The following is a 115,343-nucleotide window of genomic DNA, read 5'->3' as shown; positions in this document are numbered from 1 at the left end:
CTATGGCAAAGGAATTACTTGCAAAATTTAAGCTAACGCAAAAATTTGACTCATATCCGGCGAGCCTATCAGGAGGGCAAAAGCAGCGTATAGCAATAGCGAGGGCTTTAATGATGAAGCCGGAAATTTTGTTATTCGATGAACCGACTTCGGCACTCGATCCTGAAAATATTAAAGATGTTATAGAGAATATAAATTTATTAAAAGATCAAATGAGCATGGTAGTAGTCACGCATCATTTGAAATTTGCAAAATTAATAGCAGATCGTATTATTTTTATGGATCAAGGGCAGATTTTAGCAAATCAGCCTGCCGAGGATTTTTTTAATAAACCGGCATCGCATCGAGCTAGGTTGTTTTTAGAGAATATCGGCGATTTAATGTGATTTTCTTGATAAAGATAAAGTTATAGCCTATAATTAGTATTTAATTTAGTATTAATTATAGGCATACTCGATGAACTTGAAAAATTGGCTACGTCGTCTAATAAGTTCTGCGGTGCTTACGTATTAAGTCACTCCGCTCCTCGCCTTACAGACTCCTTGCTCTTTTCCAAGTTGATCTTCGTATAACTTTCTTCGTTTACTTGGAGTCCAATAATGGAACATATTTATGCAAATCTAACAGTTAGTATCTCAGAATTTAAAAAAAGCCCTACTGCATTATTAGATAAAGCAAGCGGTGAACCTATTGCCAAAAAAGAATGGGATAAGTTAGGTTCTACAATAAAAGAACAGTTTAAAAAGAAGTTATCAGAGAGACTTAAATCACCCCACGCACCCAAAGATGCAATAAACGGTGGAAACAACTTATATAAAATAAAGTTGAGATCAGTCGGTTATCGACTAGTATATGAAGTAGATGATAAGCGTATAATAGTACTCGTACTTGCTATTGAAAAAAGAAATCGGAATGAAGTGTATAGCAAATTATTCTCTCGTATTTAACTTCTTAGTATCATACCTGTAAATGAAAATAATATCACCATATGAATAAAAAACTTATCCTATTTTTTAGTATAATGTTACTATTGTCACATCGTACAGTTTTGGCACAGACACGAGTAGAATTACCGCAAAAACTAAAAAGCTTGAATTGCAAAAAGACGAATTACAAGGAGGAGCAATTGCAATTTTATACAAAGGTGAAGTTATTTATAAAACAACGTTTGGAAATCAGAAAGGTAATAGTGGAGTTATTACGGATAAAACTTTATTTCCGTTAGCATCGGTTTCAAAAGCTGTTTCAGCAACGGCAATTGCATTAATAGTAGATCAAGGAAGTTTAGATTTTAACGAAAAATTCAAATTACCATACTTAAAAAATGCTATTAGTCTTAATAATATTTTAAGCCATACAACAGGTTATCAATTCTCAGGAAATATTGAAATTGAGCAAGGAATGAGTCGCTCAAAGCTTTTAACGCTGCTAAAAAAACAACAAGCTAGTTGTAAACCCGGGCAATGTTATAAGTATAGTAATACTGTTTTTAGTTTGCTTGAAGAAGCTTTAAATTGTAAAAAATCAAGCTTAAATGTTGCATAGATAATTTGCGTACAACGCTTAAAACGCAAGATATACAAATATTACCGCTAGGGCTGAATGTACAACTTGCTTATCCGCATTCTAAAGCAATAATAGACGGACAAGAGGTAATAACATTGCTGCCGTTTCCGCCTTACTACCCAAAGACGGTACCTGCATCTGCCGGTATTTTTGCATCGATAGATGGAATGATTGAAATATTCAAACTTAGTTTTGGTTATAAACCGAATCTTATTTCTAAAAGTACTTTAGATCGTATGTATAAAATAGTAAAATCAAACAAAGATGTTTTTGGATTTAAATGGCAACCGGTTTGGCCTATTGATCAAAAAATGATCGAGTCATATTATGCTCTTGGATGGCGTATTCTTAAAGTAAAAGGATGCTCAAATAAGGATTTAATTTTTCACTCAGGATATATTAACGGTATTAATGCTTTTATTGGCTTTATACCGTCAGAAGAACTTGGAATTATTATTCTAGTGAACCAAGAAGATAGTTTTCCACTTAAAAATGGGCTGGGACTTTGGTTTGATTATATAGATTAAAATTATATACTCAGATAGAACTTCGTATACCTATTCTTTATTTACTTGTAGTATATTATATGAATAAAAAACTCATAAAACTTATTTTTATCGTTTGCAGCACCGTAATTGTAACCGGTTTATTATACAGATATATCAATCAACATTATCCAAAATTTTTTAAAGAACCACAAAATATAGGGAGTTTTTATGCATCGTTATTAATATTATTTAGTATAATTTACAGTACTATTAGCCAAAATGAAATACGCAAATTTTGGTTGCAATTAGCAAGTTGGGCAGCAATTTTCTTAGTTATAATAACCGGTTATGCTTTTAGGTTTGAGCTGAACTACGCTTATCATAGAGTAATGTCTGCTTTAATTCCATCATATAAATGGTCTACTGAAGTCGGAGAAATTATTATAGCCCGTAGCGGAGACGGGCATTTTTATATCAATGCTTTTGTAAATAACGTTAAAATAAAATTTATGGTAGATACCGGTGCAAGTGATATAGCTTTGACTAAAGAGGATGCCCAAAAATTAGGCTTTGACTTAACTAAATTAAAATATACTAGAACTTATCTAACAGCTAACGGCGAAAATAAAGCCGCCCCTATAACCTTAAATAGTGTAGTAATCGGTACGGAATTTAAGAACATCAAAGGACATGTAGGTCTTGGTGACCTTGATATTTCACTGCTTGGTATGTCGCTACTTGAGCATTTCAAAGGTTTCAGGATTGATAAGGATTTATTGATCTTGAATTATTAGATAATATTTTTCAAAGAAGTTTACAGAACTTAAAAGGTTTTATTGGATGACTCTTATGTCATTCTTGCGGAAGCGAAGCATTATTGCATGGCTCGATGTCATTCCCGCCTACGCGGGAATGATATAAGAGTCGTATTAGAATGGCATTTTGAAACCCGGCGGTAAGCTCATACCGTTTAAAGCTCCTGATAAAGAATTTTGAGAATCTTCGTCGCATTTTTGTTTAGCATCGTTAAAGGCAACTTTAATTAAATCTTCAAGCATTTCTTTTTCCTCTGCTTTTAATAAAGATTCATCAATTGAAATCTTTTCAATTTCGCCTTTACCGGTGATAATAATTTCAACAAGCCCACCGCCGGCTTTACCGATATATCTTGCATTTGCCATTTGCTCTTGGGCTTCTTGCATTTTCTTTTGCATTGATTGGGCTTGCTTTAAAAACTGATTAAAATTTACCATAATTTGATCCTATATATTTTTTAGCTTTTAAGTAAAATATCCGAAATTGTTATATTTGGGAAATGTTTTTTAATTAAACCAAAATCGTTACTTGCTTCAATTTTACCGATTAACTGATTCTTTAAGGTTTGCTTGTTCTGTTCTTTTATTATTACTATCTCAAACTTTTCTTTAGTAAAAGCAGCTAATAAATCTTCTATTTGTTTTTTTATTTTGCTTGTAACTTCAAGACTGAGGAACTCTAATTTATTATCGGTAAAATTTTTAAGTTCCGTATGATTGAGCAGGAAGTAATATATATATATATCATTATTTTTATATAGATATTCAAGAAAATCTACAATTTCAAATTTTTTTTTTTCCGGATCAATTGATTGATTTAAATTTTGATTATTACCGTCAAAATCTGCAAGCAAGGGTAGCGACGTCGAATATATAGATTTTATAACTAACATTTCCGTTTCCGTTAGTTGGTTATAGGAAATTTTTATTTCCCCTACTCCCTTATTATATATTTGCCATAAGATTGATAAGTGCGGCAAGCTGATTTTATCTAATATGCTTTTAGTTCTATCATTAAATGATTCATATATAGGCAAACTATAATTAGGTAACATTTTTACTTTATTAAGATAAGCAATAAAATCTGCTACCGATTCTATAAAAATCTCAAGATTAACCGAAAAACCGTAAAGTTTATTTATTAAATTTATAGCTTTTTCCGTCTCTCTATGGATAATACATTCGACAAATTCTATTATAACCGAACTATCGACAAGCCCAAGCATTTGATTAATTACTTGAGGATTAATTATATTACCGGATTTTGCCGACATACTAGCTGCTTGATCTAAAATAGATACTGCATCACGTGCTGACCCTTCCGATTTGTAAGCTATAATTCTTAGTGCTTCTATATCGGTTTTTAAATTTTCTTGCTTAGTTATATATTCAAGTAGCTTAAAAATCTCTTCAAAACTCAACCGCCTTAAATCATAACGTTGACATCTTGAGATAATAGTTGCAGGTATCTTTTGTACTTCCGTTGTTGCAAAAATAAATATTATGTGAGGCGGTGGTTCTTCCAGTGTCTTAAGAAGTGCGTTAAATGCTCCTTTAGAGAGCATATGCACTTCATCAATGATGAAGATTTTATGTTTGCCTTGTAGAGGTTTATACTCGGCGGATTCTATAATTCTACGTATATCATCTACGCTAGTTTTACTTGCCGCGTCAATTTCGATTATATCGGGGTGATTATGATTATTAAAGCTGATACAATTTGTACATTCTTCACATGTTTTAATAGTCGTATTTTCAGTAATTAAAGCAGAACAATTTACGGCTTTGGCAATAATTCGGGCCGAGGTAGTTTTACCGACTCCTCTAATACCTGTTAAAAGATAGCCTCCGGCGAGCCTATCGTTTAAAATAGTATAGCTTAAAACTTTGACTAATACCTCTTGCCCCTGAAGCTCGGCAAAGTTACTAGGACGATATTTCCTTGCAAAAGGAATATACTGATTAGATGAATTTATATCGGTCACGATTTAAATTTTAAAAAGACGAGAAGTAAATGCTAGTAATGACCCACCGAATCCTACTCCGGCTGCTTCCTTTCAGACCTGACCGACTAAACAGGCACAATGCCCACTACTAGCATAATTAACATAACCTGTTTATTTTCAAGAAACAATATATTTTTTTTCTATTTCCGATTTTGTTAACCTTTCAGGCGGACCGAATATTTCAGGATTTTTTAATTTAAACAAATCATCGGAAAATTTTTGTACTTTAGCTATTTTATCAAAAGTAATAGTGACTATATTATTATCTTCAAATATTTTTAATGTTTCAATTTGTTTAGTAGCTTTATTAAAAGTAATTTCGCTACGTTTTTCCGTTAGAGTATGATAGATAGTAATTTTAAAAATATTTCTTTCATTAATTACCGATTCAAAAACAAAATCCTTGTCAAAATGCTCATTATCTTCTAATAAAAAATTAAATGTATTTTCACTTCTATTAATACGGCTTACTTGTTCCATATCATAATCATACATCGATACGAAATTTTTAGTACCTATTATGACTAAAGGGAAAGGTGGATAATAATTACATCTAAAATTATAAGGTTTGTGGATCAGTAATGTTCCTTTAACTATTTTACCGTATGAATCTTCTTGAGTAAAATCTATCGCAACCGATTTTATCGTACGTAAATAAGTTTTTAGCTCTGAAATAGCTGTTTTATCACCTGCCCCAAATGCTAAGCTTGAATTCACAAAAAGATAAATAATGATTAGAAAAAATATTTTTTTCATTTTCGTTGTTTTATATTTTAAATTATGTTTAAAATACCTTATATATTCAGTTAATGCAAAATATAATTAGTATTTATGAAAATCGTTGCTTTAAAAGAAAAAGCCAAGCATGAAACACGAGCTGCTATAACGCCTGAAGTAGCAGGATTGTTAGTCAAAAAAGGCTATGCGGTTACGGTAGAAAAAGATATAGGGCTTCATGCCGGTTTTCTTGATGAAGAATATGTTGCTCTAGGGGCTAAGATATCTTCAGTACCGCTCGAAATCATTTCCGATGCCGATATTATATTAAAGGTGCAACCTTCATCCGTAACGGATAAATATAGTGAGCTTGAATTTGCAAAAAAAGGAGCAATTATTGTAGGATTATTATCGCCTTATTTAAATCATGAATATATAAAAGCTGCAGCTAAAAAAAACCTTACGACTTTTGCTATGGAGTTTATGCCGAGAATTACTAAAGCTCAAAATATGGATGCTTTATCTTCTCAAGGTAACTTAGTTGGTTATAGAGCGGTAATTGAAGCAAGCTATCATTATACAAGAGCTTTTCCTATGATGATGACGGCAGCAGGGACGATTTCACCATGTAAAACTTTGGTGCTTGGTATCGGCGTTGCGGGTCTTCAAGCTATTGCAACGGCAAAAAGGCTTGGTAGCATTGTTGCAGGATATGATGTAAGAGCTGCTACTAAAGAGCAGGTGGAAAGCTTAGGAGCTAAATTTGTCTCACTGGAACTACAAGAAGATCTACAAGATAAATCAGTCTATGCTCACGAGAGTTCAGAAGATTACAAAGCTAAACAAGAAGAGTTTTTAGCAAAAATTATTAAAGGATATGATATAGTTATTACTACTGCACAAATTCCGGGAAAAAAAGCACCTCTGCTTGTTATGGAAAAAATGCTAGAATCTATGAAGCACGGCTCAGTGATTGTTGATATAGCGACCTCTACAGGGGGGAATGTTGAGGGTTCAGAACCGGATAAGATCGTTACTAAGCACGGAGTTACCATAATAGGCTTCTCAAATCTTGCTACTAAAATTGCTACCGACAGCTCAAAATTATATGCTAAAAATTTGTATAATTTTCTAAGCTATGCTTTGCAAGACGGTAAGTTTAATATGGATGATGAGTTAGTACGTGATATGTTGATTACTAAAGACGGAAAAATTGTGAGCGAGAAAATCAAGTGACTATGTGTCTATCGTCATTGCGAGCGACTGTAAGGAGCGTAGCAATCCAGAAAAAATAATAAAAAAATTCTGTAAATCAGAATTTTTTACTGGATTGCTTCGTTAATTACTTACGTAATTTTCTCACAATGACAAAGAAAATAATAACTAAGAGAAGAAATATGAATCAATTACCGATAATAGCGAAGCAGGCTGCTGAAATTGCCCATAATACCCAAGAATTATCAGACAAGTTAAAAGATTTGGTAATAGATACTAGTTGGCAAACGAACACAAGTACTATAGACCAGCTAGTATTTGCTATAACAATCTTCGTATTAGCTTCTTTTGTTGGCTATTATGTTGTGTGGAAAGTAACGCCCGCACTCCATACTCCGCTTATGTCAATCACTAACGCTATTTCAGGCATTATAGTCCTTAGTTCTATAATTGCTGCAAGCAGCTCTGCTTTTGGATTTTCCGGTCTACTGGGGTATTTTGCAACGCTGCTTGCTTCTATAAATATCTTCGGCGGATTTATAGTAACAAAAAGAATGCTTGAGATGTTTAAGAAAAAATAAATACAGTATAATAGAATCTGTTGGCTTGACTGTGTACAAATAATATAATAAACTACTACTCTTCATCTATTCTACTATATCACTTATGCATACAACATTGCTATGGTATTAGCTTAGCTTTCTTTATAGTAATAAGAAAAAGTTAAGCTAAAGCTCTAGTTCTTTATATTCAACGGTAACTACTTCGTATGATTTTGATCCTTTCGGTGTTGTAACTTCTGCAAAATCACCTACAGACTTTCCAATCAAAGCTTTTGCTATAGGAGAAGCGATTGAAACTCTTTTTCTAGTTATATCGGCTTCATATTCTCCTACAATAATATATGTTACTTCTTCTTCAGTATCGTCGTCGATCAAAGTAACCGTAGCCCCGAATTTTATGTTATCTCCCGATAATTTACCAATATCAATAATTTCCGCTCTTGCCGTCATATCTTCAAGCTCTTTAATACGCCCTTCTATAAATGCTTGTTTCTCACGTGCTGCTTCATATTCCGCATTCTCGGATAAATCGCCGTGTTCTCGTGCCTCTGCTATATCTTCACTAATTTTTTTACGCTCTACATGTTTTAAATGTTTAAGCTCGTGTTCTAATTTTTCAAAACCTTTAGTGGTGATAGGAAATTTTGTATTCATAATTATATTGTATAGATTTAGTAATTTTAGTATACTATTTTCAATAATATAGATTTCAGCAAGTATATTTGTAATAGTTAAATTTGTCAAATAAGCCTTTTTAATTATTTGGCATTGCCTAAATATCGTCATTACGAGGAAATTATGTTAGTAATTGACAAAGCAATCCAGTAAAAATTCTGATTTACAGAATTTTTTTATTATTTTTTCTGGATTGCTACGCTCCTTACAGTCGCTCGCAATGACGTAGGCATTATTTTCCACATATCTAAAAACATATTAATGATTCTATGAAAATTAAAGATTTTGACTTTGAGAAAAAGCGTAAAATTTTCCACCTATCAGCTATAATATTTCCGCTGCTTTATTTATTTATTCCAAGAACTGCTATTACTTTATTATTATTTATAATAACAGCTATTACATTATATTTAGATGTATCACGTCATAATAATGCAAAAATTAGCAAATTTGTAACTAGATTTTTTTCAAAAGTTATAAGGCTCGAAGAAAATAACGGCTCTTTTGCTTTAAGCGGTATTAGCTTTATGATGCTCGGTTTTTTCTTAACTGCTCTTCTTTTTCCTAAAAATTTAGTGATTTGTTCGTGGTTGATTTTAATTATTTCAGATTGTTTAGCAGCTTTTGTCGGCGTTAAAATAGGAAATAGTTTAAGTAACGGTAAATCTATAGCAGGTTCTATTACCTTTTTAGCTTCTGCAATTTTTATAAGTATATTAGTGTATTTCTATTTAGGGTACAATACGAGTTTTATTATTATCATTATAAGTTGTATAGGGGCTACGGTAGCTGAATTTTATTCAAAAGATTTAAGAATTAATGATAATTTGTCTATACCGCTTTCTTATTGTCTTGCTACAGTTATTCTTTCTTATATACTATAAAATATGAGAGTTACACCGGAATTTTATGAGTTCTTAAGAAACCGTATTAACATATCTGATGTAATACGGCAAAAAGTAGCTTTAACTAGAAAATCCGGTAACTATGTAGGTTTATGTCCTTTCCATCAAGAAAAGACCCCATCTTTTACAGTTAGTGATAGTAAGAGATTTTTCTATTGTTTTGGCTGTAAAGCAGCCGGTGACGTTATAAAATTTACTTCTAATATTAGCGGTCTATCCTATAATGAGTCTGCTATAAAGCTTGCAACCGATTACGGTATAGAGATACTGAAATTAACTGTGAAACAGAAAGAATTTTATGAAAAATCCGATGAAATTCTAAATATTTTAGAACTCGCCAATAAATTTTTCAGGACACAATTAACACCTGAAATATTAAATTATCTACACCGAAGAAATATTACCGAGACAACAATAAAAGAATTTTCCATAGGCTTTGCACCGAAGAATAATAAATTTGAAAAGTTTTTTCATGATAAGAATATAGATATTACAAAACTCGGTAAAGCTGGCTTAATCGGCAGGCGAGACAACGGTGAAATATATAATTTATTTTCTAACCGTATTACCATTCCAATTAGAAATATTTACAATAAAATTGTAGGCTTTGGCGGTAGAGTACTAGGGGCAGGGCTGCCTAAATACTTAAATTCACCTGAAACTACAGTATTTCAAAAAAGTGAAACTCTATACGGTGAGCATAAAGCGATAAGCAGTAGCTATAAAAAAAATCACTCGATTTTAGTAGAAGGTTATTTTGATGTTATAGCACTACATCAAGCAGGTTTTAGTGAAGCAGTTGCAAGCCTTGGTACTAGCGTTACCGAGAATCACTTACATAAATTATGGCGTGCCGGCGATGAAATTATATTATGTCTTGACGGAGATAATGCAGGCATAAAAGCTAGCATAAGAACTATTAATCTAGCATTACCGCTTATTAATAGTGAAAAGAAAATTTCTTTTATTAGGTTACCAAGCGGACTTGATCCCGACGATGCAGTAAATAAAAACGGTGCTGATTTTTTTGCAAAGCTTATAGATAAAAGAATAAGCCTATCAGAAATGATTTGGCATATTGAGTATAGCGGCAAGAGTTTTAAAACTGCGGAAGAAAAAGCTAATTTAGAAAAAAATTTAAAAAATTATTGCAGCAAAATATCGGATAGTGATTTAAGAGCAAGTTATTACAGGTTTTTTAAAGATCAAATATGGCAAAATTTAGTCATAAAGCAGAAGAAAGCTACAACTAAAAGCTCAAATTTAACTCCTATAGTTTCAAGTCACGGCTATTCAGAGCTTGAAATACTAGAACACGCTTTTTGTGCTTTATTGGTTAAATTTCCTACAATACTTGAAGAAAAAGATATTAAAGATTTCATCCTAAATTTAAATTTTAATAATAAATCGCTTGAAGAATTCCGTAATTGGTATTTAAACGAGATTATAGATAATAACGTAGAAGCAAGTGAAATTACTGCAATTGTGGAAAAAACTAGCTTTTTTGATATTTTTTTATTATTATCAAAAACGGATAATTTGTTTTTAGATATCTCATTTAATAAAAATAATATCAGACTGGATTTATTATGGCAGTGGTTACATAAGAAATATTATCTAATAAATTTACAACAAGAATACGCATGTACCATAAACAGTACTGATAATCACGACTTTGAAAAAGTTTTACTATATAAAAAAGAAATTCTGAAGATTGCAAATGAACTTCAAATTTTAAACGAATCTTTTATTAATCACACGATAACTTAATTATTTCAAACTTCTTTTAAAAGAAAAAAGCATATAGGTATTTAATGAGCAATAGCAATATAGACAATGATCTAGATAAAATAGATAGTTTACTTAAAAAAGCTAAATCTAAAAAGATACCGGTCACTTATGATGATATAAACAAAGCTCTTCCTCTTAATAAAAATCCTTCAATAAGACAATTAGAGGAAGCTATATTAAAATTTTCCGATGCGGGAGTAGATATTTTAGAATCTAACGAAGATGATGAAATTAAGCTTGATATCGGACTGGATGAAGAATTTAAGCTATCTACTAATGTTGATAATGAATCTGAGGATGAGGTAGAAGAAGAAAATATAGGTACTACCGATGATCCTGTAAGATTATATCTTAAGGATATGGGGGGAGTCGATCTTTTAACTCGTGAAAACGAAGTAGAAATAGCAAAAAGGATTGAGGAAGGACGTAAAACAATGACTGCTTCCTTATGCAGAAGCCCTATTGCTATGCGTTGTTTTATAGTATGGTATGAAGATTTAGTTAATGAAAAAATGTTACTACGTGATCTGATAGATTTAGAAGCTAACATGTTACATGACGAAACACCCGAAAATGATGAAGAACATAGTAGTGATACCGAAGGAGAAGAGCATGAGGATAATCACTTATCTATGTCTAGAGTAGAAACGCAGATATTACCTAATATTATAGAGCGTATGAAAAAGATTTCTTTTATCTGCGAAGAGCTACTCATTGAAGCTAAAAAATGTTATGAGAAATCTTTTGAGCCGAAGGTTTTACAAAATAGCAAAAAATATAATAATAATTTGGAATTATTAATAAATGAAGTTTCGGAAATACATTTTAATTCTAAAAGAACAGAAGAAATTTTAGGTAAGATGTATGGAATAAATCGTGATTTAATTAATAAAGAAACAGCTTTTTTAAAACTTGCCGAAAAGTACGGAGTAACTCGCCAAAATTTCCTTGATGAATATATAGGATCGGTTATCAATGCAGCATGGAAAGAAAAAATGCTGAAAAATAAAAAAGTCGCTTGGAAAGAATTAATTACTAAAGAATCGGATTATATAGATCAAATGATTGCCGAGTTATCAGTTATAGAATCTAATACCGGTCTTTTAGTTAATGATTTTAAAAAACTAGTGAATACTATACAAAAAAGTGAGAGACAAACACTGCAAGCAAAAAAAGATATGATAGAAGCGAATTTACGTTTAGTTATATCTATCGCTAAAAAATACGCTAATAGGGGATTGCAGTTTTTAGATTTAATTCAAGAAGGTAATATAGGACTTATGAAAGCGGTGGATAAATTTGAATATCGCCGTGGCTATAAATTCTCTACCTATGCTACTTGGTGGATTAGACAAGCTATAACAAGAGCTATTGCAGATCAAGCAAGGACTATACGTATTCCTGTGCATATGATTGAAACAATTAATAAGATACTGCGTACTTCAAGACAAATGCTTAATGAACTCGGCTATGAACCGACAGCAACGGAAATCGCTAACCGTCTTTCAATGCCGCTTGATAAAGTGCGTAAAGTCATGAAAATAGCTAAAGAACCCATAAGTCTTGAGAATCCCGTAGGTGATGATAGTGACGGCGGTCAATTAGGCGATTTTATCGAAGATAAGAATGCAGTAGCACCGATTGATGCGGCAATTCAGTCAAATTTACGAGAAGTTACCACTAGAGTACTTGCAACCCTTACGCCTCGTGAAGAGAGAGTGCTTAGAATGCGTTTCGGTATAGGTATGAATACTGACCATACATTAGAAGAAGTAGGGCAGCAATTTAAAGTAACTAGAGAACGTATAAGACAAATCGAGTCAAAAGCTTTAAGAAAGTTACAACATCCTATTAGATCCAAAAAACTTAATAGTTTTAGAAGCGGAGGAAAGCACGGTGACGGTAATCCATCGGATTTACTAGAAGCGTGATAACACTTATATTGTCATACTGCGATTTGATCGCGGTATCTCAGGATACGGTCTGTTATATAAGATCCCGTGGTCAAGCCACGGGATGACAATTGTAAAATCCAATCCCTTTATGTATCGATATAAGATCACCATTGAATATTTAGGTACAGGTCTTGCAGGTTGGCAAAGACAAGCAGGAGTAATATCGGTACAGCAGATATTAGAAGAAGCGATTTATAAATTTTCCGGTGAACAGGTAATATTGTTTGGGTCAGGAAGAACAGATGCCGGTGTTCATGCTATAGGTCAAGTAGCACATTTTGATCTTTCAAAATATTTAGAACCTCACAAAATTATTACAGCAATTAACTATTTTGCAAGACCTTATGCAGTAGGGGTATGGAACTGTGAAATGGTTCTAAATAATTTTCATGCAAGATTTTCAGCTACCTCCCGTCATTATATATATAGAATTATTAATAGACCTTATCCATCCGTAATTGATTTAAATAGAGCATGGTGGATTAGTTCACCTTTAGATGTTCTAGCTATGCAAAAAGCTGCCACTTATCTATTAGGCAAACATGATTTTACTTCATTTAGGGCTAGCTCATGTCAATCAAAATCACCGATTAAAACCTTAACTGAACTTAATATTGTTAAAGAAAACGAAGAAATAAAATTATATCTTTCAGCACCCTCGTTTTTACATCATATGGTACGTAATATTGTCGGTAGTTTAGTGCTTGTCAGGAAGAATGTTTGGCAAGCAGAATATATTAAAGAGGTTTTAGAGGCAAAAGATAGAAAAGCTGCCGGTCCTACTGCTCCCGCATCCGGACTTTATTTTGTGAAAGCAGAGTATTAACAACCATAAATTTCGTTATTACAATGCTTCCCTGCGTAGGCATTGTTACGTGGATACCCGGTCGTCATTGCGAGGAAATTACGAAGTAATTGATGAACAATCTCAGGATACTTGACGAGATTGCCACGCAGTCTACGACTGCTCGCAATGACGACCGGGTATCCACGTACAAAGCCCGCTCGTAATGACGTCCTAAATTAGTACACTACGACACTGTTAATAAACTATATAATTTTTCATGGATGTTAGTTAGCTTACCTATATCATTTCCTCCGGCTTGAGCAAGGCTTACTTGCCCGCCTCCGCCACTGCCACCTAAGAATAAAGAGAGTTCTTTTGCAATTATACCTGCATTGTATTTGTCTGTTATAGCTTTACTCACCGCAACCGTAATAGATAATTTACCAATCCCCTCGGCAATATATACCACTATTAAATCTTCTACTTTTTTTGTTAAATTTTCGGCAGCCTGGCGTAATATTTTATTGTCTATATTTCCTACTTTTTTGTATAATAGTTTTATTCCTGTTATTTGTTCAGCTTGCTTTTCAATTTGCTCTATACTTAAATCTAAACTAGCTAAATGAGTTTTTTCTAACTCTATCTCAAGTTCCTTGTTACGCTCTAAAATATTATTAACCTTAGTAATAAGCTCGTTTTTGTTAGTCTTTAAACTGCTTTCTACCAATTTAAGTAAATTATCTTTTTCTCTCATTAATTTAATTATGAATTCCCCGCAAACTGCTTCAATTCTGCGAACCCCTGCTGCTATAGCACTTTCACTTGTAATTTTAAAAGAGCCTATATCGCCGGTACGTCTGACATGCGTACCACCACATAATTCTAAAGAAGTCTCACCCATCTTAACTACTCTTACCTCAGAGTCGTATTTCTCGCCGAATAGTGCCATAGCTCCATGTTTAACTGCTTCTTCAGTTGCCATTAATGTAGTATTTACCTCATGATTATCTCTAATAATCTCATTTACCTTATCTTCGATTAAAGTGATTTCTTCATTAGTCACAGCTTTAGAATGGCTAATATCAAAGCGTAAATAAGTCGGAGCGACTAACGAACCTTTTTGTGTAACATGTTTACCAAGTACCTCGTGCAGTACTGCATGTAATATATGCGTTGCCGAGTGGTGAATTCTTAAATTTTGTCTATATTTGATGTCTATACTAAAATTAGCATTCTCGCCTACGTTAATCTGCCCCTTTTTCAAAATACATTTGTGGACTATAATAGAGCCTAAATATTTTAAAGTATCTATTACTTCTACTTTAGAATCTTTTGCAAATATCGTCCCAATGTCACCCATCTGACCGCCGGACTCACCGTAAAAAGGTGTTTGGTTGCTGATCAACAAGAATTGTGTATCTGTTTCCTGAATATTATTAACTAAATTATTATCTTTAATTAATGCAATTATTTTACATTCTGCTTCATTAAGCGTATATCCTAAAAACTCCGTACTACCATGCTGCTCTTTGATATCAAACCATAGTTGATCTGTTTTTAACTCACCGGAGCCAAGCCAAGATTTTCTAGCACGTTTTTTTTGTGCAAGCATTTGCTCTTCAAACCCTTTGTGATCAATGGAAATATCACGGTTTTTTAGAATATCTTCGGTTAAATCAAGCGGAAATCCGTAAGTATCGTATAGTTTAAACGCTACTTCTCCTGATAATTCATTACCTTTTGTTAGCATTTCTGTTTCTTCGGTAAGAAGCTTTAGACCACGTTCTAATGTGGCTTTAAATCTAATTTCTTCTTGTTCTAAGATACTGCTTATAAAGCTTTCTGCTCTTTTAAGTTCAGGATAAACATTCCCCATTAAATCAACAAGTTTTGGCAGTAATTTATACATTAACGGCTCTTTGCTACCTAGCATATGAGCATGCCTCATGGATCTTCGCATAATGCGGCGAAGTACGTAACCACGCCCCTCATTTGAAGGGATAACGCCGTCAGCTATTAAAAAGCTACTTGCTCGTAAGTGGTCGGCAATAACTCGGTAAGAAAATTTAGCTTCTCCCTCTACTTTCACTTTTACTATATTTTCGGTAAAATTAATTATTTCCTGAAATAAATCTATATCATAATTGTTGTTAACATGCTGTAATACTGCCGTCATACGCTCAAGACCCATACCGGTATCGATTGATTTTTGCGGTAACTCTACTCTAGTATCTTTATCGATTTGTTCATATTGCATAAATACCATATTCCAAATCTCGATAAATCTGTCACCGTCTTCGTCCTTAGTGCCAGGTAGCCCGCCGTATATTTGTTCTCCGTGATCGTAAAAAATTTCAGAGCAAGGACCGCAAGGACCAGTATCACCCATTGACCAAAAATTATCGTTTGTTTTGATTTTTATTATGCGATCATCCCCAAAACCTGCTATTTTTTTCCAATAAGAAGCTGCTTCGTCATCGGTATGATAAATTGTTGCATAAAGTTTGTCTTTTGGGAGTTCAAATTCTTTAGTCAATAAATTCCAAGCGTAATATATGGCTTGTCCTTTAAAATAGTCACCGAATGAAAAATTACCTAGCATTTCAAAAAAGGTATGATGTCTTGCCGTATAACCCACATTCTCAAGGTCGTTATGCTTGCCGCCGGCTCTAAGAGATTTTTGACTAGTTACCGCTTTGTTATAAGGTCTTTTTTCTTGTCCGGTAAAAACATTTTTAAATTGTACCATTCCGGAATTAACAAACATTAAGCTAGGGTCATTGTGTGGAATTAACGAGCTAGCCGGTACATGTGTATGATTATTTGCTTTAAAGTAAGTTATAAATTTACTTCTAACTTCTTCAGTGGTAAATTTAGTCATGGTAAGATATATTATTTAATGTTATGTCATTCCCGTGTAGATCATTTTTCGTCATTGCGAGGAAATTATAAAATAATTGACGAAGCAATCCAGTTAAAAATCCTGATTTACAGGATTTTTATTATTTTTTATGGATTGCCACGCAGCCTATGGTTGCTCGCAATGACGACTTGGGTATCCACGCAGGCAATGCCACGCGGGGATGACATTGCGTATAGTAAAATACACTGAATTATGATTAAAATAAATTTATTTTCTTTCAAAAGAAAAAAAATCGTGGTGTTACTAGGTAATAAAGGTGTATTTCTTAGTACTTTTCTCGATAATAAATTATTAGATAAATTATTTATTCCTACTCAAGAACAGATAGACTTAAACCCTTATAAAAACTTTTTTAGTAAATTTCCAAAAAGCGATATTTATTTTTTACTTGATGGCAGCGAATGTAAAACACGGCACGATCAAATACCTATATTACAGTTAATAGTTAAACTTGATCCTATTGAACAATTTATCGAAGGTTATTTTAATAAAGAAGACATTATAGCACATTGTGTTTACGAAATTACTACTACACCAAGTGAAATTTGGTCGACTTTAATTATGTCGTGTCCATTTGCAACACCTTTAAGCGATATAATTTCATGCATTATAAATAAAAGATCGCTTGATTTAAAAGGAATTTACTTTTTAACGTTAGAGCTAAAAGTTATTATAAATAAAATAGTGCAGAATATAGAAAATGATAAATATAACGATTATTTTCAAATTTGTGTATATGCATCACAAGCTAGCGGTATAAAATTTATTATCAAACATAAAAATAATATAATAACAATTAGAAACCTTGAGTATCCATTTGATAAAACAACCGGCTATGTTCAAGGTATTATAGAACAAGAAATTAATGATTGCTTTATATTATTTAAAAACTATATAAGTAATCTTGATCAAAGAGCCTGTATAATTCTTATAGTAGATGAAGAGTTAAAATCTTTATTAGAATCAACAAATTTTGAAGATCGCCCTGTAATCTTTATACCGGTTGATAATATACTAAATAAGCAAACTCTAGAAAAAGAAAGATTTATAGATACGAATATTAGTAGGCTGTTTCTAGAATATAAGAGTTTTCCCGCTTATAATAATAATTTAAAATCAATAAAAAAACTAGTTACTATAAAGGATCTGACATTTAAATTATATAGTGCATTACTTATAATATTAATATTAGTGGTCGGTATTATCAAATATAATACAAAACAGAATTACAAAGATATAAACTCTATTAATGAAAAATATTATGCAACAAATCAAGAATATGATAATATCAAATATAAATATCCTTATATTAAAAATACTACTAGCCTAGCTGATTTATATGTAATAGAAAAATTACTAGAAGCACCGGTACCACTGCCGTTTGATTTACTGAAAAGGCTAATAATTACTTTAAATCCGGCTTTTAAATTAGAAGAAATTAAATGGGAATTAACAAATATAGATAATATTTTGTTAGTTTCTAAGAGACAATTAATAATCAAATTAATACTTAAATATCATACTAATAATCTATCGGTAGATGAATCTCTAAAGATGCTAGATGATCATATGCAAAACGTAAAAAATAAATTATCTAATTTGCAGATAGATTATGTTATATATAAGGATAAAATACTTGATAGATTCGGTAAGGTAGTAATTCCTTTATCGGTTAATATAGTTGACGATAAAACTTAATATACTCGATCAACTTCAAAAATTGGCGTCGTCGTTCTACAAGAGCTTCGGTTCTCACGTATTAAGATACGCTGCGATCCTCGCCTTGTGAACTCCTAGTTCTTTTTGAAGTTGATCTTCGTATATACTCTTCATTTTACTTCGGAGTATATCGATCCTAAACCGGCACTAATAACCCAAGGTAAAAATAATGTTTGAAAAATATATTATGTATTTAAAGAATCTTATATTCTTTCAATTTATTATATATTTCTTCTTTATTTCCTTAACTATTTGGATAATAAAAAATTTCCAGCAAGAATACAGTAAATCTATTCTTGATAAACAAGTTTCACAAGAAAATCTAACAGAAGAAGTTTTAAAGCTTTATTCTGTCATTAACTCTAAAGAAGAAATATTAGAATCTTACAAAAAATATGTAGATTTAAGCATGCCAAGTAGTGTGAGTTGCTTAAATTATCAAGAACTAATTCCTAAAATAAAAAGCTTAAGCAATAAATATGATTTAGTAGAACCTATAGATGTATCTATAAATTCAGTATTTTTTAAAAATAATGTTCAGGTGATTGAAGGAGAAGGTGAATCGATTCATGTAAATAATTATAGCATAAATATAAAATATGCATGTGCAGATTTTTTGACTTTTCTAAAAATATTCTCTGAAATTTATTCTTATATGCCTCCTAATACTCTTATATCTTTTGTACGAGTACGTAATGAAGAAGTGTTAACGCCTAAGAATATCTATAAACTTTCAGTAAATCATGCTCCTAATCTTATTTATGCTAAATTAATATTATATATCAGAGAATTAGCCTCAAAATAAATTACTAAAATGAATAATGCGATAATACTTAATAACGTAAATACTAATTTATTTAAAAAAGATATTGTTAATAATTTTGTCAATAATCTTATGAAATCTACTTGCTCTACTATTGCAAATATGCTTGCTATAGATTATACGCTAAGGCTTAATTCTAAACCGGACGCTGAAAAATATATTAATAAATGTATTTCTAGACTCAAAAATTATTTAGGTATGCGGGTTATTAACGATGATAATTTTTCCGTAGCATTAGAGTTATTTGCAATAATGATTACTTCTGAAGACGAAAATGAGCAAAATAAGAATAATATTTTAGAGCAATCACAAGATATAATAGCAGAAAATCTTGTAGAAGTTTATTTTGGAGATGAAAAAATAAATAGTACCGAAAAAGAAAAAATTAAAAATATATTTAAAACTCTTTTAAAAGAGAAGAATTTTGACAAAATAATAAATTATGCGGAGTCTCACAAAAAATTATTTAAGGCTTCTGTAATGTATGCAATGAAGAAATATAATAATATTGATGAAGCAACCATCTATATAAAGAAAGAATTTAATAAAATATTAGAGAGGTCTTTAACATTTACACAAAAAAGTAATATATTTAAACAAGCAACTGGAAAAATCGCCGGTGCTGTTTGTGCTTTATTGGTCGGAGCAATTAGTGTTGCGACTGCGGGAGCGGCTTTTTCTATCATAGTTGTACCGGCATCAATTTTTGCCATCAGATATGCACCTGAACTTGGTGAAAAAATTGGAGGATTAATTTTGAATAATGATAATGCAATAAAACTAGAACAAAGCAATATAGATAAGTTTATGAAAACATTACAAAATGATAAAGAAAGTCTTCTATCTCAGGAAAAAACAAAAAACATCAAACAAAATATTAAAGTTTCTCCTTCTCAAATAAATGCTAAATTAACTAAGAAAGTGGTTAATGAAAAACATAGATAGGGTATCGTCATTGCAAGCGACTGTAGGCGTTGTTACATGGCTCGTTTTGTGTCATTCCCGCTTTTCCGCGGGAATGGGGAGATACTAAGAGCATTTTCCGAGCCATGCAACAACGCCATAAAGCTATTTTTACTTGAGAATATAAAATATTACTCTTATTATCTTTTTTAAAATTAATAAAATAACTTAATGAGAAAAGTAGTAATATCCGGCATGATCGGCAACGCTTTAGAATAGGATTATGCATTATATGCTCAATTTGCTTATATTATAGGGCAGCATTTTTTCCGGATTCAGAAATGCAGGAGACTTTAACTTTTGCGGTATTTGCTGCAGGCTTTGTAGTACGAACGCTCGGCGGTATTATTTTCGGTAATATCGGTGATAGATTCGGTAGACGTACTGCTTTGGTAATGGGTATTATAACTATGGCAATACCGACTGCTGGGATAGGTCTCTTACCAAGTTATAAAACTATTGGAATTGCCGCTCCTATTATTTTAACTATTATCAGACTCATACAAGGTTTTTCTTTAGGAGGGGAATTTAGCGGTTGTATTTCGTATATTGTAGAACATGCTTCGCTCGAACAGCGAGGACTTGTGGGGAGTAGCTCATTCGTTAGTATGTGCGGCGGTATGCTGCTTGGACTTGGTACAGCAGCCGGTTTTTCTTATTTTATGCCTGCCGATATGCTATTTGAATGGGGTTGGAGAATACCTTTTATTGCCGGTTTATTTATTAGCTCCGTAGGTTTGTATATTAGAAAAAACCTAGCAGAAAGTCCTATTTATAAAAAAGCTAAGGAAACAGGGTGTTTAGCACGTTTTCCTTTACGCGAAACATTAACAAAATACCCAAAGAACTAATTATCGCACTTGGTCTTTATATTACCGTAACTGCTCCTTTTTATACTTCTACGGTTTTTATCGGTAATTTTATGCAAACACTTGGTTATACTAATCAGCAAAGCACAATTGTTAGTAGTATAATATTAATCGTAATGATGATAGTATTTCCTATATCTGCGTATGTTTCGGATAAGGTGGGGCGGCGTCCTGTACTAATATGGGGGATTATCTTGTTAATTTTATCAGTCTATCCTATTTTTGTAGCCTTAGGATCGATGAATTTTACTTTAGCTATAATATCTCAGGTAATATTTGCCGGAGTTATTAGCATTTATATGGGACCTATTCCAACGGTTTTAGTAGAGATATTTCCAACTAGCATAAGATTTATCGGTGTTGCACTTTCATATAACCTTGCTGCTGCTATATTTGGCGGTACTGCTCCAATGTTAGCAATGATATTAACGAAAGTGACCGGAGACAATTATGCTATTGCATATTATTTAATTGCACTTGCCTTGTTATCTTCTATAACCCTAAAATTCTATAAAGAGACATATAAAAAGAATCTAGTAAATTAATATAAGTGAAGTTTTTGAAATACCAAACGGTGAAAGCAAGGTTTTACCCCATTGTTGTTGTGCTCCTTGCGTTGGTCCTTTAATGGAAAAAATGATCGATACCAGTATTAAGTTTACGCTTTTTTTCTACAATCCTAATATTCATCCTAAAAAAGAATATGAGCTTCGTAAAAACGAAAATATTAAGTTTGCCGAGAAGCATAATATAGAATTTATCGATGTGGATTACGATCCGCAAAATTGGTTTAGAAGAGCTAAAGGGATGGAGTTTGAGCCTGAGGAGAGAGGTAAACACTGCACAATGTGTTTTGATATGCGTTTCGAGCGTACGGCTTTATATGCTTATGAAAACGGCTTTAAGGTTATAACTAGTTCGCTTGGTATTTCTAGATGGAAAGATATGAACCAAATTAATGAATCAGGGATTAGAGCTGCATCTCATTATGAGGGGGTAACTTATTGGACTTATAATTGGCGTAAAGACGGCGGTGCTAGTAGGATGTACGAAATCGCTAAAGAAGAGCATGTTTATAAGCAAGAATTTTGCGGTTGTGTTTATTCTTTCCGTGATACTAACGATTGGCGAGTAGCAAACGATCGCCCTAAGATCGAGATCGGCAAGGAGTGTTATTAGGATCTCAAATTAATAAAAAAACATTTTATTTTTTTGAATCTTTATATTATAATAATCTAGACACTCTAGCTATATGAGGATTTTATATGAATAAATGGCAGTTACACGAAGCAAAGAATAAGTTAAGTAATATTATTGATATTGCAATGCATGGTACCCCTCAATGTATTACAAAAAGAGGTGAAGAAGCAGTTGTAATTATTAGTATAAAAGACTATAAGCAATTTACTAAACAAAAGCTCAGTTTTAGTGAGTATTTATTAAGTGCTCCTGATTTTAATAAGTTGGATATTCAAAGAACAAAAGGCAAAGCTAGAGAATTTGAGTTATGAAATATTTAGTAGATACTAATTCTATATCAGAATTATATAAAAAAAGCCCTGATAGTAGAGTAATACAATGGTTTTTAAGTATTGGTTTTAGTCAGCTATATTTAAGTTGTATAACTATAGGTGAAATAAAAAAAGGGATATTAAAGTTAGCCAAGAAAGATAAAATAGCAAGTCTAAAATTAGAAAAATGGCTAGAAGGGATAATAGTAAATTACAATGAAAGAATTCTTAATATTGACAAAGAAACTTGTGAAGAATGGGGCGAATTAATGAGCATAGATAGTACGCATGGGATTGATACCTTAATAGCTGCACAAGCAAAACAAAAAAATATGATACTAGTTACTAGAAATACTAAGCATTATGATATGTTTAATATAAAGATATTTAATCCTTTTATTGATCTGTAATAATCTATTTTTTTATGAAAAAACTATCATTTCAACAAATTATACTAACCTTACAAAATTACTGGCAGGATTACGGTTGTGCAATTTTGCAACCTTACGATGCACATGTTGGAGCAGGTACGTTTCACCCTGCAACTGTGCTTCGCTGCCTTGGTACCAAACCTTGGTCTGTTGCATATGTTCAGCCATCAAGAAGACCAGGGGATAGCAGGTATGGCATGCATCCTAACAGAATGCAACATTATTATCAATTCCAGGTTATCTTAAAACCGTCGCCGGATAATATTCAAGATTTATATCTTAAAAGTTTAGAATGTTTAGGCATAGATTTAAAAATTCATGATATCAGATTTGTTGAAGATGATTGGGAGTCGCCAACCTTAGGTGCTGCAGGGCTTGGTTGGGAAGTATGGTGTAATGGCATGGAGGTATCGCAGTTTACTTATATGCAGCAAATCGGCGGTATTGAATGTAGACCCGTTGCCGGTGAAATTACTTATGGGTTAGAGCGGCTTGCATTATATATTCAAGGTGTCGATGAAGTAAAAGAGCTTGATTGGAACGGGCAAGTAGGAGAAAAAGCTTTAAAATACGGTGAAGTGGATTTTGAAGCTGAACGGCAATTTTCAAAATATAATTTAGAGCTTGCCGATAGTGCGATGTTACTGCGGCATTTCAAGGATAGCGAAGAACAGTGTGAGAGATTAATCAAAGCTAATTTACCTATGCCGGCTTATGATGAATGCCTTAAGGCAAGTCATGCATTTAATCAATTAAATGCGTTAGGCGTGATTAGTATAACTGAGCGTGCTTCTTATGTTTTAAGGGTGCGTCATTTAGCAAAAATTTGCTGCACAAAATGGTTGGAGATGAACGGGTGAGTGAATTATTATTAGAATTGTTTAGTGAAGAAATACCTGCATTAATGCAAAAAAATGCTGAAGAGGGTTATTTAGACATATTCACGAAAATTTTTGAAGAAAACGAAATATTTGCAAAAGTACAAGTATTTGTAGGACCTCGTAGAATAACGCTACATGCTACCCACTTGCCGAAAGTAACGCTGCCGAAAAAAACGGAAATTAAAGGACCTAGCTTAGATGCTCCGGAAGCTGCTATTAACGGCTTTTGTAAAGCTCATAATGTTAGTAAATTAGAGCTTTCTACTAAATTAATTAATAATCAGCTATATTATTTCTTTGTCAAAAAAACAGAAGAAAGAGAAATAAAAGAGATTTTGCCGGAGATTATTATAGAGGCTATTAATAAATATAGCTGGGCAAAATCGATGTTTTGGGGCAATTACAAAATAAAATGGATCAGACCGCTACGAAATATTTTATGTATATTTGACGGCACAGTACTACCACTGCAATTTGGGCATTTAACCGCTAATAATATTACGTACGGGCATCGCCTAACTGATAATAAAAAATTAGAAGTAATAGATTTTGAAGATTATAAAAGTAAGCTTTCAGAAAATCATGTTATTTTAGAAAGAACAAAGAGAGAAGAAATAATTAAAACCGGTTTACTGGAACTAGCAAATTCTCATGATTTAATTATAAAAGAAGATAATCGTTTAATCGAAGAAGTAGCAGGGCTTAATGAATTTCCTGTTGTGCTACTTGGAAAAATCCCGCAAAAATTTTTAGAGTTACCTAAAGAAGTACTTATTTCTTCGATGCGTACGCATCAGAAATATTTTTGTTTATTTGATAAAACAGAAAATTTCGCATCGTATTTTCTCTTTGTCAGTAATGGTAGATTTGCAAATACTAAACTAGTTATTCAAGGTAACGAAAAAGTACTATCGGCACGTCTTTCAGATGCTTTATATTTTTATAAGCAGGATATAGCTAAAACTTTAGAATCAAGATTAGGCAAATTAGAAGCTGTAACATTTCATGCAGAACTTGGTAACTTAAGAGAAAAAGTTGAGCGTATAATAAAAATTTGTAATTATATTTCTCCTGAAAATAAGCCTTTAAAAGTAGCAGCGAAGCTTTGCAAAAGCGATCTTGTTTCTGAGATGGTCGGGGAGTTTCCTGATCTGCAGGGAATTATGGGTTATTATTATGCAAAGCATGAAGGGCTAAATGAAGAAATAGCCACTGCAATTAGAGACCATTATAAACCGCAAGGTTTGAGCGACAATGTACCAAGCGGAAATGCTGTTTTGCTTGCTTTAGCCGATAAGCTAGATAGTTTAGTAGGTTTGATGATAGCAGGAGAAGCCCCAACAGGTTCAGGTGATCCATATGCCTTAAGACGTCAAGCTCTTGGTATAATAAGAATAATAATTGAAAATAAATTAGAGATAAATTTAAATGATTTAATTAATTTTTCTATAAACTTATATAAAGATTCATCTGATGAAAATAAGAATTTAATAATATCTTTTTTTGAAGAAAGAGCAAAATTTTACTTTAAAAATGACTATGATATTGCGTTAATTAATGCAGGTCTTGACTTAAATTTAGTAGATACAAAATTTAAGCTTGATGCGTTAAAAGAATTTTTAATAGAAGACGCAGGCAAGCAATTATTAAATGCTTACAAACGAGCTAGCAATATAATCAGTGATCAGAAAATTACCAGCTTAGTTGATGTGAGTCTCTTTAGTATACAGCCTGAAAAAGAATTATTTGAAGTAATCCAAAAAATTTCTCCGCAAATTATAGATAGTATAGCTGATAAAGATTATGATAAAGCTTTAAATTTATTATCATCTCTATTAACTCCGATTACTAGCTTTTTTGATAATGTATTTGTTAATGATCCTGATCCAAAAATCGCAGGAAATCGTTTATCGTTATTACAGAATATTTGCGAGTTATTTGATAAAGTAGCTAAGTTTAACCGCTTATGATCAAACTTTCCTATGTCATTCCCGTGAAAGCGGGAATGACATAGAGAAGCAGATATATAACAAAACAAAAATAACTAAACTAATGATAAGTAAAGCAGTTCAATTTATAAAATCCGGCAAGGTAGTTATTTTCCCAACTGAAACAGTCTATGGAATTGGAGCCGATGCTACTAATAATGAAGCTTGTTTAAAGATTTTTCAGTTTAAAAATCGTCCTGCTATTAATCCGCTTATCGTACATGTCTCCTCCATAGAGCAAGCAAAAGAAATAGGGAAGTTTAACGATTTAGCTATAAAAATAGCAGAAAAATTTTGGTCAGGACCATTATCTATAGTTGTACCTTTAAAAGAGAATACAAATATTGCCTCGGCAGTGACTGCAGGGCTTAATACAATAGCAATTCGGATGCCATCTTATCCACTAGCATTAGAGCTTATCAGCCAATCAGGCATACCTATTGCTGCCCCAAGTGCTAATCCCTCAAACTATATTAGTCCGACTAACGTCCAGCATGTCACGAAACATTTTAAGGATAATGAAGAAATCTTTATTTTAGCACCTGAAATCTATCAATCTGAATATGGTTTAGAGTCAATGATAATTGATACTACAACGACTAACCCTACTATTCTTAGAGAAGGGTTTATAACCGCTGAAATTTTAGAAGAAGTACTGGGGGTAAAAATTTTAAAAGCATCAGAGACGAATGATATAAAAGCTCCAGGCATGCTTGCAAAACACTATTCGCCGAATACGCCAGTTAGATTAAATGCTACAAATTTAGAGGATAAAGAAGTCGGTTTAAATTTTGGCAATAGCAATCTTACGGGAAGATTTTCATTAAATTTAAGTGCCAAAGGTGAGCTTATAGAAGCTGCTGCAAATCTTTATGCATATTTAAGAATACTTGACGATTATGCTGCCGCTCATGATGTAAGAGGTATAGCAGTTGCTCCTATACCTCAAGTGAATATAGGGGCTGCAATTAATGATCGCCTAAAACATGCCGCAAAATCATAAATTTCGGCGTTCTATTTGCCTTAATAGCTTTTTGATGATATTTGGTCATTACATAATTATCATGTGGCTTTAAATAATCATCTTTATTCATAATTTCAAAACTACCGTTTTGCTTTATTAGCTCTATTGCTTCATAAAAATAATTTTCGATATCAGAAGTAAATACTAAATTACCGTTATCTTTTAGCTTATCTTGCAAAATCTTAAGACGTTCCTTATTGAAAATGCGTTTCTTTTTTTGCTTATTTTTTATCCATGGATCAGGAAATAAAATATAAATTCCATCTAAACTATTATTTGGTAAATCGTTTAATATTAAATCTAAATTATTAGGAAATAATAAAAAATTCGTGATATTCTGCTCGCTCGCAAGTTTTAAAACATTTGCAACGCCATTTAAATATACCTCTACGCCGATAAAAAGTGCATCAGGATTTAATCTTGCTTTATTAATGAAATGCTCACCCATACCAAAGCCTATCTCAAGAAATACTTTATGTTTTTCGCTTTCAAGCTTTTCCTTTGAAAATAAATATTTCGGTAGTTCGTTATCTAATAAATTTTGTTGCACTCCTGACAAACTTTTACCGATACGTCTTGCGTATGACCGATTTAAATTAATAGGCGATATTTCTATTACTCTGTTGTGCGACTGCAAATCTTGATAAATATTGTCAATATCATAGCCATAATCTAAAAAAAGCTTGCTAACTTTTTCTGCTTGATTAAAGCCTATTTCTAATACCAACTTACCGTTTGGTTTTAAGAATTGTTTGGCATTTTCAGCGATGAGAAAGTAAGCTTGCAGCCCGTCTTCTTCAGCAAATAAAGCAATAGACGGTTCATAATTGATTGTTTCAATTGCCATCTCTGATTTTTCGCTGTGAGATATATAGGGCGGGTTGCTAACGATAAAATCAAACTTCTGATTCTCAATATTAGACATCTTTCCAAACTTCGCTTCTAGAGGTAATTTATACGTCGATCCGGTACTCGAATCCTCACGTATGTCTATATACGCTGTGGTTCGAGGTGAAGTGTCTCCTTTAAATTCCTCTCTATAAGCTGGTTTGGAAAGATGTCTATTCTCAAACCAATCACTGTGAATAATCTGAATTCGATCCGTTACGTGATGTTTTACGGCATTACTTTTAGCAACTTCTATTGCATCAAGACTTATATCGGTTGCTACTGCCTTAGCGTTTGGTAGTTCACATAATAAGCTGATAGCAATGCAACCGCTACCTGTACCGAGTTCTAGGATACTTAAGAATTTGTCATTGCGAGAAGACGCCATAGGCGTCGACGAAGCAATCTCAGGCAAAATTCCTGAGATTGCCACGCTCCTTTTAGTCGCTCGCAATGACGGTTTGAGTAACCCTAGGACTATCTCCACCAAAACTTCAGTATCGCTTCTTGGAATTAATACATGTTTATTAACGATAAATTCACGTGAGTAAAATTCTTTAACACCTGTAATATACGCTATAGGTTCATGCTTTAATCTTCTTTCTAACAGTTTTTCAAAAGCTTCTATCTCGGCTTCATTTAACTGTTCATCAAGATTAATGAGCAAATACTCAATAGGTTTATTTATAACATGCTGTAGTAAAATTCGTGCTTCTAATTGCGGTGAATTGATGCCTATTTTATTTAATTTATCTGTAGCATTACTAAGAATTTGCTTTATGGAACATTGCATGGAAAGTTAAATATTAAATTATTGATTTAATACCTGATTTTGAATAGCTTGCTGCTAAATTTCTGTCTAATGTTGCAATATCTGCTTCTAAACGTGTTGCTAATTCAAGATAACAAGCATCATAAGAAGTTAGATTATATTCAGTAGTTAGGTTAGTTATAATATATAATGACTCCGGAGTAGAACAAAATTTATCAACATTAATAGGTAATATATTAAGTAATCTTATATAATCATTATAATCATTTTTGTTTATTCTGTTTCTCTTTAAAGCAATATTAAGAGTATTACTACATTCTAAATAAAATATAACAGGTACATATGCCGTATATATATTTTCTACTATTTGGTTATAAATTTTATTATTTTTTTGTGTTGATTCATCAGGTAAAATAGATGACATAATAAAAGAACAATCTACAACTAAATTCATCTTCTACCCAAGTTTTTCATTTCTAAAATATCATCTACCGTACCCAATGGTGCACGTTTTTTAAGTTCGGCAAATTCTTGAAATACATTAGAAAATTTATTTTGATAATATTTATTTATAGGGATTATAACCGCTACTTTTCTACCTCTATTAGTAATACATAATTCTTCTCCTGCTTCTACCTCTTTTATTAATTCCGGTAGGTGAGTTTTTGTTTTAAACATTCCTATTGTTTTCATAAATAGCTCATTATACTAGTTTATTAAACTAGTATAATACTTTTAAAAATAAAATCAAATTATATTTCTATAATTTTTTGTATATCCTTTGGCAGCTCACAAGAAAATTCCATAATCTCATTACTAGTCGGATGAGTAAAACTTAAATACCAAGAATGCAGGGCTTGGCGTTTAAAATCAATTAATTTTGCTTTTAGTGCAGGGGAGGAATGAGCAATTTTTCGGTCGTTATTGCCATAAGTTTGATCGCCGACTACCGAATGCTTTAAATGGCTTAGTTGTACCCTGATTTGATGGGTTCTACCTGTACTAAGCTTGCATTCTACCATACTAATAGTACCACCGTAAAACAATTCTAGAGTTTTGTAATGTGTCACGGCTTCTTTGCCACCATATTTTAATACGGTCATTTTTTGACGATCGCTTCGGCTGCGACCTATATTATTTTTAATTATTCCTTCTAGCGGGTTAATTACTCCCCAGACTAACGCTTTATATTTTCGTATTACCTGCCTTTGCTCTATCTGATTTGCAAGCAACATATGGGCTTTATTATTTTTAGCAACCACCATCAAACCCGTAGTATCTTTATCTAAACGATGCACTATCCCGGGTCTTTCTGATGAGCCGATATCCGATAAATTCTTCGTATGATAAAGTAAAGCATTAACAAGCGTATCATCATGATGCCCTGCCCCTGGATGTACCGTCATACCTGCAGCTTTGTTAATTACTATCAAATCCTCATCTTCGTAAATTATATCAAGTGCTATATTTGCTGCTGCAATTTTTAGCTCTTTAGGTTCTTTAAAAGAAAATAATATAATATCATTCTCCTTGACCAAAACATCAGGATCAGAAATAATTACATCATTAACTTGTACGCAAGAACTTTTAATAGCTTTTTGGATTTGATTTCTAGAGACATTTTCAAGAAGCGGTGATAAAGCTTTATCAAGCCTTATGTTATTTAGTTCGTTTGGTACATGATATGTTAACATATGTTATTTTAAGATAATGAATAATACGCTTAAATGGTTAAGTGCAATCGGTGTTGAATATTATTGCTGCGAACATCCACCGAAATTAAAGGTATGTAATAATACTGAACTAACTGAAAAGCCACAAGTAAAACTTATGCCTACAAAAGAAGCTGCATTCAATATGAATGATAAAGTTCATGATAATATAACCTTAGCAAGATCTCTTGCCGATAAAGCTAATAATATCGAAGAACTAAAAGAATCTCTACTAAATTTTAATGGTTGTGAACTTAAGAAATTTGCTACTAATACGGTTTTCGGTGACGGTAATCTGGAAGCTAAAATTATGTTAATAGGTGAAGCTCCCGGAAGTACTGAAGATTTGAAAGGAATACCTTTTTGCGGTGAAAGCGGCAATTTACTTGATAATATGTTGCATGCTATCGGAATTTCACGAAAAAATAATGCTTATATTACGAATACGGTATTTTGGCGTCCTCCTGCTAATAGACAGCCGACGCTCGAAGAAGTCGATATTTGTAGACCTTTCGTTGAGAAGCATATTGCTCTTATTAATCCCAAGCTAATTATTCTAGTCGGTAGCACGGCTGCAACTAGCTTACTTGGCAAAATTTCGGGTATTACTAAAATTAGACAAGAATATTATTTTTATACCAATAAATATCTATCTGCCTCTATTCAAACTACGGCAATCTTCCACCCTGCCTATCTACTACGCCAACCTATGCAAAAACGTACCTCTTGGTATGATTTACTCAAGATTAAGGAGTATCTTGTGAATAATAGACTTCTTGCATAACTTGTACATTAATCTAGTACTTGCAGCTTCACGTACTTTTCAAAATAATTTTCTACTGGACAATTAATCGTATTTATGCGACAACATAATTATCTCTGGTTAAGATTAATATGCAAAAAACTAAACAAATACAATTTTTTATAACAGAAAACGGTAAATCTTATATTAAAGATTGGTTAGAAAAATTAGATATCAAGACGCATAGTAGAATTCTTAATAGATTAGTTCAACTAGAATATGGAATTTATGGTGATTATAAACAGATAAAAGGAAGACTATATGAGCTTAGGTTTTTCTTTGGCAAAGGTTATAGAATATATTTTACTGAAAAAGATAATAAAATTATTCTGCTATTAAATGCAGGTAATAAAGATATACAAGGCAAAGATATTAAAAAAGCCTTGGAAATAATAGAAGAAGTTTATAAACGAAATTGAGGGTGTTATATGGAAAAGTTTACAGATTATTTAAAAGAAAAATTGCAAAATGAGGAAATATTAGCAGGGTATATTAATGAAGCGTTAGAGCAATATTTCGTGGATCATAATAAGGAGCTATTTTTGGCTACTTTAAAAGAAGCCATTATAGCAAGAGGAGGTATAGCAAAAATCTCTAAAGAAGCTCATATAAATAGACAACATATATATAAAATGTTATCTAGCAAAGGTAATCCAAGTTTCGACAATATAGGATCTTTATTAAATGCTTTAGGCTTACAGTTGAAAGTAGAAGTATGTGCGTTTTAAATTTTCATTAACCTTGCAAGCTGAGCAAGATATCAAAGAAAATTTTTAAATCCTCATAAATCATAATTCATTTCTAATTTCATTAAATTAGGGTTATACTTACTGATGTATAAAAATAAGGTATATCCATATGACCAATGAAAATAATAATGATTCAGAATTTGCTGAATTAAAAATCAGAGGAAAAATATTTAAATTACCTATACTTAAAGCAAGTATCGGTGAGGATGTAATCAATATAAGTAGGGTATCTGCGGAAGCCGATTGCTTTACTTACGACCCAGGCTTTATGTCTACTGCTTCTTGTCAGTCTACTATCACCTATATAGATGGTGATAAAGGAATCTTGCGACATCGAGGATATGATATTAAAGATTTAGCTGAGAAAAGTGATTTTTTAGAAGTGGCATATTTACTGATTTATGGGGAACTACCAAGTAGTGAGCAGTATAATAATTTCACTAAACAGGTTGCTCATCATTCATTAGTGAATGAAAGATTACACTATTTATTTCAAACCTTTTGTAGCTCTTCTCATCCTATGGCTATTATGCTTGCGGCTGTTGGTTCTCTTTCGGCATTTTATCCTGATTTATTGAATTGTAAGGAAGCAGACTACAAACTTACTGCTATTAGAATGATTGCTAAGATACCTACCATCGCCGCAATGTCTTATAAATATTCTATAGGACAACCGTTTATTTATCCTGATAATTCGTTAGATTTTACCGAAAATTTTCTGCATATGATGTTTGCAACGCCTTGTACGAAATATAAAGTAAATCCAATAATAAAAAATGCTCTTAATAAGATATTTATCCTACATGCCGATCATGAGCAGAATGCTTCTACTTCAACAGTCCGAATTGCCGGCTCATCTGGAGCTAACCCTTTTGCTTGTATTAGTACGGGTATTGCATCACTTTGGGGACCTGCTCACGGTGGGGCTAATGAAGCGGTAATAAATATGCTTAAAGAAATTGGTAGTTCTGAGAATATCCCTAAATATATAGCTAAAGCTAAGGATAAAAATGATCCGTTTAGGTTAATAGGCTTCGGTCATCGTGTATATAAAAACTACGATCCACGTGCCGCAGTACTTAAAGAAACTTGTAAGGAAGTATTAAAGGAACTCGGACAGCTAGAAAACAATCCGCTCTTACAAATAGCAATAGAACTTGAAGCTATCGCTCTTAAAGATGAATATTTTATTGAGAGAAAATTATATCCAAATGTTGATTTTTATTCGGGTATTATCTATAAAGCTATGGGTATACCGTCGCAAATGTTCACGGTACTTTTTGCAATAGCACGAACCATAGGCTGGATGGCACAATGGAAAGAAATGCACGAAGACCCTGAACAAAAAATCAGCAGACCGAGACAGCTTTACACCGGTTATGTACATAGAGAGTATAAGGTAATTGAGGAGAGGTAGAGTAATTTGTGAGTAGTAGTTGTGATTTTGTCATACCGTGGCTTGACCACGGTATCTAGAAAAGCAGTTCAAGGTATACATTTTTTGATATTTTTACTGGATACCGTGGTCAAGCCACGGTATGACACCGAGGTACATAATGAATTTTATTGATGAAGTTAAGATATATATAAAAGGTGGGAATGGCGGCAATGGTTGCGTTAGTTTCCATCGTGAGAAGTTTATTGACAGAGGAGGGCCGGACGGTGGCGACGGTGGGCGTGGCGGTAGCGTTATTTTCAGGAGTAATCACCATCTTAATACGTTAGTAAATTATCGATATAAACAGCATTTTACCGCAGAAAACGGCGAAAACGGTAAAGGTTCAAATAGAAGCGGTAAATCAGGAAAATCGTTAGTTCTTGATGTTCCGATCGGTACTCAAATCTTTTCCGAGGACGGTAATATATTATTGCATGACTTCATTGAAGGTAACCAAAGCTTTGAAATAATTAAAGGAGGAAGCGGCGGTCTTGGTAATAGTCATTTCAAATCATCGGTTAATCAAGCTCCAAGAAAGCGTACGGAAGGAGAAATTGCTGAAGAAATGTGGATTCATTTAAGTTTAAAGCTTCTCTCTGACATTGGGCTTGTGGGTCTTCCAAATGCCGGTAAATCTACTTTTTTATCAGTTGTAACGGCAGCCAAGCCTAAAATTGCCGATTATCCCTTTACTACTTTAGTGCCGAATCTTGGAGTGGTATATGTTGATGACGAAGAGTTTGTTATAGCCGATATTCCTGGCTTGATCGAAGGAGCTCATCAAGGACACGGACTTGGCGATAAATTCTTAAAGCATATAGAAAGATGTAATGTATTAATACATTTAATAGACGGCTCTAGTAATGATGTAGTTGCAGATTATAATACGGTACGTCTTGAGCTTGAATCATATTCCGATTATCTAAAAAATAAAATCGAAATCATATGTCTTAATAAATGTGATGTTCTTACCGATGAGGAAATACAAGAAAAAATAAATAAGTTGCAGAAAGTTACTAATAAAGAAGTTTACTCTATCTCTACCTACACTAATACCGGGATAAATAAAATAGTTAAACTTGCTTTAGAGACTATCAAAAATCAGGAGTAATATATTACCGGAGCTAAGAAAAATTGGCTTTGTCACATGGCTCTTATGTCATTCCCGCGAAAGCGGGAATCTAGTAATCTTTAATGTCATATAGCCTGTGACATAAGACCCCATGGTCAAGCCACGGTATGACACAAAAAAGCACTGTATTCCTGTTTTTGCAAGAATGAGAAAAAACGGTAAACTTTAAATTAAAGTAATACGTCGCTCTTCTGCCTCTAGATATTTCTCTAGCTCTTCCTTAGTATATTTCTTTTCTTTAAGCTTTATTTCATTATTAAATATATATTGTACAGCTTTATCTTCTAAGGCAGGACCTTTAAGTCCTTCAATTGCTCTAGGATTATTTTTATAAAAATCAAATATCATATTTTCCTGCCCAGGAAAATTACGTGCTTGTTGCATAATAACTTTTCTTAAATCATCAGACTCTAATTGCAAATTTTTAGATTTTGCATATTCAGCAAGTAATAAGCCTATTCGCACACGGCGTAGTGCTAATTTATTATAATATTCTGTTATTTCTTTAGAGGATTTATCTTTCAATAATGATTCATCTTGTTCATTTTTATCGGTTTCGGACTTTAGAATATTTTTTTCTTGCTCTAATAAAGATTCCGGTACATCAAAATCTAATAATTTTTCTAACTTATCAAATAAGTTCATTTTCATTATAGTATTAATAGTTTCTTCCGACTCATTTTCTATTTGTTTAGCAAAATGTGTACGCAATTCTTCAAGGTTATTACTTTGGAATTTTTTAGCAAATTCGTCATCGATAACGGTAGGTTCTGCAGTATGTACTGCTTTAATTTGTACTACAAAACGAGCATCCTTACCTACTAAATCTTTAGCATGGTAATTTTCAGGAAAAGTAACATTAACATCTACTTCACTACCTGTTTTAGAACCTATTAATTGTTTCTCAAAACCAGGAATAAGTGCATTACTACCTATTACTACCTTAAAATCATTTAATTTACCGCCCTCAAAAGCTTCATCCTTGATGTACCCGATTGCATCAATAGTAACCTGATCTCCGTCTTTTATTTTTGCTTTACTTTCTTTGGTATAGCTTTTTGTTAATATGGCAAGTTTTTCTAGTTGTTCCTCAACATCTTTAGAATTTACTTCTAATTTTGGCCGATCTAGTGAGATTTTCTTTAAATCCGGAATAGTAATTTTAGGTAATAGCTCTATTTTTACGGTAAATTCTAAAGCTTTATCGGGTTCGTTTTGTAATTCTTCAATTTTGGGTCTACCGATTATATTTAGATTATGCTCTTTAATAACGTGATTTACCGAATGGTTAATTCTTCTTTCTATTATATCATTCCTGACGGAAGTACCGTATTTTTTCTTAACAATTGAAACCGGTACTTTACCAGCTCTAAAACCTGCTATTTTAACTTTTTTGGTTAAATCAAGCAATTCTTTTTGAATATCGTCATCTATCTCACTTAAAGGAGTAGAGATTCTTGCATAAAAATCCAATCCTTCGTTTTTTAATATGGTAATTCCCATTTTAATAATCCATTAATTCTGTACATAGTTTGCTAGTCAAAATAAACTAAAGAGCCGAAATATGCAATAGTTTTTATATACTCGTTGGGCATTGCCTAAAAAGAGTTGATCTAAAATTTCTATGTCATTCTAGCTAAAATCGGGAATCCAGAAAAAAGCGAGCTAAATCGAGCTTTTAATTTTATTACTGGATTCCCGATTTTAGCTAGAATGACATAGAAGTTATGCAATAAGGCATAAATTTCCGTAGCTTATGACGTTAAGCAATAAGATTCAAACATACTTCTTCGTTCAGTTCTTTAGCAGAAGATAATTCTATATCAAGTTCGACAAATATCTGTACTAAGGCTATAGATAAATCATTGATCATTTTATCGGTATGGGCAGGGGTTGGGATGATTCGGAGGCGTTCCGTACCTCGCGGTACGGTTGGAAAATTGATATGTTGAACGTAAATGCCGTATTCATTAAGTAGCATATTTGAGGCTTTAGCTGCTTTGATCGGATCGCCGATAATTATCGGCACTATATGACTTTCATTTTTCAAATAAGGTATATTAAAACGTTCAAAAGAGTTTTTAAGCTTTATAACTACTTCTTGATGTTTTATTCGTTCTTCATTCGATTCTTTAAGATGTCTAATACTGTGTGTTGCAGCGGTAGAAATTACCGGTGGAAGTGAAGTGGTAAAAATAAATCCTGGGGCGGTTAGTCTTATAACGTCGACTAAACTATGGTTAGCCGTAATATAGCCGCCGATAGTACCATATGCTTTGGCAAGCGTTCCTTGAATAATATCGATTTGATCACTACAATTAAGAAGCTCGGCAATACCGCCACCCTGTTTACCATATAAACCGACCGTATGAACTTCATCGATAAAGGTTAAAGCATTATATTTTTTGGCTAAGTTGATTATATCTTTGATAGGTGAGAAGAAACCGTCCATAGAGTAAGCCGATTCAAAAACAATAATTTTCGGTCTATTAATATCGACTGATTGCAAAAGCTCTTCTAGATGCTTAACATCTAAATGTCTATATATATATTTCTCGGCTCTTGAACTTGTAATCCCTACAATTATTGATGCATGATTTAGCTCATCGGAGAAAAATACTATATCCGGCATGATTTTAGCAAGACTTGCAAGCGTTGTATCATTTGCAATAAAACCGGAGGTAAAAACTAAAGCTGCTTGCTTTTTATGTAAATTTGCAAGTTCTTTTTCAAGCTCAAGAATGGCGATATTATTACCGCCGATATTGCGAGTTCCGCCTGATCCAACACCGTATTTTAGCAAGGCATCTATAGAAGCTTGCATTACTTTTGCATGTTTACTCATACCCAAATAGTCATTAATGCACCACATAACTATTTGTTTATTAGCGTGTTCTACAAAAGGAAAATTATCGGCTTGTCTTGTTAAGGCCTTAAATTCTCGATATCTTCCTTCGCTTTTGATCTTATCTATATGTTTGCTAAATATAGTATCGTAATAAAACATTAGAACTGTTGGTTTGTTAGAAATTTTTTACGTGAATTGTAAAACATACTGTGTCATCCCGTGGTCAAGCCACGGGATCCATAAAAACAATAAAAAATACTAGTATTTCTACTGGATCCCGCGACTTGATCGCGGGATGACAACGAATTGCGACCATTCTACATTAAAATTAAAAAAGTTTAAAGTTATAATATGGCTTTTTGTACAATATCGTTTAATCTCTTTGAAAATGCACCTGTATCAGCAACCGGTTCACCCTCTAAAATACAGGCTTGATCAAATATTAGATTAACCAATTCTTCATTATTTTTATTATTTGCTTTTAGGTCATTAAAGATTTTCTCTATGATTTTATTTTTAGGATTTAGCTCTAAATTTTTAGCTGAGGCATTAGCTATTTGTTTCTGCTCAATCAAAAACCTTTCCATACGAATATCCATAGCAGCATCGCTAACGGCAAGACAAGCAGGGCTTGAAGTAAGTTTTTTAGAGATCTTAACTTCTTTTACTAACTCCCCGAGTGTCTCTTTAAAATAATCTGTTAGCAATTTATATTCATCATCGGATTTTTTACTATTTGTATTTTTCTCCTCAGATTGTGAAGTAGTTTGCTCTACATCGATATCGCTTCTAGTAGCAGATTTAATAGCACGTCCTTTATATTCGCTATTAATATTTACCCAAAAATCATCCACTGTATCGGTAAAAAGTAATACATCGATATTTTTACTAAGTAGTCCTTCGATTTGCGGGCTTGAAAGTAATTTATCGGGATTATCCCCGCTTAAATAATATATAGTATTCTGCCCTTCTTTAAAATTTGCTATATACTCGTCAAAGCTGATCATTTTATTATGCAGGGCACTTCTGAATATACATACCTCTAATAATTTTTCATGATCGGTAGTAGCCTCACATAGTCCTTCTTTTAAAGCACCACCGAAATTAGCCCAAAACTTATTATATTCTTCAGGTGATTCCTCTTTCTTTTTTCTAAGCTCGCCAAGCACTCTTTTTGTAATAGCATTTTTGATTTTCTCAAGCACGCTATTATGCTGCAGTGATTCACGGCTAATATTCAGCGGTAAATCTTCTGAATCAACCACGCCTCGTAAAAATCTTAAATATGACGGAATTAAATCAATATTCTCATCAGAAATAAATACTCTTTTTATATATAATTTTACTCGCCTTTTGCGATCAGGGTGAAACAAGTCAAATGTTTTGCTTGAGGGAATGAAAAGCAGGTTAGTAAATTCTATAGCTCCTTCGTTTTTATTATGCAGAGTAATCCACGGATCATCTATGGCGTAAGATAAACTTTTATAAAATTCTTTGTATTGTTCTTCCGTAATTTCTGATTTCAGTCTTGTCCATAATGCAGAAGCTGAATTAAGCTGGATTTCATTATTACCGTTTTCATCAAAGAAATATATCGGTACTGCTATGTGATCGGAATAGCTTTTAACGATGTGTTTTAATCTAAAATGATCAAGGAATGTATCTTCTTCCTTTTTGATATGTAAAACGATTTCCGTGCCTCTTGTGAATTCTTTATCCGAATCTGAAACAATATACTCGCCAAGTCCGTCCGATTCCCAAACATGGACTTTATCCTCACCAGCTTTTCTTGAGGTTACAGTCACTTTATCGGCTACCATAAAGCTTGAATAAAATCCAACACCAAATTGACCGATTAGCATATTGTCTTTTTTAGAATCACCGGAGAGGTTTTTAAGAAAATTTGCCGTACCTGATCTTGCAATAGTACCAAGGTTTTCGATTAAATCCTCTTTATTCATGCCTATGCCGTTATCACGGATAATGATCTGTCCGTTATCTTTATCGACTTTAACCGTAATTTTAAAATTGCTGTCGCCAGCTACTAATTCACTATTACTTTGAGATAAATAACGTAATTTATCGCAAGCATCCGAAGCATTGGAAATTAACTCCCTCATAAAAATCTCTTTATTACTATAAAGAGAGTGAATCATTAAATTTAAAATCTTGCCAACCTCGGCATCAAACTTTTTCTTTTCTTGTATCATAATTATTCCAGTTAATAAATTATTTTTTCGTCATATGACTGTCTATGTCATTCCATTGATCGCAGGAATCTAGTAAAAAATTAATGTCATCCCGCAACTTGATTGCGGGATCTCAGGACACATTATGTGATACAAGATCCCGTGGCTTGACCACGGGATGACAGCAAAAAAGTCTGGATTCCCGCCTATGCGAGAATGACATCGGCAGCCTAGCAATAACAGCACCTTACTTAATATAGGGATTAATAATCAAATTTAAATAGTCTTCATTAATATTTTTTATCAATATCGTTTTTAAGCTATGAGTATGACCTTTAATAATTTCGATATTACTACGTGATAATTTCCATTCTTTTGCTAAATAATTTATGATTTCTTCATTAGCTTTACCTTGTTCCGGTATTGCTTTTATAGATAATTTTAGATATGGGATATTATTGATAATTACAAAATCGCTAATTAGATTCCGGTTAGAATTAGGCTTTACTTTAAGACTAAGTAAAGCCTGATGTGAAGAAGAATTGTAATTGTAGAATTTATCCATGAATATCTTCTATCACATTTGCTTATTATTTTTAATAAAAAAAGAATCCTTGAAAAACTTTGCTTAAACTGATATAAAGTTTACCGTAAATGTTTAGCACCCTTAGCTCAGCTGGATAGAGCAACAGATTTCTAATCTGTGGGTCAGAGGTTCGAATCCTTTAGGGTGCGCCATTCTTCGATTTCTCATGTTTTTATGCAGCTGTCAAACGGCGGACGCAGCATAAAGTCAAGCTTTTCAGGTTTTAATGTTTGGTTAGTAAATACTAAATTTACTAAATTGTGTTTTTCTGTAATTGTCGAACTTTTGAAAGTTTGGTGTGCATTTGCAGCTATTTGTATTACGTCTATCACTCTTAAACTATTTTCTGCCACCAAGTCTCTAAACTAAGCAGCTGTTCTCTTTCGTCTAAATAGTAAATTTATCACCTTATAAAAAGAAATATTTTTAATTAAATTATCAATATTTCTCAAGTTTATTAATATAAGTTTTAATAATAATTAAAGCTTTAATTTCTTTTGTTTTAACTAATATAGGATTATCAAAATGCCAGATTCTTCAGCTCAAGGTAAATTTGAACAACGTGAAATTAACGATAAACTAGAAAAGTTTTTTAAAGAACGTAAATTAGAATTAGAGAACTCAAATATGCTAAAAGACTTTAGCGATCTTATAGCTGATTCATCTAATAACCCTGATATCAAAAGTATAGCTCCATATGTAGATACAATGGAGAATTTGCTAAACTCAATACCGAAGCCTTACCACAAAACAGAATTCCTAGATTATGTAACAAATATAGTACCAAATCATAAACATGAAAATTGGCTTAATGGAGTTAATAATGGATTAAAAGAAGAAATGCTTATTAATAACCTCAAAGAACTATCATCAGACCACTCTGATGTAATGCTTAATTTAAAGCCGAGTAACAATGAAAAAGAGTTTGAAAAAAATTAAAAGATATTATTAAGATTCATGAAAAAGGGAAGGAAAATCCTGAAAACAAAGAAAAAATTTCTCAAGAATTCAAAAAAGAACAGAAAGAAGTAGGTATTTATATGGATGCTATAACACATGCTAATAAAAATACTAAACAAACACTAGAACACATAAGGGCTACTATTAACAAACATAAATCTCCCCTTCCTCATTTTTATTACTACTCCCAAGAATATATCGCAAAAAAGCGAGCGAGGATCTGTAGGAAGGTAAATAATAACTACTTGAAGCTGGTAAATGTGTCGATAATCGTCCACTAGGGTATGCCATTAACCGAAAAACAACAAGCCGCCTTAATCTCATTTATCTTTAATTTTGGTAGCGGGAAGTTTCAAGCATCAAAATTGCGGCAGAAGCTTAACCGAGGTGAATATTTAGCGGCTGCGCTGATGAGCTACCAAGATGGATGCGTGCTAAAGGCGGTGTTAAGCTGCAAAGGCTTAGTGATACGCCGGCAACATTATATATTATAATTATTACCAATTATTAAAACTTCTTATTATTTCCTTTAATCCTCTATATATTCACAAATCTCTTAAATCAACTTCAACTCACTTATGCATACTTATAATTAAATTTCTATTGCATTCTTAAAACTCCTTATTATGATTCTGTCTATAGCTCATCTTTAACAAAATATTAAGATTTATAGAATTTAATAAGGATATAATTATGTTTGATTTTAAAAGATTGTTTCCAACTTCATTTGAAAGGTTGATAAACGCAATACAAGCAAAAAATATAGAAGAAGCCTAAAAATTAATTGCTAGAATGGATATTACTGAATTAAGCAAAGTGGCTAACAACGGTGAAACAGCACTAAGCTTAGCTACAAAACATGGTTTTAAAAATATATGTGATTTATTGACGAATAAAAATTTAGCTAATAAAGCAGAGGCAGGAAAGAAATGTGAAGAACAGCAACAGTAAGAAGTAGCGGCAACAAAAACGTTGCATGAAAAATTAATAAAATTTCTAGAGAAAAGAGGATTAAAGGAGCAAGTAGATAGTTTAAGAAAGGGTAGTACAACGCTTGATCTTTCTTTGAACAAAATAGGCGAGCAAGGAGCCTCGCTGAAGTACTTAAAGCTAATAACTCTTTAACACAACACTTAATCTTGAAGGGAACAACATAGGCAAAGTAACGTTGGACACAATTAACGGATATCTGCAAAGAAATAAAACTATAGCCGAGAAAAAAGCAGAAAGCTTAAATGCAGAGGATAATAATTTATGCAGTCAAGAAAAGTATAATGAAGCTATAGAAAAATATAAAGCAGCAATCAAGATTAAGAAAGGACTTGATAGAGATGCATATAGGGCAGAAAATTTATATGAAATAAATAAAACAAATGCAGAAAAGAAATATGAAGAAACAATATCAGCAAGTAATTTCTGCAAAAAATATTAATATTGTAGACGATAATTTAACTAAATGGAAAAAATTAGTAACAGATATAAAAGAAAAAAATCAAGTAGACACACAAAACCTAATAAAACATATAGATCAAGACGAATTAAATAATTTTGATGAGTAAAGGTAATACTATATTAATTTCTGCTTTAGAAAAGGGCTTAGAAGTAGTTTATGAGCTACTTATTAATAAGTCCAGCACAGATATTAATAATAGAGAGTTATTTGAAGTTGCTAGGGAAGGCATAAAAAAAGTTTGTGAATTACTTATTAATAGAATGTCCATTACAGCTATTAATCATATTAATAATAACGGCTATACAGCTTTAACTTGGGCTGCTGCTAATGGTTATGAAGAAGTTTGTGAAATACTTATACTTAAAATGTCTAATGAGGCTATTAATCAAGTTACTAATAATGGTGAAATGGCTTTAAATATAGCCACAAATAAAGGTTTAAAAAATGTATGTGACTTATTGCATAAAATAGATGGTTTTCAAAAGTTGGCTAATGGAATAAACGACAAAGTAGCTAATAACACTACAATAAATGCTAAAGATAAAGCTATAATATAAAGACACTATAGAAAATATAGTAAACAAACATTAAAGCCCTTAATAATATAACCGATATAGACAAAATAACTGCTAATATGCAAAAACTTATAGTTAATAAATCTACAAAATTTAAAATTATGACTATAGAAAACCAGCTTAACGAAATAATTGATGATCAAAATATAAACGATAATATTAGCTTGTTAGGTGGTGATAATACTTATTGTACCTGCTGCCGGTTAACAATAAAATATAAAAAATATTGATTTACACTATAAAAAAAGACAGGGGCAACTTGCCTCCACCCTTTAAATTCTTACGCTGCTTGTAAATTTTGTTGCATATTAAAAGTATCGCTTATTTGTGTTCTGTAGCTTGTTGTGATTAGTAATTCAAGGTTTTAAATTATAATTTGCTAAGCAGACAATAATAACACGCATTTTATAATTTTTGCTGAGTATCTTAAACTAAGAGATATTACAGGAAACCTGCTATAAATATTTATCAATTAAGCAGACATCACCGAAGAAGGTGCAAAAGATTTTGTCGGATAATTTCCACTTTCTTTCTCCAATTTTTCAAAATGAAATATACCAAATCCAATACTTGTTGGAATCATAATAATTAATACCCCCCAGTTTCCAAAGGTTTTTATTAAATGAGGAAAACCAAAAGAGCTAATAATATACATACAAGCAGCTGATAAAGCATATGTAAATGTTACGGAAGTAAAGCGTTTAAAGATTGGAAAATATCTAAAACAATTTGGTACAGCTGGCATAACATTAAGGGCAAAAGCCATGATAAGTGATTGAATAATAAATATTTGATTTGGATTAGAAGCTTTATTTAATAAATATGGACATAGTAATATTATAATAGTAAACATACCTAATAATGCTTTTAGAATTTTTAAAGGATATATCTTATAACTTAATACTGCTACTATTTATTATACTTATAAGTTCTATTATAGATAATTTGAAATTTTGTTTTATAACTTGTTCAGGAGTACAGTTAAATTTTGTTACAAGAATATCGCCACAATAAATATATGCAAAATAAAAACATACAGGCCATGCACAATCCATTATAAATAGAGCTATTGCTGTCTTTTTATTAATTTTTTCTTTCCAAATAGGATTATTTTCTAATACTTTTATATCTCTATTAGCTTTTTCAAAAGTTTTAAGTAATTTAAGCTTTGCATTAGCAAATTCAGGAGTTTCTCATAATGCGGTTCTTGCTAATGTTCCTACAACGGCAATAATTGTACCGATACCAAATGCATAACGCCAATTAAAGCCATAAGAAGTAACAATAGTAGCAACTCCTAAAGCTGCGAAAGTTCCTACAGTAGCGAAAACCGTAGCTAAGGCTACAATAGGATATTGTATTGGAGGCTTAGAGTAAACTCGGTTAAATAAACTTCTGTTCCTATTACCTCTCCCATTGAGGACATACCTTGAACAATTCTACATAATATTATTATAATAGAAGCTGTTATGCCAATTTCATTATAAGTAGGAAGTAATGCCATTACTATGCATGAAGTAGCCATCAATCATAATTGTTATAACTACTGTAGTTTTTCGCCCATATGTATCACCCAAATATCCAAAAACAAGAGCCCCGAGTGGTCTAAAGATAAAAGTAGCATATAAAGCTGCTATAGAGTAAAGCGAAGTAGCATAAGCATCAGCTTTTGGAAAAAAAAGCTCATTAAGAAGTACGGACATAAAGCATAAGATCAAAATATTCCAATAAGGTTCCTACAGATAACAATCCTATAGCTTGTTTCTGTTCTTTTGTCAAACTTCTTTGTTCTTTTTCGTAGCCTAGCATAATTTTTATATAAAAATTAAATTGTAAAAAAACTTATACTGTTTTGTATAAAAGTCAATAAAGGATTTTGTCTTATATATTTAAATAGATTAATTTAATATTTCCCAAGGCCTAATTACAAATCAGAGGAATATCTAATATATTAGACCAAACTTTATCCCAACCTTTTGCATGAGAAATATTAGGAAAAGTTTGCTTTTTTACACACGGTGAGTTACTTGTTTTTACGTAAAGTTCTGCTATGAAAGGCGGGACTCTTTTGTCATCCATGCCGGAGAGATGTAATTGAGGGATATTATTAACCTGCTTTGCATAATTTATCGGGTTTAACGATTTAACTAAGTAACCACGATAATTATGATATTTATCGAACTTTTTAATATCTAAATTACCGGCAATCGTTATAATATCTTTAACATTACTATTTTGAGCGGCAATTAATATTGTAAGCCCGCCGCCACCGGAGAAGCCGACTAAGCTAAATTTTTGTCCATTATTGATAATATTTATGACATTGTTAATTGAATCTACGACTTCCTGCCCCATTCTTTTATCTAACCAATAATCGCTAATGCATTTTGAGTTCATTTCTAAAGGAGTATATTGGCAAGGTCTTGCTATATAAACAATATTCGGTCTTTTATCCATTGTAGCAAGCTTTAAGAGCATCGGATTAACGGGAGTAGGGTTGTCGGAATTAGCAGATCCATCTGCAAGATGTCCATCTCCCTCAATATAGAATACAAAAGGTAGGTTACGGTCGGTAATACGCTGATAAGTCGTAAGAGTAAAATCACCTCCGTTTACTAGCTGCATCTGAAAGTTATTTTGAGCTGCTATATCTTGCGAATGCTTTACCCTACTAGCCACATCATGAATAGTAGAACACCCTGAAAGAAATATTGATGTAAGGAATATTATACAAAGAAGTTTTTTCATAATATTTAAGGTAATATTTGGTAGGAGTTACTTACATGGCTTTAATGACATTCCTGCGTGGATCAGTTTTTCATCTGAGTTACGGAAAAACTGTAAGTCTTGACGAAGCAATCCAGTAAAAAATCCTGTAAATCAGAATTTTATTATTATTTTTTATGGATTGCCACACAACCTACGGCTGCTCGCAATGACGACAGAAAATAATTAAAATGGTATTTCGTCGTCTAAGTCGCTATGATCAAAGGAATGATTTTTAGTTTCAGAATGTTTATATTCGCTATGCCCTGAATCTTGAGTATGATTATTAGAGTTTTTACTATCTAATAATATTAATTGTGAATTAAAGTTTTGTAACACAACTTCCGTGGTATATTTTTCTTGACCTGAATTATCATTCCACTTACGGGTTTGCAATGAACCTTCAATATATAATTTACTACCTTTTGTGACATAGCGTTCTACAACAGATACTAACCCTTCACTAAATATCACTACTCTATGCCATTCGGTTCGTTCTTTTCGTTCGCTGGTGATGCGATCTTTCCAAGTTTCGGTTGTTGCTAAGGAAAGATTAATGATTTTTTTCCCTTCGCCCGTAGTTCTAATTTCCGGATCACGCCCTACATTACCTATTAATATTACTTTATTTAAACTACCTGCCATAGATTACTACCTATTTTAAAATTTTATTATTGCAATAATAAAATAAAAGAGCCTATAATACTACAGGTTTTTTAAAAAATATCTCAAAAATTTTGTAGTGAAGTGATTATGAACCAAGAATATATTAAGGTGCGCGGTGCTAAAGAACATAATCTAAAAAATATAAATGTTGATATTCCAAGGAATAAATTTGTTGTTATCACCGGTCTTAGCGGTTCGGGCAAGTCTTCTTTAGCATTTGATACTATTTATGCAGAAGGCCAAAGGCGATATGTTGAAAGTTTATCTTCATACGCAAGGCAATTCTTACATTTACAAAATAAACCGAATGTGGAATCTATTTCCGGATTATCGCCTGCTATTGCAATTGACCAAAAAACTACTTCCAAAAATCCACGTTCTACGGTTGGAACTATAACAGAAATTTACGATTATCTTAGGTTATTATATGCAAGGGTGGGTATTCCTTACTCTCCGGCAACTGGTCTTCCGATACATAGCCAAACAGTTTCCGAGATGGTAGATATAATTAACAAACTACCTAAAGGTACGAAAGTATATTTACTTGCTCCTATTGTTAGAGGACATAAGGGGGAGTTCAAACGTGAAATTATGAATCTGAAAAAGCAAGGCTTTCAGAAATTAATAGTTAACGGGGAAGTTTGCGAAATTGATGATTTACCGAAACTTGATAAAAATAAGAAGCATAATATAGAAGTGATCGTGGATAGAATAGTTCTAGACGAAAGTTTAGGTAATAGACTTGCAGATAGCTTAGAGAGTTCGTTAAATCTTGCCGAGGGTATTACTTATTTGGAAATTGTAGAATTGCCGCCGGCAGTTAAGACCGAGTTTGAAAAAAATCAGCGTATTACTTTTTCCGAGAAATATTCTTGTCCGGTATCGGGTTTTCAGCTTACTGAAATAGAGTCTCGAATCTTTTCTTTTAATAGCCCTTTTGGAGCATGTCCTAAATGTGAAGGAATAGGTAAGGAATTTTTCTTTGATAGAGATTTAATAGTTCCGGATCAAAGAATTTCTATTAAAGACGGTGCAATAGTGCCTTGGGGTAGTACATCTTCTAAATTTATCCTAGAGACATTAAAGGCTCTTGCCGATCATTATAAATTTTCTATTGAAGTACCTTTTATAAGTTTATCACAAAATGTTAAGGATATTTTATTTGAAGGTTCAGGAGAAGAGGCAATAAAGTTTGAATTTCACGACGGTTCTAAAACGCAAATAATAAAACAACCTTTTGCCGGTATAATACCAAGTTTGCAAGAAAAGGACCGTACTATAGAATCAGTTTTAATTAAAGAAGAACTAGCTAAATTTAAGTCAGAGCATAAATGTACTGCTTGTTCAGGGTTTAGATTAAAAGACGAAGCGTTATGCGTTAAAATAGCGAATCTTCATATAGGCGCAGTAGCGGGTATGAGTATTGCAGCCTTGCAAAAATGGTTTAGTCACTTAGAAGAAAAATTAAATAAAAAGCAATTATTTATTGCCGAGCGTATACTCAAAGAAATTACCGAGAGATTAAAATTTCTTATGAATGTCGGGCTTGATTATCTAACGTTATCACGAGAAGCAGGTACTTTATCGGGAGGGGAAAGTCAGCGTATTCGTCTTGCATCTCAAATAGGTTCAGGGCTTAGCGGTGTTTTATATGTACTTGATGAGCCGTCTATCGGTCTTCATCAACGAGATAATACAAGATTAATTGAGACACTAAAAAGGCTTAGAGATCTAGGTAATACCGTTTTGGTAGTCGAGCATGATGAAGAAACAATGTATGAAGCAGATCATATTATTGATATAGGACCGGGAGCCGGTATTCACGGCGGTCGTGTTGTTGCGGAAGGAAATACTGAAGAAATAAAGAATTTTGAAGAAAGTATTACAGGTAGGTATCTAAGCGGTCGTCAAACAATTAAAGTACCTTCTGAAACAAGAGTAGGACATGATAATAGGGCAATTGAATTACTTGGGGCGGTTTCCAACAATTTAGATAATATTGATATCAAAATTCCACTTGGTACGTTTACTGCTATAACGGGAGTATCAGGAAGCGGTAAATCAAGCTTGATGATTCATACTCTATATAAAGCGGCTCTAAAGCATTTAGAGCCGACTAGCAAAGTATTCCCGGGAAAATATAGAGAGTTAAAAGGACTTGAATATATTGATAAAATTATCGATATTAATCAATCTCCGATAGGTAGAACTCCTCGTTCAAACCCTGCAACTTATACAGGTGCATTTACCCATATTAGGGATTGGTTTGTGGAATTACCTGAATCAAAAGCTAGAGGGTATAAAGTAGGCAGATTTTCGTTTAACGTTAAAGGTGGGAGATGTGAAGCATGCCAAGGTGATGGGCTGATTAAAATAGAGATGCATTTCCTACCTGACGTATATGTAAAATGTGATATTTGTAACGGTCACAGATATAATAGAGAAACTCTTGAAATAAAATATAAAGGTAAATCTATTGCTGATATTTTAATGATGACGGTAGAAGATGCGATGCAATTTTTTGAGAAAATCCCGTTAATCTATGAAAAACTAATTACCTTAAATGCGGTGGGCCTAGGCTATATTAAAATCGGTCAGTCTGCTACTACTCTTTCAGGCGGTGAAGCACAACGCGTTAAGCTTGCTAAAGAATTATCAAGACGTTCAACCGGTAAAACGCTTTATATACTTGATGAACCGACTACGGGACTACATATCGACGATATTAATAAATTGCTGCAAGTTTTACATAAACTTGTTGATATGGGCAATACCGTTTTAGTTATTGAGCATAATCTAGATGTTATAAAAACAGCAGATTATATTATTGATATCGGTCCTGAAGGCGGTGACAAAGGCGGTAAGATAGTTATATGTGGTACTCCTGCCGATATCGCTGCCTGTGAGGAAAGCCATACCGGTAGATATTTAAAGCAATATTTGAAGTAGCTACTTAAAATCCTTATCTAAAATAGTAATAAAAAACCTAACTCAAGAGATACCTTAACGCCATGCCCCATTAATTATATTTACATTTTAAGGTAATTATCTTATTAAAATGGTCTAATAAAATTATTATATAAATAATTTATTGGAAGGTAATTGTAAAAATTCATCAAAAGGGCTTTTAAATTGATATTGTATCTTTTGATCTTTAAACCCTAATTTTAGAAATAGTAGATCTATATAATGAGGTTTTGTTGTTTTAAGTTTAATTCTTTGTATTTACAAGGATCAGATAGTACTAAATTTAAAGTAGGCATAAATTCAATTATAATATTGCATTTTGCATTATATTCTTCTAACTCCTCATTTATTCTATATTTGCTCTCTTAAAAAGTTTTGCATGCTCTTTTTTATATTCAGAGGAGTCTATACGATTATCTAACAATAACTTACGCTGATTATTGAGACAATTTGTGATTTCAGATTTTTCTTCTTCTAATCGTTTAAAAACATCAGTAAACATATTTTGAGTAGTCTCATTAATCAGATTCTTTAATTCGTAAAGTTTTTTTGGTTTACAACACATTAAATTAAAAATATCCTCGACCTTTTGTAAAAACTTTTTATTTCTCATAAGTTATTGATTATTATATTAAAGTAAATATATTTATTTTTTATATAATTACAAGTTTTTTATTATAAGTTGAAAAACCTAGAGAGATTTTTATTGATGCTTATGATCATGGTGGTGGGTATAGAAGCCTAGAGAAGAAAGGGCATTGGAAAATTCGGAGTTAGGAGTTATTTCGTTTGGTATTCCGCTACAACATATATGACCGTTTAAGCATATCACTTGATCGGAGTTTTTTATTACGGTAAATAAATCGTGAGAGATCATAAAAACCGTAATATTTAGCTTTTTACGAATCAAATTAATAAGCTGATAAAATTCTTGTTGGCTTGTTACGTCTAAAGACTGTAACGGTTCATCTAAAATAATTAAGTCGGGATTATTAACTATTGAACATGCAAGAACTACCTTTTGAAACTGCCCTCCTGAGAGCTTAGAAATTTCTTGATCTTTTATATGTTCCAAATCAATAAATGAGTTAATCTCTTTAATATTGTTATTAAAATTACTCGGTGCTAACAAATCTAAAAATTTTTTTACTGTAATAGGTAGGTCAGGGGTTAATCCGAACTTCTGCGGTACATATCCAATTTTTAATTTGGGATCAATTATAATCTTGCCACTTGTTGGTTGTTCAAGTCCAAGCATTAATCGCACTATGGTGGTTTTGCCTGCACCGTTAGGTCCAATTAAAGTAGTTATATTATTTTTTTTGACAGTGAAACTAACGTTATTTATCAGCAATTTATTACCAAATTTTTTAGATACGTTACGAAACTCGATTATAGGTTTTTCCAAAGCGATACTTTATATTTACGGCTTTATTGTCATCCCGCGAGCTCTTGTAGCGGGATCCAGTCTTTGTGTATTTTTTTAGATACCGTGGGGCTGGGGCCATGGTATGACATCGGGGCTGTATTATGTAGAATAAATGCCTATTAGTTCTGCCTCGGCAAGTAAATGTTTTTGTAAAGCCAATACTAAATCTTGTTTATTAGCATTCTCATCAAGCTCAAGATAATCATTTAGAGCATATAATTTAAAAAAATAACGATGAGATTTGCCGGCAGGTGGACAAGGACCACTGTACTTTTTTTCTTTCCAGCTATTATTTAAAATTTTAATATTGCTATCTATTTGCCCTTCTGAAAGCTTAGTAACAGAAGCAGGAATATTATAGATTATCCAATGATCCCATATACCGTGCGGCGGTGCTATTTCTACCGGTGCATCCGGATCATCCATGATAAGTGCAAAAGATTTAGTATCTGCAGGAGCATTATTCCATTCTAGATGCGGTGAAACATTTTGTCCTTTACAAGTAAATTTATCAGGAATGCGGTCATTATGTTTAAACGCCGTACTTGTTATTATGAAAGTCATAGGTTGCTCCTTTTATTCGTCATTGCGAGGAGAGGCAAAGCCTCGACGTGATAATCTAAGGCATTTTGCACTGTCTCATGAGATTGCCACGCTCCTTATCAGTCGCTCGCGATGACGTTTGATACATACATCAATTCACAACTTGCCATTGTCCGTCAGGTTGGCGGCATGCATTACCGTATGCTTTTTGTTGTTTTCCGCCTATTACAACTGTTTGAGTGTACTCACGGCAATATTGACCAGTGCTATTTCTATAAGTTTTATTAGGTGTTACGTAACCGTAATTGCCGTTATCCGGATTACGCCACTCTACGTTACTACCGCTAGGAGCTGCTTCTAAAGCTCTCTGTGAGGTAAGCTCTGCAAGTCTTCTATCCTGCTCATCCATACCTGCACCGATTTGCCCGCCAAGAACTGCTCCAAGTAATGCACCTACACCTACTCCGACAAGTTGCCCTTTACCTTTACCAAATTGAGAACCAAGTAATGCACCGCCGGCACCGCCAAGAAGTGTTCCTGTACCTTGTTTATTCATACCACCCGGACCGTTACAGGCTTGTAACATAGAAGCTGCAAGAGCTATAATCATAATTTTAGATAATAGTTTCATATAAATTCTCTCTAAATTAATATATTATTTAATAAGTATATGGTTTTTAGAACTTTGTAAAGTTAAAACTAGATTCTGTAAACAAAATTTAAATTATTTGTATTTTAAAATATTATTTTTAATTTTGTTCACAGAATCTAATTATAATTGAATTTTATATTTTCTTTGTTAAACTACAAAAAATAAATTGGAAAGATTTGTCATGGATACTAATAGCCGTAATCGGTTAATAAAGTCGGCGTCTTATTTATCTATTACTATGGCATTAATTATTTTAAGTATAAAATTATACGCTTGGGTTGTTACCGATTCGCAATCAATCCTTGCTTCTTTAATTGATTCAATGCTTGATATAACTTCCTCCTTTATTAATTTAATAGCTTTAAGGTTTGCCTTGCAACCACCTGATCATCATCACAGGTTCGGGTATGAAAAAATGCAGGATTTAACAATTTTTTCTCAATCGATATTTTTCTTTGCTTCGGCTTTTTTTATAGGCTTTTCTTCGGTTAAATCTTTATTTGAAAAAACAAAACCAGAGAATATTAGCGACGGTACTACTGTAATGTATGTATGTATATTCTTAACAATTATTTTAGTACTTTATCAAACTTATGTAATTAAGAAAACGGGATCGGAAATAGTAAAAGCCGATAAGCTTCATTATTTCACGGACTTACTCACTAATGTTATAGTAATTATCTCTATAAATTTAAGCGATCATTTTTGGTTTGTTGACCCATTATTTGGTGTAGTTATTTCGTTATATATATTCCACTCTTCTTATTCTTTATTTAAAAAGGCATTTAAAAATTTAGTTGATCATGAATTACCTGAACAAGATAGACAAAAAATTATCTCGATAGTTAATAACCATTTAGGCGTAAAAGGTATGCACGAAATGAAAACTAGATATGCCGGTCAAAAAGCTTTTATCCAGTGCCATTTGGAAATGGACGGCAATATGTCGCTTTATAATGCTCATAAAATTAGCGATGAGATTGCTTTTGAAATATTGCAGGAATTTCCGGAGGCTGAAATCATTATCCACCAAGATCCTTTTGGAGTCGAAGAACACGTAAATTACCGTGAATATATTATTAGATAAAGAAACTAATTTTAATAATTTTTTCATGGAGCAAGCTTTAAAACAAGCACGGCTCGCTTTTGATAAAAATGAAGTTCCGGTCGGAGCGGTGATTGTAGATAGGTTAAATCAAAAAATCATTGTTAGTACCTATAACAATACGGAAGAAAAAAACAATGCTCTTTATCATGCTGAAATTATTGCTATTAATGAAGCATGTAATCTTATATCTTCTAAAAATTTAAATGATTATGATATTTACGTTACTTTAGAACCTTGTGCTATGTGTGCGGCAGCTATAGCTCATAGCAGATTAAAACGTTTATTTTACGGGGCTTCTGATCCTAAACATGGAGCAGTTGAAAGTAATTTGCGATATTTTAACAGTAGTGCTTGTTTTCATAGACCGGAAATATATAGCGGAATTCTTGCTGAAGATTCGGGGCTATTAATGAAAGAGTTTTTTAAAAGGATACGATAATCATGGTAGAGCATTGTTGCGTGGATCATAAAGTATGCTCGGTGTCATACTGTGGCTTGACCACGGTATCCATAAAAAATAACTTATAATACTAACAAATTTTAGTATTTTTAATTGGATCCCGCGACTTGATCGCGGGATGACAGGAGTGGAATCGACCCACGCAACAATACTTGTGCAAGAATGACATTGGGAACAAAAAAATATGTTAACACTATTAACCCCCTATTATTTTAATAAATTATCAAAGGTTATAATACCCATATTAGCTATAGCTACTTTTGTAATGATGATTATAGGTCTTTATTTAGCCCTCATAGTTTCGCCGATAGATTATCAACAAGGTGAGTTTATACGCATTATGTATGTTCATGTTCCTGCTTCTTGGATGGCCCTTGGTATTTATGTTTTCATGGCAGCATGCAGCTTTAGCTATTTAGTATGGAAAACTACTATGTCGTATTTGCTAGCTGTAGCTTCTAGTTACGTTGGAACTACTTTTACTTTGATTAGCTTAGTAACAGGCTCTTTATGGGGGAAGCCTATATGGGGAACATGGTGGGTTTGGGATGCAAGACTTACCTCTATGCTCATATTATTTTTATTATATTTAAGCTATATTATCATAGTAAATAGTGCGGATAATATAAGAAAGGCACAAAATCCTGCTTCGATTATTGCTATTATCGGACTGATTAATATACCGATAGTAAAATTCTCAGTAAATATTTGGTATAGCCTGCATCAGCCTGCTAGTGTTTTAAGGCTAGGGAGTCCAACTATTCACTCTTCAATGCTAAAGCCTTTAATTATTATGTTTATTAGTTTTATTTTATACTTTCTCTTAATACTAACTATACGAACTTCTATATTAATCGACAAAATCAAAAACCGATAACCAAATGACCTATGTTATAACCGATGAATGCGTAAAATGTAAATATACCGATTGCGTTGAAGTATGTCCCGTAGATTGTTTCTATGAAGGTGAATTTATGCTAGTTATCAATCCTGATGAATGTATAGATTGTGGCGTATGTGTTCCTGATTGTCCTATAGATGCCATCAAACCCGAATCACCGGAGTTAATAGAATGGGTAGAACGTGCAAAAGATTTTATAGACAATAAAGGATGGAAAAATATTACCAAAAAAAAACCTGCTTTGCCTGATGCCGATAAATTTAAAGATGAGAAAGATAAGTTTAATAAATATATGTTTGCTGAAGTATATTCTGAAGAAAAATGAAAGTAATTATACAAAGTTCAACTTGAAAAAGAGCAAAGAATCCACAAGGCGAGGAGCGGAGCGTATACTTAAATACGTGAGTACCGCAGCTCTTGTAGGATGACGTAGCCAATTTTTTAAGTTCAACGAGTATAGATGTGTTTATTTTATCACAAAACTTCATTATATGAATCTAATTGCCGATTAAATATAGAACTAAAAAATATAATATGTTATTATGATTAAGATAATGTTTAATTATTTGATTTGAGGTGCTAATCATGCAAAAGTTACTTTTAATAGCTGCTACAAGTGCAACAATTTTATCTTCTAGCGTATCATTTGCCGAGGGCATGGATAATGACTGGTATTTAAGAATAGATGCCGGTGCAGCAATGTTTAATAAAGAAAAAGATAAGGCAACCGGTGTTAAATTAAAATCTAATATGACTGTTCCAGTTGATTTAGGTATCGGTTATTATATTTCCAAAAATTTTAGAGCCGATTTAACTTTAGGTACTATAATCGGTGGAAAGCTAGAGAAATCCAGAACTGCAACTAATGCACCTTTTACCGGTACTAACATTTCAGCAAGCCATAAACCTACTATTACACGTTTACTTATTAACGGTTATGTAGATTTAACTAATTTTGATATATTCGATGTTTTTGCCGGTGCCGGTGTTGGTCCTGCATTAGTTAAAGAGAAAATTACATATAATGGGATAACCGGTCTTTCATCTAACACTAAAAACAGAACTAATATCTCTTACAAGCTAACTTTAGGTACTTCTGCACAAATTGCTGACGGTGTTAAAGCAGAACTAGCTTATAGCTGGATAGACGACGGTAGAACAAAAAGTAAGAATGTAATTTACCAAGGAACAAGTGTACCAACTGGTGGCATGCGTTATCAAAGCCATAACCTAACAGTTGGTATAAGATTTGATATATAATGACAAGAATATATTAATAGTTTTAGGTAGTCGTCATTGCGAGCAACTGTAAGGAGTGTAGCAATCTAGAAAAAATTTACTGTATTGCCTAGTCAATTACATACGTAATTTCCTCGCAGTGACGTAGATTATGTATTTAGTCAGGATGTCACTTAAAACTATTTTTTATCGAATTTAGGTAAAAATTATTATCTAATATCGTTTTTACTAACAACTAATAAAATTTAAAGGAAAAATTTAACAATATGAAAAAATTACTTTTAATAGCAGCTGCAAGCACAGCACTTTTAACTTCCGGTCTTTCATTCGCTGATTGCGATATGAATTCTTCTGTAGATTCATCTACTAATTCATCGATGTCGTCATCTATGGAAAATCTATGGTATTTAAAACTTAATGCCGGCGGTGTGATTTTTGATAAAGCAAAACCTTCAAATAGCAGTGTTAAGTTAAAATCCAATACAGGTTTTACCGGTAATATTGGAGCAGGTTATTATATCATGGATAATTTAAGAACTGATTTTACAATTGGAATGGTAACAAATAACTACATGAAAAAGTCTACAAATATTTTAATCTCTAGTTCTACTGTTACTACTGTACCATCGGTTATTTCAGCAGGTGGACAACTTATTATTAATGGTGTTGTGATTCCAGGAGATGTGCTTACAAGTGGTCCTGGCGGCACTGCCACCACTGCTACTACAGTATCAGTCAAACATAAACCTACTATTGTAAGTGCATTACTTAACGGTTATGTAGATTTTATTGATTTAAGTATGTTTAAAGTTTTTGCAGGAGCAGGTGTCGGTGCTGCGTTAGTAAAGGAAAAAGTAAATATTTTAACTAAGACTGTTGCTAATAATAATGTTATTAGTAGTTCTAATTTTTCAGGAACTACTAAAAACAAAACCAACTTTGCTTATCAATTATCTTTAGGAACTTCATTTGAAGTAGCACAAGGTGTGAAAGCAGAACTCGTTTATAGCTGGACAGATTACGGTAAATCCAAAACTAATACTAAAAATGTTGCCGGAAATAAAGTTAAATTTGGCGGAACCCGTTATAAAGGTAATAACTTAATGGCAGGATTAAGATTTAATATGTAATTTCTCAAATCTTTTTACAAGCTATTAACACGAAAAAGGAGTCTTTATTAAAGACTCCTTTTTCGTTTGTGTGTTGTCTGCATGGATTGATTCCACCCCCCTGTCATCCCGCGACTTGATCGCGGGATCCAGTCTTTTTTAATTGTTTTTTGGATACCGCGATCAAGTCGCGGGATGACATAAAACGTGTTTTTCGATCCACGCAGGCAAGCCTTGCAGGAATGACATAAAGAGTCGTCATATCTTAGGTTTTCCTTTATAAAACGTTACGTTCATTTGATGTATTGCTTCAAAGCCTAAATAAATTTTAATACGTTCTAGAATAATATCTTGATAATAAGGTAATTCTGCTGCAGTAGCATTATCTTCTGCTTGTATAAACAGCGTATTAATCTTTTGTTTTTTATAAGTATAGGTGGTGATTTTTAAAGGTAATGCTTTAGTGCTGAAGTTAAACCCGACTATTTTATTCCAGTTAATCATGATTTCAGGCAGCAACGGATGTTGTTTGGCAAATATACGTCTAACTATTTTATCAATATCCTCTTTAATTAGCTTCATTTTAATAAACTCTGCACGGTTAAAGTTATCACGGCTATTGCAAGCATTATAGATATTACGGGAAAATATAAAGATGTAACCGAAATGATCATTAAAAATATATTACAAACTGCTATAATCGATACTACTTGTTTATGAGACTTACCTTTTTGTACTGCTTTTTGAAAAAAATGCTTTAGATGGGGTTGCCAAATTTTTTCTTTATTGAGCAGCCGAATTAATATGGTTAGTACGGCATCGGTAATGTAATATAAGCTAGCAATAGCACAAGCTATAAATAAATTAGTGCTTGTAAGAGCAAGTAAGAGTAAGCAAAGACCCGTTAAGAATCCAAGACTAATACTTCCCACATCTCCTAAAAATATTTTTGCCGGATGCCAATTAAATATTAAAAAACCACAAGAACAACCAAGAATAATAACATTTACACTAGCTATAAAATATGGGTTATTAATAGCCGAAAATTGTAAAAAACATAATATAAGCATAGTGCTAGCGAGATGAATAGATTCTATACAACTCATGCCGTCTATACCGTCCATAAAATTATATATATTGATAAATCCAGTTAAAGCTACAGTAAATAAAGCAAAAATAAGGTATAAGCGCAAACCGTGATCACCAAATGAAGTAAACGGTAAGAAGAAATATACGGCTAAACTAGAGCAAATTAAATGTACGAGTAATCTAATTACGATCGGTAGCGATCTTAAATCATCTAAAAAAGAAATTGCAGAAATTGCAAACAATAAAGGAACAAGTTTTTCAGAAATAAATGTTGTTCCAGTAGTCCATAATTCAAAAATATAAAGGGAAATTATTGCAACGAGTACAATAGCAAGCCCTCCACCGCGCGGTACTATTTTGTTATGAGAACGCCTTTTATCTGGTATATCAACTACTCCTAAGTAGGAAAGACACGTAATTAATATACGTGTTAATAGTGTTGTAGCTATAAAAGAAAATATAAATAAAACAACATTTATAAAGATTATTACATCGTTCATAGTAACATATTAGATTTAAAACTATAATATTTACGGTTTGGCATGTCTCTACTATCTTATTTGTCTCATATGAATATCGGCTTTTGAAGATTCAGTACTCCCCCGCTTGGATGATTATGCACAAGTATAAGGCTGCTTGCTTCATATTAAATAAAGCTCGTTTAATTATTCACGTGGATATACCGCAGCTTGGTCTATAGTTCCTTGACTTAAAACCTCATCGGCAATTAAAATATTTTTCTTATTCAAAAATAATATACGAAATTGCTCGAGTCGCATATTGCCCATATTAACTTTTAAATAATCAATCAAAGCGCTCCAAGAAGCAATAATATTTTTATTTATTATTTGTTTCAATACTCTATTTATCAGCTCACGTATTAGAGCAAAATTGATATATAAATTTTCATTGGTGCCTTTAATACTAAGTAGCCTTTCCTTATCAAAGTTAATTAAATCCGTAATATCAAAATGATCAAGTAATTTTTTAGCAAGAGGTTTTACGTCTTTACGAGGGATAGCCGGAAATAACATTACTTCAAGTAATTCATAACCGGATAAGTGTTCTGCTCCAGCGGCAACGAAGCGTTCTTTTACTCTTTTACGGTGACCTATATAATGAGGCATACCTATTTCATCATTACCGAATTCTATCAAATTATTTTCTAATATTCTTTATGTTTACTCAAATTATAAATGTTTGTCACCCCGTGGCTTGACCACGGTATCCATAAAACAATAAAGAAGAAGACTGGATCCCGCGATCAAGTCGCGGGATGACAATAAAAAGATCCAACACCTATTTCCTTACATAACTTCCCGGTGCTTCTTCAATAGCCTTTAGATTGTGATAATCTAAAGAATCTACTAGCTTATTATCATTATTTTTTATAAGCCAATCAAGCCAATAATTCCACCATGAGCCTTCATATTCCGTAGCTTTCATAAGCCACTCATGACTACTTAAACTTAAGTCGTCATTAAGCCGATAATTATATTTAGCACTAGCGGGAGGGTTAACTACACCTGCTACATGCCCTGAATCCGTGAGACAAAAAATCTTATGTCCGTTTAATAATTTTACTCCATCATATATTGAATGCCATGGAACTATATGATCTTCTTTTGCTGCTATGAAAAAAGAATTACAATCAACTTTTTCCAAGATCTATTTTTGTTCCGAGTACCTCTAAATTATTAGACTCTTTTAGCAAGTTATTGCAATATGTATTTTGCAAATATTCCTCATACATTTTTGCCGGCAAGTTAGTAGAATCCGCATTCCAATATAGCAAATCAAAAGGCATCGTTTTTTACCGAGTAAATAATTATTGATAAAAAATGTCCAAATTAAATCATTAGCCCTTAGCAAACTAAAACTATTTGATAAATATTGCCCATCAAAATAACCTTTTAGTTTTATCTCTTCCTTAATGTAGTTAATCGTAGCTTCATTAAAAAATACTCCAAGCTCACCGGGATGAGTATAATCAAGCAAAGTAGTAAAGAAAGTAGCACTATGAACAGAATCTATTTTTTTGCTTTGAAGTATGCGATAATTATAGCAAGGAATGTACCGCCCATGCAATATCCGACAAAATCAATTTTTTTAAAACCAAGATTTCTCACATACTCAAAAGGTGCTAAAATACCGTCTTTTAAGTAATCCTCGAAGCCTTTTTCCGATAGAGAGATGTCAGGATTAACCCATGAAATAAGAAAAACTTGAAAATTATTTTCTACTAAGAAAGATACTAAAGAATTATGCAAAGATAAATCGAGTATATAATATTTATTTATACATGGCGGAATAATAAATATCGGAATCTTATAAACTTTTTCTTTCGGTTCATAGCATATTAATTGCATTAAATCATTTTGAAATATGACTTTTCCTTTTGTTGCCGCAATATTTTTACCGAGTTTAAAGGCGGATTTATCGGTAGTTTTAATATTTAATATATCACCTGAACTTTTTATATCTCTTAAGAAATTTTCTATAATCCCTGTACTAGATTTTGACCGCCGCTTTCTAATGTCTCACGTAAAACTTTTGGATTACAAAAAGCAAAATTTGAAGGTGAAAAAGCATCAATAAAATGTTTAGTTACAAACTCTAAATGTTGCTTAAGATCATTTGATAGCTCATACTGTTCTATATTCTTCTTAAGCCACTCGCTAGATAGTAAATAATATTGTTTAACAAAGTCAAAATAAGCATTATCCTCCCATGAAGAATCTTTAAATCTTTTATCTCGATTATCCGGAGAAAATACAGCTTTTGCCGGACTACCGACAAATTTTGCAAAGCTATTCGCTGTAAGCTCTCTTAACTTATCAATATATTCAACATTAAGCTTACAGAACTTTTCAGGATTTGCCCAAAACTGTTCTATCATTAAAAGAGGCTATAATTCTGTTTTTATCACTATCAATTAGGCTCCTAGGGATCATACTCCCCCTACCTTGCATGAAATGCAAAATAAGCTCTTGATATTTATCGGCAATTTCTTTGAAATTATTAATTATAGTCTCGTGTGGGATGTTATACATGTTTAGTTCTGATAATGTTATGCTACTGTTTTAAAGTCATTGCGAGGAGAGGCAAGGCCTCGACGTGGCAATCTTAGGAATGGTGTATTATTTTATGAGATTGCCACTCTCCTTGCAGTTGCTCGCAATGACGTCTTAAGAATCAAAGCTTATGTCTTTACACCATCCCACATCTTATCAACTTTGTCGATAACTTCCTGACTCATTTCTATTTTTTTACCCCATTTTCTATTTGTCTCAGGGTATATTTTATCGGTTGCATCTATTCCCATTTTACTACCAAGCCCTGAATCAGGTGATGCAAAATCCAAATAATCTATCGGGGAATTATCTATAAAGCTCGTATCACGCCTTGGATCGCTTCTTGTTGCTATTGCCCAAATTACTTCTTGCCAATTACGAACATCAATATCATCATCTACAACGATAATAAACTTACTATACATAAATTGCCGTAAGTAAGACCAAATCCCAAGCATTATTCTTTTAGCATGACCAGGATAGGATTTTTTAATCGATACTACCGCAACTCTATATGAACAACCTTCAGGTGGAAGCCAAAAATCGACTATTTCCGGAAATTGCTGCTGCAAGATAGGAATAAAAATTTCATTTAATGCTTCACCTAAGATTGACGGCTCATCAGGCGGTTTTCCCGTATAGGTACTTAAATATACTGGATTTTTCTTCATCGTTATCGCAGTGACCGTAAATACAGGAAATTCCTCAACATCATTATAATATCCGGTATGATCCCCAAAAGGACCTTCAGGCAAATACTCTTCTAAACTTACATAACCTTCCAGCACTATTTCACTATGTGCAGGTACTTTGAGGTCAATAGTTTTGCATTGTACCAACTCTACTTTTTCATTACCGAGTAAACCGGCAAAATTATACTCCGAGACATTCTCAGGTATCGGCGTAACCGCTGCAAAAGTTACCGCCGGATTTGCCCCTATAACGATAGCAGCAGGAAACGGTTCTTTTTTTGCTTCTTTCCAACGTTTATGATGCTCTGCTCCGCCCCGTAACTTTAACCAACGCATCAATAGCTTATTAGGAGCTATTGTTTGCATCCTATATATACCAAGGTTGTAATTATCTATTTTATCATTACTAGGTCCTTTAGTAACTACTATCCCCCAAGTAATTAAAGGCGAAATATCATCAGGCCAACATTTTTGAATCGGTAATATATTGATATTCGGTTTGTCAACGACGACTTCATGACAAGCTGCTTTTGATACGGTTTTAGGAGACATAGCAAATATACGCTTAGCAAGCGGTAACATTGATAATGTTTCTTTAAAAGATGCGGGAGGTTGCGGCTGTTTAAGGAATGCTAGTAAAACGCCAAGCTCTCTTAATTCCCCGACATTCTGAAGCTTAAGTCCCATGCAAATACGATTTATACTAGCATAAAGGTTAGTTAGAACAGGTATAGTAGATTTACTACCGTCGGCTTTTATAACATTTTCAAAAAGTAATACAGGGCCACCTTGCTCCAATACTCTTCTACTAATCTCCGTAATTTCTAGGTCAGTTTTAACCTCAAGAGAAATACGCTTTAATTCACCGTTTTTTTCTAAAAATTTTAAAAACTCCGGTAAATCTTTAAAGCTCATATTTTTATTTTTTTGTTTATAATGCTTACTCTGTTTTCGTCATAAGCTATGGAAATTACTGTGTTGTTGCATGGATACCTAGAGTCGTCATTGCGAGGAGCCGTAGGCTGCGTGACAATCTCATGAAATAATAACAAACTCCCTGAGATTGCTTCGTCAATTACTTCGTAATTTCCTCACAATGACGATACGGTATGACATAGTTGGTTTCCCTACTTACTAAAATTAGCTTTTACCTGCATATCATTCTGAATAATTGTGTAGTTAATTAGCTCGTCAATTACAGAATTTTTAATATTATATATTATATTTTTTTCTGAATTGACATGAATATTTTGAGCCGTTAATTCATCTATACTTCTAGATTTAATATGTGCAAAATATACTTCATCACCTACTTGGAATACAGGCGTATTACTTCCTATTTTAGTATTAAAAATTGATAATAATATCTCAGGAGTTAATGTTAGATCATTTTCCATTTCGGATCTAATATAATTTTTTTTACTTATTTTTATTCCAGTGGCTTTAAGCTCTTTTATATTCTCTTGATCTGAATTATATTCCTTTGCTAAATCCTTGATAATCTTTAAGTTTACATCTGCGATATTCTGCTTTGTCCAAACTTTATGTACCTGCTCTTTAATAGCATCAAATTCAGGTATTTTTGCCGGCTGAATAGATTTTAATTCTACTAATATAAGATAGCTTTTATCTTCTGCTTCTATAGGATAAGATAATTCTCCTTCCGAAAGCTCAAAAATACTATCGGCATTTTCGGCAATTATTTTATCTTCAATAAGATCTGCATAACTGACATAGTTAACGTTTTGTATCGGTAGCTTATATTTTTCAGCAATTTCAACTAAGCTAGACCCTGCTGCTGTCTCATCTTCCAGCTTTTTAGCAAACTCCATATTAAGTATGTCGATTTTTTGAGCCTTTAATAAATCATGTAATTGTTTTTGTACCGATTCAAAACTTTGATTTCCAAACTCATCTTTATTTTCATTATAAAATTCTAACAACTCATCTTGAGTAACTGAGACTTTTAAATCCTTAATATTAACTTTAATATAAGAAAAGCTGCGTTTCTCAGGTACTTCAAACGAGATTTTATTATCTTGGTAAAAATCCTTTAATTGCTGATCGGTAGGAGTAGGGATTTGTAAATCTTTCGGTTTATTTTGTAAATCTATTTGTATTAATTCTACCTCTCTTTTTTCAGCCATATAATCTACTATATTGTCAGTCATAACTTTAGGAACATAGAAACTTTCTACAAAAGTACCGACAAAAATATTTTTTAGAGCTTGTTCTTTGAAATTTAATAAATATTTTTCTTCATCCATATAAGAATTTCTAAAATAAGTTTTAAAAATTTTTATATCGAAAACGCCTTGCTCATTTTTAAAAACCGGTGATTCTTTAACTAAAATTTTAACTGTATCATCACTTAGATCTAAGTCATAATAGCTAACTAAATAATCTAAGACATTATCGTAAACAAGCCTTTTTAGGATTCGGTTATCAATATTTAACTGTGCTATTTCTTCATCGGTTAAACTTGTTCCCGTTTGCTTACTTATAGCATTAATTTCTAAAGATTTTGCTCTCAAAAAATCTTCCTGGGAGATATTTTTCACATGAGAAAAAGTAACAATATCGCCGCTTCTTCTTCCATTTAATACATCTTTAATACCAAAGCCGACAAAAGCAAAAGCGATCATTGCGAATAAAACCCGCATTATAAAACTATCGGCAGTTTTTCTAATATTATCTAACATAATTTTTTATTAAATTTTATCGTCATTGCAAACGGGTATTAGTGCGTGGATATCCAGTCGTCATTGCGAGCAGTCGTAGGCTGCGTGGCAATCTAGAAAAATAATAAAAAAAAATTTACTGGATTGCTTCGTTAATTGCTATGCAATTTCCTTGCAATGATGACTCTTAAGGCTACATTATAAAGCAAAAAAACCTATATAGTCAAACTATATAGGTTTTTTCTTATATTTGTAGACATCCGACGCCATTCCGTGATTTATTCACGGAATCCAGGAACAATATCAAAAAATTGTACATTTTAAGTTATTTTCTGGATCCCGTGGTCAAGCCACGGGATGAAACCGAGCATATTAGAAGTTCACACGAACTTTTACACTACCTTGCTGTGCGAAATACTTACTTCCGATATTGGTATCGTAGTTAATACCGCATTCCATCATTTTGTGCTTAGCAGTAACACCGATGCCGACATCAAAGCTTGTTTTGCTTTGCTTGAAGCTGTTGGTTGGGAAAGGAGCAGTCATACCTTGTAATCTTGCATCAATCGCCGGAACTTTATTCTTGAATGCATAATCAACCATTGCGTAAAGCTCAGGTGTTAGCACTACTTCATTGACATTGATATTACTTGATACTTTAGCACCGAGTAAACCGTCGAAAGTATTATAGTTCTTGCCTTTAACGATAAGATTTTGGTAAGTAGTACCGGTTTCTTTATAGCCTTTATCTTTGATAGTCGAATACCTAAGCCCGGCTAGCGGTGTTAGGTTAATGTTCTCAGGCATCATATAGGTATAACCAGCCATTAACTGACCTGTATAGCTTTCGGATTTATACTTACCGTTTGCAGTTTGATAAGCAGTAGTCGCTAGTGCCGTTGCAATAACACGTCTTGATTTGCTTCTTATCTTATTATCCGAGTAAGATGTTATACCCTCAACAAAGAAATTTTCATAAGGTAAGTTATATAAACCATATACGGAATAGATATTACTCTGTACTTTATTCTTGTCGCCGGTTTTATTATTTTTTAGCTTAATGTCAGTATCGGCTCTTGTATATGCAAGTCCGAGTGCTAGATCATCGCTAACTAAGCCGTCAAAACCTATAGTGCCACCGGTTGTATCAGACTTATAACCACTTATATTGTTATGCATCTTCTGCGTTACATTACCGACAAATGGGCTTATCCACGCACCAAACTTAGCATCTCTGTCCTCATCACCGGCAGCTACAGCAGCCGGCTGTATTGCATTCATTCTAGCATTTAGATTAATTAAGCTACTTGAGATATTACTTAGTATAACTTGATTATTAATAGCAGCTATAGTATCGCTAGGTTTTACAACGTCTTGTATAAGGTAAGTTGTAGCATCTGCTTCCTGTAGCGGTATCATTAGACCAAAGTTATTGAAAGCTTGACGTGCATCTGAACCATTGGGAGCATCCTTCATTAACTCAAGTGATTTCTTTATATTTGCAGCATTTGGGATATTTGCAAGCAGTCCACCCGGTTCAAAATCTTCGTCTATAACATCTTCAGCTATATCCTCTGCAAATAATGTTAAAGTTGATGCATCAAAAGTAAAGTCAACAAAACGGTTGTCATTATTAACGGTTATTTTAACATTCTCTTCGGGAGTAGGCTTTAAACCGCCTGCTGTTTCTGTAGATATTACTGTATATTTTGTATCTGGACTTATATTATTAATGTCGAAATTAGTAGCAGTAACAACAAGTGCTAAAGTTGAAACCCCTGATAAATCAAGAGTACTACCTGATTTAATTAAGATATTACCGTCTGACTTAGCTACTCCATTGAAAGTAGTATTTAAGGTTAATGTATCGGTAAAGCTACCAGTGCCGGTATATGTTACCTGATTTGCTCCTAAGTTAATAGTAGTACCGCTACCTGTTATATTACTATTAAAGGCTAGGCTATTGCCGAAATTAATAGTAGCACCATTAGTTGTAAAGCTGGTAGCCGTTACATTTTTAGCAAAATTAGTGATAGAACCTTTGGCTAAAGTAACTGCACCAGTATTAGTAAACGTATCGGCAAAACTTATAGTGCCGCCGAGCGTCACCGTACCTTTTGCATTAACACTGCTTGCAAAACTTGTAGCACCTGCCGTGGTGATATCACCAACTGAATTAGCCGCAGTCCCTACAACACCGCTAACACTACCGCCATTCGTGAAGTTTAGCTTCAAAGCCTGACCGCCAGTTTTATTTATGCTGCCTGTTAAGTTAAAGTTTGCAGGTAATGTTAAGAGTGCAGTACCGTTACCTTGGATTTCGGTGATGCTAGTATTACTGCCTTTGGTTATACTTACAGCCCCGGCACCTACTTTTAACATAGCGAGATTTGTAATAGGTCCATTAATAGTGCTAGCCCCCTTAGCGATGATTATACCGTTAACTCCGTTGCTGCTTGTAACACTACCGGTGATATTATTACCATCAGCAAGCGTTATCTCTGCTGCTTGATTATTGAAATCTACATCACCGTTAATATTACCGTTTAGATTTAATTTAGTAGCAGCACCGAATGATAAATTTGAATTGATATTTTTATTATAATCAATTGCCGCTACTGATAATTCTAAGTCATTTACAAATATATCGGTATCTATTTGGAATATTCCATTTCCTCTAAATTCTAATTCTTTTAACTTATTTACTGCAGTACCATAAGTAGCATTCCCGACACTTGCAAGTATTATTTTTCCACCCGCAGCTCCTGAATCTACAGCAAGCTTACCTTTATTCTGACCTAATGGATCAAGTACCGCATTTAATGTGATCGTACCATTTCCTGCTGCACTATTTTGTAATACTAAAGTTGCATCTTCATGTGCAAAATTAATAGTCTGACCATTGGCTAAAATTCCTACATTACCACCATTCGCATCAATTGTATAAGAACCGGCACCGACAGGAATCGCTGTGCCTGTATGTCCTACGCCTGCAGCACCGATATTTATTACATTAATTTGGTTAGTAATACCGCCTACATCAACAAAATTTGTAGTACCTAGGATATTAAATACAAGAACATTTGCAGCATCTATATTATTCAGTGCTACACTACCTAAAACATTTAATGATGCTAATTCATTTCCTCCCATACCTATTGCTTTAGCTCCGGCGTCACCTTGTAAGGTTATAAGTTTTGTTGTACCAATAAGAGTTAACACACCGCCACCGGTTGCAAACGCAGGTAAATCATTTTTAAGAGTTATAGTTTTATTATCTGTAGTACTATCGTTAAGTAAGAAAAGACCTGAATTTGCACCTTTAAAATTAATCACTTGAGCGTTTAATATATCAACATTAGCGTTCTTAGCATTTATTGCAAAATTCTTACCATTTTGAATGTCAATTTGTGCAACCGTGCCTATACTAGCATCATTTGCAATCACTGTATCACCAGCATTAATATTAAGTATACCGGTAGCACCGTTTGCTATAGTTCCGCTTAAGTTATAACTCTTACCAGCAGGACCGTTAAACTCTAACGTACTGCCGGCGCCAAAATCTATATTATTCGCAATCAAGTTTCCACCGACTTTTATAGTACCTGCTGCTCCACCACCGGCAACATTATCAAAATTTACGGTTTGAGCATAAATATCACTACCAAATACAAGATCCGCAGCACCATTATCAACTTTAGCATTAAGGACTTTTAGAGATGCTCCATTTGCACCTACTGCTCCGGTAACCCCTACTCCTAGTGTCGTTAATGTACCATTACCCCCTGCTGCAGTTACTGCTCCAGTAATACCATTATTTGCTGTTAACGCACCATCAGCTGCAAAGTTCACTGCTGCTGTGATTGCTCCTGCTGCCGTTACATCCGCTGCTCCATTATTAATGGTCACGTTTGTTGCATCAATAGTTGTTACGTTACTCGCTCCATTAAAAGTGACTTGCTTTAGTATATTTGCTGTACCGTTAGCACCTATTGCTGCACCAACATCCCCCCCATTAACTATAAGTGTTCCGTTATTTCCAACAGATGTTACAGCCCCGGTAATACCGTTACCTAAAGTTAACATCCCATCTGCATTAAACACTGCTACACCTGTAACTAACCCACCGGCGATTAATTTACCAGCAGCTGTAAAATTAATCGCTCCATTTACTGTCCCTGTTGTTACCTCAGTTCCAGCATTACCAACCTTTACGTTAGTCGCAAATATATTACCTGCATTACTTGCTGCTGCGTTATTAAATATTAATTGCTTTAGTGAACTACCACCGGTACCAGCATTTGCTATATCTCCTGCTGTTACTATAACTGTACCGTTACCCCCAACAGATGTTATATCCCCTGTAATACCGGCTCCTAAAGTTAATTGACCATCTGTAGTTAATACTGCTGTACCAGTTACTAACCCACCGGCAATTAACTTACCGGCAGCTGCAAAATTAATCGCTCCATTTACTGTTCCTATTGTTACCTCAGTTCCAGCATTACCAACCGTTACACCCGCTGCAAATATATTACCTGCATTACTTGCCCCAGCGTTATTAAATGTTACTGCTGCTAAGGCAGCACCATTTGCACCGGCATTTGCTATATCTCCTGCTGTTACTATAACTGTACCATCACCACCATTAGTCGTTATTATATCCCCGGTAATACCGTTACCTAAAGTTAACGTCCCATCTGCATTAAACACTGCTGCACCTGTAACTAACCCACCGGCAGTTAATTTACCGGCAGCTGTAAAATTAATCGCTCCATTTACTGTCCCTGTTGTTACCTCAGTTCCAGCATTACCAACCTTTACGTTAGTCGCAAATATATTACCTGCATTACTTGCTACTACGTTATTAAATGTTAATTGCTTTAGTGCACTACCACCGGTACCGGCATTTGCTATATCACCTGCCGTTACAATAACCGTACCGTTATTCCCGGCAGATGTTATATCCCCGGTAATACCGTTACCTAAAGTTAATGTACCATCTGCATTAAACACTGCTGCACCTGTAACTAACCCACCGGCAGTTAATTTACCGGCAGCTGTAAAATTAATCGCTCCATTTACTGTCCCTGTTGTTACCTCAGTTCCAGCATTACCAACCTTTACGTTAGTCGCAAATATATTACCTGCATTACTTGCTACTACGTTATTAAATGTTAATTGCTTTAGTGCACTACCACCGGTACCGGCATTTGCTATATCACCTGCCGTTACAATAACCGTACCGTTATTCCCGGCAGATGTTATATCCCCGGTAATACCGTTACCTAAAGTTAATGTACCATCGGTAGTTAATACTGCCGTACCTGTAACTTTTCCGTTTGCTGTTAGCTTACCAGCATTTGTAAATTCTATTGCTCCTTCTATTTGCCCGGTAGTCACTATCGATGCGTTATTTCCGATATCTTCTCCTATTGTTATTGTTGTTGCAACTACATTACCAGCCGCTATTCCATTACCGGCATTATTATTACCGTTATTAAAAGTTACTAATTTTAGCCCTTTATTAGCTATAACACCTATATTTCCTATATTATTACCGCCTGTAATAATAAGTGTACCTTGATCATCTACAGTTGTTGTTATATTTCCCGTTATTCCATTTCCTAATGTTAATTTACCATTATCATTAAATACTGCAGTACCCGTGACTAAACCGCCTGCTACAAATTTTGCTCCAGCTCCAGCTAAATTTATAGCTCCACTGACTGTACCTGTTACATTAACTGAACCATTCGTAATAATATTTGTTGCTGCAAGCGAAATAGCACCTACGCCTACACCACCATCAACAGTTATTGAAGCTAACTTATGGGTTGTACCTATTGCAGCAGTAAAAGTGGTATCTGTACTAACTTTTAATACACCCTCATCGTCATTTGCACCGTCTAGTGCCCCATCAAGTGTTATCAGATCCATAGAAGCCGAGTGAATAGTTAAGCCTGCAGTGGCACCGCCTAAGGTAATAGCTCCTAAACCATTATAAACATCGGCACCCTGTCCCAATCCATCTGTACCGGTTAAAGTTAACGTAAAGGTATCACTAATGCTAACAGGAAATGCCGTACCGCCATTGATATTAACAGAACCTAAAGAAATATTTTTATTTACCGTAAATAAAGCAGGTACTTTATTGTTTACATCTATTGCCGTAATATTTACTGCTTCATCAGCATCAACCGTAAAATCGTCATCTGTATATTGTAAAGTACCGCCTGCAAATTTTACAGCAGGATTTAACCCCACACCTGTACTAAATGTTGCATTTGCATCTATTGTAGCAGCACCCAACGCTCCGCTACTGGTTAGCATTAATGCTGCAGTTGAGGTGGTGAATAAAGCGGTTTTAAGACCTTTTTGAATTGCTTTTTGAAATAATTTTGGAGAAATATTCGCCATATGTAAACCTTAATAAAAATCGAATAACTTAGAAAGTATTGTAAATTTAATACAACTTTTTAAATATGTCTATTATAATTATTAATATAGATGATATTTTTACAAATTTAGTATGAATATGTGGCATTTGTATAGATTATATGTCATTTCGTAACGGCGTTGTTGCGTGGATACCTAAGTCGTCATTGCGAGTAAACATAGAGAGCGTGGCAATCCAGAAAAATAATAAAAAAATGCTATAAATTAGCATTTTTTAACTGGATTGCTTCGTCAAAACTTACAGTTTTTCCTCGCAAGGACGACTCGGTATCCATACGGGCAATACCCTCTTGCAATGACGACTTAGTATCCATATTCTCCTAACACTTTAGTAACATCATCATACATATAATATTCAGAAGCATTAGCTTTGAGCAATAATTCTATAGCCGGGACACGATGATTACTCTTCGCCATGGCCAGCGGTGTTAGACCTGATTTATCACGATAATTAATATCCGTAGTGTGTTCAATTAAAAACTGTATAATTCTTCACCGCAATTAGCTTTTATAGCATGATGCAGAGCTAGACGCCCTAATTGGTCTTTATCAACACCTTATACTATATAAAGTTTCTACTAACTCTAAATCACCGGCATATATTGCTTTTTGTAAAAGCTTTTGTCCTAAAGCTTTATCAAATTCGGCGTAATCTTTAATCAAAATTTTTACTAGTTTTGAGGTGTTTATATTCTTATCATAAATTTGAGTTACTTTTTCTAACAGTGTTTGCTGCCCTGTGTTTTTACCGACTAGTGTATGATTTACTAGATACTCTATTAATCTCAAATCTTCAGAATCAATAGCAAGTTCAAAAATCTTATAACCGAGTTCGCTTTTAATATCAAATTTAGCACCTTTGCTAATTAATGCTTTTACTGATGAGATATTTTTCGATTCTACAGCTAACTCTAAAGGAGTTTTATTATTATTATGATTTTTATCATGAAAAAATTGTACTATTTTACCATTTCTATATTACCGATTTTTATTGCTAAGTGAATAGCAGACCAACCATACATGTTAGGAGCAATTTTTCCTCCCATCTAAACTAAAAATTTTACTGTTTCTAAATCATGACCAAGTATTGCTAACTCCAAAGGAGTTCTACATTTAACATCTGTAGCATTAATATTTTTTTCATTACATAAAGCTTTTACTAACTTTATTTCTTTAGATCCTACTGCTATATGTAAATCCGACCATTTATTATCTCTTATAGCCATCGGGTTTACTTTCGCTATCTTAGCCTTTAAAGCTTTAAGACGTGGTATTATATAATCTTTAGGGGTAATGCATATGAGGTATAGTAACTTGGGTGTCTGGTTCCAGTGTTAGAGGTAGTCAATTGAATTATTTCCATATAATGTCAATGATAATATGTATTTATGTCATTCCCGCCTACGCGGGAATCGACTTTGTCATCCCGCGACTTGATCGCGGGATCCAGTCTTCTTCTTTATTTTTTTATGGATACCGTGGCTTGACCACGGTATGACAGAGGTGGAATTGAGCCATGCAACCACTCCTACCTCTCAGGCAATAATATCTCTCTCTTACCTGTATGATTCGGTGGTGAGACTATTCCCTCTTTCTCCATCTTCTCAACTAAGTTGGCAGCTTTGTTATAGCCGATTCTAAGCGACCTTTGGATATAGCTAATGGAAGATTTTCGCTCGTCACGTACTACCTGCACAGCTTTTTTGTAAAGCAATTCATCAGATGTGCCGTCGCCGATATCAATGCTACTATCGTCTTCTTCAGGTTGCTCGGTAACGGCAGAGATATATTCAGGCGTACCGGTTTCTTTTAAATATTCCGTAATTTTCTCAATTTCGGCTTCATTAACAAATGGTCCGTGTACCCTACTTATCTTTGAAGTATTCCCCATAAATAGCATATCACCCATACCGAGTAACTGCTCGGAGCCTTGCTCTCCTAGGATCGTTCGACTATCGATTTTAGAGGTAACTTTAAAGCTAATACGACTTGGAAAATTGGCTTTAATGACGCCGGTAATAACATCTACCGATGGTCTTTGCGTTGCCATGATAATATGGATGCCAGCAGCTCTTGCCATTTGAGCAAGCCTTTGAATTAGCATTTCGATATCCTTACCGGCAACTAGCATTAAATCAGCCATCTCATCAACAATAACCACTATGTAAGGTAGTTTTTCCATATTCATCGTAACGGTTTCGTAAATAGGCTTACCGGTTTCAGGATCAAAGCCCGTTTGAATCGAACGCTCAATTACTCTATTCTCTTTAACTGCTTCTAAGATTTTTGCATTATAACCTGCGATATTCTTAACACCGATATTGCTCATCATTCTATAACGGTTTTCCATTTCCTTAACTGCCCATTTAAGTGCAACTACCGCCTTAGATGGCTCGGTTACCACGGGAGTTAGCAAATGCGGTATTCCGTCATAAGCCGATAATTCAAGCATTTTCGGGTCAATCATGATAAAGCGGCATTCTTCGGGAGCATAGCGGTATAAGAGCGACACAATCATCGCATTAATACCGACGGATTTACCTGAGCCAGTGGTTCCTGCTACTAATAAATGAGGCATTTTAGCAAGATCGGCAATCAGCGGCTTACCTGCTAAATCTTTACCCAAGACTAACGGCAACAAAGTTGATTTGTCTCGGTATTCGGGAGTTTCTATCAGTTCTTTTAAACAAAAAAATTCACGTTGCTTATTAGGAAGCTCAATACCAAGTACGTTTTTGCCGGGTATTACTGCTATCCTTGTTGATAAAGCAGATAATGAGCGTGCTATATCATCAGATAACCCTACTACCCTTGATGTTTTCGTGCCTGCTGCCGGCTCAAATTCATATTGAGTTACCACCGGTCCTTGATTGATATTAATTATCTGCCCTTTAACTCCAAAATCATTCAACACGGTTAATAACTCTTCAGCCTTTTGTTTAAGCTCTGAAGAAGAAGCTCCTTTTACATGATGGTTTTCAGGATCACGTAATAAAGAAATAGGCGGCAATTCCGCTATTTCGCTTTGAGATATTTTAGGGCTAACCGGTTTGCTAAAGAATTTTATAGGATTTGCAGGTACGGGTCTCGCTTCTTCAGTGCATTTTACTTTTTCACTCACGGGCCTTTGGTAAGAAGAAGTTATATTTATCTTATCATTGTTTTTAGTAGGGAATAATCTTATTGACGACAATCGTGAAAATACATTATGTAAAAAAGATTGTATCCAATAGGTTAAAAATTTACCTAGTTTAATAATAAAATTATTTAAAGAAGTAAATTTAATTTCAAGTAAAACAACTAATATAATAAAGGTAAAAAATATTAATAATAAGTATAGTTGATTTGTAAATCGCTCAAAAAAATTAGAAGCTATTATTCCAATAGCTCCGCCTGCATTTGCCGGTATGAATTCTAGCTTAAGCTTAGATAATAATGTGCTACTGCTAATAAGAGCAAGAAACATTACAAACATACGGATAAATGAGCCGCGATATCTTCCATACCAACAATTTCTCCCCCAAACAAAGCAAGCAAGCGGTATAATAAAAGCAGCCAACCCAAAACATTGATATAAACAATCCGATAAATAAGAACCAAAAATTCCGACTAAATTACTAGAGTACTCTGTTGTGACTGAGTTAAAAGAAGGATCATCTATATTATACGATGTGAGAACAGTAACAATACCAAGCCCGATTATCCCTAAGATAACAGCTTGCACCTTATTGTTTAAAAGAATTTTGTTTATGTAATATAGCATAGTTTTAAATATTAAGCTAAATTATGAGTTTTATATCTTTTTCTATAATACTCTATAGGCTTTTCAATAAAGAAATAATTATTACTGTTATAAAAGTAACCAACATATTAAGAAATTTCCCATTATCAGCCCAATATGAAATAGCAGGTAATATATTATACAAGACAATTAAATGACAACAATATATTGGGTAAGAGAGTAAAGCAATTAATTTGTCTAACTTATTATCTTTGGTTAAGTCAAATATTTTTCCTAAAGATAAAGCAAATAAACAATAAAAAAGTAATTTTTTAATTGAAGCTCTATTGGGATAAACGGAAAAGTAATAATTATTAATATAATATATAAATAGAGTAATTGACTAAGCCAAGACTTTTTTCGTTTATTTCTTGATTAGTATAAATATAAAATGCTTGACTACCAATTAAGAAAATTGCAAGTTCAGAAGGAAAGAATCTATAAGATCAAGGATCTCCTATAAATCCGTTAAATTGAAGAATAATTCTAGTAATTAAAGATATACAAATTATGGATAAAATATAGATATTTTTCTTTTTTAGAATCCAAGGTGCTATTAAATAAAAAGAAATTTCTAACCCAATTGACCAACCAGGAGGTATCAACAAAAATTGATAAAGAGGAGGCGTAGAGTCAATAAAGTATTTTGTAAAATGTACTGTATTATTATTAATTCCAATAAACATTGTTACATCTTGAAACAACATTGTTAGGTTTGTAAAAACTAAAAAAAAACAGCCGGAAATGGAAGATTACACAATTGCCTTAAAAAAGAAAATTTTTGTTGCAAGAAGAAAGTAGCTACAATACAAAAGATATCAAGTAGGATAAAGCCTTAAATATCTACTTTTCCAAAATTGTATTTTGCTTGTATAATTGCTCTGAATCATAGCCATATAAAAGCCGAAAATCATAAAAAAAGATTGTACTGCGATTTCTGCACCTACAAATTTAAGAAATGGATGAGAATTTGAATGTGCAGCCACAACAGAAAGAGCAAATAATAACCTAACTACACCCATTATGTTAAATAATAATTATATTAGCAATTATATAATATCCAAAACCTAAATCAAGTAACATAGCAGCACTTCTCAATAATAGGATAAGTTATTTACATTAAAAGAACCATTTTGTATTATGAAAAATATATTTTTTTACTTGAGTGAAAGGTAACCAAAATTCATGACCATAAAAATCCACACGGAAAAAGATTTCGTAAAGATGCGGGCAGCAGGAAAATTGGCTGCAGAGACGCTCGATTTTATTACTGATCACGTAAAACCGAATGTCACTACTAATAGTTTAAATGACCTTTGTCATAATTTTATTACTTCTCATAATGCCATTCCTGCACCGTTAAATTACAAAGGCTTTCCAAAATCGATTTGTACTTCTATAAATCATGTGGTTTGTCACGGCATTCCAAACGATAAACCATTAAAAAACGGTGATATAGTAAATATTGATGTTACGGTAATTTTAGATGGTTGGTACGGTGATACTAGCCGTATGTATTATGTCGGTGACGTAGCAATTAAGCCAAAGCGTCTTATTCAAGTAACTTATGATGCAATGATGAAAGGGATTGAAGTAGTAAAACCCGGTGCTAAACTCGGTGATATTGGGCATGCTATTCAAAGCTATGCCGAGAAGCATAATTATTCGGTGGTCAGAGATTATACAGGTCATGGTATCGGAAGAGTTTTTCATGACGAACTGTCAATATTAAATTACGGTCGCAGCGGCACGGGTCTAACATTAGAAGAAGGGATGTTTTTCACCGTTGAACCTATGATAAATGCCGGTAATTACGACACTATATTAAGTAAACTAGATGGATGGACGGTTACTACACGTGATAAATCATTATCGGCTCAATTTGAGCATACTATAGGCGTGACTAAAGATGGTTTTGAAATATTTACGTTATCGCCTAAAAAATTAAAATACCCTCCATATTAAACTGTAGGATAAAAATTGATTTTGTTGTATGGTTTGGAAAAAGTACTCGATGTCATACCGTGGCTTGACCACGGTATCCAGTTTTTATTTTATTTTTTTATGGATACCGTGGTCAAGCCACGGTATGACAGAGCGGAATGCAAACCATGCAGACAGGGCCTAAAATATAAATTAAGTCATGAAGAGAAAAAATAATAAATTTATAGAAATAAGTATTGCCTTTATCTTGGGAGTTGCTTTAGGTATTTATGGACAGAATCCGGATTATTTTACTAATCTAATAAATCAAAAATCATTAGCTTCATCTGCTCCACAAATACAGTATTACAATATTTCAGAGCTTTCAAGAAGTAAAGTTAGTACATGTTTTACTCCGCCTGCCGGCTGTACTAAGTTTATAGCCAATCAGATAGATAAAGCTGAAGAATCTATTTATATGCAGGCATACGGTATGAGCGATGCGTTAATTACTACTGCACTTATTAATGCACAGATGCGAGGAGTAAAAGTTAGAATATTGCTCGATCGTAGTAATTTAAAGCAGAAATTTTCTAAATTACACGAATTACAACGAGCAAAAATTGATGTGGGCATAGATAAAGTACCTGGAATCGCTCATAATAAAGTTATAATTATTGATAAAAAGAAAGTAATAACCGGTTCGTTTAATTTCACAGCTGCTGCTGATAAACGTAATGCTGAAAATGTAATTATTATAGAAGATCAGGAACTAGCAGAGTCTTATTTACAAAATTGGTTAAACAGAAAAGCAAATAATTGAGGGGGATTGCTACCATGTCATCCCGTGGCTTGACCACGATATCTTTTGAGGTATACTAACTGCTTTACAAGATACCGCGATCAAGTCACGGGATGACAGTTTTAGTTATTTTTTAAGCAGATTTCTTATTGAAGTTTTTTTGTACTTGTTCTGCCATATTCTGCATATTATTAGAAGCATGATGAACATCCTCGGCAATATGCTTATTTGCGGCTTCTAATATTTTGGTTGAAGACTCATAAGCAATACTTGCTAATTCCTTAGCATTATCCATAGATGTTTCATAAATAGATTTTAAACATTTTTGATGGCATTCACTAGCTTGTTTGAAATCTTTAGAATTTGCTGCTTCTTTAGTAGTATTCAAAATAGTATTAACATTATTTTGTATAATCTCGGAATTTTTCTTAAGCAAAGATTGCATGCTTTCTGTAGCAATTTGGTTAGTTATTATAAAGAATATTCATAGCTCTTTGCATTGTATTTGTAATAGATGAAAGATCTACACTAGGGATATTTTTCATAGAACTCATATAAAATTCCGGATTCATATAGGATTTCATTAAATCTAAAAATTGTGTATTATTTAACATTATTCATTCTCCTAAAATAAATTAAATTTTGTAAATATTTTTACTTAAGAAATTGTTTTACTTTTGTATTTTATAGGTTACGTATATATAAACATAAATCCTCAATTCATGCTAACATTTATAAAATTATGAGTCAATAATTGTTAGCATTAAGAATAATATTAAAAATAGTTAAGTTTTTATAAATGTTAGATATATCAATTCAAGAATTAATAAATAAGTGGCAACAATACCTCGTTTTGCAAAGAAATTACTCTAATCATACAGTAATTGCTTATAATAATGACCTTAAGCATTTCCTTGAGTTTATGAATTATTATAATTCAGAGCTTGTAACGATAAATCATATTAAAACCGCAGATATAAGATTAATCCGAAGTTGGCTTGCGAAACGTAACTGTAATAATTTTACCACTTCTTCAATTTCACGTGGTTTATCTGCAGTAAAAAATTTTTATAGGTTTTTAGAGAAAACAACACAATTAAATAGTCATATAATTTTTTCTATAAAATCTCCTAAAAAAACTAAATTGTTACTAAAAGCTTTATCGGAAGATGATGTAGTAATATCACTTGAACATATTGAAGAATACGGGAATGTTAAGTGGATAGAACTTAGAAATAAAGCCCTACTTGTTCTTATATATGCTTCAGGTCTACGTATATCGGAAGCATTATCAATTACGAAACTTCATCTACAAAATCTAGAATTTATAAGAATAATAGGTAAAGGTAGTAAAGAAAGAATAATTCCATGGTTACCGATTGCTAAAAATTTAATTACCCAATATTTAGAAATATTGCCGTATAAGTTAGATGATAATGAACCGATATTTAGAGGAAAGCAAGGTAAGCAATTGCAGCCACCGGTATTTAATCGTGAATTAATTAAATTAAAGCATTTTTATGGTTTACCGCAGCATTTAACTGCTCATTCATTTAGACATAGTTTTGCTTCACATTTGCTTGAGCATGGTGCAGATTTACGCTCTATTCAAGAGCTATTAGGTCATAAAAGTCTATCTACTACACAAAACTATACTAAAACAAGTATAAAGCATTTAGAAGCTGTATATACTACCGCATATCCAATTAAAAAATAAAATATATTAATATTCATAATCTTCTTGCATTAATTTTAAGTTATATATTATATTATTTTAAAAACCTTATAAATATAATATGTTAAAGCTAATATTGAGATATTAATATGCTAGAAACACCTAAATTACCTATGGGATATAAACCTTCTAAAGATGAAGAATATATGTGTCCTAATCACCTAGAATATTTTAGACAAAAACTTTTAAGATGGAAAGAGGATTTATTAAAGGAGTCTCAAGAGACTTTAAATCATTTAAAAGAAGAAAATTTACAAGAATCCGATCTTAACGATTGTGCTACTCATGAAACAGAAAGAGCTTTTGAGCTTCGTAGTAGAAGTAGATATTGTAAATTAATGAGTAAAATAGAAGAAGCATTATCACGTATTAAAAATGGGGAATACGGTTATTGTGAAGAAACAGGCAACCCAATAGGTATAAAAAGATTAGAAGCACGACCTATTGCTGCATTATGTATTGAAGCTCAAGAGCGTCATGAAAATTATGAGAGAAGTCATTTGGATGAGCCTGGAAACTAAGTATACTCGATCAACTTCAAAAATTGGCTGCGTCATCCTACAAGAGCTGCGGTGCTCACGTATTATTGCTCTGCTCCTCACCTTGTGGATTCCTTGCTCTTTTTGAAGTTGATCTTCGTATACTGTTCTTCATTTTACTTAGGAGTATTATGTACCTTAAAACCTAAAGAAGTTAGAGCATTTACCGTTTCAAATAAAGGTAATCCCATAACATTTGAATATGAGCCGGAAATAAATGAGATAAAAGCTTCTGCATAACCGGAAATTTTACATCCGCCGGCTTTATCTATTCCCTCATCCAAAGAACAATAAAAATTAATCTCTTCATCACTTAATTTTTTGAACTTAACAATAGTATGAACTATTTTTTGTCTAACTGTAAGCTCGTCATTCTCTTTTTTGATAATACATAAACCAGTATAGACACGATGACGACGCCCGGATAACATCTTAATACAATTCTTGACTTCTTCGTAAGTAGTAGCTTTCGGCAATATTCTTCTACCTACTGCCGTTACGGTATCGGCAGCTATAATTATAGCTGATTCCTCTATTTGAGATGCAACTCTTATAGCTTTTTCGTAAGCAAGTCTTATGGCTAAGGGAGCGGGTAATTCACGCAAATTAGGTGTTTCGTCTATATCTGCTGGAATAATTTGTGAAGGGATAATTTTAATTCTGTTTAGTAACTCAATTCTTGCAGGGGAGCCGGAGGCTAATATAATCGGTAAGGTTTTTTGATTTCGCTTCATACTTAAAGACTAGTGACGATGAATCACACGCCCCTTAGTTAAATCATAAGGAGTCATTTCTACCGTAACTTTATCTCCCAGTAATATTCTGATACGATTTTTACGCATCCTACCGGAAGTATGAGCAACAATTACATGATCATTCTCAAGCTTTACTCTGAAAGTAGCATTAGGTAAAAGTTCAAGTACTGTACCTGTAAACTGAATGAGGTCGTCTTTTGACATTGTAATTTATGTTTTTATGGTCGGGGCGGAGAGATTCGAACTCCCGACCCTCTGGTCCCAAACCAGATGCGCTACCAGGCTGCGCTACGCCCCGAGAATTAATTATGCCTGTACTATATACTCTATTATTCGTAGCAAATCAATTTGTTTATGCAAAAATTTATAGATTTTGCTCAATAAAGAAAGATATCGTCATTGCGAGCAGTCGTAGACTGCGTGGCAATCTCGTCAAATATCCTGAGATTGCTTCGTCAATTACTTCGTAATTTTCTCGCAATGACGACCTTCAGTATCCACGCAACAGTGCCTCCTCGCAATGACGGTTTAGGTATTCCTTTCTATACAAAAATTAATAAAGTTTTGCTGTTTTCATTAAGGAGCTAAAATAGATAGGTTTTACCCTTGTATTCCTTAAGTTTTATATATGATTTACCGAATTTCTATAAAAAATACATAAAGTTTAATTTATTTTAAACAAGAAAAAGTAACTTATGATCACTTTTTATATGTAGAAAACCCTTTATTTTATAAGTATTTTTATAGATATTTTAGTATTTAATACTAATTAAAGACCTGAATAAAAATTTAATTTTATTATTAACTTTTTTTAAAAGTACAACATAACGAAAATATTAAGAATTTTTATCTTAATCTCATTTTACTAAAGATTTTTAAAAATCTTCCAAAAATACATAAAATTTATATTTGTTAATGAATACTAGTCTCGAATTTATAATTTAGAAAATTAAGTCCAAATTTAGGAGATGTTATGTCAAGTCAACGAAAAAATACTCTAAAAAATTTAATAAAAAAAGGTATGTTCGCATCAACTGCCGCAGTGATGCTTGCTAGCACTAGCACACTTGGTACTGCTAACCCAAGCGTAATAGCAAATAATGCAGTTTTATCCACGGGGGCAGGTCTTAGTGCGCCGTTTACATCCGGTGATCTTCTAACTCTTGATGGACCATTTAATTTTACTGCCGACAGAAACGTTCTTGCTATATATTTAGATAATTTTGGGGGGCGTGGTAATGACTGTGCCAAATAACCTAATCCTTGGACCAGTTATACCTGTTGATCTTACTAAAGCGAATGTCGGACTAGTCGTGAATGTTCCTAACGTTTCACAGATCACTTTAACAGGTACTCCGGTTACACCAGCAGAAGCAGCTGCAGCGTTTCCTCCTTTTGTTCCAGGGCCAGGAGAAGCACTGGGGAATACTTACTATTTTAACAGCTTTAATTTTAACAACCAAGCTAGTACCTTGATTTTTGATGCTACATCACTTTTTCCTGCTACTGGTGATAATAGAATTGCCTTTACCTCAGGTATATATAGTAACTTCTGTTCAGGGCCAGACAAATCTTACATTACAGCTTAAAACTAGCTTCCAATTTAAACATCCAAGCTGGGCTGAGGTAAAAGCTTTTAATATTGCAGATACTCAGCTACTTAATTTTGCTACTGATACTTCACCACCTGCACTTCTTTACTCTGATAAAGTTATGGATATACAACCTGTAGAAAATAGTATCAATTTCGGCGGCCCAAATGCTACTTATGACGTAAGTAATGAATCTCCAAATCCAGCAAAATTTACGGCTAGCTTCAAGTTAGTTCCAGCAAATGATTTAGATGGTAAATTAGGAGTACACGTGGCTACTGGTAGCCGAATTATTTCGTTGAATGCAGGTGTAGCGGTAACGGAACAGGAGGGACAATAAGACTTAACACATTTACTACAGATGAGATAGGAGCTCCTCTAAATCAAAATCCGGTTACAATTAAAGGAAATATCTATGCCCAAACTATTTTGATAGGAAACCAGTATCAGATTGTTAATAAAGGAATAGATCCGGATTATGGGGTGGATTGGGTAACGGCAATTGATACAGGTAATGGGGGGTTAGTACAATTTACGCACAACTCTTTAACACGATTTCAACAGAACGTAATTTCTAACATAGATAGATTTTAACGGTACTGCCGCACAAGTAACAATAGCTAGCGGTGCGAATGTCGGCGGAGATACCAGCGGGAATATAGATAATAAAGTAGCTGGAGGTGCGAATGTATTACATTTTATCGGTAAATAGTACGGTTACCGGAGATGTAGGAGCTACAAATCCGGTTAATATATTAAATGTTCAGGGCGATAATACTACCCAGGTTAATTTACAGGGAAATGTTACGGTTAATGAGCTTAATTATACTAACACCGGTATTACCACTGTAGGGGGAACATTAACTGCAACGACAGGAGTAAATTGTGGCGGTTTTGCATCAACGCTTACATTTAATGGTACAGGTAGACCTTATACTTTTGCAAGTTCGGTAGCTAATGCAGGCAGTGCAATCTTAAATGTTGATACGGATCTGACGGTAACCAATCAAACTATAGGTACAATTAAAACGATTAATATAGGTACACTCGGAACTCCTCAAGATTTAACTATAGCAGTAAATCAAGCTGCTTTAGGTTTACTTGTAGGAGGGAATAAAATTAATTTTAGTGATTCAAATTCTACGTTAATATTACAAATCTGGTCAAGCTCAAGTCGTAACATTTAACGGTAATTTAGATGGCACTGCAGGCGGTGTGGCGGTAATGTAACTTTAAACGGTACTAATGCTTTAACCATTCAGGGAGGGTCATTCGGTGCTGTTAATAAACTAGCTTCGGTTAGTACTATAGGGACTGTTACGGCAAATGGAGGAATTAACTTAGTGGTATTACTACTCTTAATATTACAGGAAATAGTAACTTTACCGATCAAACCGTTACCTCAGCAAGTGCTACTAATATAAATATCGGCGATGGAAGTGGAGTCAGGACGTATATTTTAACGCCTAATGCGGATTTTAATATTAGTACTGCTAATATGAAATTCAAAAATGCCGGTTCAATATTAAATATTACAAGTAACGGTAACGGAAATGTAACGGCGGCTATGAACGGGGATTTAAATCCCGGTGCGGCGGCTAGCGGCATAATAGCATTAAGTGCAACCGGCGGCAACACTTTAATATTAGATGGAGTAGGTTTTAATTTAGGTATAGCAGGTGGTAATACTTTAAATAGTATGACTTTTTCAGGAGCAGGGAATATTACCGTGGTCCCGACGATTAATACGAAGAATGCTATTCTCACCGGTATAGCAGGTGATCTAATACTTAATAACGTTATAATGCACCAATTAATTTTACAAACACCACCAATCTTACGGTAAGTGATGTTACGGGAGCTATAAATTTTGTGAATAATGCTGGAAAGTTAAACGTTGCTAAAAACTCAATAATTAACGGTACTATAGACGGTTCCGGTACGATAAATTTTGGTGCAGGCCAAACCCGGGCGCGGGGGGGGAGGTTACGGGTGCAGTTGGGGCTAATAATGCTATTACGCTCGTGAATTTTAATGCCGGCGGCGGATGTTACGTTAGATTCTACTTCTGACGCTACAGATTTCAGTATCGGTAATAATACTAACGTGATTGCCGGTGATTTAATGACGGGTGCCGTAAATTTTGCTGCCGGTGCAGGTACGTTAGTACTACAAAACGGTCTTGATGGAGCAATTACTACAGATGTTGTAAATACCGGAACGGTAACTATCAATGGAGTTGCTTTAGTAAATATAGGTCCTAACCCTGTTACTTTCGGTGAAAATGTAAATTCAACTACCGTGACTCTTACTAATAATGCCTCTTCTTTAACTGTTGGCAGCAATGTTATTTTAACAAGTGCAATTACAACTGCTAACCCTAATAATGGTGTATTAAGTTTAGCTCCGAATAGTAGCGTTGTCGGTGATATAGGTACTAATGCCGCTGCTATTGCTGCAGTTAACATAGGTTGCGGGGTCTACAAGCCTTGACGGGAATATTTATGCGGGTGCGGTTGCTTTAACTAATTCTGCATCTTCTCTAACTCTTAATAACGGTACTAACGTTAATGGGGCTATCACAAATACTTCAAGCAATAATAATAGCGGTATACTCATATTTAACGGCGGTAGCATAACGGGTGCTGCAGGGACTCTGGGAGCAGCATTAAGTATGGTAACTTTTAATGCGAATGGTGATTTACCCGTAGCTTCTTATGCCAATACTTTTAATGTTAATAATGCAGCAATTGTTAATGCACCTAATGGTGTTACAGGAAAGGTTGTAGTAAATGCGGGAACATTTACCAGTAATATTGCCGGTAATGCAGCATTTGGCGGTGTCGGAACTATTAACACAATAACTATTACTGGACAGACTGATTTTGCCGGTAATGGGGGTACGGTTAACGTTAATGACGGCGGTAATTTAGCAGCAGTGACAAGTAGTGCAGCAGCTAACGGTAATTTAGTATTTTTAGGAGGCGGTAACGTTGCAGCCGTAACTAATATTAATACTATAAATATTAAGGGAGCAGCAGGTCAAACGGTAAACTTCACACAAAATGTATTAGCAACGAGTTTAACTTTCAGTAACGGTGGTACGGCGAATTTACAAGGATCACTTGGGTCACTCACTAATGCCGTTAATGTAGATTTCGGAGGCGGAGGTATTTTAGAGTTTTCAAGTACAAACTCTGCAGGTTATTTACTGAACATCCCAATCACAAACGGGAACACAGGAACATTAAACGTTTATACTACTGGCACTACTTTAACGGCTACTGATTCAAGTATAGGCACGGTACAAACAATTAAGATCGGGGGCAGGGAAATGCAGCTGCAATATTTACGGTAGATATATCTAACAAGGCTTTAACTCTAGGAAGTGCTATTAATTTGAACAATACTGACTCCATATTTGATTTAACTACTAGCAAAAATCAATAAGTTACCTTTACGAATAGTGTCGATGGTTTTGCCGGTGGAGGCGGTAGCGTCAATTTAAACAGTACTTCTAGTACTCCACCTAATAACAATGTGTTAACTTTGCAGGGTAATTTGGGTAATGAAACTCTTGGCATAAATGCAAATCCCCTTGCTGTTATAAATGTTAGTGGTAATGTCGGAGTTGTTGGTACTAATGCTAAGTTAGGTACAAATGGACTTGATGTGAGTAATACTGCAGTGCTTAATATTGCTGTCGGCGGGGTTTTTGCCGATGCATCACTTACCTCGACTAAGATTGCCAAAATTAATATCGGTGATGTATACTGGACCAGCCGTTTATGCACTTGATGCAATAAATATTGATTTTGACTTAGATGTACCGGGTGTTACATTTAAAAACGATTCATCTGTTTTAAAATTAATGACTACTGTGGCAGATGCCGGTACAACAAGTACCATATATCTAACCGGTAATATAGATCCCGGTGCTGCAAATTTCGGTATAGTTGAGTTAAATGCTAAAAATGTCGATATTAAATTAATAATAAACGGTGATAAAAATAAGGGAATTAATCCTACTCTTTCACTTGGTACTGCTAATCATCCGCTAAAACAAATAACTTTTTCAGGAGACGGGGAGATAGGAGTAACGGCTATTGCTACAGCTGCTATTAACATATCTGTTCCAGTACTTGGGATTGTGACAGTTGATGCTAATGTCTTATTTGCTCCTCCTACCGGAACTAGGGGACCTACTCAATTCGGTACTACAACAGTTAATGGGAATATGGATTTCAAAAATATTGCAGGTACAGTAATTTTTAAAACAGCAAATAATACAGTCCCAAGTATTACCGATAACATAACAAGCACTGGCGGATCTAAAGGTACTGTAGTGTTTATGGATAACGGTACTTATAGGTACGGTTGACGGTAACGGAAACTCAACGAATACAATTACAAACCTTGCAATGCTACAAGCAGGAGCTAACAACAGCACCGTCACGATTAACGCCGGCGGTAATATGTCTATTACTGAAATCCAAGGAACCGGCACGGGTGATATAGTGTTTACTCAAGCAACTAATTTAACCAGTAATATTAACCAAACAGGCGGTAAAGCTGCTAATTTAACGTGTTTATAATCAAGGCGGTAGTATCCGAGGTAACATAGGTAATAATACGGCAGTCGGTGATATTACGATTCTAGATGGAACTTTAAGCGTTGGTGTACCTAATAGCAATCCTGATAGTGTTATTAAAGGCGGCAACATTTACCTAGGTCCAAATGCAATAATTCATTATGATTCAAGTAATATATCAATGATTCAAGTAATATATCATTTACGGGAGTGTTCAATTATACCCCTCCCGGTCCTATCAATCCTGCTCCTATTAATATAAAAGGCGGGATAAAATTTGATGATGCTGATCCTGTAATAGATAATACTCTTAATGGGCGTGGTACGGCAGCTAGTCCTTTAGGAATAATTCAAATAAACGGTGGAGATGTAACACTTACAACCCCGGCATATGTTAAGAATGTTAATTTCACCACTACACAATCTGCTACGTTAACTTTTGCTAGTACAAGTATGGTTGGTGGGGACGACTACCGACAATAAAATCCATACTCTAGCAATAACGGGTGATTTGACAACAGGTACTTCGCCGTTTGGGTCAGACTCAAATCACCTTAAAACCATTCAGCTTAATGATGACGGTAAATTCACCATTGATAGCCAAGATGTTTACTCTAGTGTCACAACTAAAACTAATAATGAAGGTACGGCAATATTTAATGCCGATAACGGCTTTACGGATGATTTAGGTGCGAGAATTTAAACCTTAAACAGTTCAGTTCAGTAGTAATAAAGGCACGGTAAAAGGGGATACCTATGCTGAAAATATTACTATTGATGCCGGTAAATCAGCTGTATTTACCGGTAATAACAGCAGAAGTTTGGACATTCCGTCAGCAACCGTCGGCGGGGTTAAAGTTCCAAGAGTAACCACAAAATTTAATTACAAAACAAAAATCGTTTCAGAGAATTTCAAAGGTAGCAGTAACAACTCTTCAGCGGAATACACTAATGCCGTGTTAGTACAAGCACCGATTAACGGAGGTAGCCATAAATTCGATGATGATGTATGGCTACAAAAACCGATAACAGGAACTAATACTATTACTCTCGTACCGAAGAAAACCGCTTTCATTGCGTCGGATTTAGGAGCAAGTACCATAGTTGCCGATCAGGCGACAATGATGTTTACCGGTGATAATACTAACGTAAATGTCGGTGGTAATATCTCAGAAAGTAATATAACTTTTGACCTTGGTCATAATAAAGTTACTTATACGGGATCAGCTACTCCTACCGGTGGGCTTATTATTAATGTTTTCTATGATACTATAAATGCCGATCAAACAGGTAATACAAATAGCGGTATATAGTATTAGCAAGCGGTAGTACCTTTGATTTATCAAATGTTTCTTCAATTAAAGTATTTTTAACTGTACAAAATAATCCGTCTGCTATTGGGCAGGGTAGTGCTTATCCTATCATTAGCGGAGCAGGAGGTAGTATAATAGTCGGTAATGCTGCAAGCTTACCGTTTAACGTTACTGCTAACGAAGGTGGTTTTGTCAGATGGCAAATTACGAACGGTTCGTTTGTACTTCTACCTCTACCTATAGAGCTAACCGGAGATAATGTTGTTGATAATATTATAGGTAAGATAATAAAAGCTCCTCCGGGCAGTGATGCGGCAAAAGTTGTAAATGTTTTAGTAAATACGCCGATAGATCAAAGGGGTGAAGTAATTAAACACTTATTACCTATAATCGAGCGTCCTTCAATTGGAACGCATAGAATAACTACCCCGCTTATTACTCCTATGGGTCCCTTCGTCGGTCCAAGTGTTGGAGGTTTTGGCCCCCTTTACAGCCGCCACCAACTAGCGGTAGTGTAGTTAACAATATATATGTTCCGCCTACCATTCCGGGCGGCTACGACGTAACGCCTAGCAATCCGGCAGGATATAATACTCCGATTACAGGCGGAAGGTGGCTTTGGTCCTAACGGTCCCGGCACGGGTAGCGCTACAGAAGGCAATATCGGTACAGGCGGCACAAGCTATAATGGTCCGGTATCAGGCAGTAGTGTAGGCACAGGTGGCTCAAGCTATGGGTGGTGCAGGCTCTAACGGTGGTGTTACCAACGGTGGAAGCAGTCCATACGGTAATAGCGGTAATCCTACAGCAACAGGTGTTGCTCCTGCTAATAAAATAGTAACGGTATGGGAGGCAGTTCCGATAGCGGTATGCCTGCTATAGGTAGTGGCCGAGATAATTCTTCAGGTACAGGTAGCGGAATAAGTCGTTCTAACGCGAATGACGGCTTTAATGCTGCACATGATAATACAAACACCGGTACTCAAGAAGTAGGTAAGAGACTTAAGACTCTTAAAGACGCTGCAGAGGATGGGTGCAAATCCTGCAGCAGAAGATGCTACCTCACGTAAGAGAGGTGCAGCTGTCGGAGGGGGGGAGGTGGTGACTGTGAACTTGATGAAGGTAACGCTAATAATTCCGTTTACGGAGTATGGGTTAGCCTATATTACAGCAAAGCGGTACAAAAAGCCTTTAACGGACTTAGCGGTTATAAAGCTAAATCTACCGGTGGCTCAATCGGGGTCGATACCGTTATAAACGATAATATAGTTCTTGGTGCTGCTTATACTAGAATCGATACGAAGTTATGTTACCAAAATGCCAAAGCCGGCAATACTACTAAGGTCGGAACTAATATGGGTTCTATATACGGTTTATATAACTTTATAAATAACTGGTTTGTAGAAGGCGTAACTACCTATTCACGAAGCGATATTAAAACTAATGAACTACGTAATATTATAGGCGGTTATGAAACAGCACACGGTAAGTATCATTCAACTTCTTATAGTGGTCAAGTAGTTGGGGGTTATAATTATCTATGGAAAGAAACTTCATTTGTACCGATGGCAGGACTCAGACTTACTAAGATTAAAGATTCCAGTTATCAGGAATACGGTACTTCTTTCCAAAACCTAACTATTCAGAAGCGTCAATATAATAAGGTTGAGGGTATACTCGGCGGTGAAATTACAACAACCTTCTATAAGGATGAATTTATAATTAAACCGCAAGTCCATGCTTTTATTAATTACGACTTTAAAGGTAAAACACCGGCAATCGTTGCAGATCTTAACGGTCTTAATGAGCCTTTACCGGTACCGACGCCTAAACCTACTAAAATGCTGTATGATTTAGGAGCAGGGGTAGTACTTAAGAAAGGCAGAATGGAGTATGGAGTGCATTATGGGCTGAACTTAGCTAAAAAATACCATGCTCAATCCGGTACGCTAAGACTTAAAGTAAACTTCTAAAAACCTGCATCAGTTAAGGATAAGAACTATAAAATTCCTATCCTTAACTGAGTAGTAAATTTTATAATCAAAGACGAAGCTTAATAATTTCCTTGATTACCTTATCACTATTCAGGATAAGTTCCTATCCTGAATAGCTCGCTATTTAATATTTTCTATCTATTATCCTAATGGCTACCTTTATGAGAAGCATGCCCTCCTTTAGCAGCTATTTCTCTTACTTGTTCTTTGTCCCTAGAGGCGAAGCCTTTGTTATTATTAGTCATAGTTCCCTCCTAAATATTCGGGTTAGTTAATAATACAGAACCACTTTTTTCGTTTTCAGTAGCTCTATATATAATGATAGAAAAATTTATATGGTAAGTCAATCTAAATTAAACTATTATTCTTAACAATAGAGTTAATTACTGTTTACTTATAAAAAATTTATTTTTATTGTTGTTTTTTTAACCTTGACCTGAAAAAATTTAAGGAGTAGGCTTATAATTGCAACCAAAAATTAAGGAGGCTAACATGACAACTTTAGTAGGAACCCAAAATAATTTTGCCGATGCAATAAAAGAACTTATAGAGCTTGATTACGATGCTATCGAAGCATATAAAACTGCTATTAATAGAATTAACTAATAAGGACTATAAAAAACAGTTGGAAACATTTAAAACAGATCATGAAAGACATGTAAAAGAGTTAAATGAACTTTTATCAAAACATAACGAGAAAACAGTAAAAGGACCGAGCAGTAAGCAATGGCTAACAAAAGGTAAAGAGTGATACTTGCTGATTTAGTTGATGATAAAGCTATATTATATGCTATGCATACAAATGAAGAAGATACTAATACTGCTTATGAAAGATTAAATGAGTATAATAATAAATGGCATGATGCATCAAAAACCTTAAAACAAGGTCTTTTAGATGAACAAAAACATAAGAGATGGATAGAAAAACAACTTGAAGAGTAAATCTACATAAATTAATAAGGAGTAAAATTTATTTTTACTCCTTATATATTCAAAAGACAATAATGAAGTGTCACGCAAAATCCCCATAGACTTAGGACAATCAAAATAATTTATAATAAAGAAGAGTAAAAATATAAAGACTAGAAGAGTTGCTAGCTTGAAAATTAAATAATAAGTTGAATTTGTGCAGGATTTATTATATTAGTATTTGTAATTATTTTTGAGGAATCGTTATAGTTTTTTATTTAATATTTCAGACAGGGCGTTTTTTACTAATTTATGCTGATTAATTAAAGAAAGTCCATTAGATCATCTGATATTTCTAATGCATAATGGTCTTGATCTCCTACTAAATCAGTAATTTTTATTATACTGTTTGGAAAGGATTCCTTAAGTATTTTTTCTAACTCTTCTGCAGATATTGCCATTATTTTATCACTTTTTAGATATAAAAGCCTAAAATATTAATTAAAGTTTTTTTGGTTAAATTAAAGCTTTATATGAATTTTTATTATAGAATTTTAAACATTCATTGATAAACTCTACTCTTATGCATATAATTAATTAATATTATTATGTCATTTATTAATTATTATGAAAAAAGAAGCTGAAGAATTAAAATTATTTATCTTAAAATGTTTGAGTGAGAAAAAAGCAGAAGATATTGAGGTAATTGATTTAACAGGAAAACATAAATTAGCCGATTATATTATATTTGCTAGCGGTCGTTCGACTAAAAATGTTGGAGCAATTGCTGAATATATAGCTTTAGAATTAAAAAATAATGCCGGTATAAATAGTAATATTGAGGGGCTTGGTCAATCAGAATGGGTACTAATAGATGCAGGTACTATTTTAATTAATATTTTTTATCCTGAAGTACGGGAGCATTTTAAGCTAGAAGAAATTTGGAAAAGATGAACGATCATATTCTTATTAACGTTATAATTTTACTCGGCACTGCGGTTTTTATCGTGGCTATACTTAAGCGTCTTAGATTAAGTCCGGTACTTGGTTACTTAATTGCGGGAGCTGCAATAGGTGATCACGGTTTAAAAATCGTAACATATGACCAAACTAAGTTACTAGGTGAACTTGGTGTAGTATTTCTATTATTTGCAATAGGTCTTGAGTTATCCTTCGAGCGATTAAAAGCTATGAGACGATATGTCTTTGGTCTCGGTAGTTTGCAAGTTTTAACGACTGCTATAGTAATTGCCGGTGCAATGGTACTTATAGACGGTAATAGTAGTGCGGCTATTATTACCGGCGGCGGCCTTGCTCTTTCATCTACGGCACTTGTTATGCAGGTTATTGAAGAAAATCGTAGCCAATCGACACAAATAGGAAGAATTTCTTTAGCTATTCTGTTACTGCAAGATTTGGCCGTAGTGCCATTGCTTGTGATAGTTCCGTTACTTGCCGGTAACAATAAAGCCTCGCTTGCAGTTGCTCTTGGTATTGCACTCTTAAAAGCCGTAACGGCCTTACTTACAATATTTATTGTCGGTCGTGTTTTTCTTCGTCCTGTATTTTCATTCATTTCATCAGAAAGTAATAATGCAAGCGAGTTACCTATTTCGATGACTTTGTTAATAGTACTTTCTGCTGCTTGGGCTACCGAAACATTTGGTTTATCTTTAGCTCTAGGAGCATTTGTTGCCGGAGTATTAGTTGCGGAAACTGAATTTAGATTGCAAGCGGAAGAAAGTATTTATCCTTTCAAAAGTTTATTTTTAGGATTGTTTTTCATGACCGTCGGTATGAATATCGACGCACTAGAAATGTATGAAAAAATATCTCATATTCTTACTTTATCTATTGCTTTAATAGGTATAAAAACCTTAATCATAACAGCTTTTTGTATGTTATTCGGTTTTAATAAAGGAGTTGCTTTTTATTCAGGCTTATTATTATCGCAAGGCGGAGAGTTTGGTTTTATATTATTCAGTTTAGGTAAAGATAGCGGAGTATTGGAAGAAAGTACTGCCGATATATTATTACTCGTAGTTACTTTTACTATGGCACTTACTCCATTACTCGCAGCTTTAGGGAAAAAGATTGCCGAGAAAGTTGATAAAGGACTCGGTAAAACTCCGACTCAAATGATTGAGCTTGGTGCAAGAGATTTAACAAACCATATTATTATTGCCGGACTCGGTAATACCGGTAAAATGGTAGCAAGAGTTTTGGAAGCGGAAGGTATAAGTTACGTAATACTTGATTTAGATGATGATAGAGTCAAAGAAGAGCTATCAAATGGTTTACCGGTTTTTAAAGGTGATGTATCGCAAGCCGATACTCTAAAGGCATTAGGTACGGAAAGAGCATTCGCTATAATACTTACTATGAATAATCAAGTAACTATCAAAAAATCGCTTAAAACAATTAGCGGTAATTATCAGGATATACCGGTTGTCGTTAAGTTAAAAAATTTAAAAAATGCTAGAGAATTTTATGATTTAGGTGCCACAACTATTATTCCGGAAAGTTATGAGACTGGATTACAAATCGGTGGAACAGTCCTAAAAAATATAGGTATTAGCGAGCAGGAAATTAATAGAATAAAAGTACAATTTAGGCTTGGTAATTATATAATAGCAAAAAAAGAGGATGCTTTATCTGAAGCGGAAGATAATGATTAAAATTCTTATTACTTTAATTATTGTAATATTATCAACAACAATTAACGCCGATAATAAAAAATTGCCTATTCCGAGATTTGTTTCAATAAAATCTAATGAAGTAAATGCAAGGAGCGGACCAACCACTAAATCTGCCGTAGAATGGGTTTTTATTAAAAAAGGAGAACCGGTAGAAATAATTGCAGAGTACGAACAATGGCGACAAGTACGTGACATTAACGGTGAGGGTGGTTGGATACATTCAAGCGTTTTATCAGGTAAAAGATCAGTGGTTATTACCTCTGATAAGGCAATAGAACTTACCAAATCCGCAGGTCCTAAAAGCCGAGTTATAGCAAAATTAATGCCAAAAGTTCGTTGTGGTTTAAAAAAATGTAAAGAACAGTTCTGTCAAATTATATGTAAAGACTATACGGGATGGATCTCAAAGAAAGCAATTTGGGGAGTATATGATAATAATGATAGGTATTAATCAAATATTTAATAATAAAGCTATTTACTACTAAGGTTAATTTACTATGTATGAAAACTTACTAAAGATATTCAGACGGTACAAATGATGTCGCATTTAAAAAATTATTTAGCGATAAAGTGAAACTAATAGATTTACTTAATGCTATCCTTAAATTACGAAAGGAGATAAAATTGTAGATTTAACTTATATAACTACTGAACAGTTACCTTTATTTCTTGAAGGAAAAAGAAGTTTATTCGATCTAAAAGTTAAAGATGAAATCGGTAGATGGTATATAATCGAAATGCAGCGTAAAATGGAGAAAGATTATCTTAATAGAACACAGCTTTACGGTTGCTATACCTACGTTAATCAAATTACAAAGGGAAGCATAAGGATTTATTGCCAGTAGTAATAAATTGCTATTATAGGAACAAAAGCTTTGCCTGATGAATTGCCGTATATTAGCTATCATCATATAAAAGAAAGCGATACCCATAAATAATATTTGTTTTCATTAACTTATGTATTTATTGAACTAGGAAAATTTAAAAAAAATGATCTTAAAGATGATATCGATGAATGGTTGCATTTATTAAAATATGCTCCGCAAGAACAAGAACCGCCAAAAGAAATTAAAAATGAAATTGTGTTATCGGCATATGCAAGTTTAGAGCAATATAAATGGACAGAAAGGGAGCATGATGATTATTTTAGGGCAGAAATGGCTATACAACAAGAAATAGACAAAATTTGAAGCAAAGTTTAAAGAGGGCGAAGTTAAGGGTAAAGCCGAAGGTAAAACTGAGGCAAAAATTGAAACAGCAAAAGAAATGCTAATAGAGAACAAACCTATAGAGAAAATAGCACGATATACTAAGCTTATAATAGAAGAAATAAAAACATTACAAGCGGAAATAAAAAAAATTAAATATTTAAATGAAAACCACTTTACCCGAGTGTTCTCTAAAAATCCAAGCTAAGCTTAATTTTATAGTGCAGCAGATTTTAGATATTGTACAGGATAAAATCGCTATGATTATCTTGTACGGCTCTTTTGCTAGAGGCGATTGGGTATGTGATCTACCTAACGGCTATCATAGCGATACTGATATTTTGATAATTCTGAAAAAAGGTAAATATAAAGGGTATGCTACTTTAAGGTTGGAAGATAAAATATATAAGAGGTTAGAAAAGAAAGGAGTAATAAATCCTAAACAAATTATCCCGTATGATGCATTAATATCGATAATTCTTGAGTCAATAGATGAAGTAAATAGGCAGTTAAAAAAAGGACGTTATTTTTTCACCAATATCAAAAAAGAGGGTATTCTTTATATATAGATAGCGGTGAATTTACACTTAGTGAGGCTAAAGATTTACCTTGGAGTGAAGTGAAAGAAATCGCTAAAGATTATTTTGAAGAATGGTTTGATAAAGGTAAAGACTTTCTAGATGGAGTAGCTTACTATTTAAAAAAAGATCGATATGCCGTTACTGCTTTCTTGTTACACCAAGCTACGGAAAGTTTATATAGTGCTATTTTATTAGTTTTTTCTAATTACAAACCTAAATTACATAATTTACAAAAATTAGGTAGCATGGTAGGAAATTATGATAATGAATTATGGACTGTGTTTCCTCAATTAACCGAAGCACAAAAGAAATGTTTTGAGCTTCTTGAAAAAGCTTATGTTGATGCAAGATATGATAAAAATTATAAAATTACAAAAGAACAGCTGCTTTATTTAATAGAGCGAATAGAAAAATTAAAAGAAATCACCGAAAGAATCTGCCTAGCAAGAATTAATCGGTAGGGGTTTAGTGTCATTCTTAGCTCAGCATTGCCCGCGTGGATACCGAGTCGTCATTGCAAGTGATCCTTGATCGCATGGCAATCCAGAAAATAATTAAAAAAATGCTAATTTGTAGCATTTTTTACTGGATTGCTTCGTCAATTGCTATGCAATTTCCTCGCAATGACGGGTAAGCCGATCCATACAACAAAGCCTAAATTATGACACTATTGTAACTCTGTTTTTAATAGATTAAGAAGATAATGCAAAGGAACTACTTCAACTTGTGAATTAAGGTAATATTTATCCTTTCCCGGGTATACTATATAAGCTTTCTTTGGTTTTAAGTCTTGCAATGCATTATAGAAACCTTTTGATATGGAAGGAGTAAGTGATCTTTTAATCTCAATGGCTGTAAGATTATTTATGCTTGATTCTAGTATTAAATCTACCTCAGCCCCTCCGGCGGTTCTATAAAACCAACTATTCATTTGATTTTTAACTATAGATAAAATATTTTCTATTACAAATCCTTCAAAGCTCCCTCCGAGAATATAATGTCCAAGTAGTTCATCATAAGATTTAATATTTAATAATGCATGTAGGATACCGCTATCGCGAATGTATAGTTTGGGGGCTTTGACTAATCGTTTCTTTACATTACTAGACCAAGGCCTTAGCAATCTTATAAGGAATAAATCCTCAAATAGATCGATATATCTCATTATAGTAGGTACTGATATACCAAGGCTTGCCGCTATTTTGCTAGCATTTAATAAGTCGCCTTGGCAATGAGCGAATATAGTCCATGTTCTACGTAAAATTTCTGTAGATATATTATAGCCAAGCTGAGGTATTTCACGTTCTAAATAAGTCATGATAAAAGATTGCCGCCAATTCATACTGCTATTATCCGAAGCACTGAGAAAGCTATCGGGAAAATTACCTCTAAGCCATAATAAATTATTATCAATATATCCGGCTTTTCTAACTTCTTGAATATTAAAACCATAAAGCTGAGTATAAATTATACGACCTGCTAAAGATTCCGAAGAATGTTTTAATAATTCTTTAGAGGCAGAACCAAGAAGTAAGAATTGTTTAACTTTTTGCCCCTGCTGACGTCTTTCATCAATAACGCTACGTAAAACTTGAAAAAGCTGCGGCATTCTTTGAATTTCATCAATAATCACTAAATAGTTAGAATGAGTTTGAAAGTAAAGTTCAGGATCAGATAATTTTGCCAAATCTGAAGGCTTCTCTAAGTCTAAATATAAAGGTGTAGGAGATATTTGTTCTGCTATTTCTTTTGCCAAAGTAGTTTTACCTACTTGTCTTGGTCCTAAAATAGCTACCGCTGAAAACTCATTTAAAAAAGATTTAATATCTTTTGCTAAAAAACGCTCAATCATTATCCATGTAAATTTAACATTGGATATTAAATTTACATGGATAAAATTAATACGTCAAGATATTAGTTTAAAGCTTAACTGAATTTATAAATAAAAAATAATATATTGCTTTTTTCTAAAATGGTATTTTTATCCTTATTTGACAATATTTTAAAAATGAGGTAAAGAAATGATATTCATCATAAAATATTAATAATTGGCAAAAAAGAAAATAAAAGATAGGGCTCATAAAAAATTTGTATTACTACTCCAAATCAAGCTTTAGCAAGATTACAAGCAAAAGTCCAAGATTATATGAATACTACAGGAGAAAAATTTCTCTAGTAGATGAATTAATTAAGTTAAGAAGAGCAGATGGATAGCGTTTTTAGTTTATTTAAAATTTGATAAAATTATTTAAATATAGTATAATATAAAACTTTTTATAATATTAAAAATTTTATGAGTAAGAAGCTTTATATTAAGACCTATGGATGTCAGATGAATGTTTACGACTCCATTAAGATGCAGGATTTGCTTTATCCCTTTGGCTATGAGCCCACGGAAAATATTGAGGATGCGGATGTTATTATTCTAAATACCTGTCATATTAGAGAGAAAGCAGCCGAGAAAACTTATTCTGAACTCGGTCGTATTAAGAAACTACAAGATACGAGAAAAAAACAAGGCTTAAACTCTGCCATAATAGTTGTAGCCGGTTGTGTTGCACAGGCGGAAGGGGAGGAAATTTTTACAAGAACTCCTTATGTTGATATTGTTGTCGGTCCTCAATCTTATTATAATCTACCGGAATTAATCTCTAAAGTCGTCAGACACGAAAAACATTTAATCGATCTTGATTTTGTTGAAGAAGCAAAATTTGATCAGTTGCCGGAGCAATTATATCCGCAGGGAGCAAGTGCCTTTATATCGGTACAAGAGGGGTGCGATAAATTTTGCACTTTCTGCGTAGTACCTTATACTAGAGGTACTGAATTTTCAAGGAATGTAGAGCAGGTCTATAGAGAAGCATTAAAAGCAGTTAGCAGTGGTGCTAAAGAAATTATGCTGCTTGGACAAAATGTCAATGCATATCACGGTAAGGGCTTAGATAACAAGATATCCAGTTTTGCCGATTTACTCAAACATCTAGCACAAATTCCAAATTTAGAGAGATTACGTTATACTACGTCACACCCGATAGATATGACAGATGATCTAATAAAACTGCATGGCACTGAACCCAAATTAATGCCGTTTTTACATCTTCCGGTGCAATCAGGTTCAAATAAAATATTAAAAGCCATGAACCGCAAACATGATCGGGATTATTATTTTGATATAATTAATCGCTTAAGAGAAGCAAGACCCGATATAGTGTTATCTTCTGATTTTATTGTCGGGTTTCCCGGTGAAACAGATGAAGATTTTGAGGATACTTTAGATTTGGTCCGCCGAGTAAAATACGGTCAGTGCTATTCGTTTAAATATAGTCCTCGTCCTGGCACGCCAGGAGCAACTAGAATGGATCAAGTTCCGGAACACATGAAATCAGAGAGATTAACTATATTGCAAAAAGAACTCATGGCTCAGCAACTAGCTTTTAATGAAAGTTGTATTGGTAGTACTATGAAAGTTCTATTTGATCGCGATGGTAAATTCGACGATCAAATAATAGGTAAAACTCCATACATGCAGTCTGTATATATCCAAAACCCTAATAAATCTTTACTTGGTAAAATCATTGATGTAAAAATTACTAAGGCTTCACTTAATAGTTTAACCGGCGAAATATTATAAGTCATGTATAAATCTCTTCTTTTTTGTTTAAAAATTTTTGCCGTGCTTATTCTAATAGGTTGTGCGATTGTGGGGTATATAATATATCACTATTCACGTGATTTACCTGATTACTCACAGCTTGCACGTTATTATCCCCCGTCGGTAACGCGTATTTATGCCCATGACGGCAAACTAATGGAGGAGTATGCTTTTGAACGTCGTGTATTTGTACCGATTAATAGCGTACCGAGTTCGCTAATAGAAAGTTTTATTGCAGCTGAGGATAAGAATTTCTATAACCACCCTGGCGTCGATTTGCTTGGAATAGTTAGAGCGGCATTTTTAAATATATCTAATTATTTACATCATAGGCGTATGGAAGGAGCCTCTACCATTACTCAGCAAGTGGTTAAAAATTTTCTGCTAACTAACGAGGTTTCTCTTGAACGTAAGATTAAAGAAGCGATTCTTTCTTATATGGTTTCAAGAGTATTTACTAAGGATCAAATCTTAGAATTATATCTTAATCAAACATTCTTTGGTCGCGGTGCATACGGCGTTGCAGCAGCTGCACAAAATTATTTTAATAAATCCGTAGAGGAACTTACCATTGCAGAATCAGCTTTTATTGCGGCACTGCCTAAAGCCCCTTCCGAACTTAATCCAGAAAGAAACTACGCTAGAGTAAAAGCTCGTCGTGATTATGTAATAGCACGTATGTTTGAAGATGGTTATATAACAAGAGATGCTGCGAAAGAAGCTATGGATAGCCCGATAGTGTTACGTAAACGAGCTAAAGAAGAAACTGTTACGGCTGATTATTATGCCGAGCAGGTTCGAGAAGAGGTAATTAAGATGCTAAATAGCAAAGAGGAATTTTATACCGGAGGTCTTACTATTATTACTTCTTTAGATGCAAAGATGCAGCAATTAGCTGAAAACTCTCTAAGAAAAGGACTTAGGGAGTTTGATAGAAAGCGTGGTTTTAGAAAACCTATTGCTAATATTCCTCTTGATAATTGGCAAGAAGAGCTACAAAAATTACCTACGCCTCAGTCTCTTTTAGAGTATAAATTAGCCGTAGTTCTAGATGTGGCCGACAACCATGCAGAGATTGGACTTATAGACGGCAGCAAATCTAAAATTCCTATTTCTAAAATGAAATGGGCAAGAAGTAACCTTAAATCAGTTAAGGCTTTGCTTAAAAAAGGTGACGTGATAGTAGTTGAGTCTATAAAAGACGGCTATGCTCTTCGTCAGATCCCTGAAGTAAACGGGGCTATTATGGTTATGAACCCAAATACCGGACAGGTACTTGCAAGTGTTGGCGGTTATGATTTTTCCACAAGTAAATTTGATAGAGTAACACAGGCACTTCGTCAACCCGGTTCTTTAAGCAAAACCTTTGTTTATTTAGCAGCTCTTGAAAACGGTGTTAAGCCGAATCAGATTTTTAACGATGGACCTATTGAGATTTCGCAAGGTCCGGGTATGCCTAGTTGGCGTCCTAAAAATTATGAGGGTAAGTTTTTAGGTGAAATCACTATGCGTACCGGGCTTGAAAAATCTCGTAATCTTATAACCGTAAGAGTAGCAACTGCCGTAGGACTTACAAAAATCGTTGATATAATTAAGCGATTTAGTATTAATAATGAACCGAAAAAAGTTTATTCTATGGTACTTGGTTCAATTGAAACCACACTTAGCAGAATGACTAATGCTTATGCAATTATTGCTAACGGCGGTAAAAAAGTTGAGCCTCATTTTGTAGAATTAATTAAAGACCATAACGGTAAAATTATTTATAGGCGAGATGATAGAGAATGTCTTTCTTGTAATGTTTCGGATAGCAATTTAGATACCGCAATATTAGAAATACCGAAAGAAGATATCTATAGAGTTACGGATGAAGCTAGTGATTATCAAATTACTTCGTTTTTAACAGGAGCAATAGATAGAGGAACCGGTTATGCTGCGAAGAAGTTAGGGAAAATTATCGGCGGAAAAACCGGTACTAGTAACGATAGTAAAGATACATGGTTTGTAGGCTTTACACCCAAAATAGTAGTAGGTAGTTATGTTGGCTATGATACACCGAAAGAGCTTGGAAAAAGAGCAACAGGTTCAAACGTAGTATTGCCGATTTTTATTGATTTTATGAGTAATGCTTATAAGGATGAACCGTCGTTGCCTTTCAAAGTCCCTGATTCAATAAAATTATTAGCAGTAGATAGAGTGACCGGTAAAATTACGCCAAACGGTAGCGTGATAGAAGCATTTAAAGTCAATAATTTTCAGATGCTTGAGAATGAAGATATGATTGATAATCACGATAATAATGATATTTTTGATTATGTACCGAGTAAGGAGGATCAGTCTCAAGAAATTTATTAAATATACTCGTTTAATTTGAAAAATTGGCGTCGTTGTTTTATATTTTTTACTCCTCACGTACTCGTATGTACGCTGCGGTCAAAAAATATGAACGCCTTGCTCTTTTCCAAATTAAACTTCGTCTACCTACTTAATTTATTTGGAGTTTTAATTATATGAAAAAAATTATTTTATATCTAACTGCCCTAATATCACTTACTATACCTTTTATAATTAAAGCGGATTGTTTTTTAGTTAAAGAAAATGATAAATTTATTAAACGGGAAGGTAATTGCGAGTCTCGTTATGCTTCATGCTCAACATTTAAAATTGCTATAAGTTTAATGGGTTATGATGATGGGTTTTTAATTGATGCAACTCATCCAAAATTACCTTTTAAAGAAGGATATGCTGACTATCTTGAAGTTTGGAAACAATCCCAAACACCTAAAGATTGGATGAAGAATAGCTGTGTTTGGTATTCTCAGGTTATTACCAAAGAATTAGGTATTGAAAAATTCCGTGATTATGTAATAAAATTTGATTATGGTAATCATGATATTTCAGGAGATAAAGGCAAGAATAACGGTTTAACTAATACATGGCTTTCTAGTTCTTTAGAAATTTCACCGGAAGAACAATTAACTTTTCTTCAAAAATTAGCAGAGAATAAATTGCCGGTAAGTGTTAAAGCCTAAGAAATGACTAAAAATATTTTGTTTATTGAAGATTTTGTAGATGGTTGGAAGCTTTGCGGTAAAACAGGCAGCGGTAATCAACTTAGCCAAGATAGAACCATAAAGTTAAAAGATAAACAAATTGGGTGGTTTGTAGGTTGGTTACAAAAAAATGACAGAACAGTTTTCTTTATACATTTTATTGAAGATAATAAAACTTATGATTCTTATGCAGGACGACGCTCTAAAGAAGCAGCGAAAGAAAAGCTAAAGGAATTAATAAAAAAATGAAATTTTTATGTCATTGCAAGGAAATTACAAAGTAATTGACGAAGCAATCTCAGGATACTTGACAAGATTGCCACGTCGCTTCGCTCCTCGCAAGGTATTGTTGCGTGGATCGATTTTCCGTTGTCATCCTCCCCCCCCACGGGATGACACAGTGGATTTGACCGGTCCACGCAACAATGCATCCTCGCAATGACGATATCTACTCTTTCTAGGTAATGCTGGATTATAAATTTTGTTATCTCTTGAAGTATTTAAAGAAATATTATAAAGTCAAAAAGTTCATAAATTTTGAGGATGTTATGCAAGTAGTAAAAGCTTTAGAGCAAATTTTAGCAGATAGCTATGCTTTATATTTTAAAACACAGAATTATCATTGGAATGTAGAAGGAGCAGAGTTTAGAAGTCTACATTTATTATTTGAGGGGCAGTATGAAGATTTAGCTGAAAGCTTAGATGAACTTGCCGAAAGAATAAGAAGTTTAAGTGCTAAAGTCCCCGCATTATCAGATTTAATAAAACTTGCATCTATAGATGAGGCAAATCCGAACGCAACAGCAGATGAAATGCTTAAAAGTCTAACAAAAGATCAAGATATTATTAGAGATACGTTATATAAGGGACTCAAAGCAGCACAAGCAGAGAGCGACGAGGGTACAGCCGATATGATTATTGGACGGATTAAAGTGCATGAAAAGAATAGATGGATGCTAAAAAGCAGTATACTCGTTTAATTTGAAAAATTGGCGTTGTTGTTTTATATTTTTTGATCCTCACGTACTAGTATGTACGCTGCGGTCAAAAAATATAAAACGCCTTGCTCTTTTCCAAATTAAACTTCGTCTACTAAATGCTATATAAATGTCATTCCCGTGAAGGCGGGAATCCAGCGTAAAGCGAGATATATCGAGCTTTTAATTTTAAGAACTTAAATTACTGGATCCCGTGGCTTGTCCACGGGATGACATCGAATAACAAAACTAACAAAATAAAAATAAAATGGAACAATACGATGTAGCCGTTATAGGCGGTGGTCCAGGTGGATATGTTGCAGCAATTAGAGCAGCACAATTAAAGAAAAAAGTTGTATTAATAGAAAAAGAACATTTAGGAGGGATGTGTCTTAATTGGGGATGTATACCGACTAAATCCCTGCTTAAATCTGCTGAGGTTTTTGAATATATAAAACATGCTAAAGATTATGGAATTGATGCTGGTGTTGCAGAAGTTAATATTAAGAAAATAGTTGAGCGTTCAAGAGAGATTTCAAATAAGCTTGCAGGCGGTGTTAAGTTACTATTGAAAAAAAACAAAGTTACCGTGATAGATGGGATAGCAACACTTGAAGCAAATAAGGTAATAAGTATAAATGATAAACCTACAGTAAAAGCAGATAATATTATTATAGCTACCGGAGCAAGATCTAGGATTTTAAAAGGCTTTGAGCCTGACGGTAAACATATTTGGACTTCTAAAGAAGCTATGATACCGCAGCATGTGCCGAAATCTATGATTATCGTAGGTTCAGGTGCAATAGGTATAGAATTCGCTTCGTTTTATAATAGTATCGGTGTGGATGTTACCGTAATCGAAGCTCATACTAGAATATTGTCTGCCGAAGATACGGAAATTGCCGGAATCGCTCATAAGAATTTTGAGAAAAAGGGAATAAAAATTATTACAAATGCTAAATTAATTAAGCAAACAAAATCAAAAGATACAATAGAAGTTGAGCTAGAGTTATCCGGTAAAACACAAAAATTACAAGCTGAAATCTTGCTTATGGCAGTAGGTATTATGGCGAATACCAAAAATTTAGGACTCGAGAAAACAAAAATTAAAGTAGAAAACGGCTATATAACTACTAACGGATTAATGCAAACTGCGGAATCAGAAATTTATGCTATAGGCGATGTAGCAGGAGTGCCTTGTTTAGCTCATAAAGCAAGCCATGAAGGTATTATTGCAGCGGAAAACATCGCGGGCTTAAAACCGCATGCTATTAATAAACATAATATTCCCGGCTGCACTTATTCTTCGCCGCAAATAGCAAGTGTCGGTTTGACTGAAGAAGCAGCAAAAGCCTTAGGTTATGAGCTTAAAATAGGCAGATTCCCTTTTATAGCTAATGGCAAAGCTTTAGTAAGCGGTGATAGTGATGGCTTAATTAAAACTATATTTGATGCTAAGACGGGTGAATTGCTCGGAGCTCATATGATAGGCTCAGAAGTAACTGAATTAATACAAGGATATGCGGTTTCAAAAAATTTAGAAGGAACGGAGTTAGATTTAATTAACACTATCTTCCCGCATCCGACTTTATCGGAAATGATGCATGAATCAGTACTCGCTGCTTATGATAGAGCAATACATATTTAAATATAATTAAAAAAATGAACAAAGGTAATTTAATCGAGAATTATGCAGTAGCGTTATTTAATAACGCTATGATTGATAATATACAAGATAAGATCTTTGAAGAAATTACCTCTATAAATCGTATAATTACCGATAATTTTGATATTAGAGAGTTCTTATTTTCTCCTATAGTGAATAAGAACGACAAAATGAACGCAGTCAATTCGTTAGCAAAAAATATCAAAATTAGCACAATAGTACAAAATTTTTTATTGTTATTGGTAAAAAATTCTCGTACTGCTATTTTATCTAATATAGTAGATGCTTATAATACTTTACTATATGAAAGTAAAAATATAAAGATAGTTCAGGTTATTTCTGCAAATAAGTTACAACCTAAAGAGCAGGAGTGGATTAAATCTCGTATAGAAAAAGAATTAAATCAAAAAACAGAAATATTATTTGATATAGATAGTACTATTATTGGCGGTATTGTAATTAAATATGATAGTATGTTGCAAGATTGCTCAATAAAAGGTAGTTTAGATAAAATAACGAAAGCTTTAAAAAAGTTAGGGTTGCTGTATAGATATTTATATCGTCATTGCGAGGAAAGGCGAAGCCTTGACGTGGCAATCTCATGAAGCAGTACTAAATTCCTGAGATTGCTGCACTCGCTTCGCTCGTTCGCAATGACAAGAAAATTAGGAGACGTAAACCACATGAAACTAAAGCCTATTGAAGTAGCTGAAATATTACAAAAGGAAATAGCTAATATTAATTGCTTAAGTGAGCTTGAGGAAGTAGGGCAAGTAATAACCGTCGGTGACGGTATAGCCAAAATTTACGGTCTTGCTAATGTAAAATCCGGTGAAGTGATAGAATTTAAATCCGGTGTTAAGGGTCTTGTTTTAAATTTGGAAAATGATAGCGTCGGTGCTGTAATTATGGGGAATGATAACCAAGTACAGCAAGGCGATAATGTCAAAAGAACTAAAGAAGTTTTAGAAGTACCGGTAGGAAAAGCTTTGCTTGGTCGCGTTGTTGATGCTCTAGGTAATCCTATTGACAGCAAAGGCGATATTGCAAGTAAAGAGTACAGACATATCGAGATGAAGGCTCCGGGAATAATAGAAAGAACAAGTGTTAGCAAACCCGTGCAAACCGGAATAAAGGCTATAGATTCGTTAATCCCAATAGGTAGAGGGCAAAGAGAGTTAATAATCGGTGATAGGCAAACCGGAAAAACGGCTATAGCCGTCGATACTATTATCAATCAAAAACAAGCCCACTCACTTACTAATGAAAGTGATAAAATTTATTGTATTTATGTAGCTATAGGGCAGAAAAGATCAAGTGTTGCACAGATAGTAAAAAAACTAGAAGATGCCGGAGCCATGGACTATACAATCGTTGTTTCGGCTACTGCTTCGGAAGCTGCGGCTCTTCAATTCATTGCCCCTTATTCTGCCTGTAGCATGGGCGAATATTTTCGTGATAACGGCATGCACGCACTTATTATTTATGATGATTTAAGTAAGCATGCTGTCGCATATAGACAAATCTCATTATTACTTAGAAGATCTCCCGGGCGAGAAGCATATCCTGGTGACGTGTTCTACCTGCATTCAAGGTTGCTTGAGCGTGCTGCTAAAATGTCAGAGGCAAAAGGCAGCGGTTCACTTACTGCTCTTCCTATAATCGAGACGCAAGCAGGTGACATATCCGCATATATCCCAACAAATGTTATTTCAATTACCGACGGTCAAATTTTCTTAGAAAGCGAGCTATTTTATAAAGGCGTAAGACCTGCCGTTAATGTCGGTATTTCGGTAAGCCGAGTTGGTTCTGCAGCACAAATAAAGGCTATGAAGCAGGTAGCAGGTTCGGTAAAGCTAGAACTTGCTCAATTTAGAGAGCTTGAGTCTTTCTCGCAATTTGGATCAGATCTAGACCCTGCCACTAAAGCAAAAATCGATCACGGTAAAAGATTAGTTGAGATATTAAAACAAGCTCAATATCATCCTTTTCCGGTAGAAGAACAAATAGTAAGTATTTATGTCGGAACTAAGAAATATTTAAATGATGTACCGCTTCAGAAAGTAAAAGAATTTGAAGATAAAATGCTTACGGAGATAAGGTTAAATAAAAAAGATATTTTGGAATCAATAAAAAATGAGCAATGTATAACCGAAGAAACCGAGCAGAAACTAAAAGCATTTTTAGAAAATTTTGTTAAGGATTTTGTTAAATCATGATGATGTTGTTTTTGCGTGGATACCAAATCGTCATTGCGAGCGATTAAAAGGAGCGTGGCAATCTCAGGATATTTGATTAGATTGCCGCGTCGCTCCGCTCCTCGCAATGACATAAAAATACTAAATAAGTATGTCAAATTTAAAGCAGTTAAGAACTAGAATTAAAAGCGTTGAATCTACACAAAAGATTACTAGAGCAATGCAACTAGTATCAGCTTCTAAAATGGCAAAAATAAAAAGTCAAATAGCCAATTCAAATTTTTATATTAAGGCTATTAGTAAAATGATGTCTGCTATATTATCAATTGATATGTGTGAGTTATCTATAGAAGAGCAGAAATTTTTTAATACCATGCCGAATAAAGCAAATTTATTGATAGTTATGACATCACAGCGTGGTTTATGCGGAACGTTTAATTACAGTATAATTAAGCAAGTTAAGAATGATATTAAAGAGTTAGAAAATAAAGGCGAACAAATAAAACTTATCATTATTGGAAAAAAAGGTTACGAAGCACTAAAAAGGCAATATGTAAATTATATTGATAGTTATTTTGAGTTACCCAAAATTTATGATGAAAATCTGATGCTACAAGTAAAACAAAAAATTATGTCGCTAGTTGCGAATTTAGAAGTTAGTAATTGTGTTATATATTTTAATAAATTTAAAAACGCAATGACTCAAATTATGACTAGACAACAGATTTTACCGGTAGAAAAATATCAAGATGATTCTGCAGTAGAAAATAATCATTTTGAGTATGAGGGGGAGAATCTAATTTCTAATCTAATTAATTTATATGTGAATTCCCAAATAAATTATGCTTTACTACAAAGTAGAGCAAGTGAGGAGGGGGCTAGAATGACCGCTATGGAAAATGCAACAAATAATGCTAATAATTTAATAAGCAAGTTAGTTTTAAAGTTGAATAGATCAAGACAAGCTATTATTACTACGGAGTTGATAGAGATTATAGCCGGCTCAGAAGCGGTTTAGTTACCGTCATTGCGAGCAGCCGTAGGCTGCGTGGCAATCTCATCAAATATTCTGAGATTGCGTTGTCGAAACTTTCAGTTTCTTCTCACAATGACATTTTTTATAAGAACATTATCTTAACAGAAAAAATAATGACACAGAATATCGGGAAAATTACTCAGATTATTTCAGCAGTGGTGGATGTAAAATTTACGAATAACGGTGAGTTACCGGAAATTTTAAATGCTCTAGAGTGCTATAACGATAAACAAAGGATAGTGCTGGAAGTAGCACAACATATAGGTGATGATACGGTGCGTTGTATTGCTATGGATTCTACGGAAGGGTTAGTGCGGGGCGTAGAAGTAATAGATACAGGTAGTCCTATTCGTATTCCTGTAGGTACTGAGACGCTTGGGCGTATTATGAATGTTATAGGTGAGCCAATTGACGGTAAAGGAGACATTAAAAGCTCAAATATTTCTTCTATATATAAGCCTGCTCCTGATTTTACCAATCAGTCAACCGAGCGTAATATATTAGTAACCGGTATTAAAGTTGTTGATTTACTTGCTCCTTATACTAAAGGCGGTAAGATAGGATTATTCGGCGGTGCAGGAGTCGGTAAAACCGTGTTAATTATGGAGCTTATTAATAACGTAGCTAAAGCACACGGTGGTTATACCGTATTTGCAGGAGTCGGCGAGAGAACTAGAGAGGGTAATGATCTTTACCATGAAATGATTGACTCAGGTGTGATTGATCTTGAGAAACCGGGAAATTCAAAAGTGGCTCTTGTTTATGGACAAATGAACGAGTCGCCTGGAGCAAGGGCAAGAGTTGCGTTAAGTGGTCTGACCATTGCAGAGAGTTTTAGAGATATGAATGAGGGGCAAGATGTTTTATTTTTTGTAGATAATATTTTCCGTTTTACTCAAGCAGGTTCTGAAGTATCAGCGTTACTCGGTAGGATTCCGTCAGCGGTAGGGTATCAGCCTACTCTTGCAACCGATATGGGCGAACTACAAGAGCGTATCACCTCTACTAAGCATGGCTCAATAACTTCCGTGCAGGCTATATATGTACCAGCGGATGATTTAACTGATCCTGCTCCTGCTACTTCTTTCATACATTTAGATGCTACAACAGTACTTAGCCGTCAGATAGCCGAGCTTGGGATTTATCCGGCAGTTGACCCGTTAGATAGTAATTCTCAGGTACTTGATCCGATGATTGTCGGTGAAGAACATTATAGCATAGCAAGACAAGTGCAGCAGGTTTTACAAACTTATAAATCATTGCAGGATATCATCGCTATTTTAGGTATGGATGAGCTATCCGAAGAAGATAAACTAACCGTGGCACGTGCTAGAAAAATACAGCGTTTCTTATCGCAGCCTTTCCATGTTGCCGAAGTATTTACAGGTAGCAAAGGCAAATTTGTTAATCTAGCCGATACTATAGCAGGTTTTAAAGGACTTGTAGAGGGTAAATACGATGATTTACCGGAAGCTGCTTTTTATATGGTCGGAACTATAGAAGAGGCTATTGAGAAGGCAAAGGTGTTGAAATGATAAACGTGACCACAATCGTCATTGCGAGCAGCCGTAGGCTGCGTGACAATCTCATGGAATAATAACAAACTCCTGAGATTGCTTCGTCAATTGCTATGCAATTTCCTCGCAATGACGAAAAATATAATTAACCCATGAACGAAACAATTCTAGTCAAAATAATTACGCCTTTAAGTATTGCATTTGAAAAGCAAGCTAAAATGGCAACAATGCCGGGTGAGGAAGGTATGTTTGGGGTGCTGCCAAGTCATGCTCCGATGATTGTTAGTTTGAAAGCCGGTTTAGTGCAGGTTTATATAGATGATATGCATAAATCTGAAAACACTTATCTTATTTCCAGCGGTGTAACCGAAGTAACGGCAAATTATATTAATATAGCTACGGAAACGGCTATTAACGCTACGAATTTAAGTGAAGCGGAAATAGCAACTAAGCTTCTCGATCTTCAAAAACCTTTATCAGATCAACATTAATTTGTTTTAAAAATCTACGTTTTGGGATAAGGTTATTTTAATGTCATTGCGAGGAGCGAAGCAACGCGGCAATCTAGTTAAACATCTTGAGATTGCCATGCTCCTTTTAGTCGCTCGCAATGACGATGTTCATTCCACACAATTAAGTGAGAAACAAATGTCAAAAGTGCATAATTCAGAATATATAAAAGAGTTATCAGTCGATAATATTTCATACAAAATTTACGATATAAATAAAGCGGCAAGCGATATCGATCTTCCCTTAAAAAAACTTCCATATAGTTTAAGAGTGTTATTTGAGAATGCATTACGTTCTAATGGTTCAAAGCACAACTTACTTGCATTTAAAGAATGGCTAAAAACTAAAAAATCTGATGCGGAAATAGATTTTATGCCGGCAAGAGTTTTGATGCAGGATTTTACCGGTGTGCCTGCTATTGTAGATTTGGCTGCTATGCGTGATGCGATGAAGAAAATAGGAGGCGATCCGTTAAAAATTAATCCGCTTATTCCTGTTGATCTTATAATAGATCATTCAGTAAGCGTTGATTCTTATGCAGCTAAGGATTCATTTGAAAAAAACGTACAAATGGAAATGAGACGCAATATTGAGCGTTATGCATTTCTTAAATGGGGACAGCAAGCGTTTAATAATTTCAAAGTAGTACCGCCGGGTATGGGTATTTGCCATCAGGTAAATTTAGAATATTTAGCAAAAGTTATGTGGCATAAAGACGGCACCCTTTATCCTGATAGTTTAGTTGGAACGGATAGCCATACAACTATGGTAAACGGGTTATCGGTACTTGGTTGGGGAGTCGGCGGAATAGAGGCGGAAGCTGCAATGCTTGGACAGCCGCTTACTATGATTCTACCGGAAGTAATCGGTGTAAAGCTAACTGGGAAGTTAGCAGTGGTCGCCACGGCGACCGATCTAGTTCTAACTATTACCGAAATGCTACGGAAAAAGAAAGTAGTAGGTAAGTTTGTTGAGTTTTTCGGTGAGGGGCTTAAAAAGCTAACGATTGCCGATCGTGCTACCATTTCTAATATGTCGCCTGAATACGGTGCTACTTGCGGCTTTTTCCCGATTGATCAAGAAACTATAAAATATCTAGAGCTAACAGGTAGAGAAAAAATGCAAATCAAATTAGTAGAGAAATACGCAACCGAGCAGAATCTTTGGTATGATTTTGAGCATGAGGCAGAATATACCGAGGTTTTAGAGCTAGATTTATCTACGGTACATAGTTCACTTGCCGGTCCAAAACATCCGCAAGATCGAGTAAACTTAAACGAGGTAGCAAGTAATTTTAAACATGAATTACCAAATTTTGCTTTAGAAAATAAAGACATTGATAAAAAATATGCCGTAGCAAACCAGAATTACGAAATCGGTAACGGCAATGTGGTAATTGCAGCGATTACTAGCTGTACTAATACTTCAAATCCTAGCGTTATGATTGGAGCCGCACTTCTTGCTAAAAAAGCACTAGAACACGGATTAAAGGTAAAGCCTTGGGTTAAAACTTCTCTTGCTCCTGGTTCAAAAGTCGTAACGGAATATTTGAAGCTTAGCGGTCTTGATAAATATTTAGATGAATTAGGGTTTAATCTAGTAGGTTACGGCTGCACTACTTGCATCGGTAATTCCGGACCTCTAAATCCGGAAATAGAGGAAACTATTAACAAAAACGGGCTAGTTGTTGCTTCCGTTTTATCAGGTAATAGGAATTTTGAAGGGCGAATTAATCCGCTTACTAAAGTAAGTTATCTCGGTTCGCCTATTTTAGTCGTAGCATATGCACTTAGCGGCACTCTTAATATAGATCTAACAAATACGCCCATAGGAGAAAATATTTATTTAAAAGATATTTGGCCAAGCAAAGAAGAGATAGATGAAGTTATTGCAAATTCAATTAATTCCTCTATGTTTATAGAAAAATATTCTGATATATTTAGCGGAACGAAAGAGTGGAAAGATTTACAGGTTACTACTAGCTCTAATTATAATTGGGATAAGAATAGTACCTATATTAATAATCCGCCTTATTTTGAGGATATAGGCAGCGAGAATAGTATAAAAGACATAAAATCTGCAAGAATTCTAGCAATTTTCGGTGATTCTATTACTACCGATCATATTTCGCCGGCAGGCAGTATTAGTAAAACCAGCCCTGCTGCTAAATATTTAACAGACCATCATATAGAGCCCTTTGATTTCAATTCTTACGGATCACGTAGAGGAAATCATGAAGTGATGATGCGTGGCACATTTGCTAATATTCGTATAAAAAACGAAATGTGTAAAGGTGTAGAAGGTGGTTTTACTGTAAACCAGTTAAACGGCATACAGCAAACTATTTACGATGCAGCTATGGACTACAAAGCTCATGATGTACCGGTAGTGATTTTTGCAGGTAAAGAATATGGTAGCGGCTCATCTAGAGACTGGGCGGCAAAAGGGCCTGAGTTGCTTGGTGTAAAAGCAGTGATTGCCGAGAGCTTTGAACGAATACATCGCTCAAATTTAGTAGGTATGGGTATTTTACCGCTAACTTTTACCAGCAATAATACAAGGTTAGATTTAAAGTTAGACGGTTCAGAAACTATTGACATTATAGGCTTAAGCGAGAATATAAGACCTTATAATCCTGTTAAATGCGTGATAAAAAAACAAACTGGTGAAATAAGGACAATTGATTTAATATTGCAAATATTTACGGATAATGAGATAAATTATATAAAGCACGGCAGTATTATGCATTTTGTGGTGGAGAGTTTGAAGGGATGAAGAAGTACATTAAGTGTCATTCCGTGACTTGACCACGGGATCTTATATCGCAGACTGTATACCGCGATCAAGTCACGGGATGACAAAGTAGATTCCTGCGATCAACGGAATGACATCGAAAAGCCTCATTCCTATAAAAATAACAAAGGAAAGACATATGGACAAGCATCTTAAAGAATATACCGAGAGCGGTAAGAAAAATTTAATAGTGGTATATATATTATATCTATGCGGGATAGTAGCACCGATATTACCGTTAATCGGAGTATTTTTTGCATATCTTAATAAAGATAAAGGTGATAATTTTGCTATCAGCCATTATGTATTTCTATTTCGTACTTTTTGTCTTGGAGTTCTTGGGTGGATTGTATGTTTCATATTTACGTTTATCATTATTGGAGTAGTATTATACTTTGCACTCGCTGTTTGGTATATACTTCGTGTTGCTATCGGTTTTAAGTATATGATAAAAGATCAAGCTTATCTGAACCCTATGACTTATTGGATTAAATAAGAATGATAAAACTTACTATAGACGGTTCTGAAATAGAAGTATCAGAAGGTAGCACCGTTTATCAAGCCTGCACACAAGTAGGCAAAGAAATCCCTCATTTTTGTTATCATGAGCGTCTAAAAATCGCCGGTAATTGCCGTATGTGCTTGGTTGAAATGGAAAAATCACTAAAACCTATAGCTTCTTGTGCTATGCCGGTAAGTAACGGTATGGTTATTCATACCGATACGCCTATGGTAAAAAAAGCACGTGAAGGGGTGATGGAGTTTTTACTTATTAACCATCCTCTAGATTGCCCTATTTGTGATCAAGGCGGTGAGTGTGATTTGCAGGATCAGGCTTTTAGATACGGTAAAGGTACTAATAGATTTCATGAAAATAAGAGATCTATTAAAGATAAATATATGGGACCGCTGATTAAAACAGCGATGACGAGATGCATACAATGCACTAGATGCATTAGATTTGCGAGTGACATAGCAGGAATAGAAGAAATGGGGGCTATTCATCGAGGCGAACATATGGAAATTACTTCCTATTTAGAGCAAACTTTAGACTCTGAAATTTCCGGTAATATGATCGATATTTGTCCAGTCGGTGCTTTAAACTCTAAGCCATATGCCTTTAAAGCCCGTAAATGGGAGCTAAGGCACACAAGTTCTATAGGTATGCATGATGCCGAAGGCTCCAATATTCGTATAGATAGTAGAGGCGATGAGGTAATGAGAATATTACCTCGTGTTAATGAAGAAATAAATGAGGCGTGGCTTTCTGATAAAAACCGTTTTAGTTATGATGGTTTGAAATATCAGCGTTTAGATCGCCCTTATATCAGAAAAAACGGTAAATTAGTAGAAGCTAGCTGGAGCGAAGCTTTAAAGACGATAGCGGATAAAATTAAATCCGTAAAACCGGAGAAAATTGCTGCTATTGCCGGCTCTCTTACGTCTGTTGAAGCAATGTTTATGCTGAAAACATTACTGCAAAAGCTTGACTCTAATAATTATAGTGTTAATCAGTTTAATTATAAAATAGATACAAGCGAGCGAGGAAACTATTTATTTAATACAACTATTGCCGGCATAGAAAAGGCTGATTTATGTTTACTAATCGGAGCAAATCCAAGGCAGATAGCTCCGGTATTAAATAGCCGCATAGGGCAAAGAGTGCGTACAGGTTTATTAAAAGTAGCAAGAATAGGTGAAGGACATAATCAAACTTATAGAATTCAGGATTTAGGAAGTGATATTAAGATTATTGAGGAGCTAGCCATTGGTACTCATGAGTTTACGAAAGCCTTAAAAGCAGCAAAATATCCGATGATTATAGTGGGTGATGGCGTATATGCAAGAGATGACGGATATGCTATATTGTCGCTTATTCATAAAATAGTAGCTGAATATAATATTATGCATGATGATTGGAAAGGCTTTAATATATTACATAATCACGCTTCTATAGTTGGCGGTCTTGACATCGGTTTTAATAATCCTATTAAGCTTGAAGAGCTGGAACTCGCTTATCTGCTTGGAGCTGATGAAGTCCCGTTTGATAAGCTGAAATCAGCTTTTATAATATATCAAGGACATCACGGAGATGCAGGGGCTAGCAGTGCTGACGTAATTTTACCTGCGGCTGCTTATACCGAGCAGAGCGGAATTTACGTAAATTTAGAAGGTAGACCGCAAATAGCAGAAAAAGCAGTAGCACCTGTGGGCGTAGCTAAAGCAGATATAGAAATTATTAAAGAGCTTGCCGGTTATCTAAAAATAGATATCGGAATGGATAATTTGCAAGAAGTAAGAGCCAAGCTTGCTAAAGAATATAAGATATTTGCTAGTATTGATAAAATTACAGAGAATAAATTTACTAAATTTAGTTCTAAAGATAAGTTATTAAAAGAGCCTATAACTGCAGAACCTATTAATTATTATATAACAGACGTGATTAGTAAAAATTCAGTAACTATGGCTAAGTGCGTTGAGGCTAAGGAAGCAAGAGGAAATTTTGTCATCCCGCGACTTGATCGCGGGATCTAATAATTAAAAAATAAAAATGAAAGCATACTATGTTTATATACTTTCAAATAAATATGATGGTACTTTATATATCGGTGTTACTTCTGATATTATAAAACGTGTTTGGCAGCATAAACAAAAAATAATAAAGGGATTTACTACAAAATATAATTTAAATAAATTAATTTATTTTGAACAGTTTAATAATATTAATCTAGCAATTAGTCGTGAGAAACGCTTTAATCGAAGCTAACAACCCTAATTGGCATGATTTATATGAAGATATTATAATTTTGCTTAGATCCCTGCGATCAAGTCGCGGGATGACAATGAAATATGACAGAACTCTTTTTTGAATATATTTTCCCATTAATTATAATCGCTCTAAAGGTAGTGGCAATCACTATCCCTTTAATATTGTGTGTTGCGTATTTAACATATGCAGAGCGT

121 protein-coding genes, 2 tRNA genes, 1 other RNA gene and 10 pseudogenes (2 of these 134 only partly in view) are annotated in these 115,343 nt (G+C 33.8%); 86 read left to right on the top strand and 48 right to left on the bottom strand.

Translation table 11 applies throughout. The annotated features are described in order from the left end of the window. The 6 genes and pseudogenes from AB1146_RS02480 to AB1146_RS02455 all read left to right on the top strand — a co-directional run. A protein-coding gene (locus AB1146_RS02480; protein WP_010420868.1) for an amino acid ABC transporter ATP-binding protein crosses the window boundary here: on the top strand, positions 1–386 show its 3' portion. The gene continues 337 nt to the left of window position 1, outside the view; the window shows 386 of its 723 coding nt (coding positions 338–723); its start codon lies beyond the left edge, outside the window; it ends in the stop codon at positions 384–386. Between the two features lie 213 nt (positions 387–599). Further along, positions 600–695 (top strand): annotated as a pseudogene (locus tag AB1146_RS02475) (antitoxin); the annotation flags it as partial. Beyond that, positions 690–947 (top strand): type II toxin-antitoxin system RelE family toxin, encoded by a 258-nt coding sequence (locus tag AB1146_RS02470; protein WP_029374727.1) that lies wholly within the window; start codon positions 690–692, stop codon positions 945–947. The pseudogene AB1146_RS02475 and the gene AB1146_RS02470, both read left to right, overlap by 6 nt. A 148-nt stretch (positions 948–1,095) precedes the next feature. Next, the gene (locus AB1146_RS02465; protein WP_010420874.1) at positions 1,096–1,545 is read left to right on the top strand and encodes a serine hydrolase domain-containing protein; all 450 of its coding nucleotides are present in this window, start codon (positions 1,096–1,098) and stop codon (positions 1,543–1,545) included. A gap of 5 nt (positions 1,546–1,550) precedes the next feature. Further along, a complete protein-coding gene (locus tag AB1146_RS02460; protein WP_010420877.1) occupies positions 1,551–2,093 on the top strand; it encodes a serine hydrolase in 543 nt (180 codons plus the stop codon). Between the two features lie 59 nt (positions 2,094–2,152). Then, the gene (locus tag AB1146_RS02455) at positions 2,153–2,848 is read left to right on the top strand and encodes a TIGR02281 family clan AA aspartic protease (protein ID WP_010420880.1); all 696 of its coding nucleotides are present in this window, start codon (positions 2,153–2,155) and stop codon (positions 2,846–2,848) included. A gap of 135 nt (positions 2,849–2,983) precedes the next feature. Here AB1146_RS02455 and AB1146_RS02450 read toward each other — a convergent pair whose 3' ends face one another. From AB1146_RS02450 to AB1146_RS02435, 4 genes are all read right to left on the bottom strand, one after another. Continuing rightward, positions 2,984–3,307 (bottom strand): YbaB/EbfC family nucleoid-associated protein, encoded by a 324-nt coding sequence (locus AB1146_RS02450; protein WP_010420883.1) that lies wholly within the window; start codon positions 3,305–3,307, stop codon positions 2,984–2,986. Positions 3,308–3,327: 20 nt separating this feature from the next. Further along, positions 3,328–4,854, bottom strand: a complete 1,527-nt coding sequence (gene dnaX, locus AB1146_RS02445; RefSeq protein WP_355404215.1) for a DNA polymerase III subunit gamma/tau — start codon at positions 4,852–4,854, stop codon at positions 3,328–3,330. A 24-nt stretch (positions 4,855–4,878) separates the two neighbouring features. Beyond that, positions 4,879–4,972, bottom strand: an RNA gene (gene ffs, locus AB1146_RS02440) — signal recognition particle sRNA small type. A gap of 20 nt (positions 4,973–4,992) precedes the next feature. Continuing rightward, complete coding sequence (locus AB1146_RS02435) at positions 4,993–5,631, bottom strand: outer membrane lipoprotein carrier protein LolA (RefSeq protein ID WP_355404212.1); 639 nt, start codon at positions 5,629–5,631, stop codon at positions 4,993–4,995. Positions 5,632–5,706: 75 nt separating this feature from the next. On the opposite strand from AB1146_RS02435, the gene AB1146_RS02430 reads away from it, so the two are divergent. Together AB1146_RS02430 and AB1146_RS02425 are read left to right on the top strand one after the other, a co-directional pair. Further along, positions 5,707–6,828 carry an NAD(P) transhydrogenase subunit alpha gene (locus AB1146_RS02430; RefSeq protein ID WP_010420892.1) on the top strand — a complete coding sequence of 374 codons (1,122 nt, stop codon included), beginning with the start codon at positions 5,707–5,709 and terminating at the stop codon, positions 6,826–6,828. A 161-nt stretch (positions 6,829–6,989) separates the two neighbouring features. Beyond that, on the top strand, positions 6,990–7,388 hold the full coding sequence (locus AB1146_RS02425) for an NAD(P) transhydrogenase subunit alpha (protein ID WP_010420895.1): 399 nt from the start codon (positions 6,990–6,992) through the stop codon (positions 7,386–7,388). 147 nt (positions 7,389–7,535) lie between these two features. Here the strand turns inward: AB1146_RS02425 and greA are convergent, their stop codons facing one another. Then, on the bottom strand, positions 7,536–8,024 hold the full coding sequence (gene greA / locus AB1146_RS02420) for a transcription elongation factor GreA (RefSeq protein WP_029374728.1): 489 nt from the start codon (positions 8,022–8,024) through the stop codon (positions 7,536–7,538). Between the two features lie 290 nt (positions 8,025–8,314). Here greA and AB1146_RS02415 point away from each other — a divergent pair, with 290 nt between their 5' ends. The 4 genes from AB1146_RS02415 (at position 8,315) to truA (ending at position 13,522) form a co-directional block, all read left to right on the top strand. Next, entirely contained in the window at positions 8,315–8,929 is a 615-nt protein-coding gene (locus AB1146_RS02415; protein WP_010420898.1) for a diacylglycerol/polyprenol kinase family protein, read from the top strand. Positions 8,930–8,932: 3 nt separating this feature from the next. After that, positions 8,933–10,720, top strand: coding sequence for a DNA primase (dnaG, locus tag AB1146_RS02410; protein WP_010420900.1), 1,788 nt, complete (start codon positions 8,933–8,935; stop codon positions 10,718–10,720). A gap of 44 nt (positions 10,721–10,764) precedes the next feature. Beyond that, positions 10,765–12,672, top strand: coding sequence for an RNA polymerase sigma factor RpoD (gene rpoD, locus AB1146_RS02405; RefSeq protein WP_010420901.1), 1,908 nt, complete (start codon positions 10,765–10,767; stop codon positions 12,670–12,672). A gap of 112 nt (positions 12,673–12,784) precedes the next feature. Next, entirely contained in the window at positions 12,785–13,522 is a 738-nt protein-coding gene (gene truA, locus AB1146_RS02400) for a tRNA pseudouridine(38-40) synthase TruA (protein WP_010420903.1), read from the top strand. A 205-nt stretch (positions 13,523–13,727) separates the two neighbouring features. Here the strand turns inward: truA and alaS are convergent, their stop codons facing one another. Then, positions 13,728–16,364: an alanine--tRNA ligase gene (gene alaS / locus AB1146_RS02395; RefSeq protein ID WP_010420905.1), complete on the bottom strand. Its 2,637-nt coding sequence runs from the start codon at positions 16,362–16,364 to the stop codon at positions 13,728–13,730. A gap of 234 nt (positions 16,365–16,598) precedes the next feature. Here alaS and AB1146_RS02390 point away from each other — a divergent pair, with 234 nt between their 5' ends. The 10 genes and pseudogenes from AB1146_RS02390 (at position 16,599) to AB1146_RS02345 (ending at position 26,594) form a co-directional block, all read left to right on the top strand. Beyond that, positions 16,599–18,104, top strand: a complete 1,506-nt coding sequence (locus AB1146_RS02390; RefSeq protein WP_010420907.1) for a hypothetical protein — start codon at positions 16,599–16,601, stop codon at positions 18,102–18,104. 190 nt (positions 18,105–18,294) lie between these two features. Next, positions 18,295–18,930, top strand: a complete 636-nt coding sequence (locus AB1146_RS02385; RefSeq protein WP_010420910.1) for a hypothetical protein — start codon at positions 18,295–18,297, stop codon at positions 18,928–18,930. Positions 18,931–18,939: 9 nt separating this feature from the next. Then, the gene (locus tag AB1146_RS02380; protein WP_010420913.1) at positions 18,940–19,893 is read left to right on the top strand and encodes an RP853 family protein; all 954 of its coding nucleotides are present in this window, start codon (positions 18,940–18,942) and stop codon (positions 19,891–19,893) included. Between the two features lie 267 nt (positions 19,894–20,160). Continuing rightward, positions 20,161–21,325 (top strand): annotated as a pseudogene (locus tag AB1146_RS02375) (MFS transporter). A 1-nt stretch (position 21,326) separates the two neighbouring features. Then, positions 21,327–21,959: an epoxyqueuosine reductase QueH gene (locus tag AB1146_RS02370; protein WP_029374730.1), complete on the top strand. Its 633-nt coding sequence runs from the start codon at positions 21,327–21,329 to the stop codon at positions 21,957–21,959. 86 nt (positions 21,960–22,045) lie between these two features. Continuing rightward, the gene (locus AB1146_RS02365; RefSeq protein WP_010420920.1) at positions 22,046–22,291 is read left to right on the top strand and encodes a type II toxin-antitoxin system Phd/YefM family antitoxin; all 246 of its coding nucleotides are present in this window, start codon (positions 22,046–22,048) and stop codon (positions 22,289–22,291) included. Beyond that, the gene (locus AB1146_RS02360; protein WP_010420923.1) at positions 22,288–22,701 is read left to right on the top strand and encodes a type II toxin-antitoxin system VapC family toxin; all 414 of its coding nucleotides are present in this window, start codon (positions 22,288–22,290) and stop codon (positions 22,699–22,701) included. The genes AB1146_RS02365 and AB1146_RS02360 overlap by 4 nt, the downstream gene beginning before the upstream one ends. A 14-nt stretch (positions 22,702–22,715) precedes the next feature. Then, positions 22,716–23,582 carry a glycine--tRNA ligase subunit alpha gene (locus AB1146_RS02355; RefSeq protein ID WP_010420926.1) on the top strand — a complete coding sequence of 289 codons (867 nt, stop codon included), beginning with the start codon at positions 22,716–22,718 and terminating at the stop codon, positions 23,580–23,582. Continuing rightward, entirely contained in the window at positions 23,579–25,573 is a 1,995-nt protein-coding gene (gene glyS, locus AB1146_RS02350; protein WP_010420928.1) for a glycine--tRNA ligase subunit beta, read from the top strand. The genes AB1146_RS02355 and glyS overlap by 4 nt, the downstream gene beginning before the upstream one ends. A gap of 70 nt (positions 25,574–25,643) precedes the next feature. After that, on the top strand, positions 25,644–26,594 hold the full coding sequence (locus tag AB1146_RS02345; RefSeq protein WP_269572121.1) for an L-threonylcarbamoyladenylate synthase: 951 nt from the start codon (positions 25,644–25,646) through the stop codon (positions 26,592–26,594). Here the strand turns inward: AB1146_RS02345 and trmB are convergent. The 4 genes from trmB to AB1146_RS02325 are packed head-to-tail and all read right to left on the bottom strand — an operon-like array spanning position 26,560 to position 29,969. Further along, positions 26,560–28,296 (bottom strand): bifunctional peptide chain release factor N(5)-glutamine methyltransferase PrmC/tRNA (guanosine(46)-N7)-methyltransferase TrmB, encoded by a 1,737-nt coding sequence (gene trmB / locus AB1146_RS02340; protein ID WP_010420932.1) that lies wholly within the window; start codon positions 28,294–28,296, stop codon positions 26,560–26,562. The two genes, AB1146_RS02345 and trmB, sit on opposite strands and share 35 nt — an antisense overlap. Before the next feature lie 13 nt (positions 28,297–28,309). Next, the gene (locus AB1146_RS02335) at positions 28,310–28,729 is read right to left on the bottom strand and encodes a type II toxin-antitoxin system VapC family toxin (RefSeq protein WP_010420934.1); all 420 of its coding nucleotides are present in this window, start codon (positions 28,727–28,729) and stop codon (positions 28,310–28,312) included. Beyond that, the gene (locus tag AB1146_RS02330; RefSeq protein ID WP_010420935.1) at positions 28,726–28,968 is read right to left on the bottom strand and encodes a type II toxin-antitoxin system Phd/YefM family antitoxin; all 243 of its coding nucleotides are present in this window, start codon (positions 28,966–28,968) and stop codon (positions 28,726–28,728) included. The genes AB1146_RS02335 and AB1146_RS02330 overlap by 4 nt, the downstream gene beginning before the upstream one ends. Before the next feature lie 59 nt (positions 28,969–29,027). Further along, a complete protein-coding gene (locus AB1146_RS02325) occupies positions 29,028–29,969 on the bottom strand; it encodes an RluA family pseudouridine synthase (RefSeq protein WP_010420937.1) in 942 nt (313 codons plus the stop codon). Between the two features lie 16 nt (positions 29,970–29,985). Here AB1146_RS02325 and AB1146_RS02320 point away from each other — a divergent pair, with 16 nt between their 5' ends. From AB1146_RS02320 to obgE, 5 genes are all read left to right on the top strand, one after another. Next, complete coding sequence (locus AB1146_RS02320) at positions 29,986–30,771, top strand: uracil-DNA glycosylase (protein ID WP_010420940.1); 786 nt, start codon at positions 29,986–29,988, stop codon at positions 30,769–30,771. Positions 30,772–30,881: 110 nt separating this feature from the next. Further along, positions 30,882–31,208, top strand: coding sequence for a type II toxin-antitoxin system RelE/ParE family toxin (locus tag AB1146_RS02315; RefSeq protein WP_010420943.1), 327 nt, complete (start codon positions 30,882–30,884; stop codon positions 31,206–31,208). A 9-nt stretch (positions 31,209–31,217) separates the two neighbouring features. Further along, positions 31,218–31,517: a DNA-binding protein gene (locus AB1146_RS02310; RefSeq protein WP_010420946.1), complete on the top strand. Its 300-nt coding sequence runs from the start codon at positions 31,218–31,220 to the stop codon at positions 31,515–31,517. Positions 31,518–31,647: 130 nt separating this feature from the next. Next, positions 31,648–32,955: a citrate synthase gene (locus AB1146_RS02305; RefSeq protein ID WP_010420948.1), complete on the top strand. Its 1,308-nt coding sequence runs from the start codon at positions 31,648–31,650 to the stop codon at positions 32,953–32,955. A 139-nt stretch (positions 32,956–33,094) separates the two neighbouring features. After that, on the top strand, positions 33,095–34,087 hold the full coding sequence (gene obgE / locus AB1146_RS02290) for a GTPase ObgE (RefSeq protein ID WP_010420951.1): 993 nt from the start codon (positions 33,095–33,097) through the stop codon (positions 34,085–34,087). A 186-nt stretch (positions 34,088–34,273) separates the two neighbouring features. Here obgE and tig read toward each other — a convergent pair whose 3' ends face one another. The 4 genes from tig to AB1146_RS02270 form a co-directional block, all read right to left on the bottom strand. Then, entirely contained in the window at positions 34,274–35,611 is a 1,338-nt protein-coding gene (gene tig / locus AB1146_RS02285; RefSeq protein WP_010420955.1) for a trigger factor, read from the bottom strand. Between the two features lie 259 nt (positions 35,612–35,870). Further along, a complete protein-coding gene (hemA, locus tag AB1146_RS02280) occupies positions 35,871–37,115 on the bottom strand; it encodes a 5-aminolevulinate synthase (protein ID WP_010420958.1) in 1,245 nt (414 codons plus the stop codon). A 185-nt stretch (positions 37,116–37,300) separates the two neighbouring features. Next, on the bottom strand, positions 37,301–39,166 hold the full coding sequence (gene htpG, locus AB1146_RS02275) for a molecular chaperone HtpG (RefSeq protein WP_010420962.1): 1,866 nt from the start codon (positions 39,164–39,166) through the stop codon (positions 37,301–37,303). Positions 39,167–39,392: 226 nt separating this feature from the next. After that, complete coding sequence (locus AB1146_RS02270) at positions 39,393–39,710, bottom strand: DUF167 domain-containing protein (RefSeq protein WP_010420965.1); 318 nt, start codon at positions 39,708–39,710, stop codon at positions 39,393–39,395. Positions 39,711–39,806: 96 nt separating this feature from the next. On the opposite strand from AB1146_RS02270, the gene AB1146_RS02265 reads away from it, so the two are divergent. Further along, positions 39,807–39,883, top strand: a tRNA-Arg gene (locus AB1146_RS02265). Between the two features lie 12 nt (positions 39,884–39,895). Here the strand turns inward: AB1146_RS02265 and AB1146_RS02260 are convergent. Then, positions 39,896–40,084 (bottom strand): hypothetical protein, encoded by a 189-nt coding sequence (locus AB1146_RS02260; protein ID WP_010420968.1) that lies wholly within the window; start codon positions 40,082–40,084, stop codon positions 39,896–39,898. Positions 40,085–40,256: 172 nt separating this feature from the next. Here AB1146_RS02260 and AB1146_RS02255 point away from each other — a divergent pair, with 172 nt between their 5' ends. The 7 genes from AB1146_RS02255 to AB1146_RS02225 all read left to right on the top strand — a co-directional run bounded on the left by AB1146_RS02255 (position 40,257) and on the right by AB1146_RS02225 (position 42,949). After that, positions 40,257–40,670: a hypothetical protein gene (locus tag AB1146_RS02255; protein WP_010420971.1), complete on the top strand. Its 414-nt coding sequence runs from the start codon at positions 40,257–40,259 to the stop codon at positions 40,668–40,670. 305 nt (positions 40,671–40,975) lie between these two features. Continuing rightward, positions 40,976–41,185 carry a lysozyme gene (locus tag AB1146_RS02250; RefSeq protein ID WP_010420974.1) on the top strand — a complete coding sequence of 70 codons (210 nt, stop codon included), beginning with the start codon at positions 40,976–40,978 and terminating at the stop codon, positions 41,183–41,185. Between the two features lie 298 nt (positions 41,186–41,483). Further along, the gene (locus AB1146_RS02245) at positions 41,484–41,642 is read left to right on the top strand and encodes a hypothetical protein (RefSeq protein ID WP_156790166.1); all 159 of its coding nucleotides are present in this window, start codon (positions 41,484–41,486) and stop codon (positions 41,640–41,642) included. 217 nt (positions 41,643–41,859) lie between these two features. Next, positions 41,860–42,123, top strand: coding sequence for a hypothetical protein (locus tag AB1146_RS02240; RefSeq protein ID WP_010420976.1), 264 nt, complete (start codon positions 41,860–41,862; stop codon positions 42,121–42,123). Further along, a complete protein-coding gene (locus AB1146_RS02235; protein WP_156790167.1) occupies positions 42,080–42,250 on the top strand; it encodes a hypothetical protein in 171 nt (56 codons plus the stop codon). The genes AB1146_RS02240 and AB1146_RS02235 overlap by 44 nt, the downstream gene beginning before the upstream one ends. After that, complete coding sequence (locus tag AB1146_RS02230; RefSeq protein ID WP_010420978.1) at positions 42,243–42,701, top strand: ankyrin repeat domain-containing protein; 459 nt, start codon at positions 42,243–42,245, stop codon at positions 42,699–42,701. The genes AB1146_RS02235 and AB1146_RS02230 overlap by 8 nt, the downstream gene beginning before the upstream one ends. Positions 42,702–42,778: 77 nt before the next feature. Then, positions 42,779–42,949 (top strand): hypothetical protein, encoded by a 171-nt coding sequence (locus AB1146_RS02225; RefSeq protein ID WP_010420980.1) that lies wholly within the window; start codon positions 42,779–42,781, stop codon positions 42,947–42,949. 242 nt (positions 42,950–43,191) lie between these two features. Here the strand turns inward: AB1146_RS02225 and AB1146_RS02220 are convergent, their stop codons facing one another. The 4 genes from AB1146_RS02220 to AB1146_RS02205 form a co-directional block, all read right to left on the bottom strand. After that, complete coding sequence (locus AB1146_RS02220; RefSeq protein ID WP_010420983.1) at positions 43,192–43,485, bottom strand: hypothetical protein; 294 nt, start codon at positions 43,483–43,485, stop codon at positions 43,192–43,194. 715 nt (positions 43,486–44,200) lie between these two features. Then, a complete protein-coding gene (locus tag AB1146_RS02215; protein ID WP_051125492.1) occupies positions 44,201–44,422 on the bottom strand; it encodes a hypothetical protein in 222 nt (73 codons plus the stop codon). 217 nt (positions 44,423–44,639) lie between these two features. Further along, the gene (locus tag AB1146_RS02210) at positions 44,640–45,467 is read right to left on the bottom strand and encodes an alpha/beta hydrolase family protein (RefSeq protein ID WP_029374733.1); all 828 of its coding nucleotides are present in this window, start codon (positions 45,465–45,467) and stop codon (positions 44,640–44,642) included. Between the two features lie 204 nt (positions 45,468–45,671). Beyond that, entirely contained in the window at positions 45,672–46,130 is a 459-nt protein-coding gene (locus AB1146_RS02205; RefSeq protein WP_010420988.1) for a single-stranded DNA-binding protein, read from the bottom strand. Positions 46,131–46,238: 108 nt separating this feature from the next. Here AB1146_RS02205 and uvrA point away from each other — a divergent pair, with 108 nt between their 5' ends. Further along, positions 46,239–49,100 carry an excinuclease ABC subunit UvrA gene (uvrA, locus tag AB1146_RS02200; protein ID WP_010420990.1) on the top strand — a complete coding sequence of 954 codons (2,862 nt, stop codon included), beginning with the start codon at positions 46,239–46,241 and terminating at the stop codon, positions 49,098–49,100. Between the two features lie 364 nt (positions 49,101–49,464). Here uvrA and AB1146_RS02195 read toward each other — a convergent pair whose 3' ends face one another. The 4 genes from AB1146_RS02195 to AB1146_RS02180 form a co-directional block, all read right to left on the bottom strand. Further along, positions 49,465–49,731: a hypothetical protein gene (locus tag AB1146_RS02195; RefSeq protein WP_010420992.1), complete on the bottom strand. Its 267-nt coding sequence runs from the start codon at positions 49,729–49,731 to the stop codon at positions 49,465–49,467. Between the two features lie 90 nt (positions 49,732–49,821). Then, on the bottom strand, positions 49,822–50,526 hold the full coding sequence (locus AB1146_RS02190; protein ID WP_010420995.1) for a metal ABC transporter ATP-binding protein: 705 nt from the start codon (positions 50,524–50,526) through the stop codon (positions 49,822–49,824). 120 nt (positions 50,527–50,646) lie between these two features. Next, complete coding sequence (locus AB1146_RS02185) at positions 50,647–51,111, bottom strand: YbhB/YbcL family Raf kinase inhibitor-like protein (RefSeq protein ID WP_010420996.1); 465 nt, start codon at positions 51,109–51,111, stop codon at positions 50,647–50,649. 130 nt (positions 51,112–51,241) lie between these two features. After that, complete coding sequence (locus tag AB1146_RS02180) at positions 51,242–51,721, bottom strand: RT0821/Lpp0805 family surface protein (RefSeq protein ID WP_010420998.1); 480 nt, start codon at positions 51,719–51,721, stop codon at positions 51,242–51,244. A 202-nt stretch (positions 51,722–51,923) separates the two neighbouring features. Here AB1146_RS02180 and AB1146_RS02175 point away from each other — a divergent pair, with 202 nt between their 5' ends. The 6 genes from AB1146_RS02175 to AB1146_RS02150 all read left to right on the top strand — a co-directional run bounded on the left by AB1146_RS02175 (position 51,924) and on the right by AB1146_RS02150 (position 56,580). Further along, complete coding sequence (locus AB1146_RS02175) at positions 51,924–52,829, top strand: cation diffusion facilitator family transporter (RefSeq protein ID WP_010421000.1); 906 nt, start codon at positions 51,924–51,926, stop codon at positions 52,827–52,829. Continuing rightward, positions 52,810–53,289, top strand: coding sequence for a nucleoside deaminase (locus AB1146_RS02170; protein WP_010421002.1), 480 nt, complete (start codon positions 52,810–52,812; stop codon positions 53,287–53,289). Before AB1146_RS02175 ends, AB1146_RS02170 begins: the two co-directional genes overlap by 20 nt. A gap of 205 nt (positions 53,290–53,494) precedes the next feature. Next, positions 53,495–54,187, top strand: coding sequence for a heme ABC transporter permease (locus AB1146_RS02165; protein ID WP_010421004.1), 693 nt, complete (start codon positions 53,495–53,497; stop codon positions 54,185–54,187). Positions 54,188–54,191: 4 nt separating this feature from the next. Next, a complete protein-coding gene (fdxA, locus tag AB1146_RS02160) occupies positions 54,192–54,536 on the top strand; it encodes a ferredoxin FdxA (protein ID WP_010421006.1) in 345 nt (114 codons plus the stop codon). Positions 54,537–54,796: 260 nt separating this feature from the next. Further along, complete coding sequence (locus AB1146_RS02155; RefSeq protein ID WP_010421007.1) at positions 54,797–55,471, top strand: outer membrane protein; 675 nt, start codon at positions 54,797–54,799, stop codon at positions 55,469–55,471. Between the two features lie 245 nt (positions 55,472–55,716). Next, positions 55,717–56,580, top strand: a complete 864-nt coding sequence (locus AB1146_RS02150) for an outer membrane protein (protein WP_010421009.1) — start codon at positions 55,717–55,719, stop codon at positions 56,578–56,580. A gap of 237 nt (positions 56,581–56,817) precedes the next feature. On the opposite strand, the gene AB1146_RS02145 is transcribed toward AB1146_RS02150, so the two are convergent. From AB1146_RS02145 to AB1146_RS02065, 16 genes and pseudogenes are all read right to left on the bottom strand, one after another. Further along, entirely contained in the window at positions 56,818–57,141 is a 324-nt protein-coding gene (locus tag AB1146_RS02145) for a DUF721 domain-containing protein (RefSeq protein WP_010421012.1), read from the bottom strand. Then, on the bottom strand, positions 57,138–58,148 hold the full coding sequence (locus AB1146_RS02140; RefSeq protein WP_010421014.1) for an MraY family glycosyltransferase: 1,011 nt from the start codon (positions 58,146–58,148) through the stop codon (positions 57,138–57,140). The genes AB1146_RS02145 and AB1146_RS02140 overlap by 4 nt, the downstream gene beginning before the upstream one ends. Continuing rightward, positions 58,144–58,505 (bottom strand): annotated as a pseudogene (locus tag AB1146_RS02135) (JAB domain-containing protein); the annotation flags it as partial. The pseudogene AB1146_RS02135 and the gene AB1146_RS02140, both read right to left, overlap by 5 nt. Before the next feature lie 6 nt (positions 58,506–58,511). Then, positions 58,512–58,820 (bottom strand): annotated as a pseudogene (locus AB1146_RS02130) (UPF0758 domain-containing protein); the annotation flags it as partial. Positions 58,821–58,947: 127 nt separating this feature from the next. After that, positions 58,948–59,313 carry an alpha/beta hydrolase gene (locus AB1146_RS02120; RefSeq protein WP_029374735.1) on the bottom strand — a complete coding sequence of 122 codons (366 nt, stop codon included), beginning with the start codon at positions 59,311–59,313 and terminating at the stop codon, positions 58,948–58,950. A gap of 365 nt (positions 59,314–59,678) precedes the next feature. Continuing rightward, positions 59,679–60,101: a hypothetical protein gene (locus AB1146_RS02115; protein WP_232203694.1), complete on the bottom strand. Its 423-nt coding sequence runs from the start codon at positions 60,099–60,101 to the stop codon at positions 59,679–59,681. Between the two features lie 44 nt (positions 60,102–60,145). Beyond that, entirely contained in the window at positions 60,146–60,547 is a 402-nt protein-coding gene (locus AB1146_RS02110; RefSeq protein WP_232203647.1) for a hypothetical protein, read from the bottom strand. A gap of 303 nt (positions 60,548–60,850) precedes the next feature. Continuing rightward, positions 60,851–62,329, bottom strand: a complete 1,479-nt coding sequence (locus AB1146_RS02105) for a UbiD family decarboxylase (RefSeq protein WP_010421019.1) — start codon at positions 62,327–62,329, stop codon at positions 60,851–60,853. Between the two features lie 212 nt (positions 62,330–62,541). Further along, complete coding sequence (locus AB1146_RS02100) at positions 62,542–64,116, bottom strand: SurA N-terminal domain-containing protein (protein WP_010421022.1); 1,575 nt, start codon at positions 64,114–64,116, stop codon at positions 62,542–62,544. Between the two features lie 351 nt (positions 64,117–64,467). Then, positions 64,468–70,515: an autotransporter outer membrane beta-barrel domain-containing protein gene (locus AB1146_RS02095; RefSeq protein ID WP_010421025.1), complete on the bottom strand. Its 6,048-nt coding sequence runs from the start codon at positions 70,513–70,515 to the stop codon at positions 64,468–64,470. A gap of 342 nt (positions 70,516–70,857) precedes the next feature. Continuing rightward, on the bottom strand, positions 70,858–71,010 hold the full coding sequence (locus tag AB1146_RS02090; RefSeq protein ID WP_232203695.1) for a hypothetical protein: 153 nt from the start codon (positions 71,008–71,010) through the stop codon (positions 70,858–70,860). Between the two features lie 93 nt (positions 71,011–71,103). After that, the gene (locus tag AB1146_RS02085) at positions 71,104–71,343 is read right to left on the bottom strand and encodes a hypothetical protein (RefSeq protein WP_040611262.1); all 240 of its coding nucleotides are present in this window, start codon (positions 71,341–71,343) and stop codon (positions 71,104–71,106) included. 60 nt (positions 71,344–71,403) lie between these two features. Next, positions 71,404–71,517 (bottom strand): annotated as a pseudogene (locus tag AB1146_RS08495) (hypothetical protein); the annotation flags it as partial. An 83-nt stretch (positions 71,518–71,600) separates the two neighbouring features. Continuing rightward, on the bottom strand, positions 71,601–71,780 hold the full coding sequence (locus AB1146_RS02080; protein ID WP_010421027.1) for an ankyrin repeat domain-containing protein: 180 nt from the start codon (positions 71,778–71,780) through the stop codon (positions 71,601–71,603). Between the two features lie 302 nt (positions 71,781–72,082). Beyond that, positions 72,083–74,317 carry a DNA translocase FtsK gene (locus AB1146_RS02070; protein ID WP_010421031.1) on the bottom strand — a complete coding sequence of 745 codons (2,235 nt, stop codon included), beginning with the start codon at positions 74,315–74,317 and terminating at the stop codon, positions 72,083–72,085. Positions 74,318–74,781: 464 nt separating this feature from the next. Beyond that, positions 74,782–75,042: a hypothetical protein gene (locus AB1146_RS02065; protein ID WP_355404175.1), complete on the bottom strand. Its 261-nt coding sequence runs from the start codon at positions 75,040–75,042 to the stop codon at positions 74,782–74,784. A gap of 478 nt (positions 75,043–75,520) precedes the next feature. Between AB1146_RS02065 and map the strand changes: the two genes are divergently transcribed. Continuing rightward, the gene (map, locus tag AB1146_RS02060; RefSeq protein ID WP_010421034.1) at positions 75,521–76,300 is read left to right on the top strand and encodes a type I methionyl aminopeptidase; all 780 of its coding nucleotides are present in this window, start codon (positions 75,521–75,523) and stop codon (positions 76,298–76,300) included. A 178-nt stretch (positions 76,301–76,478) separates the two neighbouring features. Then, positions 76,479–77,081: a phospholipase D gene (gene pld, locus AB1146_RS02050; RefSeq protein ID WP_010421039.1), complete on the top strand. Its 603-nt coding sequence runs from the start codon at positions 76,479–76,481 to the stop codon at positions 77,079–77,081. 112 nt (positions 77,082–77,193) lie between these two features. On the opposite strand, the pseudogene AB1146_RS02045 reads toward pld, so the two are convergent. Then, positions 77,194–77,674: pseudogene (locus tag AB1146_RS02045) on the bottom strand (phasin family protein). Positions 77,675–77,859: 185 nt separating this feature from the next. On the opposite strand from AB1146_RS02045, the gene AB1146_RS02040 reads away from it, so the two are divergent. Continuing rightward, positions 77,860–78,777, top strand: a complete 918-nt coding sequence (locus tag AB1146_RS02040; RefSeq protein WP_010421043.1) for a tyrosine recombinase XerC — start codon at positions 77,860–77,862, stop codon at positions 78,775–78,777. Between the two features lie 107 nt (positions 78,778–78,884). Continuing rightward, complete coding sequence (gene dksA, locus AB1146_RS02035) at positions 78,885–79,316, top strand: RNA polymerase-binding protein DksA (RefSeq protein ID WP_010421046.1); 432 nt, start codon at positions 78,885–78,887, stop codon at positions 79,314–79,316. A 134-nt stretch (positions 79,317–79,450) separates the two neighbouring features. On the opposite strand, the gene AB1146_RS02030 is transcribed toward dksA, so the two are convergent. The 3 genes from AB1146_RS02030 to AB1146_RS02020 all read right to left on the bottom strand — a co-directional run bounded on the left by AB1146_RS02030 (position 79,451) and on the right by AB1146_RS02020 (position 80,387). Beyond that, positions 79,451–80,068, bottom strand: a complete 618-nt coding sequence (locus AB1146_RS02030) for a Maf family protein (protein WP_010421049.1) — start codon at positions 80,066–80,068, stop codon at positions 79,451–79,453. Between the two features lie 9 nt (positions 80,069–80,077). Beyond that, complete coding sequence (gene infA / locus AB1146_RS02025) at positions 80,078–80,293, bottom strand: translation initiation factor IF-1 (protein ID WP_010421051.1); 216 nt, start codon at positions 80,291–80,293, stop codon at positions 80,078–80,080. A 17-nt stretch (positions 80,294–80,310) separates the two neighbouring features. Next, positions 80,311–80,387: transfer RNA gene (locus tag AB1146_RS02020), tRNA-Pro, on the bottom strand. Positions 80,388–81,062: 675 nt separating this feature from the next. Here AB1146_RS02020 and AB1146_RS02015 point away from each other — a divergent pair. The 5 genes from AB1146_RS02015 to AB1146_RS01995 all read left to right on the top strand — a co-directional run bounded on the left by AB1146_RS02015 (position 81,063) and on the right by AB1146_RS01995 (position 82,868). After that, positions 81,063–81,344, top strand: coding sequence for a hypothetical protein (locus AB1146_RS02015; RefSeq protein WP_010421052.1), 282 nt, complete (start codon positions 81,063–81,065; stop codon positions 81,342–81,344). Continuing rightward, positions 81,334–81,678: a hypothetical protein gene (locus AB1146_RS02010; RefSeq protein ID WP_232203648.1), complete on the top strand. Its 345-nt coding sequence runs from the start codon at positions 81,334–81,336 to the stop codon at positions 81,676–81,678. Before AB1146_RS02015 ends, AB1146_RS02010 begins: the two co-directional genes overlap by 11 nt. Next, positions 81,611–82,021 (top strand): hypothetical protein, encoded by a 411-nt coding sequence (locus tag AB1146_RS02005; RefSeq protein ID WP_232203649.1) that lies wholly within the window; start codon positions 81,611–81,613, stop codon positions 82,019–82,021. The genes AB1146_RS02010 and AB1146_RS02005 overlap by 68 nt, the downstream gene beginning before the upstream one ends. An 89-nt stretch (positions 82,022–82,110) precedes the next feature. Beyond that, positions 82,111–82,275, top strand: coding sequence for a hypothetical protein (locus tag AB1146_RS02000; RefSeq protein ID WP_232049229.1), 165 nt, complete (start codon positions 82,111–82,113; stop codon positions 82,273–82,275). A 92-nt stretch (positions 82,276–82,367) separates the two neighbouring features. After that, positions 82,368–82,868: a hypothetical protein gene (locus tag AB1146_RS01995; protein ID WP_010421054.1), complete on the top strand. Its 501-nt coding sequence runs from the start codon at positions 82,368–82,370 to the stop codon at positions 82,866–82,868. Between the two features lie 71 nt (positions 82,869–82,939). Here AB1146_RS01995 and AB1146_RS01990 read toward each other — a convergent pair whose 3' ends face one another. Beyond that, complete coding sequence (locus tag AB1146_RS01990) at positions 82,940–83,074, bottom strand: hypothetical protein (RefSeq protein WP_269572110.1); 135 nt, start codon at positions 83,072–83,074, stop codon at positions 82,940–82,942. A gap of 105 nt (positions 83,075–83,179) precedes the next feature. Between AB1146_RS01990 and AB1146_RS01985 the strand changes: the two genes are divergently transcribed. Further along, positions 83,180–83,527, top strand: a complete 348-nt coding sequence (locus tag AB1146_RS01985) for a hypothetical protein (protein WP_010421056.1) — start codon at positions 83,180–83,182, stop codon at positions 83,525–83,527. A 188-nt stretch (positions 83,528–83,715) separates the two neighbouring features. Further along, a complete protein-coding gene (locus tag AB1146_RS01980) occupies positions 83,716–84,174 on the top strand; it encodes a hypothetical protein (RefSeq protein WP_010421057.1) in 459 nt (152 codons plus the stop codon). Between the two features lie 9 nt (positions 84,175–84,183). Here the strand turns inward: AB1146_RS01980 and AB1146_RS01975 are convergent, their stop codons facing one another. Next, entirely contained in the window at positions 84,184–84,318 is a 135-nt protein-coding gene (locus tag AB1146_RS01975) for a hypothetical protein (protein WP_269572111.1), read from the bottom strand. Positions 84,319–84,355: 37 nt separating this feature from the next. On the opposite strand from AB1146_RS01975, the gene AB1146_RS01970 reads away from it, so the two are divergent. The 10 genes and pseudogenes from AB1146_RS01970 to AB1146_RS01925 all read left to right on the top strand — a co-directional run. After that, complete coding sequence (locus tag AB1146_RS01970; RefSeq protein ID WP_232203650.1) at positions 84,356–85,039, top strand: hypothetical protein; 684 nt, start codon at positions 84,356–84,358, stop codon at positions 85,037–85,039. Positions 85,040–85,221: 182 nt separating this feature from the next. Next, positions 85,222–85,479 (top strand): hypothetical protein, encoded by a 258-nt coding sequence (locus AB1146_RS01965; RefSeq protein ID WP_232203651.1) that lies wholly within the window; start codon positions 85,222–85,224, stop codon positions 85,477–85,479. Then, positions 85,448–86,062, top strand: coding sequence for a hypothetical protein (locus AB1146_RS01960; RefSeq protein WP_232203652.1), 615 nt, complete (start codon positions 85,448–85,450; stop codon positions 86,060–86,062). The genes AB1146_RS01965 and AB1146_RS01960 overlap by 32 nt, the downstream gene beginning before the upstream one ends. Before the next feature lie 40 nt (positions 86,063–86,102). Next, positions 86,103–86,276 (top strand): hypothetical protein, encoded by a 174-nt coding sequence (locus AB1146_RS01955; RefSeq protein ID WP_232203653.1) that lies wholly within the window; start codon positions 86,103–86,105, stop codon positions 86,274–86,276. 207 nt (positions 86,277–86,483) lie between these two features. After that, positions 86,484–86,756: a hypothetical protein gene (locus AB1146_RS01950; protein ID WP_232203654.1), complete on the top strand. Its 273-nt coding sequence runs from the start codon at positions 86,484–86,486 to the stop codon at positions 86,754–86,756. Positions 86,757–86,784: 28 nt separating this feature from the next. Next, positions 86,785–86,976, top strand: coding sequence for a hypothetical protein (locus AB1146_RS01945; RefSeq protein WP_010421059.1), 192 nt, complete (start codon positions 86,785–86,787; stop codon positions 86,974–86,976). A gap of 118 nt (positions 86,977–87,094) precedes the next feature. Then, the gene (locus AB1146_RS01940) at positions 87,095–87,586 is read left to right on the top strand and encodes a hypothetical protein (protein ID WP_010421060.1); all 492 of its coding nucleotides are present in this window, start codon (positions 87,095–87,097) and stop codon (positions 87,584–87,586) included. A gap of 720 nt (positions 87,587–88,306) precedes the next feature. Further along, positions 88,307–88,468, top strand: coding sequence for a hypothetical protein (locus AB1146_RS01935; RefSeq protein WP_156790170.1), 162 nt, complete (start codon positions 88,307–88,309; stop codon positions 88,466–88,468). After that, on the top strand, positions 88,432–88,656 hold the full coding sequence (locus AB1146_RS01930; RefSeq protein WP_010421063.1) for a hypothetical protein: 225 nt from the start codon (positions 88,432–88,434) through the stop codon (positions 88,654–88,656). Before AB1146_RS01935 ends, AB1146_RS01930 begins: the two co-directional genes overlap by 37 nt. A gap of 114 nt (positions 88,657–88,770) precedes the next feature. Further along, positions 88,771–89,559 (top strand): annotated as a pseudogene (locus AB1146_RS01925) (autotransporter outer membrane beta-barrel domain-containing protein); the annotation flags it as partial. A 167-nt stretch (positions 89,560–89,726) separates the two neighbouring features. Here AB1146_RS01925 and AB1146_RS01920 read toward each other — a convergent pair. Then, positions 89,727–89,825 carry a KGG domain-containing protein gene (locus tag AB1146_RS01920; RefSeq protein ID WP_010421067.1) on the bottom strand — a complete coding sequence of 33 codons (99 nt, stop codon included), beginning with the start codon at positions 89,823–89,825 and terminating at the stop codon, positions 89,727–89,729. Positions 89,826–90,205: 380 nt separating this feature from the next. Here AB1146_RS01920 and AB1146_RS01915 point away from each other — a divergent pair, with 380 nt between their 5' ends. Next, complete coding sequence (locus AB1146_RS01915) at positions 90,206–90,331, top strand: hypothetical protein (protein ID WP_269572112.1); 126 nt, start codon at positions 90,206–90,208, stop codon at positions 90,329–90,331. Further along, entirely contained in the window at positions 90,328–90,522 is a 195-nt protein-coding gene (locus AB1146_RS01910; protein WP_010421069.1) for a hypothetical protein, read from the top strand. The genes AB1146_RS01915 and AB1146_RS01910 overlap by 4 nt, the downstream gene beginning before the upstream one ends. A gap of 231 nt (positions 90,523–90,753) precedes the next feature. Here AB1146_RS01910 and AB1146_RS01905 read toward each other — a convergent pair. Beyond that, positions 90,754–90,950, bottom strand: a pseudogene (locus AB1146_RS01905) (BolA family transcriptional regulator). A gap of 166 nt (positions 90,951–91,116) precedes the next feature. Between AB1146_RS01905 and rsfS the strand changes: the two are divergent. From rsfS to AB1146_RS01875, 6 genes and pseudogenes are all read left to right on the top strand, one after another. Then, the gene (rsfS, locus tag AB1146_RS01900) at positions 91,117–91,443 is read left to right on the top strand and encodes a ribosome silencing factor (RefSeq protein ID WP_010421074.1); all 327 of its coding nucleotides are present in this window, start codon (positions 91,117–91,119) and stop codon (positions 91,441–91,443) included. Continuing rightward, positions 91,440–93,167 carry a monovalent cation:proton antiporter-2 (CPA2) family protein gene (locus AB1146_RS01895; RefSeq protein WP_010421076.1) on the top strand — a complete coding sequence of 576 codons (1,728 nt, stop codon included), beginning with the start codon at positions 91,440–91,442 and terminating at the stop codon, positions 93,165–93,167. The genes rsfS and AB1146_RS01895 overlap by 4 nt, the downstream gene beginning before the upstream one ends. Continuing rightward, positions 93,160–93,639: an SH3 domain-containing protein gene (locus AB1146_RS01890; RefSeq protein WP_010421079.1), complete on the top strand. Its 480-nt coding sequence runs from the start codon at positions 93,160–93,162 to the stop codon at positions 93,637–93,639. The genes AB1146_RS01895 and AB1146_RS01890 overlap by 8 nt, the downstream gene beginning before the upstream one ends. A gap of 154 nt (positions 93,640–93,793) precedes the next feature. Beyond that, positions 93,794–94,378: pseudogene (locus tag AB1146_RS01885) on the top strand (PD-(D/E)XK nuclease family transposase). 182 nt (positions 94,379–94,560) lie between these two features. Beyond that, positions 94,561–94,965, top strand: a complete 405-nt coding sequence (locus AB1146_RS01880) for a nucleotidyltransferase domain-containing protein (RefSeq protein ID WP_198005265.1) — start codon at positions 94,561–94,563, stop codon at positions 94,963–94,965. A gap of 50 nt (positions 94,966–95,015) precedes the next feature. Beyond that, positions 95,016–95,438: a HEPN domain-containing protein gene (locus AB1146_RS01875; RefSeq protein ID WP_232203655.1), complete on the top strand. Its 423-nt coding sequence runs from the start codon at positions 95,016–95,018 to the stop codon at positions 95,436–95,438. A 206-nt stretch (positions 95,439–95,644) separates the two neighbouring features. Here the strand turns inward: AB1146_RS01875 and AB1146_RS01870 are convergent, their stop codons facing one another. Then, on the bottom strand, positions 95,645–96,829 hold the full coding sequence (locus AB1146_RS01870; protein WP_010421085.1) for an ATP-binding protein: 1,185 nt from the start codon (positions 96,827–96,829) through the stop codon (positions 95,645–95,647). A gap of 441 nt (positions 96,830–97,270) precedes the next feature. Between AB1146_RS01870 and miaB the strand changes: the two genes are divergently transcribed. From miaB to nuoH, 15 genes and pseudogenes are all read left to right on the top strand, one after another. Then, positions 97,271–98,608 (top strand): tRNA (N6-isopentenyl adenosine(37)-C2)-methylthiotransferase MiaB, encoded by a 1,338-nt coding sequence (gene miaB, locus AB1146_RS01865; protein WP_010421087.1) that lies wholly within the window; start codon positions 97,271–97,273, stop codon positions 98,606–98,608. A gap of 3 nt (positions 98,609–98,611) precedes the next feature. Beyond that, positions 98,612–100,984: a penicillin-binding protein 1A gene (locus AB1146_RS01860; protein ID WP_010421090.1), complete on the top strand. Its 2,373-nt coding sequence runs from the start codon at positions 98,612–98,614 to the stop codon at positions 100,982–100,984. Positions 100,985–101,139: 155 nt separating this feature from the next. Continuing rightward, positions 101,140–101,931, top strand: a pseudogene (gene blaOXA, locus AB1146_RS01855) (class D beta-lactamase). Positions 101,932–102,230: 299 nt separating this feature from the next. Continuing rightward, positions 102,231–102,662: a Dps family protein gene (locus AB1146_RS01850; protein ID WP_010421096.1), complete on the top strand. Its 432-nt coding sequence runs from the start codon at positions 102,231–102,233 to the stop codon at positions 102,660–102,662. A gap of 265 nt (positions 102,663–102,927) precedes the next feature. Further along, entirely contained in the window at positions 102,928–104,307 is a 1,380-nt protein-coding gene (lpdA, locus tag AB1146_RS01845) for a dihydrolipoyl dehydrogenase (RefSeq protein WP_010421098.1), read from the top strand. Positions 104,308–104,321: 14 nt separating this feature from the next. Continuing rightward, positions 104,322–104,930, top strand: coding sequence for an ATP synthase F1 subunit delta (gene atpH / locus AB1146_RS01840; RefSeq protein ID WP_010421101.1), 609 nt, complete (start codon positions 104,322–104,324; stop codon positions 104,928–104,930). 78 nt (positions 104,931–105,008) lie between these two features. Beyond that, positions 105,009–106,544 (top strand): F0F1 ATP synthase subunit alpha, encoded by a 1,536-nt coding sequence (atpA, locus tag AB1146_RS01835; protein ID WP_010421103.1) that lies wholly within the window; start codon positions 105,009–105,011, stop codon positions 106,542–106,544. Between the two features lie 130 nt (positions 106,545–106,674). Then, positions 106,675–107,541 (top strand): ATP synthase F1 subunit gamma, encoded by an 867-nt coding sequence (gene atpG, locus AB1146_RS01830; protein WP_010421105.1) that lies wholly within the window; start codon positions 106,675–106,677, stop codon positions 107,539–107,541. Positions 107,542–107,672: 131 nt separating this feature from the next. After that, positions 107,673–109,094, top strand: a complete 1,422-nt coding sequence (gene atpD / locus AB1146_RS01825) for a F0F1 ATP synthase subunit beta (RefSeq protein ID WP_010421107.1) — start codon at positions 107,673–107,675, stop codon at positions 109,092–109,094. A gap of 134 nt (positions 109,095–109,228) precedes the next feature. Further along, positions 109,229–109,567: a F0F1 ATP synthase subunit epsilon gene (locus tag AB1146_RS01820; protein WP_010421109.1), complete on the top strand. Its 339-nt coding sequence runs from the start codon at positions 109,229–109,231 to the stop codon at positions 109,565–109,567. Positions 109,568–109,724: 157 nt separating this feature from the next. Beyond that, the gene (acnA, locus tag AB1146_RS01815; RefSeq protein WP_010421111.1) at positions 109,725–112,361 is read left to right on the top strand and encodes an aconitate hydratase AcnA; all 2,637 of its coding nucleotides are present in this window, start codon (positions 109,725–109,727) and stop codon (positions 112,359–112,361) included. 157 nt (positions 112,362–112,518) lie between these two features. After that, on the top strand, positions 112,519–112,875 hold the full coding sequence (locus tag AB1146_RS01810; protein WP_010421113.1) for a DUF4870 family protein: 357 nt from the start codon (positions 112,519–112,521) through the stop codon (positions 112,873–112,875). Between the two features lie 2 nt (positions 112,876–112,877). After that, positions 112,878–114,914, top strand: a complete 2,037-nt coding sequence (gene nuoG / locus AB1146_RS01805; RefSeq protein ID WP_010421116.1) for an NADH-quinone oxidoreductase subunit NuoG — start codon at positions 112,878–112,880, stop codon at positions 114,912–114,914. Between the two features lie 16 nt (positions 114,915–114,930). Next, entirely contained in the window at positions 114,931–115,146 is a 216-nt protein-coding gene (locus AB1146_RS01800; protein ID WP_010421118.1) for a GIY-YIG nuclease family protein, read from the top strand. A gap of 83 nt (positions 115,147–115,229) precedes the next feature. Continuing rightward, positions 115,230–115,343, top strand: partial view of an NADH-quinone oxidoreductase subunit NuoH gene (gene nuoH, locus AB1146_RS01795; protein ID WP_010421120.1) — the 5' portion only. Its footprint extends 906 nt past the window's final position; the window shows 114 of its 1,020 coding nt (coding positions 1–114); its start codon is at positions 115,230–115,232; its stop codon lies beyond the right edge, outside the window.

It is taken from the genome of Rickettsia helvetica (genome assembly GCF_963970025.1).
GTDB lineage: Bacteria > Pseudomonadota > Alphaproteobacteria > Rickettsiales > Rickettsiaceae > Rickettsia > Rickettsia helvetica.
The sequence above is the reverse complement of the archived record's forward strand: the minus strand, read 5'-3'. Positions and strand labels throughout refer to the sequence as shown.

Bases quoted from the DNA above. Each gene is read 5' to 3' on its own strand.
- AB1146_RS02455 (WP_010420880.1), top strand. From the start codon at position 2,153: ATGAATAAAAAACTCATAAAACTTATTTTTATCGTTTGCAGCACCGTA.
- AB1146_RS02450 (WP_010420883.1), bottom strand. From the start codon at position 3,307: ATGGTAAATTTTAATCAGTTTTTAAAGCAAGCCCAATCAATGCAAAAG.
- AB1146_RS02435 (WP_355404212.1), bottom strand. From the start codon at position 5,631: ATGAAAAAAATATTTTTTCTAATCATTATTTATCTTTTTGTGAATTCA.
- AB1146_RS02430 (WP_010420892.1), top strand. From the start codon at position 5,707: ATGAAAATCGTTGCTTTAAAAGAAAAAGCCAAGCATGAAACACGAGCT.
- AB1146_RS02425 (WP_010420895.1), top strand. From the start codon at position 6,990: ATGAATCAATTACCGATAATAGCGAAGCAGGCTGCTGAAATTGCCCAT.
- greA (WP_029374728.1), bottom strand. From the start codon at position 8,024: ATGAATACAAAATTTCCTATCACCACTAAAGGTTTTGAAAAATTAGAA.
- AB1146_RS02415 (WP_010420898.1), top strand. From the start codon at position 8,315: ATGAAAATTAAAGATTTTGACTTTGAGAAAAAGCGTAAAATTTTCCAC.
- dnaG (WP_010420900.1), top strand. From the start codon at position 8,933: ATGAGAGTTACACCGGAATTTTATGAGTTCTTAAGAAACCGTATTAAC.
- rpoD (WP_010420901.1), top strand. From the start codon at position 10,765: ATGAGCAATAGCAATATAGACAATGATCTAGATAAAATAGATAGTTTA.
- truA (WP_010420903.1), top strand. From the start codon at position 12,785: ATGTATCGATATAAGATCACCATTGAATATTTAGGTACAGGTCTTGCA.
- alaS (WP_010420905.1), bottom strand. From the start codon at position 16,364: ATGACTAAATTTACCACTGAAGAAGTTAGAAGTAAATTTATAACTTAC.
- AB1146_RS02390 (WP_010420907.1), top strand. From the start codon at position 16,599: ATGATTAAAATAAATTTATTTTCTTTCAAAAGAAAAAAAATCGTGGTG.
- AB1146_RS02385 (WP_010420910.1), top strand. From the start codon at position 18,295: ATGTTTGAAAAATATATTATGTATTTAAAGAATCTTATATTCTTTCAA.
- AB1146_RS02380 (WP_010420913.1), top strand. From the start codon at position 18,940: ATGAATAATGCGATAATACTTAATAACGTAAATACTAATTTATTTAAA.
- AB1146_RS02365 (WP_010420920.1), top strand. From the start codon at position 22,046: ATGAATAAATGGCAGTTACACGAAGCAAAGAATAAGTTAAGTAATATT.
- AB1146_RS02360 (WP_010420923.1), top strand. From the start codon at position 22,288: ATGAAATATTTAGTAGATACTAATTCTATATCAGAATTATATAAAAAA.
- AB1146_RS02355 (WP_010420926.1), top strand. From the start codon at position 22,716: ATGAAAAAACTATCATTTCAACAAATTATACTAACCTTACAAAATTAC.
- trmB (WP_010420932.1), bottom strand. From the start codon at position 28,296: ATGCAATGTTCCATAAAGCAAATTCTTAGTAATGCTACAGATAAATTA.
- AB1146_RS02335 (WP_010420934.1), bottom strand. From the start codon at position 28,729: ATGAATTTAGTTGTAGATTGTTCTTTTATTATGTCATCTATTTTACCT.
- AB1146_RS02330 (WP_010420935.1), bottom strand. From the start codon at position 28,968: ATGAAAACAATAGGAATGTTTAAAACAAAAACTCACCTACCGGAATTA.
- AB1146_RS02325 (WP_010420937.1), bottom strand. From the start codon at position 29,969: ATGTTAACATATCATGTACCAAACGAACTAAATAACATAAGGCTTGAT.
- AB1146_RS02320 (WP_010420940.1), top strand. From the start codon at position 29,986: ATGAATAATACGCTTAAATGGTTAAGTGCAATCGGTGTTGAATATTAT.
- AB1146_RS02315 (WP_010420943.1), top strand. From the start codon at position 30,882: ATGCAAAAAACTAAACAAATACAATTTTTTATAACAGAAAACGGTAAA.
- AB1146_RS02310 (WP_010420946.1), top strand. From the start codon at position 31,218: ATGGAAAAGTTTACAGATTATTTAAAAGAAAAATTGCAAAATGAGGAA.
- AB1146_RS02305 (WP_010420948.1), top strand. From the start codon at position 31,648: ATGACCAATGAAAATAATAATGATTCAGAATTTGCTGAATTAAAAATC.
- obgE (WP_010420951.1), top strand. From the start codon at position 33,095: ATGAATTTTATTGATGAAGTTAAGATATATATAAAAGGTGGGAATGGC.
- tig (WP_010420955.1), bottom strand. From the start codon at position 35,611: ATGGGAATTACCATATTAAAAAACGAAGGATTGGATTTTTATGCAAGA.
- hemA (WP_010420958.1), bottom strand. From the start codon at position 37,115: ATGTTTTATTACGATACTATATTTAGCAAACATATAGATAAGATCAAA.
- htpG (WP_010420962.1), bottom strand. From the start codon at position 39,166: ATGATACAAGAAAAGAAAAAGTTTGATGCCGAGGTTGGCAAGATTTTA.
- AB1146_RS02270 (WP_010420965.1), bottom strand. From the start codon at position 39,710: ATGGATAAATTCTACAATTACAATTCTTCTTCACATCAGGCTTTACTT.
- AB1146_RS02255 (WP_010420971.1), top strand. From the start codon at position 40,257: ATGCCAGATTCTTCAGCTCAAGGTAAATTTGAACAACGTGAAATTAAC.
- AB1146_RS02250 (WP_010420974.1), top strand. From the start codon at position 40,976: ATGCCATTAACCGAAAAACAACAAGCCGCCTTAATCTCATTTATCTTT.
- AB1146_RS02245 (WP_156790166.1), top strand. From the start codon at position 41,484: ATGGATATTACTGAATTAAGCAAAGTGGCTAACAACGGTGAAACAGCA.
- AB1146_RS02235 (WP_156790167.1), top strand. From the start codon at position 42,080: ATGAAGAAACAATATCAGCAAGTAATTTCTGCAAAAAATATTAATATT.
- AB1146_RS02230 (WP_010420978.1), top strand. From the start codon at position 42,243: ATGAGTAAAGGTAATACTATATTAATTTCTGCTTTAGAAAAGGGCTTA.
- AB1146_RS02225 (WP_010420980.1), top strand. From the start codon at position 42,779: ATGCAAAAACTTATAGTTAATAAATCTACAAAATTTAAAATTATGACT.
- AB1146_RS02220 (WP_010420983.1), bottom strand. From the start codon at position 43,485: ATGGCTTTTGCCCTTAATGTTATGCCAGCTGTACCAAATTGTTTTAGA.
- AB1146_RS02215 (WP_051125492.1), bottom strand. From the start codon at position 44,422: ATGTCCGTACTTCTTAATGAGCTTTTTTTTCCAAAAGCTGATGCTTAT.
- AB1146_RS02210 (WP_029374733.1), bottom strand. From the start codon at position 45,467: ATGAAAAAACTTCTTTGTATAATATTCCTTACATCAATATTTCTTTCA.
- AB1146_RS02205 (WP_010420988.1), bottom strand. From the start codon at position 46,130: ATGGCAGGTAGTTTAAATAAAGTAATATTAATAGGTAATGTAGGGCGT.
- uvrA (WP_010420990.1), top strand. From the start codon at position 46,239: ATGAACCAAGAATATATTAAGGTGCGCGGTGCTAAAGAACATAATCTA.
- AB1146_RS02195 (WP_010420992.1), bottom strand. From the start codon at position 49,731: ATGAGAAATAAAAAGTTTTTACAAAAGGTCGAGGATATTTTTAATTTA.
- AB1146_RS02185 (WP_010420996.1), bottom strand. From the start codon at position 51,111: ATGACTTTCATAATAACAAGTACGGCGTTTAAACATAATGACCGCATT.
- AB1146_RS02180 (WP_010420998.1), bottom strand. From the start codon at position 51,721: ATGAAACTATTATCTAAAATTATGATTATAGCTCTTGCAGCTTCTATG.
- AB1146_RS02175 (WP_010421000.1), top strand. From the start codon at position 51,924: ATGGATACTAATAGCCGTAATCGGTTAATAAAGTCGGCGTCTTATTTA.
- AB1146_RS02165 (WP_010421004.1), top strand. From the start codon at position 53,495: ATGTTAACACTATTAACCCCCTATTATTTTAATAAATTATCAAAGGTT.
- fdxA (WP_010421006.1), top strand. From the start codon at position 54,192: ATGACCTATGTTATAACCGATGAATGCGTAAAATGTAAATATACCGAT.
- AB1146_RS02155 (WP_010421007.1), top strand. From the start codon at position 54,797: ATGCAAAAGTTACTTTTAATAGCTGCTACAAGTGCAACAATTTTATCT.
- AB1146_RS02150 (WP_010421009.1), top strand. From the start codon at position 55,717: ATGAAAAAATTACTTTTAATAGCAGCTGCAAGCACAGCACTTTTAACT.
- AB1146_RS02145 (WP_010421012.1), bottom strand. From the start codon at position 57,141: ATGAAGCTAATTAAAGAGGATATTGATAAAATAGTTAGACGTATATTT.
- AB1146_RS02140 (WP_010421014.1), bottom strand. From the start codon at position 58,148: ATGAACGATGTAATAATCTTTATAAATGTTGTTTTATTTATATTTTCT.
- AB1146_RS02110 (WP_232203647.1), bottom strand. From the start codon at position 60,547: ATGATAGAACAGTTTTGGGCAAATCCTGAAAAGTTCTGTAAGCTTAAT.
- AB1146_RS02105 (WP_010421019.1), bottom strand. From the start codon at position 62,329: ATGAGCTTTAAAGATTTACCGGAGTTTTTAAAATTTTTAGAAAAAAAC.
- AB1146_RS02100 (WP_010421022.1), bottom strand. From the start codon at position 64,116: ATGTTAGATAATATTAGAAAAACTGCCGATAGTTTTATAATGCGGGTT.
- AB1146_RS02095 (WP_010421025.1), bottom strand. From the start codon at position 70,515: ATGGCGAATATTTCTCCAAAATTATTTCAAAAAGCAATTCAAAAAGGT.
- AB1146_RS02080 (WP_010421027.1), bottom strand. From the start codon at position 71,780: ATGGCTATAAGAGATAATAAATGGTCGGATTTACATATAGCAGTAGGA.
- AB1146_RS02070 (WP_010421031.1), bottom strand. From the start codon at position 74,317: ATGCTATATTACATAAACAAAATTCTTTTAAACAATAAGGTGCAAGCT.
- AB1146_RS02065 (WP_355404175.1), bottom strand. From the start codon at position 75,042: ATGTTGTTTCAAGATGTAACAATGTTTATTGGAATTAATAATAATACA.
- map (WP_010421034.1), top strand. From the start codon at position 75,521: ATGACCATAAAAATCCACACGGAAAAAGATTTCGTAAAGATGCGGGCA.
- pld (WP_010421039.1), top strand. From the start codon at position 76,479: ATGAAGAGAAAAAATAATAAATTTATAGAAATAAGTATTGCCTTTATC.
- AB1146_RS02040 (WP_010421043.1), top strand. From the start codon at position 77,860: ATGTTAGATATATCAATTCAAGAATTAATAAATAAGTGGCAACAATAC.
- dksA (WP_010421046.1), top strand. From the start codon at position 78,885: ATGCTAGAAACACCTAAATTACCTATGGGATATAAACCTTCTAAAGAT.
- AB1146_RS02030 (WP_010421049.1), bottom strand. From the start codon at position 80,068: ATGAAGCGAAATCAAAAAACCTTACCGATTATATTAGCCTCCGGCTCC.
- infA (WP_010421051.1), bottom strand. From the start codon at position 80,293: ATGTCAAAAGACGACCTCATTCAGTTTACAGGTACAGTACTTGAACTT.
- AB1146_RS02015 (WP_010421052.1), top strand. From the start codon at position 81,063: ATGTCAAGTCAACGAAAAAATACTCTAAAAAATTTAATAAAAAAAGGT.
- AB1146_RS01995 (WP_010421054.1), top strand. From the start codon at position 82,368: ATGTATTACATTTTATCGGTAAATAGTACGGTTACCGGAGATGTAGGA.
- AB1146_RS01985 (WP_010421056.1), top strand. From the start codon at position 83,180: ATGAAATTCAAAAATGCCGGTTCAATATTAAATATTACAAGTAACGGT.
- AB1146_RS01980 (WP_010421057.1), top strand. From the start codon at position 83,716: ATGCCGGCGGCGGATGTTACGTTAGATTCTACTTCTGACGCTACAGAT.
- AB1146_RS01975 (WP_269572111.1), bottom strand. From the start codon at position 84,318: ATGCTACCGCCGTTAAATATGAGTATACCGCTATTATTATTGCTTGAA.
- AB1146_RS01970 (WP_232203650.1), top strand. From the start codon at position 84,356: ATGGTAACTTTTAATGCGAATGGTGATTTACCCGTAGCTTCTTATGCC.
- AB1146_RS01960 (WP_232203652.1), top strand. From the start codon at position 85,448: ATGTATACTGGACCAGCCGTTTATGCACTTGATGCAATAAATATTGAT.
- AB1146_RS01955 (WP_232203653.1), top strand. From the start codon at position 86,103: ATGCTACAAGCAGGAGCTAACAACAGCACCGTCACGATTAACGCCGGC.
- AB1146_RS01930 (WP_010421063.1), top strand. From the start codon at position 88,432: ATGGGAGGCAGTTCCGATAGCGGTATGCCTGCTATAGGTAGTGGCCGA.
- AB1146_RS01920 (WP_010421067.1), bottom strand. From the start codon at position 89,825: ATGACTAATAATAACAAAGGCTTCGCCTCTAGGGACAAAGAACAAGTA.
- rsfS (WP_010421074.1), top strand. From the start codon at position 91,117: ATGAAAAAAGAAGCTGAAGAATTAAAATTATTTATCTTAAAATGTTTG.
- AB1146_RS01895 (WP_010421076.1), top strand. From the start codon at position 91,440: ATGAACGATCATATTCTTATTAACGTTATAATTTTACTCGGCACTGCG.
- AB1146_RS01890 (WP_010421079.1), top strand. From the start codon at position 93,160: ATGATTAAAATTCTTATTACTTTAATTATTGTAATATTATCAACAACA.
- AB1146_RS01880 (WP_198005265.1), top strand. From the start codon at position 94,561: ATGAAAACCACTTTACCCGAGTGTTCTCTAAAAATCCAAGCTAAGCTT.
- AB1146_RS01870 (WP_010421085.1), bottom strand. From the start codon at position 96,829: ATGATTGAGCGTTTTTTAGCAAAAGATATTAAATCTTTTTTAAATGAG.
- miaB (WP_010421087.1), top strand. From the start codon at position 97,271: ATGAGTAAGAAGCTTTATATTAAGACCTATGGATGTCAGATGAATGTT.
- AB1146_RS01860 (WP_010421090.1), top strand. From the start codon at position 98,612: ATGTATAAATCTCTTCTTTTTTGTTTAAAAATTTTTGCCGTGCTTATT.
- AB1146_RS01850 (WP_010421096.1), top strand. From the start codon at position 102,231: ATGCAAGTAGTAAAAGCTTTAGAGCAAATTTTAGCAGATAGCTATGCT.
- lpdA (WP_010421098.1), top strand. From the start codon at position 102,928: ATGGAACAATACGATGTAGCCGTTATAGGCGGTGGTCCAGGTGGATAT.
- atpH (WP_010421101.1), top strand. From the start codon at position 104,322: ATGAACAAAGGTAATTTAATCGAGAATTATGCAGTAGCGTTATTTAAT.
- atpA (WP_010421103.1), top strand. From the start codon at position 105,009: ATGAAACTAAAGCCTATTGAAGTAGCTGAAATATTACAAAAGGAAATA.
- atpG (WP_010421105.1), top strand. From the start codon at position 106,675: ATGTCAAATTTAAAGCAGTTAAGAACTAGAATTAAAAGCGTTGAATCT.
- atpD (WP_010421107.1), top strand. From the start codon at position 107,673: ATGACACAGAATATCGGGAAAATTACTCAGATTATTTCAGCAGTGGTG.
- AB1146_RS01820 (WP_010421109.1), top strand. From the start codon at position 109,229: ATGAACGAAACAATTCTAGTCAAAATAATTACGCCTTTAAGTATTGCA.
- acnA (WP_010421111.1), top strand. From the start codon at position 109,725: ATGTCAAAAGTGCATAATTCAGAATATATAAAAGAGTTATCAGTCGAT.
- AB1146_RS01810 (WP_010421113.1), top strand. From the start codon at position 112,519: ATGGACAAGCATCTTAAAGAATATACCGAGAGCGGTAAGAAAAATTTA.
- nuoG (WP_010421116.1), top strand. From the start codon at position 112,878: ATGATAAAACTTACTATAGACGGTTCTGAAATAGAAGTATCAGAAGGT.
- AB1146_RS01800 (WP_010421118.1), top strand. From the start codon at position 114,931: ATGAAAGCATACTATGTTTATATACTTTCAAATAAATATGATGGTACT.